This is a genomic window from Paenibacillus residui (assembly GCF_042677205.1).
GTDB lineage: Bacteria > Bacillota > Bacilli > Paenibacillales > NBRC-103111 > Paenibacillus_L > Paenibacillus_L residui.
In genome coordinates this window covers 76,017-191,359 of record NZ_JBHTIU010000039.1, presented here as the reverse complement: position 1 = coordinate 191,359, position 115,343 = coordinate 76,017, and the positions used below count along the sequence as shown (strand labels likewise).

General features: G+C 50.9%; 103 protein-coding genes and 1 other RNA gene. 71 read left to right on the top strand and 33 right to left on the bottom strand.

The window, feature by feature from the left end:
* Positions 1-92: 92 nt before the first annotated feature.
* Positions 93-1,427, bottom strand: a complete 1,335-nt coding sequence (locus ACFQ03_RS12885; RefSeq protein ID WP_379288537.1) for an ABC transporter substrate-binding protein — start codon at positions 1,425-1,427, stop codon at positions 93-95.
* Positions 1,428-1,469: 42 nt separating this feature from the next.
* Positions 1,470-2,369: an efflux RND transporter periplasmic adaptor subunit gene (locus ACFQ03_RS12880; protein WP_449290185.1), complete on the bottom strand. Its 900-nt coding sequence runs from the start codon at positions 2,367-2,369 to the stop codon at positions 1,470-1,472.
* A 147-nt stretch (positions 2,370-2,516) separates the two neighbouring features.
* Here ACFQ03_RS12880 and ACFQ03_RS12875 point away from each other — a divergent pair, with 147 nt between their 5' ends.
* From ACFQ03_RS12875 to ACFQ03_RS12865, 3 genes are all read left to right on the top strand, one after another.
* A complete protein-coding gene (locus ACFQ03_RS12875; RefSeq protein WP_379288533.1) occupies positions 2,517-4,247 on the top strand; it encodes a sensor histidine kinase in 1,731 nt (576 codons plus the stop codon).
* A 99-nt stretch (positions 4,248-4,346) separates the two neighbouring features.
* Positions 4,347-5,081, top strand: a complete 735-nt coding sequence (locus ACFQ03_RS12870; RefSeq protein ID WP_379288531.1) for a class I SAM-dependent methyltransferase — start codon at positions 4,347-4,349, stop codon at positions 5,079-5,081.
* A 102-nt stretch (positions 5,082-5,183) separates the two neighbouring features.
* On the top strand, positions 5,184-5,381 hold the full coding sequence (locus ACFQ03_RS12865; RefSeq protein ID WP_144931937.1) for a cold shock domain-containing protein: 198 nt from the start codon (positions 5,184-5,186) through the stop codon (positions 5,379-5,381).
* Between the two features lie 397 nt (positions 5,382-5,778).
* Here the strand turns inward: ACFQ03_RS12865 and ACFQ03_RS12860 are convergent, their stop codons facing one another.
* From ACFQ03_RS12860 to ACFQ03_RS12850, 3 genes are all read right to left on the bottom strand, one after another.
* Positions 5,779-6,591 (bottom strand): alpha/beta hydrolase, encoded by an 813-nt coding sequence (locus tag ACFQ03_RS12860; RefSeq protein ID WP_144931935.1) that lies wholly within the window; start codon positions 6,589-6,591, stop codon positions 5,779-5,781.
* Positions 6,592-6,618: 27 nt separating this feature from the next.
* Positions 6,619-7,821, bottom strand: coding sequence for an MFS transporter (locus ACFQ03_RS12855; RefSeq protein ID WP_144931933.1), 1,203 nt, complete (start codon positions 7,819-7,821; stop codon positions 6,619-6,621).
* Positions 7,822-7,965: 144 nt separating this feature from the next.
* Positions 7,966-9,315 carry a multi antimicrobial extrusion protein MatE gene (locus tag ACFQ03_RS12850; RefSeq protein ID WP_379288528.1) on the bottom strand — a complete coding sequence of 450 codons (1,350 nt, stop codon included), beginning with the start codon at positions 9,313-9,315 and terminating at the stop codon, positions 7,966-7,968.
* A 222-nt stretch (positions 9,316-9,537) separates the two neighbouring features.
* Between ACFQ03_RS12850 and ACFQ03_RS12845 the strand changes: the two genes are divergently transcribed.
* From ACFQ03_RS12845 to pfkA, 4 genes are all read left to right on the top strand, one after another.
* Positions 9,538-9,855, top strand: a complete 318-nt coding sequence (locus ACFQ03_RS12845; RefSeq protein ID WP_144931929.1) for a hypothetical protein — start codon at positions 9,538-9,540, stop codon at positions 9,853-9,855.
* Positions 9,856-9,929: 74 nt separating this feature from the next.
* Entirely contained in the window at positions 9,930-10,535 is a 606-nt protein-coding gene (locus ACFQ03_RS12840; RefSeq protein ID WP_379288526.1) for a hypothetical protein, read from the top strand.
* Between the two features lie 37 nt (positions 10,536-10,572).
* On the top strand, positions 10,573-11,598 hold the full coding sequence (locus ACFQ03_RS12835; protein WP_144932236.1) for a tetraprenyl-beta-curcumene synthase family protein: 1,026 nt from the start codon (positions 10,573-10,575) through the stop codon (positions 11,596-11,598).
* 184 nt (positions 11,599-11,782) lie between these two features.
* Entirely contained in the window at positions 11,783-12,748 is a 966-nt protein-coding gene (pfkA, locus tag ACFQ03_RS12830) for a 6-phosphofructokinase (protein ID WP_144931925.1), read from the top strand.
* Positions 12,749-12,849: 101 nt separating this feature from the next.
* On the opposite strand, the gene ACFQ03_RS12825 is transcribed toward pfkA, so the two are convergent.
* On the bottom strand, positions 12,850-13,311 hold the full coding sequence (locus tag ACFQ03_RS12825) for a peroxiredoxin (protein ID WP_150959592.1): 462 nt from the start codon (positions 13,309-13,311) through the stop codon (positions 12,850-12,852).
* 172 nt (positions 13,312-13,483) lie between these two features.
* The gene (locus ACFQ03_RS12820; RefSeq protein WP_379288523.1) at positions 13,484-14,680 is read right to left on the bottom strand and encodes an ROK family protein; all 1,197 of its coding nucleotides are present in this window, start codon (positions 14,678-14,680) and stop codon (positions 13,484-13,486) included.
* A 296-nt stretch (positions 14,681-14,976) separates the two neighbouring features.
* On the opposite strand from ACFQ03_RS12820, the gene xylA reads away from it, so the two are divergent.
* The 7 genes from xylA (at position 14,977) to ACFQ03_RS12785 (ending at position 23,447) form a co-directional block, all read left to right on the top strand.
* Complete coding sequence (gene xylA, locus ACFQ03_RS12815; RefSeq protein ID WP_379288521.1) at positions 14,977-16,290, top strand: xylose isomerase; 1,314 nt, start codon at positions 14,977-14,979, stop codon at positions 16,288-16,290.
* Positions 16,291-16,357: 67 nt separating this feature from the next.
* Entirely contained in the window at positions 16,358-17,860 is a 1,503-nt protein-coding gene (gene xylB, locus ACFQ03_RS12810) for a xylulokinase (protein WP_379288519.1), read from the top strand.
* An 82-nt stretch (positions 17,861-17,942) separates the two neighbouring features.
* Positions 17,943-19,136, top strand: a complete 1,194-nt coding sequence (locus tag ACFQ03_RS12805) for a Gfo/Idh/MocA family protein (protein WP_379288517.1) — start codon at positions 17,943-17,945, stop codon at positions 19,134-19,136.
* The gene (locus ACFQ03_RS12800; protein ID WP_379288515.1) at positions 19,133-19,756 is read left to right on the top strand and encodes a ThuA domain-containing protein; all 624 of its coding nucleotides are present in this window, start codon (positions 19,133-19,135) and stop codon (positions 19,754-19,756) included. Before ACFQ03_RS12805 ends, ACFQ03_RS12800 begins: the two co-directional genes overlap by 4 nt.
* A gap of 760 nt (positions 19,757-20,516) precedes the next feature.
* A complete protein-coding gene (locus ACFQ03_RS12795; RefSeq protein ID WP_379288513.1) occupies positions 20,517-21,623 on the top strand; it encodes a Gfo/Idh/MocA family protein in 1,107 nt (368 codons plus the stop codon).
* Between the two features lie 217 nt (positions 21,624-21,840).
* Complete coding sequence (locus tag ACFQ03_RS12790; protein WP_379288511.1) at positions 21,841-22,131, top strand: hypothetical protein; 291 nt, start codon at positions 21,841-21,843, stop codon at positions 22,129-22,131.
* A 260-nt stretch (positions 22,132-22,391) separates the two neighbouring features.
* Positions 22,392-23,447, top strand: coding sequence for a CotH kinase family protein (locus tag ACFQ03_RS12785; protein ID WP_379288509.1), 1,056 nt, complete (start codon positions 22,392-22,394; stop codon positions 23,445-23,447).
* A gap of 60 nt (positions 23,448-23,507) precedes the next feature.
* Here the strand turns inward: ACFQ03_RS12785 and ACFQ03_RS12780 are convergent, their stop codons facing one another.
* Positions 23,508-24,515, bottom strand: coding sequence for a substrate-binding domain-containing protein (locus ACFQ03_RS12780; RefSeq protein ID WP_144931908.1), 1,008 nt, complete (start codon positions 24,513-24,515; stop codon positions 23,508-23,510).
* Between the two features lie 268 nt (positions 24,516-24,783).
* Between ACFQ03_RS12780 and ACFQ03_RS12775 the strand changes: the two genes are divergently transcribed.
* The 7 genes from ACFQ03_RS12775 (at position 24,784) to ACFQ03_RS12745 (ending at position 31,145) form a co-directional block, all read left to right on the top strand.
* Entirely contained in the window at positions 24,784-25,116 is a 333-nt protein-coding gene (locus tag ACFQ03_RS12775) for a UxaA family hydrolase (protein ID WP_379288507.1), read from the top strand.
* On the top strand, positions 25,113-26,273 hold the full coding sequence (locus tag ACFQ03_RS12770; RefSeq protein ID WP_379288506.1) for a UxaA family hydrolase: 1,161 nt from the start codon (positions 25,113-25,115) through the stop codon (positions 26,271-26,273). The genes ACFQ03_RS12775 and ACFQ03_RS12770 overlap by 4 nt, the downstream gene beginning before the upstream one ends.
* Positions 26,274-26,463: 190 nt before the next feature.
* Positions 26,464-27,258 carry an SDR family NAD(P)-dependent oxidoreductase gene (locus tag ACFQ03_RS12765; RefSeq protein WP_150959599.1) on the top strand — a complete coding sequence of 265 codons (795 nt, stop codon included), beginning with the start codon at positions 26,464-26,466 and terminating at the stop codon, positions 27,256-27,258.
* A gap of 94 nt (positions 27,259-27,352) precedes the next feature.
* Positions 27,353-27,562, top strand: coding sequence for a hypothetical protein (locus ACFQ03_RS12760; protein ID WP_144931900.1), 210 nt, complete (start codon positions 27,353-27,355; stop codon positions 27,560-27,562).
* The gene (gene rbsD / locus ACFQ03_RS12755; RefSeq protein ID WP_144931897.1) at positions 27,559-27,945 is read left to right on the top strand and encodes a D-ribose pyranase; all 387 of its coding nucleotides are present in this window, start codon (positions 27,559-27,561) and stop codon (positions 27,943-27,945) included. The genes ACFQ03_RS12760 and rbsD overlap by 4 nt, the downstream gene beginning before the upstream one ends.
* Positions 27,946-28,014: 69 nt before the next feature.
* Positions 28,015-28,788 carry an SDR family NAD(P)-dependent oxidoreductase gene (locus ACFQ03_RS12750; RefSeq protein ID WP_379288503.1) on the top strand — a complete coding sequence of 258 codons (774 nt, stop codon included), beginning with the start codon at positions 28,015-28,017 and terminating at the stop codon, positions 28,786-28,788.
* 35 nt (positions 28,789-28,823) lie between these two features.
* Positions 28,824-31,145 carry a glycoside hydrolase family 95 protein gene (locus ACFQ03_RS12745; protein WP_379288501.1) on the top strand — a complete coding sequence of 774 codons (2,322 nt, stop codon included), beginning with the start codon at positions 28,824-28,826 and terminating at the stop codon, positions 31,143-31,145.
* A gap of 582 nt (positions 31,146-31,727) precedes the next feature.
* Here the strand turns inward: ACFQ03_RS12745 and ACFQ03_RS12740 are convergent.
* Positions 31,728-32,402 (bottom strand): hypothetical protein, encoded by a 675-nt coding sequence (locus ACFQ03_RS12740; protein ID WP_379288499.1) that lies wholly within the window; start codon positions 32,400-32,402, stop codon positions 31,728-31,730.
* 1,588 nt (positions 32,403-33,990) lie between these two features.
* On the opposite strand from ACFQ03_RS12740, the gene ACFQ03_RS12735 reads away from it, so the two are divergent.
* Positions 33,991-34,557, top strand: coding sequence for a nitroreductase family protein (locus ACFQ03_RS12735; RefSeq protein WP_379288497.1), 567 nt, complete (start codon positions 33,991-33,993; stop codon positions 34,555-34,557).
* Positions 34,558-34,768: 211 nt separating this feature from the next.
* Here the strand turns inward: ACFQ03_RS12735 and ACFQ03_RS12730 are convergent, their stop codons facing one another.
* From ACFQ03_RS12730 to ACFQ03_RS12710, 5 genes are all read right to left on the bottom strand, one after another.
* Positions 34,769-35,935, bottom strand: coding sequence for a putative glycoside hydrolase (locus ACFQ03_RS12730; protein ID WP_379288495.1), 1,167 nt, complete (start codon positions 35,933-35,935; stop codon positions 34,769-34,771).
* 331 nt (positions 35,936-36,266) lie between these two features.
* A complete protein-coding gene (locus tag ACFQ03_RS12725; protein ID WP_144941730.1) occupies positions 36,267-36,455 on the bottom strand; it encodes a hypothetical protein in 189 nt (62 codons plus the stop codon).
* Between the two features lie 175 nt (positions 36,456-36,630).
* The gene (locus ACFQ03_RS12720; RefSeq protein WP_144941728.1) at positions 36,631-37,452 is read right to left on the bottom strand and encodes a YitT family protein; all 822 of its coding nucleotides are present in this window, start codon (positions 37,450-37,452) and stop codon (positions 36,631-36,633) included.
* A 310-nt stretch (positions 37,453-37,762) separates the two neighbouring features.
* Positions 37,763-38,506, bottom strand: a complete 744-nt coding sequence (locus ACFQ03_RS12715) for a DUF4247 domain-containing protein (RefSeq protein ID WP_379288493.1) — start codon at positions 38,504-38,506, stop codon at positions 37,763-37,765.
* A 16-nt stretch (positions 38,507-38,522) separates the two neighbouring features.
* A complete protein-coding gene (locus ACFQ03_RS12710; RefSeq protein ID WP_379288491.1) occupies positions 38,523-39,062 on the bottom strand; it encodes a DUF4178 domain-containing protein in 540 nt (179 codons plus the stop codon).
* Between the two features lie 325 nt (positions 39,063-39,387).
* Here ACFQ03_RS12710 and ACFQ03_RS12705 point away from each other — a divergent pair, with 325 nt between their 5' ends.
* From ACFQ03_RS12705 to fsa, 4 genes are all read left to right on the top strand, one after another.
* Positions 39,388-40,923 (top strand): DEAD/DEAH box helicase, encoded by a 1,536-nt coding sequence (locus ACFQ03_RS12705; RefSeq protein ID WP_144941722.1) that lies wholly within the window; start codon positions 39,388-39,390, stop codon positions 40,921-40,923.
* Between the two features lie 403 nt (positions 40,924-41,326).
* The gene (locus tag ACFQ03_RS12700) at positions 41,327-42,238 is read left to right on the top strand and encodes a YesL family protein (protein WP_144941720.1); all 912 of its coding nucleotides are present in this window, start codon (positions 41,327-41,329) and stop codon (positions 42,236-42,238) included.
* Between the two features lie 106 nt (positions 42,239-42,344).
* A non-coding RNA gene (ssrS, locus tag ACFQ03_RS12695) (6S RNA) lies at positions 42,345-42,527 on the top strand.
* Positions 42,528-42,628: 101 nt separating this feature from the next.
* Positions 42,629-43,285, top strand: a complete 657-nt coding sequence (gene fsa, locus ACFQ03_RS12690) for a fructose-6-phosphate aldolase (RefSeq protein ID WP_144941718.1) — start codon at positions 42,629-42,631, stop codon at positions 43,283-43,285.
* 507 nt (positions 43,286-43,792) lie between these two features.
* Here the strand turns inward: fsa and ACFQ03_RS12685 are convergent.
* Positions 43,793-44,638: an AraC family transcriptional regulator gene (locus ACFQ03_RS12685; RefSeq protein ID WP_379288488.1), complete on the bottom strand. Its 846-nt coding sequence runs from the start codon at positions 44,636-44,638 to the stop codon at positions 43,793-43,795.
* 153 nt (positions 44,639-44,791) lie between these two features.
* A complete protein-coding gene (locus ACFQ03_RS12680; RefSeq protein ID WP_379288486.1) occupies positions 44,792-45,820 on the bottom strand; it encodes a Gfo/Idh/MocA family protein in 1,029 nt (342 codons plus the stop codon).
* Between the two features lie 209 nt (positions 45,821-46,029).
* On the opposite strand from ACFQ03_RS12680, the gene ACFQ03_RS12675 reads away from it, so the two are divergent.
* From ACFQ03_RS12675 to ACFQ03_RS12635, 9 genes are all read left to right on the top strand, one after another.
* Positions 46,030-47,394, top strand: coding sequence for an extracellular solute-binding protein (locus ACFQ03_RS12675; protein ID WP_379288484.1), 1,365 nt, complete (start codon positions 46,030-46,032; stop codon positions 47,392-47,394).
* A 174-nt stretch (positions 47,395-47,568) separates the two neighbouring features.
* Positions 47,569-48,561, top strand: a complete 993-nt coding sequence (locus ACFQ03_RS12670) for a hydroxyacid dehydrogenase (RefSeq protein ID WP_379288482.1) — start codon at positions 47,569-47,571, stop codon at positions 48,559-48,561.
* 152 nt (positions 48,562-48,713) lie between these two features.
* The gene (locus ACFQ03_RS12665; protein WP_144937639.1) at positions 48,714-49,487 is read left to right on the top strand and encodes a DeoR/GlpR family DNA-binding transcription regulator; all 774 of its coding nucleotides are present in this window, start codon (positions 48,714-48,716) and stop codon (positions 49,485-49,487) included.
* Positions 49,488-49,751: 264 nt separating this feature from the next.
* Positions 49,752-50,624 (top strand): class II fructose-1,6-bisphosphate aldolase, encoded by an 873-nt coding sequence (fba, locus tag ACFQ03_RS12660; RefSeq protein WP_186328364.1) that lies wholly within the window; start codon positions 49,752-49,754, stop codon positions 50,622-50,624.
* 4 nt (positions 50,625-50,628) lie between these two features.
* Complete coding sequence (locus ACFQ03_RS12655; protein ID WP_379288479.1) at positions 50,629-51,792, top strand: galactokinase; 1,164 nt, start codon at positions 50,629-50,631, stop codon at positions 51,790-51,792.
* A 137-nt stretch (positions 51,793-51,929) separates the two neighbouring features.
* Positions 51,930-52,916, top strand: coding sequence for a UDP-glucose 4-epimerase GalE (gene galE / locus ACFQ03_RS12650; protein WP_379288477.1), 987 nt, complete (start codon positions 51,930-51,932; stop codon positions 52,914-52,916).
* 95 nt (positions 52,917-53,011) lie between these two features.
* Positions 53,012-54,610 carry a UDP-glucose--hexose-1-phosphate uridylyltransferase gene (locus tag ACFQ03_RS12645; protein ID WP_379288475.1) on the top strand — a complete coding sequence of 533 codons (1,599 nt, stop codon included), beginning with the start codon at positions 53,012-53,014 and terminating at the stop codon, positions 54,608-54,610.
* Between the two features lie 150 nt (positions 54,611-54,760).
* Positions 54,761-55,690: a 1-phosphofructokinase gene (gene pfkB / locus ACFQ03_RS12640; protein WP_379288473.1), complete on the top strand. Its 930-nt coding sequence runs from the start codon at positions 54,761-54,763 to the stop codon at positions 55,688-55,690.
* 205 nt (positions 55,691-55,895) lie between these two features.
* Positions 55,896-56,282 carry a DUF1499 domain-containing protein gene (locus tag ACFQ03_RS12635; protein WP_144937657.1) on the top strand — a complete coding sequence of 129 codons (387 nt, stop codon included), beginning with the start codon at positions 55,896-55,898 and terminating at the stop codon, positions 56,280-56,282.
* A gap of 97 nt (positions 56,283-56,379) precedes the next feature.
* Here the strand turns inward: ACFQ03_RS12635 and tpx are convergent, their stop codons facing one another.
* On the bottom strand, positions 56,380-56,898 hold the full coding sequence (tpx, locus tag ACFQ03_RS12630) for a thiol peroxidase (protein ID WP_144937660.1): 519 nt from the start codon (positions 56,896-56,898) through the stop codon (positions 56,380-56,382).
* Between the two features lie 169 nt (positions 56,899-57,067).
* On the opposite strand from tpx, the gene ACFQ03_RS12625 reads away from it, so the two are divergent.
* The gene (locus ACFQ03_RS12625) at positions 57,068-57,967 is read left to right on the top strand and encodes a LysR family transcriptional regulator (RefSeq protein WP_144937772.1); all 900 of its coding nucleotides are present in this window, start codon (positions 57,068-57,070) and stop codon (positions 57,965-57,967) included.
* 292 nt (positions 57,968-58,259) lie between these two features.
* Here ACFQ03_RS12625 and ACFQ03_RS12620 read toward each other — a convergent pair whose 3' ends face one another.
* Positions 58,260-59,294, bottom strand: coding sequence for a LacI family DNA-binding transcriptional regulator (locus ACFQ03_RS12620; protein WP_144937663.1), 1,035 nt, complete (start codon positions 59,292-59,294; stop codon positions 58,260-58,262).
* A 442-nt stretch (positions 59,295-59,736) separates the two neighbouring features.
* On the opposite strand from ACFQ03_RS12620, the gene ACFQ03_RS12615 reads away from it, so the two are divergent.
* The 5 genes from ACFQ03_RS12615 to ACFQ03_RS12595 all read left to right on the top strand — a co-directional run bounded on the left by ACFQ03_RS12615 (position 59,737) and on the right by ACFQ03_RS12595 (position 65,185).
* Positions 59,737-61,065 carry an ABC transporter substrate-binding protein gene (locus tag ACFQ03_RS12615; RefSeq protein WP_379288470.1) on the top strand — a complete coding sequence of 443 codons (1,329 nt, stop codon included), beginning with the start codon at positions 59,737-59,739 and terminating at the stop codon, positions 61,063-61,065.
* Between the two features lie 111 nt (positions 61,066-61,176).
* Positions 61,177-62,166 (top strand): carbohydrate ABC transporter permease, encoded by a 990-nt coding sequence (locus ACFQ03_RS12610; RefSeq protein ID WP_144937669.1) that lies wholly within the window; start codon positions 61,177-61,179, stop codon positions 62,164-62,166.
* An 11-nt stretch (positions 62,167-62,177) separates the two neighbouring features.
* Positions 62,178-63,056 carry a carbohydrate ABC transporter permease gene (locus tag ACFQ03_RS12605; RefSeq protein WP_144937672.1) on the top strand — a complete coding sequence of 293 codons (879 nt, stop codon included), beginning with the start codon at positions 62,178-62,180 and terminating at the stop codon, positions 63,054-63,056.
* A 63-nt stretch (positions 63,057-63,119) separates the two neighbouring features.
* Positions 63,120-64,196, top strand: coding sequence for a glycoside hydrolase family 130 protein (locus tag ACFQ03_RS12600; protein WP_379288706.1), 1,077 nt, complete (start codon positions 63,120-63,122; stop codon positions 64,194-64,196).
* A gap of 26 nt (positions 64,197-64,222) precedes the next feature.
* Entirely contained in the window at positions 64,223-65,185 is a 963-nt protein-coding gene (locus tag ACFQ03_RS12595; protein ID WP_144937675.1) for an MTP-1 family protein, read from the top strand.
* A 102-nt stretch (positions 65,186-65,287) separates the two neighbouring features.
* Here ACFQ03_RS12595 and ACFQ03_RS12590 read toward each other — a convergent pair whose 3' ends face one another.
* The 3 genes from ACFQ03_RS12590 to ACFQ03_RS12580 all read right to left on the bottom strand — a co-directional run bounded on the left by ACFQ03_RS12590 (position 65,288) and on the right by ACFQ03_RS12580 (position 67,978).
* Positions 65,288-65,977 carry a zinc metallopeptidase gene (locus tag ACFQ03_RS12590; RefSeq protein WP_144937678.1) on the bottom strand — a complete coding sequence of 230 codons (690 nt, stop codon included), beginning with the start codon at positions 65,975-65,977 and terminating at the stop codon, positions 65,288-65,290.
* 117 nt (positions 65,978-66,094) lie between these two features.
* The gene (locus ACFQ03_RS12585; RefSeq protein WP_379288704.1) at positions 66,095-66,556 is read right to left on the bottom strand and encodes a MerR family transcriptional regulator; all 462 of its coding nucleotides are present in this window, start codon (positions 66,554-66,556) and stop codon (positions 66,095-66,097) included.
* 129 nt (positions 66,557-66,685) lie between these two features.
* The gene (locus ACFQ03_RS12580) at positions 66,686-67,978 is read right to left on the bottom strand and encodes an MFS transporter (protein ID WP_379288466.1); all 1,293 of its coding nucleotides are present in this window, start codon (positions 67,976-67,978) and stop codon (positions 66,686-66,688) included.
* Positions 67,979-68,150: 172 nt separating this feature from the next.
* On the opposite strand from ACFQ03_RS12580, the gene ACFQ03_RS12575 reads away from it, so the two are divergent.
* Entirely contained in the window at positions 68,151-68,684 is a 534-nt protein-coding gene (locus ACFQ03_RS12575) for a TlpA family protein disulfide reductase (protein WP_144937686.1), read from the top strand.
* Positions 68,685-68,871: 187 nt separating this feature from the next.
* On the opposite strand, the gene cimA is transcribed toward ACFQ03_RS12575, so the two are convergent.
* Positions 68,872-70,488 (bottom strand): citramalate synthase, encoded by a 1,617-nt coding sequence (gene cimA, locus ACFQ03_RS12570; protein ID WP_144937689.1) that lies wholly within the window; start codon positions 70,486-70,488, stop codon positions 68,872-68,874.
* A gap of 331 nt (positions 70,489-70,819) precedes the next feature.
* Here cimA and queF point away from each other — a divergent pair, with 331 nt between their 5' ends.
* From queF to ACFQ03_RS12550, 4 genes are all read left to right on the top strand, one after another.
* Positions 70,820-71,179 carry a preQ(1) synthase gene (queF, locus tag ACFQ03_RS12565; protein WP_144937692.1) on the top strand — a complete coding sequence of 120 codons (360 nt, stop codon included), beginning with the start codon at positions 70,820-70,822 and terminating at the stop codon, positions 71,177-71,179.
* A complete protein-coding gene (locus tag ACFQ03_RS12560) occupies positions 71,163-72,452 on the top strand; it encodes a DNA polymerase IV (RefSeq protein WP_144937695.1) in 1,290 nt (429 codons plus the stop codon). Before queF ends, ACFQ03_RS12560 begins: the two co-directional genes overlap by 17 nt.
* A 227-nt stretch (positions 72,453-72,679) precedes the next feature.
* On the top strand, positions 72,680-72,916 hold the full coding sequence (locus ACFQ03_RS12555; RefSeq protein ID WP_144937698.1) for a ferredoxin: 237 nt from the start codon (positions 72,680-72,682) through the stop codon (positions 72,914-72,916).
* Between the two features lie 236 nt (positions 72,917-73,152).
* Complete coding sequence (locus ACFQ03_RS12550) at positions 73,153-74,643, top strand: L,D-transpeptidase (protein ID WP_379288463.1); 1,491 nt, start codon at positions 73,153-73,155, stop codon at positions 74,641-74,643.
* 48 nt (positions 74,644-74,691) lie between these two features.
* Here the strand turns inward: ACFQ03_RS12550 and ACFQ03_RS12545 are convergent, their stop codons facing one another.
* The gene (locus tag ACFQ03_RS12545; protein WP_260982093.1) at positions 74,692-74,826 is read right to left on the bottom strand and encodes a hypothetical protein; all 135 of its coding nucleotides are present in this window, start codon (positions 74,824-74,826) and stop codon (positions 74,692-74,694) included.
* A 264-nt stretch (positions 74,827-75,090) separates the two neighbouring features.
* Here ACFQ03_RS12545 and ACFQ03_RS12540 point away from each other — a divergent pair, with 264 nt between their 5' ends.
* From ACFQ03_RS12540 to ACFQ03_RS12530, 3 genes are all read left to right on the top strand, one after another.
* Entirely contained in the window at positions 75,091-76,188 is a 1,098-nt protein-coding gene (locus ACFQ03_RS12540) for a quinone-dependent dihydroorotate dehydrogenase (RefSeq protein ID WP_379288702.1), read from the top strand.
* Between the two features lie 21 nt (positions 76,189-76,209).
* The gene (locus ACFQ03_RS12535; protein WP_144937704.1) at positions 76,210-77,016 is read left to right on the top strand and encodes a GTP pyrophosphokinase; all 807 of its coding nucleotides are present in this window, start codon (positions 76,210-76,212) and stop codon (positions 77,014-77,016) included.
* Positions 77,017-77,401: 385 nt separating this feature from the next.
* Positions 77,402-77,821 (top strand): DUF309 domain-containing protein, encoded by a 420-nt coding sequence (locus ACFQ03_RS12530; RefSeq protein ID WP_379288461.1) that lies wholly within the window; start codon positions 77,402-77,404, stop codon positions 77,819-77,821.
* A 137-nt stretch (positions 77,822-77,958) separates the two neighbouring features.
* Here ACFQ03_RS12530 and ACFQ03_RS12525 read toward each other — a convergent pair whose 3' ends face one another.
* Positions 77,959-78,438 (bottom strand): thioredoxin family protein, encoded by a 480-nt coding sequence (locus ACFQ03_RS12525; RefSeq protein ID WP_144937710.1) that lies wholly within the window; start codon positions 78,436-78,438, stop codon positions 77,959-77,961.
* A 109-nt stretch (positions 78,439-78,547) separates the two neighbouring features.
* Here ACFQ03_RS12525 and ACFQ03_RS12520 point away from each other — a divergent pair, with 109 nt between their 5' ends.
* The 4 genes from ACFQ03_RS12520 to ACFQ03_RS12505 all read left to right on the top strand — a co-directional run bounded on the left by ACFQ03_RS12520 (position 78,548) and on the right by ACFQ03_RS12505 (position 82,909).
* Positions 78,548-80,185, top strand: coding sequence for an RsmF rRNA methyltransferase first C-terminal domain-containing protein (locus tag ACFQ03_RS12520; protein WP_379288459.1), 1,638 nt, complete (start codon positions 78,548-78,550; stop codon positions 80,183-80,185).
* Position 80,186: 1 nt separating this feature from the next.
* Complete coding sequence (locus tag ACFQ03_RS12515) at positions 80,187-80,927, top strand: pseudouridine synthase (protein ID WP_379288457.1); 741 nt, start codon at positions 80,187-80,189, stop codon at positions 80,925-80,927.
* A 55-nt stretch (positions 80,928-80,982) separates the two neighbouring features.
* Positions 80,983-81,771 carry a Cof-type HAD-IIB family hydrolase gene (locus ACFQ03_RS12510; protein WP_379288455.1) on the top strand — a complete coding sequence of 263 codons (789 nt, stop codon included), beginning with the start codon at positions 80,983-80,985 and terminating at the stop codon, positions 81,769-81,771.
* 130 nt (positions 81,772-81,901) lie between these two features.
* Positions 81,902-82,909, top strand: a complete 1,008-nt coding sequence (locus ACFQ03_RS12505) for a hypothetical protein (protein WP_379288453.1) — start codon at positions 81,902-81,904, stop codon at positions 82,907-82,909.
* 57 nt (positions 82,910-82,966) lie between these two features.
* On the opposite strand, the gene ACFQ03_RS12500 is transcribed toward ACFQ03_RS12505, so the two are convergent.
* On the bottom strand, positions 82,967-84,289 hold the full coding sequence (locus ACFQ03_RS12500) for a hemolysin family protein (protein WP_379288700.1): 1,323 nt from the start codon (positions 84,287-84,289) through the stop codon (positions 82,967-82,969).
* 355 nt (positions 84,290-84,644) lie between these two features.
* Positions 84,645-85,457, bottom strand: coding sequence for an undecaprenyl-diphosphate phosphatase (locus tag ACFQ03_RS12495; protein WP_379288451.1), 813 nt, complete (start codon positions 85,455-85,457; stop codon positions 84,645-84,647).
* Between the two features lie 574 nt (positions 85,458-86,031).
* Between ACFQ03_RS12495 and ACFQ03_RS12490 the strand changes: the two genes are divergently transcribed.
* Positions 86,032-86,805 carry a DUF6081 family protein gene (locus tag ACFQ03_RS12490; RefSeq protein WP_379288449.1) on the top strand — a complete coding sequence of 258 codons (774 nt, stop codon included), beginning with the start codon at positions 86,032-86,034 and terminating at the stop codon, positions 86,803-86,805.
* 112 nt (positions 86,806-86,917) lie between these two features.
* Here ACFQ03_RS12490 and ACFQ03_RS12485 read toward each other — a convergent pair whose 3' ends face one another.
* Both ACFQ03_RS12485 and ACFQ03_RS12480 read right to left on the bottom strand, forming a co-directional pair.
* Positions 86,918-87,493 carry a DUF4269 domain-containing protein gene (locus tag ACFQ03_RS12485; protein WP_379288447.1) on the bottom strand — a complete coding sequence of 192 codons (576 nt, stop codon included), beginning with the start codon at positions 87,491-87,493 and terminating at the stop codon, positions 86,918-86,920.
* A 135-nt stretch (positions 87,494-87,628) separates the two neighbouring features.
* Positions 87,629-89,020, bottom strand: coding sequence for an RsmB/NOP family class I SAM-dependent RNA methyltransferase (locus ACFQ03_RS12480; protein ID WP_379288445.1), 1,392 nt, complete (start codon positions 89,018-89,020; stop codon positions 87,629-87,631).
* 413 nt (positions 89,021-89,433) lie between these two features.
* Between ACFQ03_RS12480 and queD the strand changes: the two genes are divergently transcribed.
* The 4 genes from queD to ACFQ03_RS12460 all read left to right on the top strand — a co-directional run bounded on the left by queD (position 89,434) and on the right by ACFQ03_RS12460 (position 92,317).
* Positions 89,434-89,907, top strand: a complete 474-nt coding sequence (queD, locus tag ACFQ03_RS12475) for a 6-carboxytetrahydropterin synthase QueD (RefSeq protein WP_144937736.1) — start codon at positions 89,434-89,436, stop codon at positions 89,905-89,907.
* The gene (locus ACFQ03_RS12470; RefSeq protein ID WP_379288442.1) at positions 89,904-90,587 is read left to right on the top strand and encodes a 7-carboxy-7-deazaguanine synthase QueE; all 684 of its coding nucleotides are present in this window, start codon (positions 89,904-89,906) and stop codon (positions 90,585-90,587) included. Before queD ends, ACFQ03_RS12470 begins: the two co-directional genes overlap by 4 nt.
* A gap of 110 nt (positions 90,588-90,697) precedes the next feature.
* Positions 90,698-91,444, top strand: coding sequence for a 7-cyano-7-deazaguanine synthase QueC (gene queC, locus ACFQ03_RS12465; protein WP_379288440.1), 747 nt, complete (start codon positions 90,698-90,700; stop codon positions 91,442-91,444).
* Positions 91,445-91,486: 42 nt separating this feature from the next.
* Positions 91,487-92,317: a metallophosphoesterase gene (locus ACFQ03_RS12460; protein WP_379288698.1), complete on the top strand. Its 831-nt coding sequence runs from the start codon at positions 91,487-91,489 to the stop codon at positions 92,315-92,317.
* 124 nt (positions 92,318-92,441) lie between these two features.
* Here the strand turns inward: ACFQ03_RS12460 and ACFQ03_RS12455 are convergent, their stop codons facing one another.
* Positions 92,442-93,110, bottom strand: a complete 669-nt coding sequence (locus ACFQ03_RS12455) for a GNAT family N-acetyltransferase (RefSeq protein WP_379288438.1) — start codon at positions 93,108-93,110, stop codon at positions 92,442-92,444.
* A 36-nt stretch (positions 93,111-93,146) separates the two neighbouring features.
* Positions 93,147-93,758 carry a 2'-5' RNA ligase family protein gene (locus ACFQ03_RS12450; RefSeq protein WP_186328365.1) on the bottom strand — a complete coding sequence of 204 codons (612 nt, stop codon included), beginning with the start codon at positions 93,756-93,758 and terminating at the stop codon, positions 93,147-93,149.
* Positions 93,759-93,931: 173 nt separating this feature from the next.
* On the opposite strand from ACFQ03_RS12450, the gene ACFQ03_RS12445 reads away from it, so the two are divergent.
* From ACFQ03_RS12445 to ACFQ03_RS12425, 5 genes are all read left to right on the top strand, one after another.
* Entirely contained in the window at positions 93,932-94,378 is a 447-nt protein-coding gene (locus ACFQ03_RS12445; RefSeq protein WP_144937755.1) for a hypothetical protein, read from the top strand.
* Positions 94,379-94,395: 17 nt separating this feature from the next.
* Entirely contained in the window at positions 94,396-95,100 is a 705-nt protein-coding gene (locus ACFQ03_RS12440) for an AIM24 family protein (RefSeq protein WP_379288435.1), read from the top strand.
* Between the two features lie 20 nt (positions 95,101-95,120).
* Positions 95,121-95,678 carry an HAD-IIIA family hydrolase gene (locus tag ACFQ03_RS12435; protein ID WP_379288433.1) on the top strand — a complete coding sequence of 186 codons (558 nt, stop codon included), beginning with the start codon at positions 95,121-95,123 and terminating at the stop codon, positions 95,676-95,678.
* Between the two features lie 739 nt (positions 95,679-96,417).
* Complete coding sequence (locus ACFQ03_RS12430) at positions 96,418-97,053, top strand: DUF4004 family protein (protein ID WP_144937763.1); 636 nt, start codon at positions 96,418-96,420, stop codon at positions 97,051-97,053.
* Positions 97,054-97,058: 5 nt separating this feature from the next.
* Positions 97,059-97,790 carry a hypothetical protein gene (locus ACFQ03_RS12425; RefSeq protein ID WP_379288430.1) on the top strand — a complete coding sequence of 244 codons (732 nt, stop codon included), beginning with the start codon at positions 97,059-97,061 and terminating at the stop codon, positions 97,788-97,790.
* 978 nt (positions 97,791-98,768) lie between these two features.
* Here the strand turns inward: ACFQ03_RS12425 and ACFQ03_RS12420 are convergent.
* On the bottom strand, positions 98,769-99,221 hold the full coding sequence (locus ACFQ03_RS12420; RefSeq protein ID WP_379288428.1) for a helix-turn-helix domain-containing protein: 453 nt from the start codon (positions 99,219-99,221) through the stop codon (positions 98,769-98,771).
* 186 nt (positions 99,222-99,407) lie between these two features.
* Here ACFQ03_RS12420 and ACFQ03_RS12415 point away from each other — a divergent pair, with 186 nt between their 5' ends.
* The 8 genes from ACFQ03_RS12415 to ACFQ03_RS12380 all read left to right on the top strand — a co-directional run bounded on the left by ACFQ03_RS12415 (position 99,408) and on the right by ACFQ03_RS12380 (position 113,683).
* Positions 99,408-99,614, top strand: coding sequence for a helix-turn-helix domain-containing protein (locus ACFQ03_RS12415; RefSeq protein ID WP_144935191.1), 207 nt, complete (start codon positions 99,408-99,410; stop codon positions 99,612-99,614).
* Positions 99,615-100,000: 386 nt separating this feature from the next.
* The gene (locus tag ACFQ03_RS12410; protein ID WP_379288426.1) at positions 100,001-106,897 is read left to right on the top strand and encodes a SpoIID/LytB domain-containing protein; all 6,897 of its coding nucleotides are present in this window, start codon (positions 100,001-100,003) and stop codon (positions 106,895-106,897) included.
* Positions 106,898-107,229: 332 nt separating this feature from the next.
* Entirely contained in the window at positions 107,230-108,912 is a 1,683-nt protein-coding gene (locus ACFQ03_RS12405) for a GMC family oxidoreductase (protein ID WP_379288424.1), read from the top strand.
* An 11-nt stretch (positions 108,913-108,923) separates the two neighbouring features.
* Positions 108,924-109,646, top strand: coding sequence for a YheC/YheD family protein (locus tag ACFQ03_RS12400; RefSeq protein ID WP_150960165.1), 723 nt, complete (start codon positions 108,924-108,926; stop codon positions 109,644-109,646).
* 181 nt (positions 109,647-109,827) lie between these two features.
* Positions 109,828-109,995, top strand: coding sequence for a hypothetical protein (locus ACFQ03_RS12395; RefSeq protein ID WP_379288421.1), 168 nt, complete (start codon positions 109,828-109,830; stop codon positions 109,993-109,995).
* Between the two features lie 538 nt (positions 109,996-110,533).
* Positions 110,534-111,673: a glycosyltransferase family 4 protein gene (locus ACFQ03_RS12390; RefSeq protein ID WP_379288419.1), complete on the top strand. Its 1,140-nt coding sequence runs from the start codon at positions 110,534-110,536 to the stop codon at positions 111,671-111,673.
* 215 nt (positions 111,674-111,888) lie between these two features.
* Positions 111,889-112,584, top strand: coding sequence for a response regulator transcription factor (locus ACFQ03_RS12385; RefSeq protein WP_144935202.1), 696 nt, complete (start codon positions 111,889-111,891; stop codon positions 112,582-112,584).
* Positions 112,574-113,683 carry a sensor histidine kinase gene (locus tag ACFQ03_RS12380; RefSeq protein ID WP_144935204.1) on the top strand — a complete coding sequence of 370 codons (1,110 nt, stop codon included), beginning with the start codon at positions 112,574-112,576 and terminating at the stop codon, positions 113,681-113,683. Before ACFQ03_RS12385 ends, ACFQ03_RS12380 begins: the two co-directional genes overlap by 11 nt.
* A 182-nt stretch (positions 113,684-113,865) precedes the next feature.
* Here ACFQ03_RS12380 and ACFQ03_RS12375 read toward each other — a convergent pair whose 3' ends face one another.
* Positions 113,866-114,465: a hypothetical protein gene (locus tag ACFQ03_RS12375; protein WP_379288416.1), complete on the bottom strand. Its 600-nt coding sequence runs from the start codon at positions 114,463-114,465 to the stop codon at positions 113,866-113,868.
* Complete coding sequence (locus tag ACFQ03_RS12370) at positions 114,462-115,073, bottom strand: TetR/AcrR family transcriptional regulator (protein ID WP_379288414.1); 612 nt, start codon at positions 115,071-115,073, stop codon at positions 114,462-114,464. Before ACFQ03_RS12370 ends, ACFQ03_RS12375 begins: the two co-directional genes overlap by 4 nt.
* Between the last annotated feature and the right edge of the window lie 270 nt (positions 115,074-115,343).

The following is a 115,343-nucleotide window of genomic DNA, read 5'->3' as shown; positions in this document are numbered from 1 at the left end:
TTTTCGCTCTTTATTATTGTAGCTTATTTTGCGACGGATGTCTCACAGGAACGGTCAGAATTGATATTCGAAAGGAAGAGTTTTCTATAGGCCTACTCATTTAAATAAGTCGTCACCCGGTTTTGAATCAGCTTGCTTACTTCCTCCGCTTCAAATTCCTCCATCGCAATGGAGAACACCTTCATGTCGCTGGTTAATTTCTTACTTGCGTTCTCCAACTGCTGTTTCATGGTTGCGATTCGTTCATCCACCATGGACATATCTAGATTGTCAGGGACTTCCACTGGAAATCCGGAAACCTCCAGCGTCCCGCCTTGAAGTAGTTTTTCTTTAGCTTCGTGAAATTTTTTATCCACTATGCCCTTATGAATAGGATATCCCGACGGTAATTCCGGGGAGGACTGCATCTCGTCGGAAAGCAGAAACTTCAGAAATTCCCATGCTTCCTGCTGCACCTGCGATTTGCTGTTCAGCCCCAAAGTGAAGTAAGAGGAATACTCTCCTCCGCCGGACTGGCCGTTGGACGTAGGCCTGTTAAATAATTGAGTGTCTTCTTTCAGCACATTGATTAAATCCATAGCGGGATTGTACAGGCTGGTCATGGAAAACAAAGCTTTATCATAGTCGTAAGAAAACTCGGCTTGAAGAATCCCTTCGTCGTACATCGATTTGATTTCGTTCATCATTCCTCTAAACAGCTCTGAATCGAAATTGGCTTTGCCGTCCTGAACGAGATCGGAGTAGTTCTTTTCAATATAATCGGCGAGCAGTTGATTAGGAAGCAAATTAACAAATGCAACGTAATCCTGTCCGACCTGATCCTGCAGCTTCTTGGCAATGTTCTTGAATTGGCCCCATGTCCAGGTTTTATCGTCTATCGAGATGCCCGCCTTTTCCAAGACTGATTTCTTTCCGGCTACGAACTGCGGCGAGAACGAGAATGGCATGGCATACAGACCGTCCCCGTTTTGCGAAGACTTTAAAATGTTTTCATAGTACCGGCTTTTATCGAAAGTAGAGTCTTGGGCCATCAGATCGTATAAATTGACCAGAACGTTTTTGGAGACGAATTTATCCTGGGGCAAGTTCGTCATATCGATCAAATCCGAGGCTTTTCCGGACAGCGCCTGAGTCGTTACGGTCTGAACATACTTTTCCATATCCGCTTGGGAGATCGCGCTGGTCGTTCCCCCGTCCGTATTCGGCATGGCCAGGTATTCTTTTATCTCGATATGGATATCGGGGTGGAGATCTTCGAATTTTTGCGCCGCCGTTTCCAGGAACCGGTTGCTGCCGGTCACGGCTATGACGACCGTTTTCTGATCTCCCGACGACGAATGTTCCCCTGCAGAGGAGGGACTGTTGCCGGAACAAGCCGTCAATAATACTAAAATTGCCATCATCATCCATGCTAAATGTTTTTTCATGTTTATCGCTCCCTTATAAAATTATTCCGGGTGGATCAACCGCTATTTGATGCGCACCCGATTGCCTTCCTGCAGCGGCTCGCTGGTCTCGGAGATGATTTCGTCCTTCGGCGAGAGACCGGACAGGACGATGATTTCATCGTCGGTGGAACTTCCAATGTTCACATACGCTTTTTGCGCATGGAACGTATTTCCGACCGGACTTTTCTTTTCCCGGATGACAAAGACGTAATTTCCTTTGCTGTCCTTATACACAAGCTTCTTGGGAATGACGAGCCCTTGCCCGTCCATCGGCTTATCGATTCGAACGCTTGCTTTCTCCTCTCCCGTCAAAGTATCGTCTATGACGGATATGACGATCGTCTTCTGCGCATTTGGTCCGCCGCCGCCGCCGTTGTCACCGCCTGAAGACATGCCTCCACCGAAGGAACCCCTATTATCAGGCGGGCCCCCTCCCCCGGAGGCGGTCGCATCTTTAATATCGATGATCGTTCCTTCCAGCGACTTTGCATTCTCTCCGGCAATGCGGACGGACACTTTTTCCTCCAGCTGAAGCGCGTCCGCATCGTCTTCATCGGTCGTAAATGTAAATTCGAAGCCTTCGTTCATTCTTGCAAGCGACAGGGCCGCCTGACCTTGAGAAGCGTTCAGCCCTTCCTCCACATAGATATCCGTCACTTTGCCGTCGAATGGAGCTTTCAGCGTTCCTTTATCGGACCGCTCTTTGCGCAGGCCTTCGATTTTACGCTGCTGCATCTCGATGTCCAGCTGCTGGCTTTCCAGGTCGCGCTTCGCCTTTCGCACAGAATCCTCATCGGTTTCCCGCTGGGCGGCGACAAATTGTTCCTTTAGCGCTTCTCGGTTCAAATTCATTTTTTGCAGCTGAGCCTCTTCATTCAACAGCTGCTCGTCCAGCTGGGAAGTGTCATAGGTGACAAGCACCTGTCCTTTTTGGACGGTATCGTTTTCCCGACATGCACCCGGGTGACTTTCCAGCCGCTCTCGTTTATAAGGTCGGACTTGTGGCGCGGAACCAGCTTGCCGCTGCCTTGAATGGTTCGAGATAATGATTTCTGTACGGGCTGGAGCATGAGCAATAAACGATTGTCCTACAAGGTGTTCTGGGTGACCTTCATCGGATTGATGCTGATCGTGCTGGCATGGATTCAATTACAGAAGTTTCTGTTTGAACCTTACTACATCAGTCAGAAAACGAAGGAACTGAGAAGTCAATTTTCAGAAATCTATAGGGGATATGCCGATGGCCGCTATGACCTGTTTGACAAGCCGGAGGAGGTGGGCCGGTTTGAACAGCAGTTTTACGGTCTGACAACGACTGTGTTCAAGCAAGAGGATAGAGTAGATCTGTATGTCGGGATGACGTCCGTCCCGGCACTGCCTCTTAGAAAACCGAATCCGGCTTATGATATCCGTATCCATACTTCGGCCGAAACCTTAACCCATTCGTATGAGCAGGAAGCCCCTTTAACGAAGTTGGATCACCCGGGAGGGAGGGAGCCAGTTAGCTCCTCATTTTCTATCGCGCAGCCGTCTCAACCGGCGACACCGGCTATTGGTGGAAGCTACGGCAATTTAATTAGTATTTTGAGCTATTGGCTGCAGGAAGAGGACTTTTTTGACGAGCTCGACGATGGAGAAATCTTGATCAGGCAAATGAACAACTCGGGAGTCGGCGGCCAGCGGGAAAATATATTGATAGCTGCGGCCAAGCTTCCGGACACGGTTCATCCCGCAGGCGGGGAGGCATATTTGTTTACGGTGGCGACTCTGCAGCCGGTTGGCGATGCGGTGAAGGTCATGGGAAACTTCAACTCCTATTTTTATTTAATTGCGCTGGTGCTGATTGTTCTGTTCGCCATTTTGTTCTCCCGCACCGTCACCAAACCGCTTGTTCAGTTGAACCGGGTGGCGAAGCGGCTTGCCAAACTGGACTTCACCGCAGCCGTCCAATTCAAACGCGAAGATGAAATAGGGCAGCTGGCGGAAACCATGAACTATCTGTCCTCCAACCTGAAGCGAACGATGGATGAATTGCAGGAGGCGAACGCCAAGCTGTTGGCCGATATTGAGAAGGAAAAGCAGCTCGAGAGGATGCGCAAAAGATTCGTGGCCAGCGTATCTCACGAGCTGAAAACACCGGTCAGTCTCATTCAAGGCTACGCCGAGGCATTGAAGGATAATATAAGACAAGGAACGAAACGGGACAAATATGCGGATATTATTGTGGAAGAGAGCAGCCGGATGGCGGGGCTGGTCAGTGACTTGCTGGATTTGTCACAGCTGGAGAGCGGCCGTTTCCGGCTGAATCCCGCCAAGGTACCGCTGTCCGAAACGATTCGCTCGGTCCTGCATAAAATGTCGCCGCTCCTTAATGATAAGCAAATAAGACTGAAGGTTGCCGGGACGGACGGCGAGGAACGGCAGGTTTTATCCGATCGTTCCCGGCTGGAGCAGGTGCTGATCAATTTATTGAGCAATGCGGTCCGCCATGCGCCGATACAAGGCCGGGTGGAGGTCAAGGTGCTGGAGACGGCAGAGCAAGACAAGGTGACGGTAGAAGTCAGCAACGAAGGAAGCCGCATACCGGAAGAGGATTTGCCTCATATATGGGATGCTTTTTACCGTTCCGACCGGTCCGGAAACCGGGATTTGGGGGGCACAGGAATCGGCTTGTCCATTGTCAAGCATCTGCTTCAGCTTCACGGCAGCGAATTCGGGGCGCGCAACGAGGAAGGCGGGGTGACGTTTTTTTTCACCCTGGTGCTGGATAACGGATTGTCATTGAAGGAAAACGCGTGATACAATCCGTATAACCGCTATGCACCGCCTGCTTAAGCCAGGGAGCGTAACGGGTGAAGCAAGACAATAGTTTGATGAGATGAGGAGAGATGAGCTGAGATGAGTAAGGAAGGAAGAGGGCCTGTACCCAGCCCGAGAGGTTACGAACAGACCGGGTACGCTGTCACCTGCCGGTCTATGGATGAATACCTCCGCATGTTCTCGCTGGAAGAAGAGCGTCTGCACCGGGGGCCGGTATTGGATGTTGCGGCAGGAGCATCATCGTTCACGGCTATGGCCAGAAGGAAAGGAGTCGACGCTTTCGCGGCGGATCCGACTTATGCGATGGATGCTGACGATATGGAGAAAACCGGCTATGAAGAAATAGAGGTTTCAACGGAGAAATTAGACGCATTGCGTGACAGCTTCGACTGGTCCTATTATGGCAGCCCTGAACATCACCGCAAGCTGCGGGAGGCCTCGTTCTCACAATTTATCGAGAGTTACCGGACAGAAGGGAGCCAGGTTTATACCGAGGCATCGCTGCCGAATCTGCCGTTCGCGGAGGAACGGTTCTCGCTTGTTCTGTGCAGTCATTTTCTGTTTCTATACGGGCAGGGATTGGATGAACAATTTCACCTGGAAGCCTGTCGGGAGCTGCTTCGTATTTGCCGGCCGGGAGGGGAGGTTCGCATATATCCGCTCCTGGATCTATCCTTTAAGGAATACCCGGGGCTGGACATTCTGATTCAAGAGCTGGAGGACAGCGGGGCTTCGGTACGGATGATGGAATCCCGTCTTGCCTTTATCCCGGGCTCGAAACATCTCCTGTGCCTGACAAAAAAAGATCGATAAATTATGTGCATATAATTCGTTACATGACTTGAAATTAATTCTTAGCAGTGTTATAATAAGGTACATTCGCCATAAATGGCGACATTTTAGGAGGTTGTTTACTTGAAAGGTACAGTAAAATGGTTTAACGCAGAAAAAGGTTATGGTTTCATTCAAGTAGAGAACGGCGACGACGTTTTCGTTCACTTCTCTGCTATCCAAGGCGAAGGTTTCAAAACTTTGGACGAAGGCCAAGAGGTTGAATTTGATATTACGGAAGGCAACCGTGGTCCTCAAGCAGCTAACGTCATTAAATTATAAGATTAGGGAATACCACTTATAAATAATGTGCTAGCGATTATGAAGCAGCTCTTCTGAACAAGAAGGGCTGCTTTTTCGCGTAAATTTGAAGTTGGTGATTCGGAGAAAACGAAGCTGGGCAGAACAATATTCCAGTCCGGTCAAAGGCGGGGGCGCAGCAGTATTCTCCTTTTACATAAGAACTGCCGATGGGCAGGTGGGGTTCCAAAGACAGGCAAAAGTGCATGTCAGTCAATTTGGGCATGTGCCTGATTTTCGAGGGTTTGCGGCGGAAAGACCTGCAGATTCGTGTGTCTTTGTTAGGATTTACCGGATTTGTCCCCAAAGACATGTACAATTGCATGTCTTTGGGGATGCTCCTCGCGTAGAGGGGCATCCCGCAAATTCCGGGGTTATTTTAACGACTGCGGCTCAGGTAAGCATTCATAAACTTCAACACATCCTCCAGATGCTCGCTCCAATATTCCCAAGTATGGCTGCCGCTAAATTCCTGATATGTAAAAGGATAATTTAAGCGGGTTAACTCATCCTTCAGCCACAGATTGGCTTGATACAGGAAATCTTCCGTGCCGCAGTCGAAATAAATTTCGGGGTACGGTCCCTGCTGAAGCGCCCTGGCGGCAAGGAAGGAGAGATTATGATGTCTGGCATACTCTTCGTCCAACGGCCCGACTATGCGGACGAGCTGATCCGGCTCCCAATCCGGGGCCAAATCCAGCCGGTCGGAGGAAGGAAACATGCCGAGTGCGCCGGACAGGCTGCCGGCCGCGCCGAACTGCCCAGGATTTCGAAGTGCGAGCAGCAAGGATCCGAAGCCCCCCATGGACAAGCCGCATATCACTCTGTTCTCTCTGGACGTAAGGGTCCGATACTGGCTGTCGATGAAGGGGATGAGGTCGTTCATGAAATATTGCTCGAAATTCCCGCTGCCGTCATGCCAATCCAAATAATACGTCCCCGTGGAAAAACCTCCGTCACTGGGCATGATGATGATCGATTCGGTCAATTCCCCGGACGCCATCATCCGCTCGGCCGTTGCATACGCATTCCCCCGGTAGGGCCATGAGATTTCGCTGTCAAATCTGCCATGCAGCAGATAGATGACCGGGTAGCGCTTCTCCGATTGCTCGTAACCCGGCGGAAGGAATACATAAAAGGTCAGTCTCCGATTCAAAGCTTGAGAATGGAAAGTGACAGGTGTCGGTATCAAAGGCTTTCACTCCTTGGATAATTCTCTCTAGACGCTGAATTTTCTGGAAATGTGGGTCAGAAAAAATCCCGCACTGGCAATAAACGCCGTTATGGATGCAAACAGATAGACCGTATCACCTCCCCATAAATCGAATAATTGCCCTCCGATAGCTCCGCCGGCCAATCCGGCCATCCCTCCCCATACGACATTAAACATCGCCTGCCCGCTGGCCCGGAACTCGTCGGGCACCAACTGGGTGATATACCGGATGGCGGTAATGAAGAAGATGCCGAAGGACAGACAATGCATGGCTTGGATGGCAATAATCCAATACGGATTCTGAACGGAGGCCATAAGGAGGAAGCGGATTCCATAGATCAAGCCGGCGAATCCGAGCAGCGGCAGCTCCTTGAAGCGATGGCCGTATTTGCTGAGCAAAAACATCACGGGAATTTCGCTGAGAGCGGAAATCATCCAGGAATACCCGATGATCGTTTCGTTGGCTCCCAGTCCGATCATGTAGAGAGCCAGAAACCCGTCATTCGCTTTCGCCGGGATCGCGAGAAGCAGAATAAGGAGAAAGAACCAGAGCAGCTGCTTCGAGAACAAAATGCTGCGCACTCCGCTAAAATCCGCCTTGCGCGCCCCTGCTCTGCTGTCTTTCAACAGGAAGGCCAGTCCAAAAGAGATGATAACCGTCCCGAGGGTAAGGAAGGTGACGGATTGGATCCCTAACCCGCTCAGAGCCATGCCAAAAAACAAGGAAGCGAAGGAAAAGCCCAACGATCCCCAAATGCGGTAGGAGGCGTAGCTCTTCCCGGTCTTACTCGCGACCAGAAGGGTCTGGCTGTCAATTAACCCGTTCATGGGAGTCTGGAAGAAATAGTAAGCCGTCATGACTATGAACATGACCGTGAAAGTATCGACTTGAAACATGATCAGCAGGGCGATGAGCTGTCCTGCGAGAACAGTGATCATCACCTTCTTGATCGTCTGCAGTCTGTCGCTTAGTACACCCCAGAACAAGTTGGCGGCAATGCCTACGGTCGGGCCGATAGAATACAGCATTCCGATTTGCAGTTTACTGTAACCTTTATAATCGAAGTAGATCGGAAAGACGGAGACGATAATGGACATCGTCATGAAGAACAAAAATGTGAAAGACTTAAGTACAGCATCCGAGCCTGCGGTAGCACCCGTTGGACGATGCTTGGCGGCAGGGGACGGTGTGATGTCGGGTTCAGACATGAGAAGCCTTCTTTCTAATCATTCTTGGTATATCTTGGAGTCACGGGTCTGCGGCTGCCGGTCCGATGCCTGCAGGCTGTCGGCGTTGTTTCTTGTCCGAAACCGTTATGGCGGCGCCTCGGCACATTAGACCGCCGAATGGCGCTAACCCCGGGCAAGCGGGCGTTCCGGTTCTTTGGACACCCTTCTGAGAACAAGCAGGACGACGGCAAGCTCCATCAGGAAGCCGAGGGATTGCGCCAGAGCCCCGATCGTCCCGTTCCAACCAGGTGCAGCAATAATACAGATCAGCAGCACGATAAGGGTAACCCCCACATTGGAGCCTTGAGACCAGACCATAATTTTGGTCTGTCCGCGCAGCATTACGATTCCGTTGAAGAAATCCAGCCAGGGAAAGATCAGGTTCATGATCATGAAGACCCGAAGCGCCTCCAGACTGGCCTGCATAAGCTCCTCGTTAACTCCCATTTGATTCTCCATGAACCAGGGCCCAACAGGAGTATACGCCAGCATCCCCACCAGCAAGGCCGGAATAAAGGACAGCATCAGCGTGAAGCGGATTACCTGCGTCCGGTCTGTCCGGTAGAAATTCAACACGATTTGATGAATGTAGGAAAAGAAGCTTTGCGCCAATTGCGCCAAGCTGAAGGCGATGGCATAGGAAGCGATGGCCAACTCCATATTGGAGGACTTGCCCAGCATGGCGTTAATGGCAGGCCCGACTACTACGGCCAGCAGGGAATAGTAGAGCAGCGGCCGATAGAACTGAAAAATTTGGCGTTTGGTTGAGATTGGGTGCCCCTCCACCTTCTCGGGAATGACTTTCTTCAAGAGCTTGCGTCCTTCCCAGACGCTGACGGCCGCTTCAATGACCATACCGAGCAAAAAAATAACCGCTCCGACGGAGCCGCTGTTCACCTTGCCGGTCATAATGTAATATTGCGCCAAGGCATACATCCCCACAAGCCGGATAATCATACCAATCGTTAGCCAGGTCGTTCTTTTATTAAAAATGATTATCCCGTGGTAGAGACAGCGGATGCCCGAGAAAATACTGACAAACATCAGTATTCTATAGGCATCGATGGTCTCCTGCAGCCCGTTCTCCTGAACGCCAAAAAAATACCGGAAGACCAGACGGCCCAGATCGGTATAAGAAATAATCAGCCCCAATGCAAAGATCGAAGCAAATACATATAGTGCAATGGCGCTCATGGCACGAAATGATACCCGGTCGCGGACCAGTGCCGAGCAGGTCTGACGCAGCAAGGCTGCAGGTTTCTCGGTAATGCCGAGCAGACTGAGGGCAATAGCGTAACTGGCGATCACCGCTTCCGGTTGGGCGGCTCTGGCCAATGTGCTGTTAATGATGACATGAGAGATCGTAACAAGGCTGGCCGAGATCCCGAGCGGAATAAAGAAAGCGAACAGCTTGGAAAACCGGATCTGCCGGGGTGGTCGGGCTTCCGTTCGCATCTCATGGGAGAGGTTCATGCTGGTAGAACTCCTTTGAAGGAATGCATGTAGTCACTTCCGAAACGTTCAAGAAATCGTCAAAATTAATTCTAGTATATCACATCCCAATGAACTAGAAAGAGTAAAAATGGATCCTCTCCCGGAAACACTCTGGTTGCAATGTAGCAAAGACTGGCAGTTACGCGGCAGAAATGATACATTAAAATAATAAGAAGACTGCCAAAAAAGGGGCTGCAAGGTTTGTGGAGACCGGAATTCGTATATGATGGCCGTCTGGGGATTTACGTGCCGGATTTGCCTCGCGAGTGGGAGAGTTACTCCGAGGAGGACCGCGCGGAAATGCTCTATCAATGGGAACAAATCAGGGGAACCATTCCTGATCGGATCAAGCATCTGGAAAGCAGAATAATGGAAAAACAGGAACGGCTGAACCGGGAAGATGATTTCGCCGTTTCCTGCAGCCTCAACTCGGAAATCGCCGAATTGGCCAGCATGATTAACGATCTTCACCTATGGTACCGGGTCGACCAGGAAATGTCCGATAAAATCCACATGTAGGCGACAGCGGCTTTCGGGTAGACGGAGAGCAGATAAATACAGTGGAGCCATATGTGAGTGATAGGAGGTACTCTATGAATGACAGGTTTCTGCCTGATCTTGTTCAGGCACTGTGGAAGCACGAGCCATCCCTGCAGCCGGAGGGCACATGGCAGCAGGATTTGAACCACAGAATTAACAGTGTTAATCCGGAGCTGCTGGGAGGCGGTGATCCGGAGAAGCTTCCCTTTGGTCTTGGCGTGAAATCCGGTCTTTACCTGTGGAATGAGAATTTGCACGATTCCCATGAGCTGTCCCAACGAATCGAGAACGCCACGGGCAGTTACTGGCACGGCATCATGCACCGGATGGAAGGGGATTACAGCAACGCGAAATACTGGTTCCGCCGGGCGGGAACTCATCCGATTCACAGTCAGGTTCAGGATCGCGTCAAGGGCCTTGTTGCCGGCAGGGAGGAGAGCCTCTCCTCGTCTACACACCTGACCGGGTTGTTGGCTTTAAGCGGGCGGGGCGAATGGGATCCTTGCCGGTTCACCGATCTGGTGGAAGCCGTTCAGAGCTCTGCGGATCAGCCGGTCATCCGGCTGCTGCGGGCGATTCAACGGCTCGAAATCGTACTCCTGTTGGAATATAGCTATCAGCAGTGCTGCGGAGGTTCGCTACTTGAGTATACATCATGACGCTGCCAAACTTTTCCCGAGAAATCCCCTGCATCTGATGCATCGGGTTTACCGGTATGTGCTCCCCGGAGTAAAAAACGAATTGAGTCGTTGGAGGGAAGAAGCTGAACAAATACCGGACGAGGAGCTGCGACAGCAGGCAATCGCCAGCATGACAAGCAAGCAATTTCATTGTCAGGGCGGCGCTGTATATGCCGCAGCCAATCTGCCTTCCCGCCATATTCTTATTCCGCTTATCGTTGCTTTCCAGACGATAAGCGACTATCTGGACAATTTATGTGATCGAAGCACCTCGCTGGACCCGCAGGATTTCCGCCGGCTTCACCAGTCGATGCTGGATGCCGTCGATCCGGCAGCACCGACTCACGACTATTACGAATTCCGGCAGGAGAAGGAAGACGAGGGTTACTTGTTGAAGCTGGTACAAACTTGCCAGTCGCATATTCGTGAGCTGCCGTCATACGGACTGGTGGAGAAAGAGATACGGGAGTTAGTCTCCCTTTATTGTGATTTACAGGTGTACAAGCATATTCGCCATGATTTACGGGAGGATGAGCTTCTGCGCTGGTGGAATCAGCATGCGGCCAATTATTCCCAGCTCAAGTGGAACGAGTTTGCCGCGGCGACCGGCTCCACGCTCGGGGTGTTCATGCTGTTTCTGGCCGCCCAGGATCCGGGGCTGACGAAGGAGCGGGTAAGCGGCATCCGGGAGGCGTATTTTCCATACGTATGCGGTCTTCACATTATGCTTGATTATTTGATAGACCAGGAAGAAGATCGGGCAGGCGGGGATCTTAACTTTTGCAGCTATTATGATACAATGGAGCAGTCGGTGGAACGAATTGCCGAAATTGTACAGAACGCCCGCGAACGGGTAGCCGTCCTCGAAGCCCCGTCCTTCCACAGAATGATTATTGAAGGGCTGATCGCCCTGTATCTGTCCGATCCGAAGGTTAGCAAGCAGAAGGAGGTCAGACGGATTTCCCGCCGGTTGATGAAAAAAAGTCCGATGACCCGCATTTTCTTCTGGGCGAACAGTGTCTGGATTCGTATGCGTTCTTAAATATTGGGTCGGCGCGGATGGCCGGTGGCTGCAGTCTTTTGCAGGGAAAAATACGGTTAATGAAACGGCCCCAAGTGATATGGAAAATAGCGGTTAGGCATCTTTTTTCAGAAACTATTTCATTCCGGGGGCATTTTTTTTTATAATGAGTTGTAGGACTTGCACTTAGGGGGAAGAAAACAATATGACTGTTAAATCGATTGCTGTACTGACGAGCGGCGGCGATTCCCAGGGAATGAACGCTGCCGTTCGCTCTGTAGTAAGAAGCGCTCTTTTTCATAATTTGGACGTCTACGCGGTGCAGCGTGGATTCCAGGGGCTGATTACCGATGATATCCGGCAGATGGATCTGCGCAGTGTAGGAGATATTATTCAAAGAGGCGGAACGATTCTGCAGACGGCCCGCTGCAAGGAGTTTCTGACGGAGGAAGGCCAGCGCATCGCTGCCGAGAATCTTCGCAAGAGAGGGGTCGACAGCCTCGTTGTCATAGGCGGGGACGGCTCTTATCAGGGAGCGAACAAGCTGAGCAAATTGGGGATTCGGACAATGGGATTGCCGGGGACGATCGATAACGATATCGCGTTCACCGATTTTACGATCGGCTTCGACACAGCGGTCAGCATTGTTGTAGACGCCATTAATAAGCTGCGGGATACGATGACCTCTCACGAGAGATCCTCCGTAGTCGAAGTTATGGGTCGCCACTGCGGAGATATTGCCTTGTATGCAGGACTGGCCAGCGGTGCCGAGACGATCCTCGTACCCGAGGTTCCGTTCGATCTGAAGGAAGTGGCCGAGCGGATGCGGGAGAACTTCCACAACGGGAAACGGCATAGTATTATCCTTACGGCGGAAGGTGTCGGCAAGGGAGAGGATATCGCCCGGACCATCGGCGAGCTGAACGACATTGAAGTTCGTGTCACTGTGCTCGGCCACATCCAGAGGGGAGGAACTCCGACCCATAACGACCGGATTCTTGCCAGCAAGTTGGGAGACTTCGCCGTACGCCGCCTGCTCGCCGGGGACTCCGGCAAGGCTTGTGGAGTCATTAAGGGAGAATTGGTGGCTACCGACATCGATTTGGTCGTCAATACGAAGAAAGAGTTCAATATGGAGCTGTACAATTTAGCCCTTCGCTTATCCCAATAAGAGAATAATTGAGAAGAGGCGCCAACCGGTTTTGGCGCCTCTTTATCGTGTACGCCCGGCATGGGACATCCAGGTCTTCTCACGTGAACTTGTCCACTACTTCACTCATCGGCTTCTGCGCCAGGGGGGTGGGCAATGGCTTGAAGGATTTCCTCCGTAGAAGGCGAGCCCCGGTGAGCGTAAGCGATTTTGCCATCCAGGCCGATGACATAGACGGTCCGTTTCTGCGGCAGCAGGCCGAACAGCATTTTACCGACTTTATACATTTCGTTGATCTTGCTTCCCATATCATATATTAACGGAAAATCGAATCCGTGATGTTCGGCAAATTTGTTATGTTTGGCAACCGAAGCCGGATTGATGCCGACGACGAGCGCGTTGTAGCGGGCGTATTCTTCCTTGGCATCCCGCACAGCGCACAGCTGAGCAGTGCATCCCGGAGTTTCGTCCAGCGGATAGAAAATAAGGACGATCGGCCTTTTACCTATATATTCATTAAGCGCGATTATTCCTTGTGTGCTTTCAGCGATAAAAATCGGAGCGGGTTGCCCGATGGAAAGCATGAATGGTCCCTCCTTAAAATTATAGTTCCATCTATTTTAAACGATTGCGGGTGCGGAATGAAAGTCGGTGGCGGGAGGTGAGGGCAGAGAGAGGAAAGCAAGCCGGACTCATTTTCCTCTCTGTAACGCGGGTTTGGGACGAACGCAAGGGGAGATGGCAGAGGGGTACAGGTTATCGATCCATATAAACGTTCATCCGGTCGAAGAAATCCGAGACAGCTAAATGGGATGCCCCAAGAACGGCGGAATGGGTGCCCAGGCTCGAAAACTCGATTTTGGTGCGGTGGCGGTGGACCGGCAGTGTTCGGCTGTGAAACGCGTCCAGCATCGGCTCCTTCAGCCATTTCTCGGCAGTAGTCATCCGGTTGCCGATGATGATCTGCTCGGGGTTGAAGGTGTTGACAATATTGGACAATCCGATGCCGATAAATTGTCCCACTGTTCCGAACATCGAAATTACTTCGGGAATTTCCTCATGGGCTGCCCGCAGAAGCACATCCAGATCGAGAGCATTTCCGCCGTCAACTGACTGGGCAGGAAGCGGTAGGGCCTCCGCCGATTCCAGCAGCGCATTCTCGGAAGCATACAGCTCCCAGCAGCCTCTATTCCCGCATTTGCACGGCTTGCCGTTAGCTTCGATAGTCATATGCCCCATCTCTCCGGAGAACCCCGAGGCTCCTCTGTACAGCTCTCCACGGATCACAATTCCGATTCCGATTCCTATCCCAATGCTGACATAAATCAAATCCGAAAATTTGCGGCCGGCGCCGAACTGCTTTTCCCCCATGGCTCCTGCGTTGGCTTCGTTATCCACTCTGACCGGACACCCGAATTCCTTCGTCAATACGCCGGACAGGTCGATTTCATCCCATTGCAGATTGGGCGTCATGCGAACGTGCCCTTTATTATCAACCATTCCGGGTACTCCGATGCCGATCCCGATAACTCCGTAAGGGCTGGGAGGGGAGCGGTCGATGACTTCCCGGATCGATATTTTAAGCTGGGTCAGCACGTTCTCTGTGGAGCGGTCGCTTATCTTGACGTTCCGTTCCAAGACAATATTTCCGTCCAGATCCGTAAGAACGGTCAGTATGTAATTGACACCCAGATCCACACCTACGGCATATCCCGCTGTTTTGTTAAACAAGAGCATGACCGGCTTGCGTCCGCCGCTGGACGGCCCGGTTCCGATCTCCTTAACCAAATCATTCTCCATCAGTTCATTTACGAGACTGGACACCGTCCCTTTATGAAGCCCCGTCAATGAAGATACCTGTGCTCTGGACAGCGGAGACTGACGGCGGATCGTATCGAGTACAATGCTTTTATTAATTTGTTTAACCAGATATTGATCTCCTGTTCGTTTCATAGAGCCTCCCGAATTATTTGCCAAGTCTACTAAAACAAATGTAACAATAGATGTTGAAAAGCACAATTAGAAATATATATTTCAAAAACTTAGTTCAATCGATATACAAACTTTCGAAAACCTGCTATGATGGCTGTAGATATAGGTGTATAACGCTTCAACCAGCCGAGAAATGAACGGCTTGATGAATGAACAGGCGCGGTCAGGCTCAAGCTTTTCCTGCAATGCGGGATGGGTATATCGGCTGGTAAAAACCACTGAAGAATAGGAAAACGCTTACAAGGAGGGAATGCAAAATGGATTGGTTCAAGCAAGTCGGCAGGATTAAGTATGAAGGCCGGGAAACGGGGAACCCGTTAGCTTTCAGGCACTATAACCCGGACGAAGTCGTTGCCGGCCATACGATGGAGGAGCATCTCCGTTTCTCCGTCGCCTATTGGCATACTCTGACGGGTAATGGGAGCGATCCGTTCGGCACCGGGACGATGATAAGGAGCTGGGACCGTTATTCGGCGATGGACTTGGCCAAAGCGAGAGTGGAGGCAATGTTCGAATTCATCGGCAAGCTCGGAGTTCGCTACTTCTGCTTCCATGACCGGGATATCGCACCCGAAGGAGACACCTTGCGGGAGACGAACCGGAATCTGGATACCATCGTGGAGATGATGCGCGGCTATATGAAGAGCAGCGGGGTCAAGCTGCTGTGGAATACCGCGAATATGTTCCATCACCCCCGGTTTGTACACGGGGCAGGGACGTCCTGTAACGCGGACGTCTATGCATATGCGGGGGCCCAGCTTAAGAAAAGCCTGGAAATCGGTAAGGAGCTCGGGGCCGAAAATTATGTGTTCTGGGGCGGCCGGGAAGGTTATGAAACGCTGCTGAACACCGATATGGAGCTGGAGCTCGACAATCTGGCCCGATTGTACCGCATGGCCATTGACTATGCCCGTGAAATCGGTTTTGACGCACAGTTTCTGATTGAGCCGAAGCCCAAGGAGCCGACGAAGCATCAGTATGATTTCGATGCGGCCACGACGATTGCTTTTTTGCAGCGCTACGGTTTGGCTGACCATTTCAAGCTAAATCTGGAGGCCAACCACGCCACGCTGGCGGGCCATACTTTCGAGCATGAAATTCGTGTGGCGCGCATGTACGGGATGCTCGGCTCGCTCGATGCCAATCAGGGGGATTTGCTGTTGGGATGGGATACGGACGAGTTTCCGACAGATCTGTACATGACGACGCTGACCATGGTCGAATTGCTTAAGAATGGCGGATTGGGCCGGGGAGGAATCAATTTCGATGCGAAGGTGAGACGGGGCTCGTTCGAGCCTGAGGATTTGTTCTACGCGCATATCGCCGGCATGGACTCCTTCGCCAAAGGGCTGAAAGCGGCGGCCAGGCTGATCGAGGAGCGCATTCTGGATTCATTCATCGAACGGAGATACCGGAGCTTCCGGGAAGGAATCGGGGAGCAGATCGTCTCCGGGAAAGCGACGCTGCATACCTTGGAGCAGTACGCGATGCAGAACCGCGAGATCCGCAACGAATCCGGGAGGCAGGAATGGCTGAAAGCGGCCATCAACGAGGTCATTTGCTCGGTATAATCGACAGCTTTAGTTATATAGTGGAGAAATAGGACGAAACGAATTTCAAGCCAGGAGAGCGATAATTATGAAATATGTTATCGGCATCGATTTGGGAACAAGCTCCGTGAAGACGGTGCTGGTCAGCCGGGAGGGGGAGGTCTGCCATGAAGCTTCGCGGGAATATCCGCTTATTCAGCTGCAGTCCGGCTACAGCGAGCAGGACCCCGAGGAGTGGGTTCGGCAAACGAAATTATGCTTGAAGGATCTGCTGCTCCGTGCGGCTGTTCCGCCGGAATCTATTGAAGGGATCAGCTTTTCCGGGCAGATGCACGGGCTTGTCTTATTGGACGAGGAGCATAGACCGGTTCGTCATGCCATCCTTTGGAATGATACAAGAACGACGGCCCAATGCCGGGAAATCGAGGCAAAGCTGGGTGACCGGCTGCTGGCGATTGCCAAAAACCCTGCTTTGGAAGGCTTCACGCTGCCCAAGCTGCTGTGGGTGCGTGATCGGGAGCCGGAATGCTTCCGCCGTGCCGTTACATTTGTGCTGCCCAAAGATTATTTGCGCTACCGGCTGACCGGTCAACTACATATGGACTACTCTGATGCGGCAGGAACGCTTCTGCTGGATGTGGGTTCCAAACGCTGGAGCGAAACCATCTGCGACAGTCTCGGTCTGCCGCCAAGCCTGTGCCCTCCGCTGATCGAGTCACATGCCTGCGTCGGGCATCTGCTGCCCGGGATAGCGCAAGAGACGGGACTGCTTACTGATACCCGGGTATTCGCCGGGGGAGCGGATAACGCTTGCGGAGCGGTCGGGGCGGGCATTCTGAGCCCGGGGGAGACGCTGTGCAGCATTGGTACGTCGGGGGTTATTTTGTCCTGCGAGACGAACCGTGATGCGGATTATCAGGGAAGGCTTCATTTCTTCAATCATGCCAAGCCGGATGCTTATTATGCGATGGGAGTCACCCTTGCTGCGGGTTATAGTTTAAGCTGGTTCAAAAACAATTTTGCGGCTAATGAGAGCTTCGGGGCTTTAATGAAGCTGGCGGAATCGGTTCCTCCCGGCGCCAACGGCCTGCTGTTTACCCCTTATGTAGCCGGCGAACGCACCCCGCATGCGGATTCGCTCATTCGCGGAAGCTTCATCGGAATGGACAGCGCCCACACGAAAGCGGATTTCGTCCGGGCCGTAATGGAGGGAATCACTTTTTCCCTTCATGAGTCAGTGAAGCTGATGCGAGCCGGAGGCAAGACCATCGACACAGTCGTGTCCATCGGAGGCGGCGCCAAGAGCGAGGTCTGGCTGCAGATGCAGGCGGACATCTTCGATGCGGCTGTCGTCAAGCTCGGGAGCGAGCAGGGTCCGGCTATGGGAGCGGCCATGCTGGCTGCTTACGGCTGCGGGTGGTTTGCCACGATGGAGGAATGCGCCGCCCGGTTCATAACCCGGTCGAACAGGTATGAGCCGCGTCCGGAGGCGCGGGAGAAGTACGCTCGGCTATTTGATATCTACCAAGAGGTGTATGGAGCTACAAAATCATTGAACGCCAGGCTGCTGCCGTTCCGAAGGGGCCGTTAAATCTCGTTACGCTTGTTTTGCAGGAGTGAAGAGGGAGCGGGATCGTCCGCCCCGCCATATCATTTGGAGGGAGCTGAAAGATATGGAACTTATCCGTATTGGGATGGTGGGCTACAAGTTTATGGGGAAGGCGCACAGCCATGCCTATCGTGATCTGCCGATGTTCTTTCCGCACGCGATTAAGCCGGTCATGAAAGCGATCTGCGGCCGGGACCGGGACGCTGTCGGGCAGGCTGCACAGCAATTCGGTTGGGAAAGCTGCGAAACGGATTGGAGGGCTCTGGTGGCCAGAGGAGACATCGACCTGATCGATATTAATGCGCCGAGCAACGTACATAAGGAGATTGCGGTGGCGGCGGCCAGGGCCGGCAAGCACCTGTTCTGCGAGAAGCCGCTTTCGGTTACGCTGCCGGAGGCGAGGGAGATGCTGAAGGAGGCGGAACGGGCGGGAGTGAAGCATATGATCGGCTTCAATTACCGGTACGCTCCGGCCGTCCAATTGGCGAAGAAGCTCGTCAGCGAGGGACGTCTCGGGCGGATTTATCATTTCCGCGCGTGGTTTCTGCAGGATTGGATTATTGATCCGCAATTTCCGCTCGTCTGGAGGCTGCGGAAGGAGATTGCCGGGTCCGGCTCGCACGGCGATTTGGGGGCGCATCTGATCGATCTGGCGCATTACTTGGTCGGGGAGATTCAGGAGGTGATCGGCATGAGCGAAACCTTCGTCACCGAGCGCCCGCTGCCCGATTCGATGACGGGTCTAAGCGGGAAAGGAAGCCAGGATGCGCCCAAGGGCAAGGTGGATGTAGACGACGCCACCTTATTCCTCGCACGCTTTGCGAACGGTGCTCTGGGAAGCTTCGAGGCCAGCCGCATGGCTCCCGGACACCGCTGCACCAACTCCTTCGAAATTAACGGAAGTCTGGGAAGCGTCAAATTCGATTTCGAGCGGATGAACGAGCTGCAGGTGTATTTGACGGATGACGACGAAGATATTCAAGGCTTCCGCCGGGTGCTGGCAACCGATCCCGCGCACGCTTATATGGATGCCTGGTGGCCGCCCGGCCATACGATCGGCTATGAGCATACTTTCATTCACGAAGTGTTGGAATTAATGAACGCGATTCGTGAAGATCGCCAGCCTCAGCCGAATTTCGCAGACGGCGTCCGCTGCCAGGAGGTGCTGGAAGCGGTGGAGCGTTCGATTGCGGAACGGCGCTGGGTCCGCATGTCGGAGCTCTCGGAAGAGGAGTTGGAGGAGGGGATAGATCGATGAAACGGGCTTTGATTGTTCACGGAGGATGGGAAGGCCATCAGCCTGCAGAGGTGGCCGAATTGCTGGCGCGGGAATTGAGAGAGGAACAATTTCAGGTACATCTCTCCGATACGCTGGACAGCTTTCGGGATAAGGAGAAGCTGGCCGACTATCATTTGATTGTCCCGGTTTGGACGATGGGGAAGATCTCCAAGGAACAGCTAGTTCCGCTGCTTGAAACCGTCGAGAGCGGGACCGGTATTGCCGGCTGCCATGGAGGGATGGGAGATTCCTTCCGCAATGAAACTCAATATCAGTTTATGGTCGGCGGTCAATGGGTAGCTCATCCCGGCGGGGACGGAGTTCATTATGACGTGGTCATCACGGAGCCGGAACACCCGATTATGCAGGGGATAGACGATTTTCACGTCTGCTCCGAACAGTATTATATGCACATAGATCCGGCTATCCGGGTGCTCGCCACGACCCGTTTCGGCGAGGTAGAGATGCCTGTTGCCTGGACGAAGACATACGGGGCGGGCAAAGTTTTTTATTGCTCGCTGGGCCACCAGGCGGATATCGTCGCCATGCCCCCGGTGCTGCGCATGATGCGGCAAGGGATGGTATGGGCGGCGAGATAAATAATTGCTAATCAGAGGAGTGGACCGAACTGCCATGGGGTCTGACCACGTAGCGCCACAGTGAGTGCAAGGACACGCGTACGTTGGGAAGAAAAGTGCTGTTGATGTTCATCGGTATACCGGAGATTGTCTGGCGAAACGGTTGAAGTGAAGATTTATAGGGGCAGTGGTCTGATCAATGGGTGGTGCTCGATGTATCTGGTTAATATCCCCTTCGATCAGGTGGCGGAAAATAAGCGCTGGGAGCATTATGCTTGGTGAAAAGCACACGGGGAAGAAAGTTTGGAATTGGGATGTGGTCGTGCTCGATGTATCTGATTAATATCCCTTTCGATCAGTTGGCGGAAAATAAGCGCTGGGAGCATTATGCTTGGTGAAAAGCACACGGAGAAGAAAGTTTGGAACTGGAAAAGCGGCAGCGGTCGCATCGTTATCTTCGGATTTCAACCTTCAATAATAAATTCCATAGAAATCTGAGGATAACAGCGATTTGGAAGTCCAACTTGCCTCGAAGTGCCGCGCCTCACCACATAATGAGCCCAACAGAGCGATTGGAAGTCCAAACTTCTCTCGAAGTGCCGCGCCTCACCACACAATGAGTCCAACGGAGCGATTGGAAGTCCAAACTTGCCTCGGAGTGCCGACGAATCACCAAATAATAAGTCCCACAGCGATAGCAAGTCCAAACTTTACGGAGTTCCTGAGAATGCCCGTCCATCGGACAGACACATAAGATTCCTTAGAGGAGAGTGGTAAGTTCATGGAAAAAGTCAAAGTCGGAATTATCGGCTGCGGCAAAATAAGCGGAATCTATATGCAAAATTGCCAATCCTACGATTTGTTGGAGGTGAAGGCCTGTGCGGACCTGGATTTGGAGAGGGCTCGTGCCAAGGCTGAAGAGTATCAAATCCCTGTAGCCTGCACGGTGGAGCAGCTTCTCCAGGATCCGGAAATCGAGATCGTCATCAATTTGACAGTCCCCCAGGCTCATGCGGGTGTCTGCCTGGCCGCTCTGGATGCGGGCAAACATGTCTATGTGGAGAAGCCGTTGGCTGTAACCGTAGAGGATGCCCGGCAAATCTTGGACAAAGCGAAGGAATCCAATCGGCTTGTAGGCTGCGCTCCCGATACATTCCTGGGCGGAGGAATCCAGACGTCCCGCAAGCTGATCGATGACGGCTGGATCGGCCGGCCGTTGGCCGCTTCCGCCTTTATGATGAGCGGCGGACATGAATCCTGGCATCCCGACCCGGAATTCTACTATTTAAAGGGCGGTGGCCCCATGTATGACATGGGACCTTACTATTTGACCGCTCTGATCCACCTTCTCGGACCGATCCGCCGGGTGACCGGTTCCGCCCAAATTTCCTTCGCAGAAAGAAGAATAACGAGCCGGCCCAAATCCGGACAAATTATTCAGGTAGAGGTACCAACCCATGTGACGGGGATTCTTGATTTTGCTTCCGGGGCAGCAGCAACGATGATAACGAGCTTCGATATTTTGGGAGGCTCCGCCCTTCCGAATATTGAAATATACGGCAGTGAAGGAACGATTAGCGTACCTAATCCGAATACTTATGACGGTCCTGTACAGATTCGCAGGAGAGGGGCCAAGGAGTGGAGCGAGGTTCCGCTAACCCACGGCTATACAAGCAACAGCAGGGGGTTGGGGGTATTGGATATGGCTTATGCCATCCGCAGCGGAAGAGCGCATAGGGCAAGCGGCGAGCTGGCCTACCATGTACTGGAAGCCATGCACGGGATACACGAGGCGGCGAGAGAAGGCAAGCACTATGCTATGAAAAGCCGCTGCGATCAGCCGGCCCCATTGCCGCTCGGGCTGCCGGAAAACATGCTGGACCGTTAAATGAATATGTGTACGTACAGCCGATTAGGAGAATCAGTCTCTGTAATCGGCTGTTTATTTTCTGATAGGAGCAGTGAAATAATCTCGAAGACTTTTCAGCAAAACTATTATCGCGGACGGATAATCTACTATTTTTTAAGAGTTAATCATTTTCCCCAATCCAAACTATGTCCGGATTCATAGATTATAGCATTAAGAGAAAAGGAGGTTATTCCGTATGGAGAAAATAATCTCGGAAATGGTAGAGCCGGAAGCTGAAATCAGCAGCAAATCCGGCGGCACTCGTGGAACGGGAGGCAAACGCAAATCCGGCGGCACTCGCGGTACTCACGGCAAACACAAAACAGGAGACGAACACAAAAGCAAACACAAAAGTAAACACAAAACAAGCGGCACCCGCGGTACTCACGGCAAACACAAAACAGGAGACGAACACAAAAGTAAACACAAAAAAGGCGGCACCCACGGAACTCGTGGTACCCACGGTACTCACGGTAAGCACTGGTAAACGGCAGCTTGTTGCCCGTCAACGATCAGATCAGATCAATCCGGACTGAGGAACCGCCGGCTAACCTGGCGGTTCTTGGGCATTGGCCGTTTCCCGAGATATAGACTATGCATACAGTGATTAGCAGAAGCCTATCTGACCAAGATAGGCTTTACTTAATTTTCCCCGCATACAGTCTCTAAGACATAAGAGAGCTGCTGCAGCTTTTACGTATGCTTGGTAAAATTCGCTGCGAGTATCCGGAAAAGGGTGAATGACTCATGACTATGCCGGTAAGACAAATTATGATCAGTGACAGTTCGTGGAAATGGCTGCATAAGGATGTATGGAGCGATCAGTTTGCTGAAGCCTTTTACAAAAAGTCGGGGAAATGGGTACCGATTAAAATCCGGGTAAGAGGAGGTCATACGCGGACCTATCCCAAAAAATCTTACGAAATCCGCAGTAAAGGGCGCACCGTTCATTTGAACGCCGAATTCGACGATCCGTCGATGATCCGCAATGCCTTGTCCTTCCGTTTCTTTGAACGGATCGGGGTTCCGAGCCCGAGGACGAGCTTCTCCCTGCTGGAGATTAATCGGAAGAACAGGGGGGTCTATCTGGAAATCGAGGCGGTGGACCGGGCGTTCTTCAGAAGAAGGAAGATTCCGTTCCAATCCCTGTTTTATGCTACGAATGATGACGCCAATTTCGGGTTGATCAGCCCGGAGACGAATCGCAGCAAATCGTCACTTTTTGACGGGTACCATCTAATCATCGGCGGCGAAGAGGATCGAAACCGGCTGAAGTCTTTTATTTCCAATCTCAATTCTCTGGGCAAAAAAGAACTATGGACTTATTTATCTACAAATCTGGATATTGACAATTATTTGCGCTGGTTAGCCGGTGCGGTACTGACGGGAAATTACGACGGGTTTAATCAAAATTACGCTCTTTATTGGCATAAAAAACGCCGCTGCTTCCGAATCATCCCTTGGGATTATGAAGGAACCTGGGGAAGAGACAGCTACGGCAAATATTTCGGCAGCCGTCCGGTGCCGATTACCGGAAGAAATACGTTAACCCACAAGCTGCTGGCTTATCCTTCCGTGCGCAAGCGCTACAAAGCCATCCTCCGTCAAATCCTTAAAAGCTCTTTTACAACCAGGAAGCTGTCCCCTCTCATTAATCAGCTCCATGGAAGCATAAGCAAATATGTGGAAAACGACAAGACCCGCGAACATTCCCCGCAGCAGTTTCGCCGTGAGCGGAATTTTATTAAGCAGTATATTAAGAAAAGGAGAAAAGTCATCCTTGAGGAAATGGCCAAACTGTAATAGCAGTGAACAAAGAGACGGCTCGTAATCTTAATGAAGTGTGAGCGAGTGTCGGCTGCTTCATGACCGCTCTCTGGAGGAAGAGCGGACGATCAGCTCCGGGGGCAGAATGATTTTGCGGTAATCCTCCCCGGATTTGTCCTGAATCCGTTCGATGAGCAGCTGAATGCCCAGCGCCCCAAATTGATAAGCCGGCTGAGCGGCCACGGTTAGAAAAGGATCAATGACCGAGCTTTCGCCCAAATCATCGAAACAGACGACGGAAATTTGTTCGGGAACCGGAATTCCTCTAGCCCGCAGAGCACGAATAACTCCTATCGCCAAAAAATTGTTAGCCGCAAAGATCGCCGTAGGAGGATCGTCCAGTTGGAGCAGTTCATCCAGCGACGAATCGTCCGCGAAAGGCTTGTAGCCGAATTCCGCCACCAGCCGGTCATCGTAAGGAAGATCGTTCAGCTTGAGAGCTTCTTTGTACCCGGCAAGTCGATGGCGTGCGGTTGAGACCTGAAGAGCTCCGTTAATCAGAGCAATTCGCTTATGACCAAGAGAGATGAGATGCTCGACGAGCTTGCGCGCCCCATCCTTGCTGTCCCCGAGCACCATGTCGGTTTCGAAGCCGGGAACCTCCCGATCGAGCAGCACTAGCGGAATATTGTGCTTGCGGAGAGTGTTCAGATGCTCCAGAGAGCCGTCTCCCGCCGGGGCAAACAATACGCCGTCCACCCGGGCCGTCAGCATCATGTCAACATATTCCTTCTCCTTGATCAAGTTTTCATCACTATTGCCGAACAGCAGCTTATACCCGCACCGCTTGGCCGCATCCTCCGCTCCCCGGGCAAGCGTTGTATAGAACGGATTCGTAATATCGGTAATGAGAAGGGACAAAATTTTTGTTTCCTGCAGCACGAGGCTTCTCGCCATCGAATTAGGAACGTAATTCATCTCTTCCATGATTCGTTTGACCTTCATCCGGGTTTTTTCGCTGATGCGCCCGGTGTTATTGATAACTCTGGATACCGTCATGGCGGAGACGTTCGCTTTTTTGGCTATATCGTAGATTGTGACCACTCATTCTCGTCCTTTTACTTTAAGATTAACGATATTTTATCACACTGGGGAACTGAAGTTAATCAATGGCCTGCAATAACCCCTTTGATTATAGGCTTTTTTTCTAAGAGTCGCCAATACGTCCCTCGCCATTGAATCGGTTACGGCTGCAAGTGTCGGCTCCATTCAAGGAATTTTCGTTAACCCGAAAATAAGGATTGACAGCTCGAAGTGGTATTGTTATTTTGGAGTTATCGATAACATTCCAATCGAGAGAGGATTGATGATTATGGCAGGACCCATTCAGGCCGGAGCGGAAGCGCTGGTCATGGATGCCAAGGATCATGTGGCTACGGCTATCAAGGATTTGAAGCCGGGGGATCGGATTACGTACCGTGTGGCTAATGACGTTCATTCGTTAACCATTATGGAAGCGATTCCGTTAGGGCATAAGGTGGCGATTGTTCCTATCCCTGCAGGCACGCACGTCTGCAAATACGGAGAAGTTATCGGGCGGGCGACCGGTGACATCGCCAAGGGATGTCATGTTCATGTCCATAATGTGGAAGGGATACGCGGACGCGGAGATCAAGCACAAGCTGCGGGAGGGACGGGAGTATGAGTACATTTATGGGGTACCGGAGAGCGAACGGAGAGGCAGGGATACGCAACCATCTGCTGATTATTCCGACCGTAATTTGTTCTAACCAGGTGTGCAGCAGAATAGCTCAGCTAGTTCCGGATACGGTAGCGATTCCTCATCAGCATGGATGCAGTCAAATTGGTGCGGACAAGGAACGGACATTTAATGTTTTGGCAGGCACAGGCCGTAACCCTAACGTCGGAGGGGTTATCATTGTAAGTCTCGGCTGCGAAGTGGTGGACCCGATTGCTCTGGCGGAGGCCATTAAGGTTACCGGTAAACCTGTAGAGGTGTTTGATATTCAATCGGTCGGGGGATCGGTGAAGGCTATCCAGCATGGAACCAAGCTGGCGAAGCGGATGCGGCAGGAGCTGGACCGCCAGGAGAAGGTCGAGATTCCGCTCAGCGAGCTGAAGGTAGGGGTAAAATGCGGAGGCTCTGACGCGACCTCCGGACTTGCCTCGAATCCGGCGCTCGGCGTGGCTGCGGACCGTCTGATTCAACAGGGAGGCAGCATTGTCATCGGCGAGACGACGGAAATTATCGGGGCGGAGCATGTGCTTGCCGGCAGGTGCAGGACTCCAGAGATATCGGAGCAGCTATATCATATCGTTAACCGGTTCGAGAAGGAAGTCGAGCGGATGGGAGCTGATATGCGCGGGGGAAATCCGAGCCCCGGCAATATTGCCGGCGGCCTGACGACGATCGAGGAGAAATCGCTTGGCTGCATCAGCAAGTGCGGTACGGCGCCGATCGAGGGAGTCATTGAGTATGCCGAGCAGATTCCCGGCCAGGGTCTTTACTTTATGGATTCGCCCGGCAACGATATCGAGTGTGTCTCCGGAATGGCCGCAGGCGGAGCACATATCGTCTGCTTCACTACCGGGCGGGGCACGCCAACCGGATCCGCTGTCGTGCCGGTGATCAAGATTACGGGTAACAAGCAGATGTATGAGCGGATGACCGACAACATGGACGTTGACGTCAGCGATATGCTGACAGGAACGCTGAGTCTGGAGGAAGCCGGGGAACGCATCTGGGAGGAAATTCAGGAGGTCAGTCGGGGCAAGCTGACGAAGGCAGAAATACTGGGGCACCAGGAATTCAGTATTAACCGGATCGGTCCGAGCCTATAGCCGGACAGAAGCTTTTTGCCCAATGAGGTGTTGAAGCAAAAGGCAGGCGAAGGCGGAAGCATGAAGCCGGGGCTGCTGAAAGCTGCCGGGAAAAGCTTAGTTGATTCACGGAATTATAGATAAAAGCCCGCGACGATTGAGGGCCAGTATTCATGTTTTCATTGCTATACCTGCGGAAGGGGAGAATAAAGTGAAAAGATTGGAAAAGCGAATTGCGCTCGTCACTGGAGGCAGCCGCGGTATCGGAGAGGCTATCGTGCTTAGATTGGCTGAAGAAGGGGCGGACGTGGCCATCAATTATACGTCCGACCGGTCCCGCGAGCTGGCAGAAGCCATCAAGGCCAAGGTGGAAGCTCTAGGCTCAAGAGCAATGGTAGTGCAGGCCGATGTCGGCCGTAAAGATCAGGTTCTGGAGATGTTCGAGCAGGTCGAGCAGGAGCTTGGCGAGGTGGAAATTTTGGTAAACAATGCCGGAATTGCTCCGTTTGAGCCCTTTTTGAAGATAAAGGAAGAAACCTGGGACCGCACTTATAACACTAATGTCAAATCGATTTTCCTCTGCTCGCAGAGGGCGGCGGAGAAAATGGTGAATAAACGGTACGGGAAAATCGTCAATGTCCTGTCGACGGCCAGTCTGATGGTGACGAGCCCGGTCATTCCCCATTATCAATCCTCGAAGGCAGCCGCTCACATGCTGACCAAAGGAATGGCGATCGAGCTCGGCAAATATAACATTAATGTGAATGCGGTAGGCCCAAGCACGGTCGATACCGATATGTGTACCGATTATTTGGCCGATCCTTCTATCCGCCAGAAGGAGATTGAAGCGAATCCGATGAAGAGACTGGGTACGGCTAAGCAGATCGGTGACGCTGTTGTTTTCTTGGCGTCGGAGGAAGCGATGCAGGTGAACGGCCATTTGCTGATGGTGGACGGCGGATTGACTGTCAAAGCCGCGCAGCCGGAAGATCATATGGAAAGATAAGAAAGTCGTGCGGTGGGAGAATTCGCTGCCTATGGAGCGAGGCAGAAGGATATGGATCCGTTGATGGCGGCGTCTTTGAGAGGGAGGATGAAGGATGACGGCAAGATGGCAGTACAGGACGACAACGGAGACCGATGTCCTGGCGGATTGGGGCGAGCAAGGCTGGGAGCTGGTCAGTGTGGTATTGGTAGACGGGCGGGAAAAGCTCTATTTCAAGAAGCCCGCCCCATCCATACGCGAGCAGATTACGCTGGAGCAACGAAACCAGGTCATCGGTGGCGGCAAGGAAGATGAACGGAAATGAAGAAAAGCGGAATTCTCCATCCGGAATTGAGCCGGATTTTGGCGGAAACCGGCCACACCGACCTGATCACAATTAGCGATAAAGGATTCCCGGTGCCTACGTCCGTAGAAAGGCTGGACCTGGCGCTGGTGGATGATCTGCCCACCGTCATGGATGTTCTGCAGGCCGTGAACCGGGAGTTTATTATTGATCGAATCATCGTCACGGAAGAAATGCTTGCGGCCAGCCCTGAGCGCTTCGCGGCTATGCAGCAAATCGTTCCCGGAGTCGGCTGGACCATTGTGCCTCATGTCAGATTCAAGGAGATTTGTCCGGAATCCAGGGCTGTCATTCGTACAGGGGATACGACGCCCTATGCCAATATTATGATCGTATCGGGGTGAAGGGCGGTGAGTAAGCCGGAGCCCATGCATGAGCGGTACATATTATAAACGGAGTCAGGAGGTATAACGATGAGATTGAAGGACAAAGTGTGTCTGATTACCGGATCCGGTTCGGGAATCGGGCAAAGCACCGCCCTGTTATTCGCCAGGGAAGGCGCACTCGTAATCGTTAACGATCTGGATGAGGAGAAGGGCCGGGAGACCGTCAAGCAGATTGCAGAAGACGGCGGGGAAGCTATCTTCCTGAAGGCGGATGTAACGAGCCCCGAGGAAGTTAAGGCTATGGTTGCTCAGGGGATAGCCAAATGGGGAAGGATTGACGTGTTGTTCAACAACGCCGGCATCAGTGGAGTCGGCGCTCTCCATGAGGTGGAGCCGGAGAATTGGGACAAGGTGATGAGCATTAATATCAAGGGAGTATATCTGCCCTCTAAATATGTGCTGTCGCATATGATGGAGCGCAAGGAAGGCTCGATTATTAACATGTCTTCCTGTATTGCCGAAATCGGCTTGGCCCGGCGCGCTTCTTATGCAGCGACCAAAGGTGCGGTTCTGGCTCTGACGAAATCGATGCAGGTCGATTATGCCCCGTATAACATTCGGGTCAACGCTCTCTTGCCCGGTACGATTCTGACACCGTTCGTCGAGAATTATTTGCGGACGTCTTATGACGATCCGGAAGCGGCTATCGCATCGCTTAAGACACGCCAGCTCAGCGGCGAGCTGGGAAGGCCGGAGGATGTGGCCAAGGCCGCCTTGTTCCTGGCATCGGACGAATCGAAGTTTATGATGGGCTCTCCCCTATATATTGACGGTGGAGTCGTGTTTGGCAAAAATGCATAGGGAAGAAGTTACTCTTGTAGCCGGGAGGGATTAGATTGCAAGAGGTTATAGCAGACCCCGCGTTAAACAGGAACAGGCTTTGGTATCGTCAGCCGGCCGCCCAATGGGTCCAGGCGATTCCGATCGGCAACGGCAAGCTCGGCGGGATGATATTCGGCAGAATGGCCGAGGAGAAAATTCAACTGAACGAGGATTCAGTCTGGTACGGGGGACCGATGGAGAGAGACAACCCCGACGCACCGGCGCATCTTGCGGAAATCCGCAGACTGTTGTTCGCGGGACGGCCCGAGGAAGCTGAACGGCTGGCGCGAATGGCGCTAACCTCGTCTCCCAAATATTTCGGTCCCTATCAGCCGCTGGGCGATTTGAATTTATATTTTTCCGGTCAGCAAGGGAAAGTAGAGGATTACCGGAGAGAGCTCGATATGGATGCGGGGGTGGCCCGGGTCGAATATACGATCGGCCAGGTGAACTATACTCGCGAGCTGTTTTGCAGTGCCGTAGACGACGTGATGGTTATCCGGCTGCTCTGTGACAAGCCCGGAGGATTAACGCTCAGCGCGAATCTTAGCCGGCGGCCCTTCGACCGCGGAACGGTCTCGATTGGCGATGATTCGATCGTGATGGCGGGGCAATGCGGCCCGGACGGGATCGAATATTGTGCGGCACTGCAAGCAGTCAGCGATGGCGGAAGAGTGCGGGTTGTCGGGGATTTCCTCGCGGTTGAGGAAGCGGACTCGATTACGCTCTATCTCGCAGCGGCAACGACATACCGCCATGAGCAGCCGCTGGAAGTATGCCGCGGAAGGTTGAAATCCGCCGCGAATACGGCCTATCCAGAGCTGCGCAGCCGGCATGAGCAGGATCACCGTGCTTTATTCCGGAGAGTGGAGCTGCGGCTGGCTGATCCGGAGGATGCCAGCAGGAGGTCTTCCATGCCTACGGATGAACGATTGGAGCGGGTTCAGGCCGGGGAACCGGATCATGGCTTGATCGAGCAGTTTTTTCAATTCGGCCGTTATCTGTTAATGGCCAGCTCCCGCCCCGGCTCGCTTCCGGCCAATCTTCAGGGCATCTGGAACGATAATTTTACCCCGAGCTGGGAATCGAAATATACGATTAATATTAATACGGAGATGAATTATTGGCCCGCCGAGGTTTGCAACTTGGCGGAATGCCACGCGCCGCTTTTTGACTTAATCGACCGCATGAAGGCCAGCGGGCGCCGAACGGCATCCCGAGTGTACGGGGCTAGAGGCTTCGTCGCTCATCACAACACCAATTTGTGGGGAGACACGGCCATGGACGGAGCCATTCTCTCCTCCATTATTTGGCCGATGGGCGCGGCTTGGCTGTCGCTCCATCTATGGGAGCATTACCGCTATGGGCTGGACAAAAATTTCCTTGCGCAGCGGGCCTATCCCACGCTTAAGGAGGCATGCGAGTTTTTCCTCGATTATTTGGTCGAGGATGAGCAGGGCCGTCTGGTGACCGGCCCGTCCCTGTCGCCGGAGAACAAATATTTGGCTGCCGGCGGCAGCCAAGGCGTACTATGCATGGGGCCGTCGATGGATTCGCAAATATTGTACGCCCTCTTTACAGCGTGTATAGAAGCGGCAGAAATTTTGCATGAGGACGAGTCGTTCCGCCAACAGCTTCAAGCAGCGAGAAGCCGTCTCCCGCAGCCGCAAATCGGAAAGCACGGGCAAATTATGGAGTGGCTTCACGATTACGACGAACCGGAGCCCGGGCACCGGCATATTTCACAATTGTTCGCGCTCCATCCCGGGGAGCAAATCAACGCTCGCCAGACGCCGGATTGGTCCGATGCGGCGAGACGGACGTTAGAGCGAAGGCTGGCCCATGGGGGCGGGCATACCGGGTGGAGCCGGGCATGGATCGTCAACTTCTGGGCGCGGCTGGAAGATGCTGAGCAAGCTTATCAGCATCTCTATGCGCTTCTGGCCCAATCGGTGCTGCCGAATCTGTTCGGCAATCATCCGCCGTTCCAGATCGACGCCAACTTCGGCGGAACGGCCGCAGTTGCCGAGATGCTCCTGCAATCGCACGGAGGAGAGCTGCGGCTGCTGCCTGCCTTGCCGGCTGCATGGGCAGACGGCCATATCCGCGGCTTGCGGGCGCGAGGCGGCTTCGAGGTGGATCTGGAATGGGCCGCAGGCCGCTTGACCCGAGCCATCCTCCGCTCCAATGCGGGCAGCCGCTGCACTCTGCGCAGCGATCAACCGTTGGTGGTCCATAGCGCGGGGCAAATCATCAGCACAGTCTCGCCGGAAGCCGCCTTATATGCTTTCGACACGCAGGCCGGGAGTGAATACGAGGTATTGGCTGCCGAATAACGGGTTCGTCTGATGATGAAAAGTTCCTGCGGAATAGGGTGAGTGGCCCTTGGGCGGGAAAATTACTGGCAAAAAAAGGGAAAATAGCTCAAAGACGAGCAAAAGTACATTAAAATCAGGCCCTTTTTCCAAAAAAGGGCGAAAGACGATCAAAAGTGCATTTCTTTTTGATAAAATGGAGCGATTTCGCCAAAATCGCTCCGAAGACCTGCACAATTGCTCTAGAATAAGTCACTTGGCCGCTTTTGCGGGAAAAGACCTGCACAATTGCTCTAGATCAGGGCGAGACGCCGCCTTTTACCGAAAAGACCTGCACACTTGCTCTAGAATAAGTCACTTGGCCGCTTTTGCGGGAAAAGACATGCACAATTGCTCTAGATCAGGGCGAGACGCGCCTTTTCCGAAAAGACGTGCACAATTGCTCTAGATCGGGGCGTGGCGCCGCTTTGTCGAGGGAAGACGTGCACAATTGCTCTAGAATAGGCCACTCGCCGCCTCTTCCCCAAACGGCCTGCAGATTTGCACGTAAACGGTTCTCTCCCATCATAGATTTCTCGCATGTACGAACGTAATAAGTTCCAATTACCATAAGAAATCGTCGGAAAAACTACGAATTAACTCATATCGATAGACTTTGGAACTTACCTTGCCTGGAATAGGACGAAGCTTGTTCTTGGAGCAAAGAGTACGCAAAAGCCGCACAGCAGTCCTTTGATTTACTTGAAACTTTTTCACCACATCGATCGGTCGAATGGGCCGTCGAAGTTGAAAGGCCAGAAGCAACACGTCTCTTTCTATAAAAAGGGAGCGTTCAGCTTCTTTCTCACTTAACATATAGCGATTTAATAGTATTCTTAGCAAGCTTCTCGTTAATTCGGGACGCGATTCCACGTCGTCATAAGGAATGGATACCACACGAAACCCCAGACCTTGTAGAAATGTTTCCCGGTTCAATTCATCGCAGTACCGTTTACGGTCCATGTTTTGGATATGAGGCCCGAATCCTTTTACTTCGAACGCAATTTTGATATGTCCGGGGAGCCAAGCAAAGTCAATGAAAAAGGGTCTGCCCCGCCAATCAGGAACTTCATATTCAGGATGAAGATGGTCAAAATTCCCATGGAGCGGCCACCATACATTTTGCAAAAATTTAATTTCCCCGTGACTATGTCCTCGTTCCAGCCTTCCTCTTCTCTCACCTGATCTTCTTTGCAAATGATCATTCAACCATTCTGCATGCTTCTCTTTAAACTCCAAATAAATCCCTCCTCCAAAAAAATAAAACGCCCCTAATCCATCAAGAGATGAATAGGGACGTTCTTCGTCACTTTATAACTCTATATTATCATGTATACAATGGAATCGGAAGAATAGCTTATTCAGTTTTTTGATTTAGTATTGCGATGGAATTTAATAGTAATTTTTACGGACGATTACCACAGGTTCATTGGCGAGAAAAAGGTAACGTGGAAAAAGTGGCTCACTAGGTGGGAAAAGTAAAAGCGGTGAAAAGGTGCATGGCTCGTAGGCGAGATAAGTAAAAGTAGAAGAGGGAACGGGACTCATGAACGATTAAAGCAGGGAAGGTAGCTCATAGGTGGGAAAAGTTAAAGCAGGAAAAGGGTAGTGTGGCTCATGAGCGAGTAAAAATAAAGTGAAAAGGAAGCATGGATCATGGGCGAGAAAGATTAAAGTGTGAAAAGGTGAATGGCTCGTAGGCGAGATAAGTAAAAGTTGAAATGGAAACGAGACTCATGAACGATTAAAGCAGGGAAGGAAGCTCATAGGTGGAAAAAGTTAAAGCGGGAAAAGGGTAGTGTGGCTCATGAGCGAGTAAAAATAAAGTGGAAAAGGAAACGGGACTCATGAACGTGTAAAATTAAAGTGGAAAAGATGGCCTATGGGCGAGAAAGGTTAAAGTGGTGAAAAGGTGAATGGCTCGTAGGCGAGATAAGTAAAAGTTGAAATGGAAACGAGACTCATGAACGATTAAAGCAGGGAAGGTTGCTCATAGGTTGGGAAAGCTCGAGCGGTAAGGAAGCATAGCTCAAAGACGAGCAAAAGTACATTAAAATCCGGCCCTTTTTCCAAAAAAGAGCGAAAGACGATCAAAAGTGCATTTCTTTTTGATAAAATGGAGCGATTTCGCCGAAATCGCTCCGAAGACCTGCACAATCGCTCTAGAATAAGGCACTCGCCCACTTTTTCAGGAAAAGACGTGCACAATTGCTCTAGATCAGGGCGAGACGCGCCTTTTCCGAAAAGACGTGCACAATTGCTCTAGATCAGGGCGAGACGCGCCTTTTCCGAAAAGACGTGCACAATCGCTCTAGAATAGGGCGTGAAGCCACTTTTACCGAAAAAGACCTGCACAATCGCTCTAGAATAGGGCATGGCGCCGCTTTTACCGAAAAAGACGTGCACAATCGCTCTAGAATAGGGCATCGCACTCCAGATTTCCCCAAAAAGGCCTGCGGATTTCACGTAAAACCGAGCCCCTCCACCAGGTAATATTGAAATCCATGAACCGTGCCCGACTGGGAGGACAAGTTGCAGCACTAAGACAACGAAGCCTTACGCCCAGCATTAACCCCACCTGCGCAGCCGCTCAACATCATCAATGGACTTGGACGACCAGCCTATATAGTGCCGTAACATACCGAGAAAACGATGGGGGAGCAGGATTGATATATCCTCAAAGCTCTCTTATAATGGTAATAATGATAATCATTATCAAAAATGGATCCAAGTTTTACCAATTTACATTAACTAATCCTTCGGTAAGCGATAGTACTGTTGATTATCGAAAGGGCTAATTACATTTTTCTGGAGAGGATGCCATACTATGCGAATAGAGGAAGCGATTAAAGGAAGAAGAAGCATCGGCAGAGTTAAGCCTGATCCGGTGGATAAGTCACTGATCGAAAAGCTGTTGGAGGCGGCGGTATGGGCGCCTAATCATTATAAAACGGAGCCTTGGCGTTTTTTTGTCATGACTGGGGAGGGGCGCAACCGTTTGGCCGACGCCTATAAAGAGATCGCCAGAGAGGAAGCGGCCGGTACTCCGGTAAGCGAGGAGCAGCTGCGCAAGCATTGGGACAAGGCGTTTCGCGCTCCGGTCATCATTGCGGTGGCCGCATCGCCAACTTCCATGCCCAAGGTCCACTGGATTGAGGAAATGGCCGCCGTTCATGCAGCGGTGCAAAATATGCTGTTGACCGCTCATTCGCTGGGGCTTGGAGCTATTTGGCGTTCGGGAGACCCGATGTATCATCCGAGAATGAAGCAGGCGTTTGGCTTGGAGGAGCATGAGGAGGTGGCCGGTTTAATTTATTTGGGATATCCCGAGAACGGTCAGCCCCCGGCGCCTGCGAAAACATCCTTTGCCCAGAAAACGATCTGGTACGAGTAAGGGATCGGGATGGCTAAGAGAAATAATGGTCTGGTACGAATATGAGACCGAGACAGCGAATGAAAATCACCCTGGTTCGAGTAGATGATTATCCACGCAGATCTTATGATCGGCTAAGACAGAACGGATGGGGTGGCCGAAATAAAGAAAAAAGCTGACAGCCAAACGGGCTGGCAGCTTTTTTTATGAAGTTCCCGGACAACACCGACGGTTATGGCGAAGGATTGATGTAATTGACCCCGGGAGTATACTTGTTGCTCGCGTTCCATAAGAGGAACTCTTCAATGCCGTTATCATGCAAGGCGCGGATTTGCTCCTCGATTTCTTTCTTGCCGTATTTAATATGCCCCGGAATCCAAGTGGCTGTGAAATCTTGAATCCATGGCCGGACGATCGGCTTAAGGGGGCCAAGAGGCTCCAGCTTCTTGTGCGTATCGACGCTCGAACCGCTGATCGTTGTATACGGCTCGGCATCCGGAACCTTCGCGCCGAACCAGCCGGTGGTATAGTGGCTCGGGTAAACCATTGCGCTTATGACGTCGACGTTTTGCGATATTTTCTCAAAGTCCTGACCGATTCCTTCAGCGGCGGGAACCGAGGCGGCGTAGCCGAAGATGTCCACCGAGACACGGACCCCGAGCGGATTTAACTGCTCTCTCGCATATTTGACGAATCCGGCAACGGCTTCGACCCGGCTGCGTTCGTCCTGCTCGTATTGGAGGATACTGTCTCTTTTTTCAAAGCCTTCCGGAAACCGGACATAATCGAATTGAATTTCCTTGAATCCGGCTTTGGCCGCTTCTTTGGCAACTTCTATATTATAGTCCCAGACTTCCTTGGAATACGGATTAACGAAGCTTTCCGGAGGTTTTTTGCCGTTAGCCCACAAGCTTCCGTCCGGATTAAGAAAGGAAAGCTCCGGCCGTTTATTGGCTAGAATGGTATCCTTGAATACGACAATCCGGGCGATCGGATAAACCTCATGCTCATTCAAAGTATTCATCAGCTTCTGGATGTCGGGAATGATCTTGTATGTAGTGTCGTAAGCTTCCAGCTTCGAGTTTCCGGTATCGTAAGTAATGTTTCCCCAATCATCCTTGACGTCGATGACCATGGCGTTTAGATCGGTTTGGTCTACCAGTTCAAGCAGCGTATTCAGTCGAGACCCGCCGGCGCTGTGCGCAGTCACATAAATTCCTCTGATCGTAGGGGTATCGGGCTGGGGATCTTTCTTGAAGACCGGCCGGAGTGGATCGAATTCCTCCCCGTGAGCGGGTACCTGCATGGATGCCTGCACCAGCTGATCCAGCGTCACATCGGGATTGGCCGAAGAGACGTTGCCCCACAGCATCAGCATGGCGGCCAAAATCATTTCCATAATAACTCTCTCCCAATTCATCGTTGTTTTTACTCTTGCTGTCCGTAAGACGAATCTTCTTGTTTCTCGAAAAAAACCTTCTTCAACCTTTCGTCACAGAATAGAGCAATAAATCCATTATAAGGGAAGGAGGGACTCCATTAAAGAGCCTAAAGTACTTCGGAGGACAAATTAATGAAGACAGGTTGGAAAAGTGATCAGAATCAATCCCCGCCGCTGTATTGCAGATGGACTTCCGTTAGAAACCGGATAGCTATCATCAACGGGATAGTAAAATAGTCATACCGACCACAGTTTAAATATATGAAATAATTAAAAAGAAAGACGCCCTTCAATGAAGAGGGGCGTCTTTCTGATGTTCGGAGATGCTGTATTGAATGATCTCCAAAGCATCGTTATATTCCAAAGCGTCCATACCGTTCGCCAGAACGATCTGGGAATCAAGTTCCGCTTGCTTTAAGGACGGATATAGCTCCGGCGTCCATTTCATAACAATCCTGGATAGCTTAACTGTTTCCATACATCATCACCCTTCCAATCGTATTAGGTCGATCAGGAAAAGATAGTGGAATGAAGCGGAAAGACGGATAACACCAGAAGGCTATGAAATTACACAGTTATATTATAACATAACGAAACTTCACTTGCATTGCCAAATCACCCCAGGCTATAACGCCCCCATCTATCTGTGAAAATCAAAGCCGGCGAAAATCACCCCAGATGCCTGTCGTTTCCACAATATTCACCCATGCCTTGGGATCGGTCTGGAAGATGATTTTCTTTAACTCGGCGAGCTCGTATCGGGTGGTGACCGTCATCAGCATCGTTTGGGAAGTTTGTGTGAAGGCTCCTTCCGTTCGGATCACGGTGACGCCCCGGGGGAGCTTGACCAGTTCATCGATCAGGCTTTGCTCATTGCGGGTAATGATGAAGACCGTTACCTTGACGTGCCGGATATGGATAGTATCAATCAGCTTGGAGGTCAAATAGATGGATAGCATCGAGTACAGGGCAAGGTCCCAATTGTTTTTGAAATAACCGAGAGCAAGTATAACCAATCCGTTAACGGTAAACAGGAAGGTACCCAGAGGGAAATCCCGCTTGCGGGTAACGATGGAGCCGATAATATCGAAGCCGCCGGTTGATCCTCCCGCTCTAAGAGAAAGTCCGGTCGCAATCCCGAAGAGTACTCCGCCGAATACGGCGCCGAGGATGGGCTCGCTTGTTACCGCCATCACCGGAATGATTTGCATTAGCCAGGTGGTGGCAATGACTGAGATGACGCTTAGCAGAATAAACCGGCGGCCAATCGTAATAAGCCCCCATATAATCAATGGAAGGTTTCCGATAAAATAAATGAGGCCGATATTCCAATCGGTAAAATAGCCGATCAGCATGGCGACTCCCGACAGTCCGCCGCTAAGCAGCTGGTGTGGGATCAGCAGCAGGTTGAAGCTGGCAGCCAGAATACCCGCCCCCAGCAATATGTAGAATATCTCCCCGGCATATCTTCTCAACGGGCTTCCTCCTTACAGAGATTGTTAATTTTTCGGATTACAACAGTAGTGTATCCTTTTTCCTATGGTAAAAAAAGCTGTCAGAAATTTATTCGCGGCAAAAAGCATCCCCTCCTGAGAGAAGATGCTTATAGGATGCCGGCTCTGACGTACATAGACGCACTTGTTACATGGAATATTTTCTGTCACTTGTTTACTGAATACAGTCAACTGAGCACGTTACCGAAGCTCCTTCTAAACCGACCAAGGTCTCTGGTTTGTCCCTGAAAGCCAGACTGTGTCAATTTTTGCAGAACGGGGGAATTTTCCCCTACCTTCGTCTGGAAAAAGAGCCTTTACGTTTACTGGTCTTCGGTTTGCTCGGTTTCTTGTAAGTCGGAGTGGAACCGTCATTCTTCCTGGATGAAGATTTCGACGAGAAGGTTCCGGTGCTTTTTGGCTTGGAAGTTGGAGCAGGTTCTATGGAATTGGCCTTGTTCTTGTCGTCTTTGGCGTTTTTACTGCTGAAGCTTCCCGTGCGGTCGGAAGTCGTCGGGCTATCCTTCGCTTTGGGCGGGCTGGTTCCGGAGGAAGTCGATTTATCCCCTGTTGATTTGGAAGGAACCGTTGTCGAGTCCCCCTGAACCTTCCCGGATCCGCCCCACGAACTATCCCAGCCTCCGAATAAAGAATTCAATATCGCGCCGGTCAGAAAACCTTCCAGGAAGGAAGAATCGTAGTGCTTTTTGACATATTCCGCCGTACTGATCTCGATCAGAGTGTTTTCTTCATTCTCCGGGTCTTGCTGCAGATGAATCAGCTTGTTGCTGTAAACCAGGAACATGTGCTCCGGATTTTCTTCGCTGATTTCCTTAGGCTTCTCCTGTTTGGCCAGCAGGGCCGCAACCGCAGGAACGTCCTGGCCTTCGGCAAAGTAAATTCGGGACGTATCCTTTCCTTTTCCTATAACCTCGGTTAATGGATAGTGTTCCTTGACGTAGCTTCCGGCATTGGAACATCCAACCACAAGAGCAAGCACAAGAAAAGCCGCGACGATGGATACCCAACGCTTCATGCCGAACACCTCCTCATTATTGGGCTGATCTCATAAATTTTACGTCTGCGGAAGGGATTCTCTCACCTTGTAGAGCAACGAATTTCCCATCCTGCCATTGCAGGAAAAAGTAGCGGTCCCGGGTTGAAAAATATCGCCAAATCATCATTTCGTCCCCGTTGCGGAAATCCGTATTTCCCGCTGTGCGCGTAATGTCTTTGCGGTAATGCTCCAACTCGTATTGAATTTCCCCGTCCACATCGAGCAGGGTAGGGACGTCGTTCGGATCATCCAGAGCCCCTTCGAGAAATTGAGTGAGGAAGCATTCGTAAGTCCGGCCTTTTTCGATAAGCAGGCAGCATATTTGGCGTCCGTTCTGTAAATAATAGGCATAGCGGTGGGGAGGATGCCCCGGGTCGTAATATTCGACCTTGCCGCTGATTACGTACTGCTCGAGCTCTACAGTGACAATGTCCCCTACAGAAGCTTCTTCATAGGGATTATGCAGCTCGGTATGGGAAGAAGGTTCTTCTTTGTGACTTTTCAGAATCGAGCCGATCCTTTTGAATATGGACATGAAATTCAACGCTCCTCCGTCTTGATCTACATACAGCTATATACGTGATAGCGGTATTTGTGGTTTCGCACGGAAAAAAAGGGAAATTAAGAACAACGGAACTGGTCAATGATAGACGGGTTATGATATACTTTCTATTATTGTTCTTAAGTACGGCTGTTCGGCGGTGTTTTCCCGGTACCCGTGGAAAATGCTTTTTTGTTTGTCGATAAGTTTTCACCTTTGTAATAAAGGACGATATATAAAATAGAAAATGTCGCACCGTCGCACTTAAGGGAAGAAGACAGGGTGACTTTTGCCCAATAGAAAAAGGAGACTGAAACATTTGAAAAACTTCCAAGAATTTGGCCTGGAGCCAAAAGTTTTAAAAGCAATTACTGAAATGGGATTTGAAGAAGCGACCCCGATTCAGGCAAAAACGATTCCGCTTGCCATGCAAGGATTGGACCTGATCGGACAGGCACAAACCGGAACCGGTAAAACCGCTGCGTTCAGCGTACCGTTAATTCATAAAATTCAGCCGTCGGAAGATAAAATTGTAGCGCTTGTTATGTGTCCTACCCGGGAGCTGGCTATCCAGGTAGCCGAGGAGATCGAGAAGCTCGGACGGTTCAAAGGCATCCGTTCCCTGCCGATCTATGGTGGACAGGATATCGTCAAGCAGATTCGTGCCCTGAAGAAGCGGCCGCAGATCATAATCGGGACTCCCGGACGTCTGCTGGATCATATTAACCGGAAGACGATTAAGCTGGAGGATGTACGCACGGTTGTACTCGACGAAGCGGATGAGATGCTCGATATGGGCTTTATGGATGACATCCAATCCATTCTGAGCCTTGTCCCCGACGAGCGGCATACGATGCTGTTCTCGGCCACCATGCCTCCCAACATTCAGAAGTTGGCCCAGCAGTTCTTGAACAATCCGCAGCATGTTTCCGTCATTCCGAAACAAGTCAGCGCTCCCCTAATTCAGCAGTCCTATATTGAAGTACATGAAAAACAGAAATTCGAGGCTCTATGCCGTCTGATCGATATGGAGGCTCCGGATCTGGCCATTATATTCGGAAGAACGAAGCGGCGTGTCGATGAGCTGTCGGAAGCTCTGCAGAAGCGCGGATATTCGGCGGAAGGGCTGCACGGGGACCTGTCGCAGAATCAGCGGGACACGGTTATGCGCAAGTTCAGAGACGGAAGCATTGACGTGCTGGTGGCTACCGATGTGGCGGCCCGTGGTCTCGATGTGTCAGGGGTATCGCACGTAGTCAACTTCGACCTGCCGCAGGATCCGGAAAGCTACGTCCACAGAATCGGTCGTACCGGCCGCGCAGGCAAGGAAGGAACGGCTTGGACGTTCGTGACCCCTAGGGAGATTGACCATCTGCATTTCATCGAGCGGGTAACCCGCCACCGGATCGCACGGAAGCCGCTGCCGTCGCTGGCGGAGGCTATTGAGGGCAAACAACGGCTGACCGCGGAACGTCTGATCGAGATCATCAATAACGATGGGGCCCAGCAATACAAGGGCGTTGCCATTCAATTGCTCGAGCAGTATGATTCGGTCAACCTGCTGGCTGCCGCAATGAAGCTGATTACAGGAGAAGCTAGAGAGGTTAGCATCGAGTTAACTCCCGAGGAGCCAATCCGCGCGAAGAAGCGCCGGCCGGATGTTCGAAGCTCGGGTAGAAGACCAAGCGGCAACTTCAAATCCAACTTCCGCCGGGGAGACCGTCAGGGCGGTGGTGGAGGATACGGAGGAGGTTCGCGTTATTCCCGCAGGGACGGAGATAATCGGCGGGACGGCGGTTCCCGTTCCGGCAACAGCTACGGACGCGACCGCGACTCCTATACGCGCAACCATTAATCGTCTGGCAGTTACGGCATGAATTAACATCTTAGATAAAAATCTCTTGCGCCGCAGATCTCGTAATCGGTCGGTTGCAAGAGATTTTTTGTTGGGGTGCATAATCTACAAGATTCGTTTATAAAGCCCAGGGCGGACCGTTTAGTCCGTTATCGGCGAATTATCCTTCCAGACTAATTTCAAGGGGATACTCTCATAATTGATCAGCATGATTTTCTTGGAAACGTGCCTGTCCAAAGGACGGCGATAGCCGTTTACCCTTGGGCGATTGATCAGCGGTCCCGTGACGTGAAATTGCAGTGTTTGAACATGCCGGCGAGAGCTTCCCCCTACCGATTTATATGGAAATAGGCTATAATAGACGAATGCGAATAGTCAGACTCAATCGAAGGAGGAAACTGGTTTGGAATTCCGCGGACTAATGGGGGGCTTTTACCGCATCTCCGAATGGATAATGAGGTTATCCGTCACCAATCTTCTATGGGTGCTATGCTCATTGCCTTTCTTCTATCTCATGCTAGTAGTATTTCTCAATCCGGAGAACACAGTCGATTTGTTCAAACAAGGGCTGTTTCTTATCGGAATCGTCTCTCCTTTTACTGTTGTCCCCGCTACGGCCGCCGCATTTACAGTTGCCCGCAAGTGGGTAACCGGTGACGTCGATGTGCCATTATTGAAAACGTTTTTTCGGGGCTACAAGGAAAATTATTTACAGAGCATGCTGGGTGGAATTGCCTATCTGATTCTAACTGGAGTCCTGTATGTTAACTATCAGTTCTATGGGTCCCAGGAAGGAACGCTGAGCCTTTTATCTTATCTGTTTATTACATTATTCTTTATACTTGTTGCTTCCTTCTTTAATTATCTGTCCATCATGGTTCATTTTCATATGAAATTTTGGCAAATTCTTAAGAACAGCTTCCTGATTACGATTGGCCGGCCTATCGCTTCGTTAATCATCATCGTGTCCAACGTGGCTATCGTAATGATCAGCTTCAGATATACGTTTCTGATTCCTTTCTTTATGGGAAGTCTGATTGCCATTGTCACCTTCTGGCATTTTCATCGTGGTTTCCTGAAGCTTCAGGAGCAGCGTGAGAAGCTGGAGCAGCTCCAAGCCGAGCGGGAGCAGGAAGAGCAGGAGGAGAAAGAGCGCGAGAATCAGGACAAGGAACACGAACAGTCTGAGACTGCGAATGCAGATAGAATGGAAGATCACAGTCGTGATCAAGCAGGACAGAGCTCTTCGTCCGACGAGGAGCCGCCGCATAAAGACGATTCTGCGAATGAAATCCGGTCCGATAAGAAAGACTAATGGACAATCCATCCGATAAGCGGGTCCTATATGGGCCCCTGCCCAATCGGAGCTTGCGAGGTTTACTTTTTGCCCTTCAATCTTTATAATGAATAATACAGTTTCAAACCTCCTGCGATGTGCGTTACGATTTACGTTGTTTTGAACCAATGTATGTTTCTAGGGAGTCCAACATTGCCGTACGGCTGTCATGCCCTCTAAAGGGGACTTCAAAAGTACTGCTGCGGACACCCACCTGCTGAGAGCGGGTTTCGAAACAAGAAAATCGGACGGCATTTGCGGGTCTTAATTTAGAATCCGACAGGAATTAAAGATTGCCTGTATGATACATAGTAGTCTGTCTAATAAGCCCCTCGTGGGGTTTATATTCTTATTTAGGAGGTTTTTTGTTTGAAAATTTTTATCGACACAGCCAACGTGGAAGAAGTGAGACAAGCCTATGAGCTGGGTGTTCTTTCCGGAATTACGACGAATCCTTCCCTGATTGCCAAAGAAGGAAGAGATATTTTTGAAACGATTAAAGAAATGGTATCGATAGTCGGCGACCTTCCGATCAGTGCAGAGGTTATCAGCCTGAATGCGGATGAGATGGTGGAGCAGGGCAAGAAGCTCGTTGAGATCGGGCCGGGAATAGTGGTCAAGGTTCCAATGTGTGAGGAAGGCTTGAAGGCTACCCGCCGTTTCAGCGAATTGGGAATCAAGACGAATGTGACGCTGATATTCTCGTCCACCCAAGCGCTTCTGGCTGCTAGAGCAGGTGCTACTTACGTATCCCCGTTCATCGGCCGGCTGGATGACATCAACATGATCGGGATGAATCTGATCGAGGAAGTCAGCAGCATCTTCAAGACACACCAAATCGAAACGGAAATCATTTCTGCGAGCGTCCGCCATTCCGCTCACGTGATCGAAGCGGCCCTGGTTGGTGCTCATATTGCAACTATGCCGTATAAAGTCATCCAATCCATGATCAAGCATCCGTTGACAGATGCGGGGATCGCGAAGTTTTCCGAGGATTGGGAGAAGGCAAACCTCGGTACTTTCTAAAGCGAAAACGGCTAGGGGCTGTGGCCGAAATCGGTTAGCGAATTTCAGCCCGCTCGGCGCCCGGTTTCATCGAGAAAAAAGGACCTCATCATCCACCTTTGCTGTGGAATGTGAGGTCCTTTTTCGTATGTACACTGGGAGGTTCTCGTTTTCATGCGAAAAAGCCGTGCGATGCTTCAAATTGTAAAGCAATTGTGCAGGTTTTTTTGGAAAAAGCATCCCGATGCTTCATTCTAAAGCAAAAATGCAGGTCTTTTCCCGAAAAAACCGCGTCATGCCTGATTCTAGAGCAATTGTGCAGGTCTTTGGAGCGATTTTTGCGAAACGGCTCCTTTTTGGCAAAAAGACCTGCACATTTGAGCGTCTTTCGCTCTCTTGTTGGAAAAAGACGGGATTTTAATGCACTTTTGCTCGTCTTTTGCGACGTCCTTGCTCGTGTTTGAGCCGCTGAAAGGTGTGAAGGTCATGGACGTTCGGTCAAAATCGGATTATAGTTTCAACAACCGGTTATTTAATTTTTTTGCGATATTGATCGGGGGTCATGCCCACCTGCTGTTTGAAGAGACGGCTGAAATGAGCTGGATGCTTGAACCCGACGAGGTATCCGACCTCTGTGACCGATTGGTTGCGATCCAGCATGAACAGCATTTTCGCTTGGTTGATTCTCCTCTGATACAGATAGGTAAAGATCGTCTGTCCGGTCACCTCACGGAACAACTTGGCCAAATAATACTTATTCAGATGCAGTGCATCTTCCAGTTGATCCAGATGAATATTTTCTGTGTAACGGCTTTCAATGAAGGCAAGAATGCTCTGCACGATCTTTTCTTTCTCCTGCGGCGCCTCCATACGCTTGTTCATTTCCTCCTGACACATTTCATAAATGAACAGAAGAAGCTCGATAAAGGTCAGTCTCAGCCGGTGATAGGAGAATAAATCGGTTCGGCCGTAATGGCAGTGAAGGCGCTGCAGAAGCTCTTCCATTGCGGACTTGAGGTGACCGTTCAGACGAAGATGATGGTTTCTCAAAATTTGAAACGGCTTCAGCAGCTCCAGATTACGCGGTTTCTCCTCCAGTATATTTATGAAGAAAGGATCAAAAGATAGATTGCTCCTTACGTATTCTTCACTCGGGTCTATTTTGGGACAATGCGGCGTCATTCCGTTCATCAGTATAAAATCGCCCGGAACCAGGTCGATGACCTGATCTCCCAACATATAGCTGCAGCGGCCGCTGTGAAAATAATAAATTTCATATTGGCTGTGGGAATGGAAAGAAGGCCGAATGATCGGCCTGTTGTTTCGATAGACAAATCCGTTAAGGAGCGGGTATGGATAAGAAGCGCTGGACATATGGATCCTCCCGATGAATGGCAGATTCCTTAAGACGGCAGCGATGAACAAATCTTGCCTGAATTTCCGCCGCGAAATCTATCCCGTTTGGGACTTATTATACTACAAATTCATCGGAAGGGGGCCATCATGGAGCTCCTGCTGCGAGCATAATCAATAATCGAGTTTGATTTCCCGACCTGTGCGGGCTGATTCGTAAATGGCCAGAATGAGCTTGACGGCTTTGCTCGCTTCTTCCCCGGTAATCATCGGGTCGCGGTCCTCCCGGATCGCTTGAATCAGATCATCGACCAGTACGAAATGGCCGTCGTTAGAAATATTCGTGGCACTGCTGCTGGCGGCCAAAGTTCCTTCTACCTGCGGGGCTTCCTCCTGGGAGTCGGCGAAGCTCCATTGCTTGATCCCGCTGTCTCCGAAGATGATCGTTCCGTTCTCTCCATGGATCTCGAAGCGTGTTTCCATTCCGGGATAAACGGAGGTCGTTCCTTGAATAATCCCGAAGGCGCCATTTTTATACTTGATGGCGGCGACAGCGGTATCCTCGACCTCAATCGAGCGAACGAGCGGCGCGGAATAGGCGAAGACCGACTCGACGTCCCCGACCATCCATTGAATCAAATCCACTCCGTGAACTCCCTGATTCATCAAGGCTCCTCCTCCGTCCAGCTCCCAAGTACCCCGCCAGCCGGCGCTCCGGTAATATTCCGGACTGCGGTAATATTTCAGGTAGGCATCGCCCAGCACCAGCTTGCCGAGCTTTCCTTCCTGAATCGCCTTGCGGGTTGCGATGGCAGCGGGAAAGGTGCGCCGCTGATAGACAACCCCGAGCTTGACCTGGCGCTCCCTTGCCGTGCGGATCATCCGATCCATTTTGTCAACGGTAATATCAAGCGGCTTCTCGCAAAATATATGCTTGCCTGCTTCGGCGGCAGCGATGGCAACCTCCGCATGCAGTCCGCTGGGAACGCAGATGGAAACCGCATCGATATCTTCTCTCTGCAGCATGATTTCGTAATCGGTATAAATGTCTTTAACGGAAAATTCCTCAGCGAGCTTCTTTGCTTTGGGCTCCTCTACATCAGCAATGGCTACCAGCTCCGCTTGCGGGTTGGACGTAATCGCCTTGGCGTGGAAGGGAGCGATCACTCCTGCGCCCACGATGGCAAATCTTAGCTTTCTCATGCCCATTCACCTCTCAATAAGTCATTTGGCATCCTGTGAAGGATCTGATTCCTAGGGATAGCCTAGCACATCCGAATGGCCTTTACTTGATTCTCGTTAACCGGAATGACCATTCTTTTGACTATCGTTGGCCTGTTGATGTAATGTTGAAGTCAAGTGAAGGATTCAGTTAATTCCCGGATCTCTGAAGTGGATGGTGAACAGAACTCATGGCAGATAAACCAAGCCGTAAAACCTTTCATCTTCGGCTGGATGAAATGGTAAACCGATTAAAAGAAGATATTCTTACCTCCAAGCTGCAGACCGGAGATTATTTGCCTTCCGAGAAATCGCTCGGTGAGCAGTTCCATCTAAGCAACCGGTCCGTTCGTAAAGGGCTGGAGGTCTTAGTTCGGGAAGGGTTGATCGTAAAGGTGCCCAAAGTGGGCAACCGGGTGACTCGGCCCGACGATGGCGGGACATTAACGGTTAGGTTTGGCTATTATAAATCGATGGCTTATGAAGCTGATCTTCATCACCTCTTAACCTTGTTTCAGGAGCAATATCCGCAAATCCGGGTGCAGGCCGTTCCCATTGCGGGCGATGTCGGAATCAAGGAATACCTGGAGGCAGGCTTGCTGGATGCAGCAACCGTCAATTATCCGACCTATCAATCGATCCTGGATGGGAAGGAAAGGGATTGGCTGGAGGAGCAGCCCCCCGATCCCTCCATGTATCCTTACGTAACCCATGCTTTTACGGCAGACGGTTTACTCATGGCGAAGCCGTTTCTGTTCTCTCCCCTGGTCCTGTGCTATAACCGGGAGCATATCCGGGCGAACGGGCTGCTTGAGCCGGACAGCGGCTGGTCCTGGCAGGATTTGTCGCAGGTCGCTTCCCAATTGACTCGGCCGAACGAAAGGCTGGGGTTTTATTTTCATTTGCAATCCCGCAATCGGTGGCCGGTCTTCTTGCTGCAAAGCGGAGGCTCGCTGCGTAAGGAACCGGACGGTCGGCCGATAATCTGCGGCACCGATTGGATGGAGGGATTTAAGGTTTGCCGCGACCTGATTGTCAATCAGCGGACTATGCCTATGTTCGACCAGGAGTCCGATGCAGAGGAATTGTTCCGGCAGGGCAAAGCTTCGATGATTATGACCAGTTATTTCGCCATGAATAGGCTCAGATCGATGAAGGGAGATTGGGACATTGCCCCTCTCCCTCACCTTCGCAACGGCAAAACCTTGCTGCTTGTCATAGGGTTGATTGTGAATAGGAATTCTTCCCGCAAGGAGGCCGCCCGCAAGCTGATCGATTTCTTGACCTCATACCCTGCGCAATTGGCTGTGCGGAAGAACACATTAAGCATTCCCGCCCTGAAGCCGGCAGCGGAATGGACCGGCCCCGATTCCCATTACCGGCCGCAGAGATTTCATCTGTATCGGGAGGTGGCGCCGACCTTCAGCTTCTATGATGAGCTTGGATTGTCCAACGATGACATTGTGAGGATGACTCAGCAGGCCAAAATGTATTGGTCGGGGTTATGCGACGAACAGCAGCTGTGCGAGAGTCTGGAGCGATGCCTGAGTGGTTAGCGGCTTGAGAGCAGAAAATGCATTACATATACACTAGTGGAGAAAATGAATATTTTGATTTATTTCCATACGGGATTGACATTCGTTTCTAGTCTACATTATGATGAGGTTGTGATAGATATAGGTCAAATATGACCCAGGTGATACATTAAGCCAAAGAAGGAGCTAGAGCAGATGAGCCAAATAGTAATGCTGGCGGGCAGTGAAGTGTTGAGCGGGATTTTTACGCCAAATCATTTGGACCAGCTTCGTCAGCTGGGAACGTTAAGGGAAAGCCAAGCCAAGCACAGTCCGACTCCGGAAGAGGCGAAGGAATGGATTAAAGGGGCGGATATCGTTATTACAACTTGGGGCAGTCCGCGAATAAACGAGGAGATTCTTGCTTATGCGCCCGATTTGAAGCTTGTGATGCACGCAGCGGGAACCGTCAAAGGGATTGTCAGTCCCGAAATGGCGGCCAAGGGCATAAGGGTAAGCAGCGCCAATGGGGCGCTTGGGATCGGTGTAGCGGAGACCGCGTTGGGATTAACGATTACCTCGCTTAAGAACATGTGGCAGCTTGCCAGAAATACCAGGGAAGGCGAATGGAACAAAGATAAGGATAAAATCCGCGAGCTCTACGGGGTAACGATAGGAGTCGTGGGAGCAGGCCGGGCGGGCCGCCATTATATCCAGCTGATGAGAAATTTCCATGTCGACATCCTTCTGTATGATCCATTCGTAAGCCAGGAGGAGGCGGAAGCGATGGGAACGACGAAAGTCAGTCTGGAGGATTTGCTGGTTCGTTCCGATGTCGTTTCGATCCATGCCCCTTCAATTCCCGAGACGGATAAGATGTTTAACCGGGAAACGCTGGCTCTGATGAAAGATGATGCGGTACTGATCAATACTTCCCGCGGCAGTCTGATTGATGAGGATGCTCTTGCGGAGGAGCTGGAGAAGGGCAGGTTTACAGCCTGCATCGACGTGACCGATCCGGAGCCTCCCCGGCAGGACCATCCGTTCCGGCGTCTGCCGAATGTCATTCTGATTCCTCATATTGCCGGAGCGGTCAATAACGGAAAGCAAAGAATGGGACAATATTCCGTTGACGAAATCCGCCGTTTCCTCAACCGGGAGCCGATGGATGGCGAAGTGAATCTGCAGAAACTCCATACGATTGCTTAAAATAAATTGGGGCAGGTATATTAAAAATTTCTTTAATATACCTGTCTTTATTTTTTGAATACGTTATAATGGGAAGTAGAAAAAAGATCACAAACGAATAGTAATAATCACAAACGATCATTTAAGGCTGGAATTGGATCAGGAGGTAACGGATGTTTGCGGAAGAACGGCAAATTAAAATAGTCGAGATGGTCAACCGCCAAGGGAAGGTGACGGTAGCCCAGGTGAGCAAAGCGCTGGGGGTTTCCCCGGTAACGGTCAGAAGAGATTTGGAGAGGCTGGAGGAGAAGGAGCTGCTCGTGCGAACCCATGGAGGAGCCATGGCCTTGAAGTCGGCTTTTCCGGAAACGGCCCGCGAGCTATCCTTCTCCGAGAAGGCGGGGGCTTACGCGGCGGAGAAGGAACGGATTGCCGAAGCGGCAGCGAAGCTCGTCGGGGATGAGGAATCGGTTCTGTTGACACCGGGGACCACGAATATGCTGCTTTCCCGCAAGCTGACGGGGAAGACCGATTTAACGGTCGTGACCAATGCGGTCAACATCGCCCTGCAGCTCGGAAGTCCTCCCGGATGGGACGTAATTCTGACCGGCGGCAAGCTGCGGGCCAAATCGTTTGCGATGGTCGGTCCGATAGCCGAACAGTCGCTGGCCAAGCTGAACGTCGACAAGCTGTTCATGGGGGTGGACGGGTTCGACTTCGCGGAAGGGCTGACGACTCCGAATCTGTTGGAGGCAAGCGTGAACCGGCAGATGATTGCTATTGCTAAGCAAGTCATTGTGGTGGCTGACCGCAGCAAGTTCGGCAAGGTGATGTTCTCCCACATCGCGCCGTTGGATGTTGTGCACACGGTAATTACCGACAAGCAGTTGTCCGATGAGGATGCTCGGCGGATCGAGGACCTCGGCATCGAGCTTATCCTCGTATAGAGAAACAGGCTCCAGACATGGCGCGCGGACAAAAAATCATTGTCACTCCGCCTGAATTGCAGTACAATATAAATGAAAGTAAACGAAAGCAAATTGTCACAAAAGAAAGATCGTTGGTCCGTCAGGCTAATTCCGGAACCTGTCTTTCCTATCCGCGAATAGCTGCCAATAGCATTCCGCTTGCATGATAGCAAAGCTGTAAAACCTTGTAACATTTCATGAGCAAGAGCACTGCATCACTTAATACTATAAGGGGGACTTATCATGCCATTAGTTTCATCCACTCCAATGCTTCAAGAAGCCAGAGCGAACGGCTACTGTATAGGAGCCTTTAACGTCCATACGCTGGAGATGCTTCAAGCGGTGGTAGAGGCCGCGGAGGAGACTCAATCTCCGTTAATTATTCAATCGACGGTAGGCACCGTCAAGCATCTCGGCCCCGAATATATTGCTGCGGCCGCCACGGTCGCCTCGAATCTGTCCAGCGTTCCGATTGCCCTGCATTTGGATCACTGCACCGATTTTGATTTGATCGTCCGCTGTATCCGCGCCGGATATACTTCCGTTATGATTGACGCTTCCAAGTTTCCTTTTGAAGAAAATGTGAGACAAACCTTGAAGGTTGTCGAGGTGGCCAAGGCGGCCGGCGTCAACATTGAAGCCGAGCTTGGCAAGGTCGGAGGCGTGGAAGACGATATCGTCGTGGCCGAACATGAAGCGCTGATGGCCGACCCGGACGAATGCGCCAAGTTTGTGGAACTGACCGGAGTTCCGACGTTAGCCCCGGCTATCGGCACGGCACACGGTATTTATAAAGGGGAGCCCAAGATCGATTTCGACCGGATCAAGCGAATTGCCGATAAAGTGGACGTGCCGCTCGTGCTGCACGGCGGATCGGGCATTCCGGAGGAGCAGGTCAAGCGCTGCGTATCCTTGGGAATGGCCAAGATGAATGTGGCTACCGAGCTTAGAATCGTATTCTCCGATGCAATTAAGGCCGTTTTCGCTGCCAATCCGGAGGAGAATGATCCGAGATCCTATATGGTGCCGGCCAAGAAGGCATTGAAGGAAGCGGCTATTGAAAAGATGCGTCTGTGCGGCTGCATTGGCAAAGCACGAGATTTGACGGGACGGTGAGCTAATGAACCGCCAAGACTTGATTGATCAATTTATCGGATTGTTCGGAGATTCCTCCGAATCAATCCGTTGTTTTTATGCACCCGGGCGGGTGAATTTGATTGGAGAGCATACGGATTATAACGGAGGCTATGTTTTTCCGGCAGCGCTAACCTTCGGTACTACAATGCTGATTCGGCCGAGGCAGGATCGGGAGATCCATCTTGCATCCGCTAACTTCGAGGTGCGCGGGACCATTGATTTGGATCAGGCGAAATATGTGCAGGAGGAGGACTGGATCAATTATCCGAAAGGAATTCTCGTTCATCTGCGGAAGAACGGTTATTCCTTCAGCGGCTATGACGTCTATTATTACGGCGATATTCCGAATGGAGCCGGATTATCCTCTTCTGCTTCGCTTCAATTGGTCACCGCTTTCGGATTCATGAGCATGGAAGGACATCCGATCGACAGGGTGGAGCTGGCGCTCGTCGCCCAGCGATCCGAGAATGAATTTCTCGGAGTGCAGTGCGGGATCATGGATCAATTTACCGTAGCCATGGGGAAAGAGGACCACGCCCTTCTATTGAAATGCAGCACCCTCGAATATGAGCACGTTCCTTTTGACAGTGAAGGCTATAAGCTCGTTATCGGAAATACGAACAAGCGCAGAGGACTGGTCGATTCGGAGTATAATACGAGAAGAGGCCAGTGCGAGCAGGCGGTACAAGAGCTGCGGGCGGAGTATCCCGGGCTCAAGCTGCTGGGAGAGCTGGATCTGGCTCAATTCCGGTCCTCTCAATCGCTGATCCGGGACGAGGCCGTTCGAAGAAGAGCGCAGCATGTCATTGAAGAAAATGACCGTGTGCTGAAATCCGTGAATGCCCTGAAGCGGAACGACCTGCAGCAGTTCGGCCGATTGATGACCGCTTCCCACAATTCCTTGCGTGATCTGTATGAAGTCACTTGCCTTGAGCTGGATGTCATGGTGGAAGAGGCTCTGAGGGTAGAGGGAGTGCTGGGTTCCCGTATGACGGGAGCAGGCTTCGGCGGCTGCACCGTATCGCTGGTCCGGGAGGATGCCGTAGACGGATTCATTGAGCGGGTAGGGGCCGCTTACCGCGAGCGCACCGGATTGGAAGCGTCCTTCTATGTGGGGAACATAGGCAATGGAGTGAGCGAGCTGTAATAAGGAATAACAGTACCAATTTCGTTGCGGCACAAACAGACTGATAGGGTACCTGGAATCTCACTCCCATCGGTATAGGTAAACGGGCTTAAGAGGTTATAGTGCCATGACGTATACAGAACGGAGGGAATACGCAAATGGCGGTATTGGTCACGGGCGGAGCCGGCTACATAGGCTCCCATACGGTTGCAGAACTTATTGATGCCAAGGAAGAAGTAGTCGTCGTCGATAATCTCAGTCAAGGACACCGGCAAGCGCTGCTGGGCGGCAAGCTTTATGTGGGAGATATACGCGATGCGGATTTCATGGAAACGGTGTTCAAGGAAAACGACATCGAATCCGTCATTCATTTCGCCGCATACTCTCTTGTTGGAGAGAGCATGCAGAATCCCGCCAAATATTACGACAATAACGTCTATGGTACGCAGCGCCTGTTGGAAATTATGAAGAAGTACGGAACGAAACGCATCGTCTTCTCCTCAACGGCAGCTACCTACGGCGAGCCGCAGACGGTGCCGATTGAGGAAACCGCACCGACACAGCCGACGAATACTTATGGAGAGACGAAGCTCTCTATGGAGAAAATGATGAAGTGGTTCGATGCGGCTCATGGCATCAAATATGTCGCGCTGCGTTATTTCAATGCGGCAGGAGCTCATCATAGCGGCCGGATCGGGGAAGACCATTCTCCGGAGACTCATCTGGTCCCGCTTATCCTTCAGGTTCCGCTTGGTAAGCGGGAGCATGTATCCATCTTTGGTGATGACTATCCGACTGAGGACGGTACTTGTATCCGGGATTACCTGCATGTATCCGATTTGGCGGATGCTCACCTGCTCGCTTTGGAGAGACTGCGAAGCGGCGGGGAGAGCTCGGTTTATAACTTGGGAAGCGGCAAAGGATTTTCCGTCAAGGAAATGATCGACGTGGCCAGGAAAGTGACCGGGCATCCGATTCCTGCCGTGCTCGAACCGAGGAGAGCCGGAGACCCGGCAGTGCTGATAGCTTCATCGGCGAAGGCCAAGCGCGAATTGAACTGGAGCCCGCGGAGGGACAATCTGGAAGAGATCGTAGAATCCGCCTGGAACTGGCATCGTCAGCACCCGGATGGGTTCACGGAATAGAAGGATCCGTTGTCAAGCTTAAAGCCGGTCTATGACCGGATGCGACCGGCTAAGTTACAATATTTATGATCATGTGAGGAAAGAAGGCAGGATCGATGCATAACAACAACGGCCACATAAGCAAAACGGAGGCAGCCCAATGGTTGGCGCGGCTTGTCCGCTTCGGGGAAGCGAAGGGGCTTATTGAAGAAGAGGATCGGATTCCTGTAACGAATGCTCTTCTCGATCTGCTGCAGATTGAGGAGCCTTGCGATGGTGACCTGGATACTTTATTTCCTCCTGAAGAAGATCTGGCTGGAGACAGCCCGATGCCGCTGCTGAATCCTCTCCTGGATTATGCTGCCGGGCAGGGGCTGCTGTCGGATAACACGGTGACTTATCGGGATTTGTTGGATGCCAGGATGATGGGGCTGCTGATGCCCCGGCAATCCGAGATCACCCGGGAGTTCTCCCGTTTGCTGGAGCAGAAAGGGCCCGAAGCGGCGACACATTGGTTCTACAGCCTTTCCAAGCATTCCAATTATATCCGGATGGATCGGATCCGCCAGAATGAATATTGGCAGGCATCGACAGACTATGGCGATTTGGAAATAACGATCAACCTGTCCAAACCGGAGAAGGACCCCAAGCAAATTGCGCTGGAACGGAGCATGCCGCAGAGCCGGTATCCGAAATGTCTGCTCTGTGCGGAGAATGTCGGCTATGCCGGGAGGGTCAATCATCCGGCCAGACAGAACCACCGGATCATTCCGGTGAAGCTTGCAGGCCAATCCTGGTTTTTTCAATATTCTCCTTATGTCTATTACAATGAACACTGCATTATTTTAAGCGGACAGCATGTTCCCATGAAGCTGACTAAGGATACCTTTATCCGGCTGGCGGAATTTACTGAGCAGTTTCCGCATTATTTCATCGGGTCCAACGCCGACCTGCCGATCGTGGGCGGTTCGATTCTCAGCCACGATCATTTTCAAGGGGGACGTCACCGGTTCGCGATGGAGGTGGCCGCGCGCGAGGAGGAATTCGTACATCCGCGCTATCCGGGCATCCGGGCGGCCATCGTGAAGTGGCCTATGTCGGTGATCCGCATTTCCGGCCCGAATTCCGGAGAGTTGACTGATTTAGCTTATACGCTGCTGGAAGTCTGGCGGGGGTACAGCGATGAATCCGCCGATATCCTTGCGTTCAGCCGGGAGGAAGACGGTACACTTACCCCTCATAACACCATCACACCGATCGCCCGCAGGAATGCCCAGGGGGAATGGGAATTCGATCTGGTGCTCCGCAACAATCGAACGTCTCCGGAGCATCCGCTGGGAATATTCCATCCTCACCGGGAATTGCATCATATTAAGAAGGAGAACATCGGGCTGATCGAGGTTATGGGACTCGCCGTTCTACCCGGACGCTTGCAGCAGGAGCTCCGCATGATCAGCGGCATCCTTAGCGGGCAAGCTCCAGTGGCAGAATGGCCGGAAGGGCATCCCCTGCAGCCGCATCAAGCTTGGATCCGGCAGCTGGCACAAGAGCATGGAACGCGGATGAGCGAGGCGGAAGCGGCTGCCGTCCTTCGGCAGGAGGTTGGCCGAAAGTATATGCAGGTACTCGAGGATGCGGGTGTGTTCAAACGGAATAGCGCAGGCAAGGACGCTTTTCGCAGCTTTATGTTCCATGCCGGGTTTGTGCTCCGATAAAACGACCGATAGCCGCACAGACGGGGCGACGAAGTTCTTTACGGCCCCTTTGTGTGCAGCCAACCAGCAATGCTATAGTTCAAATAAATACGATTACTCAAGGTGCTACGCAACGAAGAAGCTTATGCACTGAACAAAGAAGGGTGGACCATGATAACAACAGTAACGCTCAATGCGGCGATTGACAAAACATATTACGTAGACCGGTTTGAATTGGGGAAAGTGACGAGAGTTCCGAAAATGCATGCTCTTCCGGGAGGCAAAGGCATCAACGTAGCCAGAGTCATCCATCTGCTCGGGGAATCTTCACTTGCAACCGGATTCATTGCCGGCAGCAATGGCCGATTCATCGAGAAGAAACTAACCGAGCAGGGGATCTCCCATGATTTTGTCACGATTGAAGGCGAGTCCCGTATTTGCTTGAATATTATTGATCGTTCTTCAGGGGAATCTACCGAAATTTTGGAGCAGGGACCGACTGCGGCCCAGATGGACCAGACAGCGATGGAAGCGAAGGTGAAGGAACTGGCGGAGCGTTCCGGCATATTATGCTTCTCCGGCAGTCTGCTTGCAGGGGTGCCCACGGACTTCTATGCCCGCTTGATCGCAACGGCGAAATCAGCCGGGGCCAAAGTTTTTCTGGATACGAGCGGGGACGCCCTTCTTGCCGGCATCGAAGCAGTGCCGTATTTCATTAAGCCTAACGAGGACGAAGTGGCCAAGATCATCGGTCATCCGCTGGAGAAGGAAAGTGATTTGTATGACAGTGTTCAAGGGCTGATGGAGCGGGGGATAGCCTGTGTGGTTGTGTCACTTGGCGAGAACGGCTCGTTGGCAGGAGTGGAAGGACAATTATACCGCGTTAAAGCTCCCCGCATTGAAGCGGTTAATACGGTTGGCTGCGGAGATTCCTTCGTTGCCGGCATGGCCGTAGGTGTAGCCCGCGGTCTGCCTGTTGAAGAATGCCTTCGTCTGGCCACCGCCTCGGGTTCGGCTAACGCTTTGACGGAAGAGGCCGGTAACGTGCGGCTGGATGATGTGCAAAGGCTGCTCGCCGAGGTTAGTATCGAGCTTCTGTAATCTCCGGGATTCTGGGGTTGAGATACGTTCTTCGGCCGGATGAACCGGAGGATTGATTATAGAGGAGGGTGAAATTTCATGAAAGCTCTTTATTTTGGGAATATGTTTTCACCTTTCTCTTTTTCTTCAAGCAAAAGAATGGTAATATGGACTAAAGTACTGTCGGATGAAGACCGACATTTGTCATTTTGGGGGGGCAGGACACTTGTTGAAAAGAACATTGGTCGGATTGCTGCGGAGCCACGAGCAAACAGGAGAAAAAGCGAAAGATCCTTTGTTAAAAACAAGGTACTACAAGCTTTCCAAAGACAAGCTTTGGGAAGAGGTCGTAAGTACGCTCAAGAAAATCAACGGGTACAAAATTCTGCATGAAGTCCCTAATGTCGGGGAAATCGTGGTCGAGAAGAAAACGATTACGGGACGTCGGCAGGACATTACCCTGACCCTGTTTGCCATCACTCCGGTTAAAAGCGCCGTCGATATCTATTCCGCTTCCCGCGGGTCGCTCGGGGACCTTGGCTCCAATTACCGGACTATCCTCGATATTTACAATGCGTTGGATCGCAGGCTGTCGGCTTATAAAATTTCTTGAGCCGGCCGCCGGCCGGCTGGACCCCAGCGGCATCTGAGTATACGAAAAGCGGGGGAAAATTCGTTTTCCCCCGCTTTTCGTATGGAATTTATCGCAATCAGACCAGTTTCTTGACGGCTTCGATAGCCGCTTCATAGTTAGGATGCTCGGTCATCTCACTCAGGTATTCAACATATTGGATCTTGTTGTCCGCATCGAGAACGAAGATAGAGCGCATCAATAATTGAAGCTCTTTGATCAGCACGCCGTAGGCTTCGCCAAATGAGCGTGTTTTATAGTCGGATAAGGTGACCACTTTATCCACACCGGCCGCGCCGCACCAACGGGCTTGAGCCATCGGCAGGTCTACGCTGACTGTAAGGATGACGACGTTGTCTCCCAATTTGCCGGCCTCTTCATTGAATCTGCGGGTTTGCGCATCACAGACGCCGGTGTCCAGAGAAGGAACGACACTGATCAGCTTGATTTTGCCCGCATAGTCGGACAAGGAAGCCGTATCAACAAGACTTTGGTTAAGAGTGAAATCAGGAGCCTGATCTCCCACCTTTAATTCGCTGCCGATCAGAGTAATCGGATTGCCTTTCAAAGTTGCGGCATTGGCGCGTTCTTGAGCCATAATGAACAATTCCTCCTTTAGGGAAACCTAAAATTTGGCTTTTGCTTCATCCTATTATAATATGAGTAATTGATACTTGTCCAATAACGAACATGTAAAGACGCTTAATAGCGGGCTTGTGCTGACGGCGGGAACGGCTGGGTCCGGGGAAAGGGTAGGGAATGGAAAAGTGGAGCTTAGACAATTGCATTATTTTGTTAAGGTAGCCAAGAAGCAGCATGTGACGCAGGCATCGGAAGAGCTGCATGTTGCGCAATCGGCAGTAAGCAGACAAATTCGTCAGCTGGAGCAGGAGCTGGGGGTCACTCTCTTTGTGCAAAAAGGGAGGAACCTGCAAATAACTCCGGTCGGCAAGCTGTTTCTGTCCCGGATTGAAGAAATATTAAACGAACTGGACCGGGCAGTGGTGGAGGTCAAGGAATTTCTGGATCCTACACGCGGCGAGATCAGAATCGGCTTCCCGCACAGCTTGGGTATAGCCTTGCTGCCAACCGTCATAGCCAAGTTCCGACAGCACTACCCTGATGTTAAATTCAAGCTGAGACAGGGAACTTTCTTCAGCCTCATTCGTGATGTGATCGAAGGCGAAATCGATCTTTCGTTCATCTCCCCGTTCCCCGAATCTCATAACTATGTATCGGGAGAAATTCTGCTGACGGAAGAATTGTTCGGAATTCTTCCGGATACCCATCCTCTGGCGGGGGAGGCTACGATCCGGCTGGATCAATTGAAGGACGAACCGTTCGTTATGTTCAGCGATGCCTACTCGCTTAGAACGATCGTTCTGCAAGCCTGCAAGAAGGCGGGCTTCGTCCCCCAAATCGGCTTCGAGGGGGAGGAGACGGATACGATTCGCGGGCTGGTCGCTGCCGGCCTGGGGGTCAGCTTGATGCCCGAGATGGCTCTGATGGAAACTTCCAAGCTGCAGCCGGCCAGGGTTCGTGTCATTGAGCCGACGGTTACCCGGACGATCGGCCTGATCCGCCGCAAAAGCGAGAAGCTGTCTCCCGTCGTGCAGGCCTTCCGAGAATTCTTGCTGGACTACTTCGGCCATGATCGGAACCAGTAAAGGACATGAGCACAGCGCTGTCCGTAAGTCATTGAAGATTATGGGACCGCCCTGTTTCGCCAATTGAAAAGCAAAAAAAAGCCGTCTCTTATGTAAATTGGAAGGATCACCAACCATTTACAAAAAAAGGAGACGGTTTCTTTGTATACACCATAATTTTTGCCAAATGATGAGCGTGAAGAGGACATTCCGGAGAATCACCTCATGCATGTGATTGAACGATACTGTAAATCGCTAGGAAGACCGAATAGCTATGTGGCGGCCTGTCCAGGCTCTCAGCAAACATAGAGCATTATTTCTTAAGCTGCATGACGCCGCTGCTGCGCTTCCCGGTAGATTTGCGGGTAATCAGGTGAGTAGGCAGCAATATTTCCACATGAACTTCTTCCGGATGCTGAATGCGCCACATCAACTGGGAGAAGGCTTTATGGGCAAAACGGCTGAGATCGATGTCGATCGTTGTAATCTTAGGAACGGACATTTGGGAGAAATCGCTGTTGTCGAAGCCGCAGACGGAAATGTCTTCGGGGATCCGGAAGCCTGCTTTTCCCAAGGAGGAGCAGACGAAGAAACCGTACCCATCGTTCAGACAAAACCAGGCGTTCGGCTGCCGATCGAGGGAGGTGACCAGTTCGTCAATAAGCTCCCCGTCCTCCTGCACATCGATAAACATGCGCTCCGCTTGGGGCTCGATGCCGTGCTCCCTCAGAGCCAGCATATATCCTTCCCACCGTTCCTGGTAACTGGGCGAAAAATTGACATTCCCGATGATGGCGATATCCTGATGGCCGAGGTCCAGGAGATGCTTGACAGCGGTGTAAGCGCCGAACCGGTTGTTAGTGAGAACCGCATCCGCTTGAATCAGCGGGTGATGATGATCGATGAGCACGGTCGGTATCCCCTGGTCGATCACCTTATTGATATAATCCGTACTAATATGCGACAGAATGAGGATGCCGTCCACATTATAGTTATCGATAAAGGAGGGCAGGACTAAGCTGTCCCTTGCAGCCGGTGTAATCGATTGGATCAACAGATTGATACCGTGTCGTTGTGCTTCGCTTTCGATGGCAAGGTAAATCTGTCCGAAGAAGTTTTGCATCGAAAATGCGAATTCCGAGGCAATAAGCCCGATAGTCTTAACCTGCTGTCGGTCTGACGGCCTCGTTTTTTTCTTATAGCGGTAACCCATTTCCTCGGCGGTTTTAATAATTTTCTGCCGTGTTTCCTCACTTACCCCGTCCTTGCCTGAGAGCGCTTGGGAGACCGAGTTTTTGGATATGTTCATGCGATCTGCAATATCCTGCATAACGACTTTTTTACGCATAATTAAAAACCTCTCTCTGCAACCTAACCCTTCATTTGCTTGTAACGTTACAAAATACACTATACAGGAGAATCGCTGTATTGTAAATCGAAAACGCTTTTTTGCAGAAAAAAGTACGGACAAATTTACAAAATATTAATTGACAGCGTTGCCAGTTAAGGTGATAATGATTTTGTAATGGACAAATCAACATTACAAACTGGATTACTATTTTACGTGTAATGTTGAGTTTCGATTCTTTGCCACTTAGCAGTGGGAAGTCGACTATCTTTAAAGAAGGTGGAGATGGCGGACAGATAACAATAGTCACGTAGAACATTGGAAGGAGCCTTGAATAAGCCGTCGTTGGTCTTATAAGGTTCAACAAGGCAGCCGGGTGGCTGTTTGGGATGATGTTTTTGAATGGCTGTTAGGTAAATTGATTTTACAGGGGGCGAGTCAATTGAAACCATTTTCCTTATTTAAGTCTGTTTGTGCAATTATTCTTACTCTCGCGATAACCGCATGTTCTTCCGGAAGCGGCAGCGGTAATGGAGACAGCGGCGGCGGAGGCCAATCGTCCGGAGAAGGTAGCGGCAAGGTTACAATCCGGCTGGCTACATGGGCGGGGGCGGATGAAGCTAAAGAACTGCAGCAGATACTCGACAAGCTGAACAATCAATCATCTACATATCAAATTATTCAAGATTCCAATCCTGCAGAATATGATACCCGTCTTCTGACCCAGCTTACTGGGCAATCCGGGCCCGATCTGTTCTGGATAAGCGCGCAGCGGGCCGCACAGTTCTCTTCTCAGAATGTGATGCTGGATATAACGGAGCGTCTTAAAGGGTCGGATCATCCCGCGGCCAATACAGAGGATTATTATGAAGCTTCACTGCAGCCTTTCACATATAAGGACAAGATCTACGGGCTTCCTTGGCTGCAGCAGCCTATTATGCTGTATGTGAACAAAGCTCTGTTCGATGAAGCGGGCATCGACTATCCCGACGAGTCTTGGAACTGGGATGACTTTATCCATGCAGCCAAAAAATTGACCAAGGATACAAGCGGAGCAACAGCGGATGATCCTGCGTTCAACGCTAATGCGGTAGCTCAATGGGGATTCACGGTCAATGGCTGGCCGCCGGTCCAAATGTTCATTTGGCAGAATGGCGGGGAGGTAATTACGGAGGATTTCCGGGAATCTCCGATCGATTCTCCCGAGTCGCTGGAAGCTTTCCGATTCTATGCTGATTTGATTAACGGCCCGCTGACTCCTTCCCAGCAGGTTATTCGCGACCGCGGTTTCGATCAGATGTTCAGAAGCGGTCAGGTAGCAATGTTTATGGGAGGTGCAGCCGACGATCTGGATTCAACGATAGATCATGTGCAGGCCTATCGGGTGCCGGCGGGGCCGGGAGGAATTAAAGCGACATTCGGCGATATTCTGGGCATGGGGATCAATGCCAAGACGAAAAATCCGGATGCAGCTTTCGAAGCCTTGGTCGATCTTACCGATGCGATTCATCATTGGAAAATCATGCCGCCGCGAACCTCGCTTGCCGATCTGAAGAAGCTGCAGGAAATGCATCCTAAGAAGTCTCACTCGTTAAAGGCGATAATTGCATCGATGGAGCATGCAAGGCCTTATCGGTACTTTGCGAATTATCCGGATTGGGACAATATATTCTGGAATCAGTTGATGGATCCGATAGTCAATGCGGGCACGGATCCGGAGGAGCTCATTCCGCAGGTGAAGAAGCTGCTGGATGGCGTGTTAAACAAATAGCCGAGGTTCATAAATGGAAAGGGTGGGAGGCAGTTATCGTTTCTGCCTCCTATTCTTGCTAGACAACAAATGGCCAACACATGACTTTGACGATCGAAAGGAGGCGGCGCTATGGAAAACTACACGGCAACGTTGATGCGCTGGCTGCTTGTTCCAGTGTGCTTGTTTGCTATTGCCGGCGCCCTCTATTTTATCTTTCTGAAGCTGGGCTGGAGGAAGCGGCAGGCTATGGGCGTAGCGCTCGTTTCCCCTTGGATGGTCGGATTTCTGATTTTTACCGCCTATCCTTTGCTTAATTCCCTGTATTTAAGCTTTACCGACTCCAGCTTATTTGGGAAGGCCAATTGGGTAGGGCTGGATAATTATATTTACTTGTTCACGAAGGATATCGAGTTCTGGCCTTCGATCCGGATTACTTTGCTGTACGCCGCTTTATCGCTGCCGATCGGGGTAGTCGGTGCGCTGCTGGTAGCGATGCTGTTGAACAACAAGATCAAGGGGATCGGTACGTTCCGAACGATTTATTTCCTGCCGGCCGTCCTGCCCGAAGTGGCTGTCGCGCTGCTCTGGAGATGGATGTTTAACAGTGAATCGGGCATTATCAATTACTCCCTTTCGCCGTTCTTTGCGCTATTCGGGATGGACAAACCCAATTGGTTCGGGGACCCGAATTACGTTCTTGGCGCCTTCATCATTATGAGCGTGTGGGGGATTTTCGGGACGAATACCGTTGTCTTCCTGGCCGGTCTGCAGGGAGTTCCGAGATCCTTGTATGAGGCGGCGGAAATCGATGGAGCGAACGCGTTGGCGAAGTTCCGGCACATTACCGTTCCGCAAATTTCGCCTGTCATTTTGCTTCAGGTGGTTATGGGGATGATTGGCGCGCTGCAGATTTTCACGATTGCGATGTTTGTCCGGCCAACCTCGGCCGCAGGCAAATTCATGAACCAGCTTGTGTATGAGCGGGGCTTCGCTGCTCTGCACATGGGCGAAGCTTCAGCAATCGCCTGGGTGCTGTTCATTATCATCCTCGTGCTTACGCTTCTGGTCTTTCGCTCAACCCCGGCCTGGGTTCACTATGAATCCGATATGCGGAAATAGGAGGTGATGTCGTGTTGAATGGAGCTTATGCCGTAACCGGGTCCTTGTCCAGAAAAAGCCTAAACCGAATAAAACGGACGCTCATTTATGCAGTCGTTACCTTATTGGCAGCGGTCATTCTCGTTCCTTTCTTCTGGATGCTGTCCACCGCGCTGCAGGCAGATGGAGATATTTTCGCTTGGCCGCCGCAGTGGTTTCCCGATCCGCCGCAATGGCACAATTTTATTGATGCGTGGACTGCCATGCCGTTCAACCGTTACTTAGTGAATACGTTGTTTATCGTCACGCTTGGAATCATCGGGGAAATGGCGAGCGCCACTATCGTGGCTTACGGCTTTGCCCGGTTCCGTTTTCCGGGGAGCGACTTCATCTTTCTAGTGCTGCTTGCCACCATGATGCTTCCTTTTCACGTGACGCTCATTCCGACGTTTCTAATTTGGCAGAAGCTAGGGCTAACCGGACAGTTCGATCCTCTCGTACTGCGCTCCTGGACCGCTTGGGGTCCGTTCTATATCTTTCTCTTGCGGCAATTTTTTCTGACGCTGCCGCGCGAGCTTGATGATGCGGCGGAGATAGACGGAGCCAATACGTTCCAAACGTTTTATCACGTCATGCTGCCGCAGATCGTTCCCGCATTACTGGCTGTGGCGATCTTTGCTTTTCGCGGGTATTGGAACGACTTCCTCGGTCCGCTGATCTATTTAACCAATATGGAGCTCTACACTTTAAATGTCGGAATGTATTTCTTTATGGGCGGAGTCAATGAAGCGCCTCAGTGGAATTATTTGATGGCCATGTCGACGCTCGTGGCCCTGCCGGTTATTGTGCTGTTTTTTGCCGCTCAGCGTTATTTCATAGAAGGTATTACTTTTACCGGAATTAAAGATTAACACAATAGATAGAGAAACCCGATGATAAGGAGGATACTTGTGGTAGAACCATGCCAAACAACAATGCAGCGCTGTCGGCTCAATCCTTTGATTACTCCGGGCGATATTGTGCCTTCGTTTCCTGAATGGGAGGTGCTTGGCGCCTTTAATGCAGGAGTTGCGCAGATTAATGATGAAATCATTCTATTGCTGCGTGTAGCGGAATCCCCCCGGCAGATGGATCCGAATCACTTATTGGTTCCCGTGCTGGACACGGATGTCTGCGATGGCGGTAAGGGCACACGAATGAAGACGGTAAAGCTCGACAGAAACGATCCGAATCTCGACTTTAGCGATCCTCGCGTTGTTCGTGACCGGGACGGCCGCACCCTGTATTTGACGTCCATATCGCATCTGCGGGTTGCCCGCAGCCGCGACGGCGAGCGTTTTACGATAGAGGAAAGCCCTAGTATAATGCCGGAAGGCCGGGCAGAGTGCTGGGGTATCGAGGATCCGCGCATTACTTTCCTCGATAACCATTATTACATTACTTACAGCGCGGTATCCGATAAGGGCGTCGGCGTCGGGCTGCTATCCACCCGGGACTTCGTCCGATTCCAACGGGAAGGGCTGATTTTGGCGCCGACTAACAAAGACGCCGTCATCTTTCCCGAGCGGATTGAAGGGCGTTATTACATGCTGCACCGCCCGGTTCCGGAAGGAATCGGGGCGCCTGAAATGTGGCTTGCCGCTTCTTCGGATCTGAAGCATTGGGGGGATCATCAGTTTTTAATGGGATTAAGGGACGGATTGTGGGACGATCAGCGCATCGGGGCAGGCTGTGTTCCTATCAAAACCGATGACGGCTGGCTTGTCCTCTATCACGGGGCCGACCGGGCTAACCGGTATTGCATGGGGGCCGCTCTGTTGGATCTTCGGCAGCCGGGCCGGGTCATCGCCCGTCTGAAAGAACCTGTTTTATTTCCCGAGGCACCATATGAAATCAGTGGTTTCTTTAACCAGGTCGTATTTGCGTGCGGTGCTGTGGTGCGTGATAATCGAGTTACGATGTACTATGGCGTTTGTGACGAATCGATGGCCAGTGTAACTTTTGAACTGCAGCCGTTAATAAACCGATTAAAGGATCAAAGCGATCAATAATAGACTTGAAAGGAAAATCGGAGACAATGGGTGAATTAAAAAACAGCGGATTAAAATCGTGTTCTGTTCTGCTTGAAGCCTTCAGAAAAGGGGAAAGCAAGCCCTATAACGCTGAAAAGCTGCTTTTTGGCGGGGTAGGCGACCGGGACGTCTACAATATATCCGCTCCTTTTGAGGACGATGGAGAAATGGTCATAGCGGGAAGGGTGGAAGAGCGGAATAGCGAGGCTTCCGAAATTTACTTTTTTGTAATGCGCGATGGCCGCTGGGTACCGCGGGAGGGGGCTCCCGGCTTTGAGCTCCAGGACCCGTTCTTCACAAAAATTTCCGGGGAGCTGATTTTCGGCGGTGTAGAGACGTTTCCACATCCGCAGCGTGAAGGGGAGTTAAGCTGGCGGACCGTATTTTACAGAGGGAAGAAAGTGGCCGATTTGAAGCCGTTCTTTAGCGGTCCCGACCAGATGAAAGATTTGCGCTTAGTGCAGCTGCAGGATGGTAAGATCGGTATCTTCACCCGCCCACAGGGAGACAAAGGAGGGAGAGGCAAAATAGGCTTCACGAAGATCAATTCCCTCGATGAGCTGTCTCAAGAAGTGGTTTTGCAGGCTCCTCTTCTGCAAGGGCAATTTTCTGATGAAGAATGGGGGGGAGGCAACGAGGTTCACCTGCTCTCCAACGGTTTATTAGGCATACTGGGCCATATTGCACAGTTTGACGAACGGGGGGACCGTCATTATTATCCGATGATATTCGTGTTTGACCCGCACACCGAAACACATTCCGATATGGAAATTATCGCAGAGCGTGCCAACTTCGTAGAGGGCCCTGCCAAGCGCCCCGACCTGGTCGATGTTGTTTTTAGCGGCGGGCTGATTCGTCATTCGGACGGCACAGCGGATTTATATGCAGGCATCAGTGACGCGGAAGCACAGAAGGTGACGATCAAGGATCCGTTTGCCGGATATGAACGCCAGACAAAGTCTAAATGACCTATGTTCAAATGATAAAAAAGAAAGAGCGAGAGTTAGTGGACAACCACTAGCCTCGCTCTTTATTATAGAATCTTTTAACCGCTATGCCGGTTAAGGCGGTTATTCATTGCGGCTGTTAAAAATGGCGATGTATTTAAGCAGCTCGAGGACGGAGATCAATGCGGCGGCGACGTAGGTCAGCGCAGCGGCATTCAGTACCTTGGCGACTCCCGTTTCTTCCTCGTTCGTGATGAACCCTTCGGCCACCATCAAGCTGCGTGCCCGGCTGCTGGCGTTGAATTCAACCGGCAGAGTAACAAGCTGGAACAGGACAGCTGCCGAGAAGAAAATAATCCCGACAAGCAGCAGGAAATTAAATTGTTGAAAGATTATTCCGGCAATGATCAACAGCGGTGCAATCCCGGAGCTAAAGTTGACGGCCGGGAACATCCGGTGGCGCGCTACCAGCATCGGGTATGCTTCTTTATGCTGGATAGCATGACCAACCTCGTGGCATGCGACCGAAACGGCGGATATGGAATTTTCGTAATAAACCGGTTCGGAAAGGCGAACCACACGATTAATCGGATCGTAATGGTCGGTTAATGCTCCACGAACGGGTTCGATCGGCACATCATGCAGCCCGTTGGCATCCAGCATTCTCCGGGCAGCCTCATAACCGGTCAGGCCATACGTTGTCGGTACTTCGGACCACTTCCTGAAGGTGCCCTTAACCCGGAAGGAAGCCCAGATGGACAGACCGAAGGCAGCCAAAATCAAAAGGTCCCATGGGTAGTAGAAGAAGAACATACACAATCCCCCTGTTTATAGGATATAACGAAAAAAGATGAACCGATAAGTTCATAACGTTCGAAAAAGCTTGGCCTGGCAGCTCATACTAAGGCTTCAGTATGTCTGGAACAGCCGTTATAGAAGAGGGCCTTTGCCGAGTAAGAGCAGGAGAGCTTCGATGACGGCGGCGCTCTGCGGAGTCAGAAGTTTGTACAAATTCTTGGCCTGGTTCGGCTTGAGCTGGTCAATCAGAGGACTGAGCTCCTTGACTTCCTTCTCCAATTGCTGCATCTGCAGCTGCAGAGCGGCCAGCCTGTCATTCACTTGCTCGTCATTGCTGACCTTATTGATCAAATCAAGACTGCTCTTGATCTCTTCCAAGGTGAATTTCTCTCTCTTCATACTTTCAATACGTTTCAAACGGTTTAAGGTTTCATAGCTGTAATAACGATAATTGCTGTTCGACCGCTTCTCCGGAGAGATGAGCCCAAGCTTGGTATAATAATCAATTGTTCTTTGGCTGACATTCGCCATTCTAGCGATTTCTCCTATGCGAAATAGCTTGTTATCCCCATCCGGTTTTCCCCCTTTTCTAATATCTTCTATGCTTCATGATACATGAATATGAACCATACAGTCAAACGTTATGCTTTTGAATAAAGTGTGAATTATTTGGGGGTATACCCGCCGTTTTCCGTATTATTTATCCTGGTGGGACTACGGCGGTTAGCTCACCTTGGCGTCGGGCTTGATCAGGAAGAAAACGAGCCCCAGCGCCACTAATGATAAGGCGGACACCGTAATAAATACAATGGAATGGGATTTCTCCATCATCCATCCAAACAGGGGGGGACCGAAGGCAACGCCTAGAAAGCGCAGGCTATTGTACATGGATGTGATCATTCCGCGTTCCGACTTGGATACGGCGCCAGTTATCATTGTATTCAGACAGGGAAGAAGCAGGCCTGTGCCGATGCTGCTTAATGTAAGCAATCCGATGAAAATGTAGATATTGTTAAACAGAAATATCGTGAGCGCCAATGAAACCGTCATTAAGACGAGTCCGATATTCATCAGCCATCTCATCAATATGCCGTTCTTCTTAATAACACTCCCGGTCGTATACGAGGTAATCACCATGCCTAACAGCGGAATGGCCAGCACGAGACCTTTCACCACCCCGTCGATGGAATAGGGGGGTTCTTCCAGTATGTTAGATAAATAAAACAGAACTCCGAACAGGATAAAAAGCGCCAGGGAGCCCGCGAAGAAGGCGGTGACCAGCCAACTGGCCTTTTCTTTCATAATGCCGCCTATTTTCTGCGCATAGGCTTTGAATTTTAACGGTTCCTTCTCCCTCGCCGGTTCCTTGATCAACCAGATGACCGAAACGAGGGAAATGAAACAGAACACCGGAAAGGCGAAGAAGGCGGCGTACCATATGATTAAGGCCAGAAGAGAACCGATGATTGGACTTACCACTTTGCCTATGCCGTTGGAAGCTTCCGTCAAGCCAAGTACCTTGCTCTCGGTTGCGCCGTCATAGAGGTCGCCGACCAACGCCATTGCAATGGAGGCGGTGCCCGCTGCGCCGATTCCCTGCAGTGCCCGGGAAACGATAATAACCCAATAGGATTCCCAGACTGCTCCGAAGCCTGCGAGAATCCCCGCAGCTCCGTACAAGGTCAAGGAGGGGATAATTACGGCTTTGCGGCTGAAGCGGTCCGATAAATAACCGGAGAAGGGAATGACCAGACCGGCCGAAACGGAGAACAACGTAATGACCAAGCTGCTTTGGAACTGCGATATCCCAAGCTCCCGCTCCATATCGGGCAGGATGGGAACAAGCATGGAATTTCCCAGAACCAAGACAAGGGGGATGGAAGCAATGGCGAAAAATTCCCAAAAGCTCCCTTTGGATTTGCCGCCGTTCTTTTTACGTTTTTTGGGACGGGAAACAGGTTCTTCTATGTCGCTTTCGAAGGTGATATCCAAAGTGTTCGGCTTAGTTTTTTCCATCTTGGGGCTCCTCTACAGTGTTGTAATGATTTTACTTTTCCCGCCATGGACCTGATTCATTCCGGAGGCCGGAAGCCAAAAAGTTCAAACATTTGTACCGCTTTATGAATGGAAAAGAAGGCAATTTGGGATATTATTAGGTATACCCTAGTTTAGAAATGGATTTGAGATAATGAAAAGAAATTGGATTGTGTTGATCGGAATTGTTATCTTATCCGGGTTGGCCATTTATCAGAATCTTGCGGCGAAGGATAAGGAAGTGATTTTGCCGACGGAAACCGCTCCGAAGCCGGAGTTTCTGGCGCCGTCTTTCAGCCTCCAGGGATTGGACGGACAGACATATAATGTGGGCGGGGCGAGGGATAAGCCGTTGTTCCTGAATTTCTGGGCCTCCTGGTGCGGACCCTGCGAGATGGAAGCGCCCGACTTGAAGAGGTTATACGACAAGTATTCAGATCAATTGGATATGTACGCAGTCAACATTACAAGAAACGATAAGCTGGAGAATGCCAAGAAGTTCGTGGAACGGCATGAATTTACTTTTCCGGTTCTGCTGGACGAAGAGGGCAAGGCAAGCGAGCTCTATCAGTTTTATTTCATTCCGACAAGCTTCCTGATCGACCGGAACGGAGTCATCGCTGAGGTGATTAATTTGGTCGAGCCCAAGGAGCTGGAGCGCAAAATTAAAAAGCTGATCGATCGCTGAACAGACTTATGAACACCTATAGCAGCACGAAAAAAGCTGTCTGCCGGGAAGAGGTAATCTTCGCGGCGGACAGCTTTATTTAAATATAAGAAGGTATAAGTTAGTTACACCTTATACCTGTTCTTATGTTTCATCGGTAAACGCGCCTGTCCAAAGGACGACGATAACCGTTTAACCTTGGGGTAGTTTAGTGGTTAACGAGACCGAGCCGTGTCGGCGGTTGGGAATTCGCAGGCTCCAGCGGTTGTTTGCCGATCAGTGCGTAGCGCATACTATCGACAAGAGCATCCCAGCTCGCTTCGATGACGTTCTCGGAGACGCCGATTGTGCTCCACTTGGTGTTGGCGTCGGAAGATTCAATAAGCACCCGGACCTTGCTTGCGGTCGCATCCTTCTCGTTGATGACCCGGACTTTGTAGTCGGACAGGTGCATGTTCCGGATTTCCGGATAGAACTGCTCCAGAGCTTTGCGCAATGCGTTATCCAGTGCGTTCACCGGGCCGTTGCCTTCGGCGGCCATATAGACGGTGTTGCCGTGCATATTCAGCTTGACGATCGCTTCCGATGCCACCTTGTGATTGGCATTCTTCTCGACCAGGATCTTGAAGGAATCCAACGTGAAAATTTCCTCCAATTCACCGAATTCTTGACGGAGCAGCAGCTCCAGAGAAGCATCCGCTCCCTCGAATTGATAGCCTTGGTGCTCCAGCTGTTTAACCCTTTCAATCGCAAGCTTGGTCTTCTCGGGATCTTGGTCGATGTCCAGGTGAAGCTCCTGGGCTTTAAACAGCAAATTGCTCTGACCGGCCAGCTCGGATACGAGCACGCGCTGCTTGTTTCCGACCAGCTCAGGCTCAATATGCTCGTAAGTCTTCGGGTCCTTCAGAATGGCCGAGACGTGAATTCCGCCTTTATGTGCGAAAGCGGCAGTTCCCACATACGGTTGGTTAACGGGCATGTTCACGTTGGCGATTTCGCTCACGTAACGAGCCACACTGGTTAGCTGCTGAAGCTGGTTATCCGAAATACAGCGGTAGTTCAGCTTCAACTGAAGGTTCGGGATGATGGAGCACAGGTTCGCATTGCCGCACCGTTCCCCGTAGCCGTTAATCGTTCCCTGAACCTGAACCGCCCCAGCCTGTACGGCTGCGAGAGTATTGGCTGCAGCCAGCTCACAATCGTTATGGGTATGAATGCCGAGCGGGGTCTTCATCCGGCTCTTCACATTGGATACGATTTCGAAAATTTCCCCGGGCAGTGTACCCCCATTCGTATCACACATGACCAGCCAGTCCGCTCCCGCTTCCTGTGCTTTCTCCAGTACGGCTATGGCGTACTCCGGGTTATGCTTGTAACCGTCGAAGAAATGCTCTGCGTCGAAGGAAACCTCCAGGCCCTTCTGCTTCAGATAGGATATCGAATCGAATACCATCGCCAGATTTTCTTCCAGAGTCGTCTGCAAGGCCGTTGTTACATGAAAATCCCATGCCTTGCCCACAAGAGAAGAGACCCGGACTCCGGAATCGACGATCCGGTTCAGGCTCGCATCATGTTCGGCTACCGAATGCTTCCGGCGGGTGCTGCCGAAGGCTACGATCTTCGCATTGAAGTTATGCTGCTTGACCCTCTGGAAAAACTCGATGTCCTTGCTGTTGCTGCCGGGATTGCCTCCCTCAATATAATGAACGCCCAAAGCGTTAAGACGCAGCGCGATCTTGAATTTATCCTCAGCCGATAGACTGATTCCTTCTCCCTGGGTTCCATCCCGCAATGTTGTATCGAAGACAAAAATTTGATTAGACATGTCCGCCCCCTCAGAATTTCCGATTCCAGTCGAATCTTTTATCACTTAATTATAACATCTAGTCCCGTATGAAAACAGTGGCTTTCTCTTTATAATTCAGAAACAAAGTTTGGGCTCGGCAGAAGCAGTGATGATGTGATGATCGGAAATTCGAACCTCTGCAGACAACCTCCTCTCAGCCGGTCATCCTGTGGAGGTACGCACAGGGATTTTTCTCCTCTTTAAGCAATAACAAGAAGGATTGCAGCGGCATCGGGACCGGAAGCTTGACCGCCGAACCGACTGGTTGTATGCTGATAATGGTTAAAATAAATTAGGGAGGTGCTGCACCATGTCTACAAGACCGACGAGAACTTTAGAACCGGTTCCCAATCCACATCCTGACCGCGAATACGAGGTTGAGATCGAATGCCCGGAATTTACGGCATTATGTCCCGTTACCGGCCAGCCGGATTTTGCGACCATTACTTTTAAATATATTCCCGGTCCTTATATCGTTGAATTGAAGTCATTGAAGCTGTATTTATGGAGCTTCCGTGACGAGGGGCATTTTCATGAGGATGTCACGAATGCAATACTGAAAGACTTCGTGGATTTTATTAAGCCGCGCAAGCTTCAGGTTACCGGCAAATTCAATGTGCGGGGCGGAATATATACCACGGTTCGCGCCGAGTATGAAGAAGGCCAGTGACTATTATCCGCGCAATGGAAGGGTCATTCTGCATATTGATATGAATGCCTTCTATTGCTCCGTTCACGAAGCGTCAGAGCCCGACCTCTATGCCGGCAAGCCGATCGCGGTAGCCGGCAGCGTCGAGCTGCGCAAAGGCATCATCGTCACGTCCTCTTACGCAGCCAGAGCACGAGGAATCCGCACCGGGATGCTGGTTGGCCAGGCTCTCAGGCTGTGCCCGGACCTTCTTCTTATCCGTCCGGACTTCGAGCTGTACAGGGATTTTTCCCGGAAGTTCATCCAGTTGGTGTACCAATATTCTCCGTTAGTCGAAACGATGTCTATTGACGAATGCTTCGTAGATATTACCGGTTCGAGCCAGTTCGGCACGCCGCTGGAAATCGCCCGGGAGATTCAGCAGAGAATCCGTATGGAGCTGTCGCTCCCTTGCTCTATCGGTGTAGCTCCCAATAAGCTGTTGGCCAAGATGGCTTCGGATATGAAGAAGCCTAACGGGATATCGGTGCTCCGCTTGAGAGATGTGCCTAAGCTGCTTTGGAGCAGGCCCTGCAAAGAGCTGTACGGGATCGGCTCCAAAACGGCTTCCAAGCTTCTTAAGCTGAATATCCGCACGATCGGTGAGCTTGCCGCCGCCGACGAACAGATTCTGGTCAGGCAGTTCGGAGTCTACGGCCAATGGCTCAAGCAGTCAGCCAACGGCTTGGATGACTCGCCGGTCAAGGCGGAGAAAGAACCGAACAAATCGATCGGACATACGACCACACTGCCGTATAACTTTACCGATCCGGAGGATATCCGTCGCGTATTCCTCAATCTGGCCGATCAGACCGCCAGAAGAATGCGGAGGCAGAAGCTGGTCTGCACTACCGTCCAGATTACGATTCGCGACCCGGACATGAAGACGATAACGCGATCGACGACCTTAAATCAGCCTACGGAGCATACGGACCTTATTTACAAGGAAGCCTGCCGGTTATTTCAGCTCAATTGGGAAACGGGCAAGCCCGTCCGCTTATTGGGCATTACGCTGCAGAACCTGCAGCCCAAAGCGGAGGCGGCGATCCAGCTTGATCTGTTCGAATTGGAGCAATCGTGTAAGAAGGACAAGCTGAACGAAGCGATGGACCAAATCCGGGATAAATTCGGGGAAAGCTCCCTGCTGACGGCAGGAATGATTGGAGAGGATCCGTCTTCGCTGATACGCAATCATAAAATTCGGGGGACTTCTCTGCAAACCGATTTTTTGCGCAGCGCAGATGACGAAGGATGACACTAATCCGTACTTCAATGAAGATAGCGGAGAACATTCAATCAGTTTAGCTTTAATAGTATAGTGATTTGAGCGGGAAGAAGACCGGGAACCCGACAGCGGCGGGTATTGAGAATAGCGGCCCGGACATTAGTCCGTACCCGGAAAGAAGCGTACAACCATTTCATCGAATAACTAACCAAGATCAAGAAATATTCGGATTGAGTCCTAAGGAGGAATCACTGGCAATGGGTAAGTACAGTTGGGTGGACAAAGAAACATGCATTGCATGCGGTGCATGTGGAGCGACTGCCCCAGACATCTATGATTACGATGACGAGGGACTTGCCGAAGTCATCTATGATGATGATCAGAACAGAGGGATTAAAGAAATCCCCGAGCACCTGTTCGATGATCTTCAGGATGCTCAGGACGGCTGTCCGACCGATTCGATTAAAGTTGCGGATGAGCCCTTTGATATGTAATTTGCCTCTTGGCTTTCTTGGCCGCCTCTAAAATGGGGCGGCTTTTTATTTCTATAATGCTTCAAGAGTATCAATTATCGGTTTATTGTAATTTACATTGCGGCACAGATTTGCCGATATAACGGGTAGAGGATTTTGCGACAGTCCGCTCGCTGGCCATCATTTATAACATGACGGCTGGGAAGGCCTTGCAACCGGATTGTTGAGAAACACATTGGCAAAGGAGGCTTAATGTTATGAAGAACGGTGCCGATGGATACAAGCCCGGCCGGCCCCATCGACCAGCACAACCTGCGGAGAAGGCGTCCGGGCAGCCCCCGGAAGGCGAGGATGGCAAGGGTCCTTCGGATTATGTGGATGAGGACACTCCCCAATATCTTAAACAATACATAACGCAGCATCCATCGAGCAAAATGGCATGGTATTTGCTCGGCAAAGAATACGAGAGTCAAGGCAAGGCGGCCAAAGCCCGCTATTGCTATTTCAGAGCGGAGGAAATCTACGAGGCCTTCGAAAAGAAAGCCATCCAATCCCATGCCACGGATGAGGTGCAGAATGAAGGAGATCAAGCCAACAGGAAGCTTAAGCGCATTACGGCAGGGCTTCTGCTGTTGCTGCTGCTTCTTCTGCTGCCCTCTTCTCTGGATGGGGATTTGTTCGTCCAGGAGAAGCAGGGGGAGACGGAAGGTGCTGAGGCGAAAGCCGCAGATTTGAATTCGGAAGGAGATAAGCCGGAAGAGGAGGATGAAGCGGACCGGCTTCCACGGGTAATTCTGCAGGCGGATGAAGAGCTTGGGAAGTCTGAATCCGGTCGGGAGAACGGCCGGCTTCCTATCCGGATTTATAATCAAGAAACCGTATGGGGGGAGCTGGGCAGGGCAGGCCCGTGGACATTGTGGGGAGAGGAAGCCAGAGTGATTGCGGGGGTGCGTCCGTCCGGAACCGCCGGCAAATACGAGCTGGAAGTGTATGATCCAGAGCTATGTCAATGCGAGCCGGTCGAATCCGCAGCCGCGCATAGCCAATTGCTGCGTTGGATGAAAGAGAGAGAGGAAATGCTGGTGCTGCAATCTGCAATCGTCGCTTATCAGTCTCTTTATGGCAAGCCGCCGGAAGAAGCGGCCGATCTGACCGGGGATTATCCCGCCAATTTATTATCCAATATGAGTAAGAGAATGGAGGCGGCTTTTGCAGAATACAGGGACAAGCTGTTTCCGTCCGGAAATGCCCCCCTTACTTCCGGTGAATCCGGTGAAAATGACGTAGAAGAGGGAGTATCGCCGCAGGCTCCTTTGGAAATTATTGTAGATAAGAGCAATCATCGTTTGGCTCTCGTGAGTGGAAACACTATCATTCGCAATTATCCGGTAGGTCTTGGCGGTGACCGCACTCCGGAAGGTGAATTTTATATCAGTGAGAAAGTGGTGGACCCCAAGGGTAAGAAGAACGGTGAATTCGGGAGCAGGGGAATGACCTTGTCCGATACGCTATATGCAATCCACGGCACTAATCAGCCGTCCAGTATTGGTGAAGACCGCTCGCTCGGCTGTGTGCGGATGCTGGATGAGGATGTGAAGGAATTGTACGGGATGGTGCCGATGGGAACGAAGGTATCCATCGTGTCGGAAGGGCTTCCTGAGCAAGTTGTCAGAGGGGCTGTCAAGATGGAACTGCCGGTAGGGGACAATGAAACCAATCCCGGCAAAGTCTACGAATGGTTGAACTAGCCGTTGGTCTGTCCCCTCTACAATGAAATAGAAAAATACCGGGCTTCTCTAGCTGTTTACGATCAGCAGCACAGCCATCAAAATAACGATCGCGGCAAAAATACCGCCTGCCCAAATAATCGCCTTTTTGTTAACTTCTTCTTTCGTTTTGCGCTGCGAGTAAGGCATTGGCTTTCTTTTCATCGCTTCCCAGCAACCTTTCTTTCTATACTGCCTATATTCTATCACAATCTTTCCGGTTTGACAGCGTCCTCATATGCATTTGAGAGAGAAGAGAATTCCCCCGGCCCGCGAATGCCGCATGTATTGGCTATTTCGCGGCATCTTGCGGCGCCGGATGGGGATGGTCCGCTTCCTTGCGGAGGATCGGGTCAAGTTGCATCTTTCTTTTTTTTTCGCAAGGAGGTAAACTGTTCGTTGGGACTATTAGCGAACGGAGTTGTTGATATGCTGTACCGATCTATAGGCAAACCGATCTTTTTCCGGATGGATGCGGAGAAGGCTCACCATCTTGTTGTTAACGGACTGGACAAGGTTTCGCGTATCCCGGGAATGACTTCCTGGATGAAGACGATATATGGAACCCCTCCCTCACCTAAGCTGAATGTCAAGCTATGGGATCTGGAGTTCCCTAATCCGGTCGGACTGGCCGCCGGATTGGATAAGAACGGGCAGGCCGTTCCCGGTTTCTCATCGATCGGCTTCGGATTTATGGAGGTCGGTACGGTAACTCCGAAGCCTCAGCCGGGGAATGACCGTCCGCGGTTGTTCCGGCTTCCGGAGGACCTTGCATTGATTAATCGAATGGGGTTTAATAATGTTGGAGCCGATCAGATGGCGGAGAATTTGCGCCGAACCGGCCAACGAACCATTCCGGTGGCGGTGAATATCGGCAAGAACAAAATAACCCCCAATGAAGAGGCGGAACGGGACTATCGCGAATGTTTGCGCAAGCTCTACCCCTACGGGGATTTTTTTGTGGTTAATATCAGTTCGCCTAACACGCCCGATCTGCGAAAGCTGCAGCATGGCGACGATTTACGAAAGCTTTTGGAAGCGGTAATGGAAGAACGGGATCAGCAAACTCAATCCGGTGCTCAGAAGAAGCCGGTGCTTGTAAAAATCGCTCCGGACATTTCCGGGGAAGATTTGGAGTATATTATGGATACGATCCTGGCCAGCCCGGTATCCGGAATTATTGCCACGAACACGACGATTCGCAGGGATGGTCTGGTTCATCGGAATGCTTCCGAAACCGGAGGATTAAGCGGCAAGCCGCTGACGGATCGTTCCACCGAGGTCATTCGCGGCATTTACCGCCTGACCCGCGGCCGCATCCCGATTATCGGATGCGGAGGTATTTTCACAGCGCAGGACGCTTATGACAAAATCCGCGCAGGGGCTAATCTGGTCGAAGTGTATACCGCCTTAATCTACGAAGGCCCCGCACTGATCAAACGATTAAATGCCGGTTTGTTGGAGCTGCTGGAAAGAGACGGATGGTCCCATATATCCGAAGCTGTCGGTGCGGACGTACCGGAATAGACGGCGAGAGGAGGGAATGCAATGGATGGAAGAGATTGGAGTAAGTTTCTTCTTCCTTACGAACAAGCCGTTGAAGAGCTGAAAGTGAAATTTAAGACGCTTCGTTCGGAATTGAAAAGTCGCGAAGAATATTCCCCCATTGAATTTGTTACTGGAAGGGTTAAACGAATCTCCAGTATATTGGAGAAAGCGAAAAAGCTGAATGTCTCCATGGACGATATCGAAACAGGGATCGAAGACATAGCAGGCATTCGAATAATGTGCCAGTTTGTGGAAGACATTCAGAGACTGACGGAATTGATCCGTCAGCGTCAGGATATGAAGGTTGTCTACTGCAAGGATTATATCACCTACAAAAAAGCCAGCGGCTACCGGAGCTATCATATTATCGTGGAATATCCTGTACAGTCCGCACTGGGGATGAAAATCGTTCTGGCAGAAATTCAGATTCGAACCCTAGCCATGAATTTCTGGGCCACAATAGAACATTCATTGAATTATAAATATAAAGGGGCGCTGCCGGAGGATGTGACCCGCCGTTTGAGCAAGGCGGCGGAGGCGGCCTACCTGTTGGATCAGGAAATGTCCAGCATTCGCGACGAAATTATGGAATCGCAGATGCTGTTCGAAGATAAGTCGGTACTGGTTTCCAAGGTGTTGAACGATATTCAGCAGCTGTATTTTTACCGGAGGGTCCGCGAAGCGGTCCAATTCCAGCTCAAGTTCAACGAACTATGGGAAGCGGAAGATATATGGAGCTTGAAAAAGCTATCCTTATCCATAGAGGAAGCGATTGCAAGGGCTAAAAAAGAGCTTGATCGCAAATAAGTCATTTACCCCCTGTTATCTGTCTGTTGGCGCCGGATTACAGGGGGTTCTTTTTCCAGTAAGTTTGGTTGGTTTTTGCAAATCGATTGAATTTGCCTGTACAAAATCCATTTAGACGCGCCATTCCGTTTGCACAGCTCCAGCAGAAAATGGGAAACAGACGGATTTTCAAGGTAGATCGTCGGCAATAGAAGAGGCAAGCGGTCATTAGTCAAACGTCTGCAGGATAAGGCAATATAAATTCTTTGGGCTCGAAGGGTTATAGTGTACCGGATAGAATTGTATAAGTTCCGGGGCTCCCCGCAAAATATCTACGAAGGTTATGTTTCACTTTGTGGAGATTTTAGCAGGGCTCCCCGCAAAATACTCGAAAAAAGGAGGGGAAATGATGGAGTACAGTCCGCTATATTTGGCCTACCTGCACTATTTCAATACGGAAAGAGATTATTTCGAATGCCACGAAGTGCTTGAGGAGCTCTGGCTGGAAGAAGGCAGAAACCTTTTGTACCAAGGTCTGCTTCAGGTGGCCGTTGCCTTGTATCATTTTCGCAACGGCAATAAGAACGGAGCCCGCAAAATGTTTGCGCAGGCCATCGATAAGCTGCGCAAGTATCCGCCGGATTCGTTGGGAATTGATTTGGGACAGCTGTTGAGCGAGAGTGAAAAGTATCGGGAGAAGCTGGAGAATATAGATCGGGAGCCATTCGAATTCTACGATCTGACGATTCGTATCGTGGATCCTGCGCTCAAGGAGAAGGTCGCGGAATGGGCGGTCAATCCCCAACCTCTGCACGAGGAAGATTAACCGACGGACCAATAGACGGGCAAATAAAAAAAGCAGCCCAAGGCTGCCAAATTTATTAATATATAAGTTCCAAAGTACCCGGAATACATTCCGAAGGTTATGCGCCACTTTGCAATGTTGTTTTACTGGTCCAAAATTTACTGTTTATATTTTTCAAAAAATTGCTTATATTCATTTTGGGGTACTTCACCTACGATGCGATCTACCTCAACGCCCTCTTTAAAGTAGGCAAGCACTGGCCAGGACTGGATATTATAAGTGCTTAAGTAATTTCTGAACTCCAGGATGTTGAACTGCTTTAATTCGATTCCCATATCCTGAGACATTGGATAAACGATCGGCGTTACCCGCTGGCAAAAATGGCAGTCCGGGGAGAAGAAATAGACGAACATCGATTCCTTGTTGTTTACGCTTTTCGCCAGATCTTCAGGCAGAACGATGCTCTGATAATTGGGATCCTCCAGCTGTTTAACCGTATCGGGATGCAGCTTGCTGGCCGAAACTCCATACAGTTCCTTGGCTTTGCTGTCCTTGGAGCTAACGGTGGCCTTGTTAATCACAAATAGAAGAACGAACACCGCAACAATGATCGAAAGATAAATCGCTAATTTTTTCATAGTTCCCACCTTTCCGTAACCATTATAGCATGATTGATTTCTGTTTTTCACGATTTATTGTTATATTTTTCTCTGAAACTAGCAAATTGTTGACGAAAGAGTGAACACCATGACGATAGAGCTTCCAGAAGCTTTTATAAGAAAAATGAAGAGCCTGCTCAAGGACGAATTCCAGGATTTCTACAGCTCCTACAATGACCCGCGCCATTATGGGGTGCGGATCAATACGTTGAAAGTGGCGGCACAACAGTTCGCCACAATATCTCCCTTCGCCCTGGAGAGAGTGCCGTGGTGTCCGACGGGCTTCTATTATCCGGAAGGAGAGCGGCCGGGGAAGCATCCCTATTATCATGCCGGCCTGTACTATATTCAGGAGCCGAGCGCGATGCTTCCCGTAGAGCTGCTAGAGATTCGTCCCGGCGACCGCGTGCTCGATCTGTGCGCGGCTCCCGGAGGGAAAACGACCCAAATCGCCGCCAAGCTGCAGGGAACAGGGCTTGTCGTGGCTAACGATAATCAGGCCGAACGAGTCAAAGCGCTGGTGAAAAATGTGGAAATGGCCGGTATCCGCAACGCCATTGTACTTAATGAGCTTCCGGAAAAAATGATTACCCACTTTGCCGATTATTTCGATAAGATTTTAATCGATGCACCCTGCTCGGGAGAAGGAATGTTCCGGAAGGAGCCGGAAATGGCCGCTCAATGGGAGAAGCATTCTGTGGAGCGCTGCTCGGCGTTGCAGAAGGACATACTGGAGAGTGCGGCCATGATGCTGACTGAGGGAGGCAGAATCGTCTACTCCACCTGCACCTTCTCCCCGGAGGAGAACGAAGCCATGATCGTCTCCTTCCTGAAGAGACATCCGGAATTTCGGCTTGTTCCCGTGCAGGCGGAAGGATGCTCGGCCGGCAGAGCGGACTGGAGCGGGCCGACCTCATGGAAGAATGATGACGGAAGGGAAGGAAGCGGCATTCCCGGTCCGGCGCCACTGCCTGGAACCGTCCGGCTGTGGCCGCATCTGGTGCGGGGGGAGGGGCATTTTGCAGCGGTGCTTGAGAAGGCCCATGCGGCTCATGCAGCTTCGGCGGATGAAGCGGAGGAACGTGACGTTCAAGCATCAGTCTACATCCGTTCGGCCGATGAGCACACCCTGTCGGTCAGTCACGCAGGCCAAATTAAGGTGAATGCCGCCGCAGGCAGGCTGGCAAGGAAGGCCGCAGGGCCCGGCAAGAGGGGGCATAAGGAGGCCGAGGCAGGACGCAGTAGACGGGACAAGAACGGCAAGGGTAAACCGAAAGAGACTTTCATGGCGGCGACAGCGGCATGGGAAGCCTTCATTAAGGAACATCTGACCGTTCATCCGCCCGGCGAGCTCGTAGTGTACGGGGACCGTCTGTATCTGACACCGGCTTACCCACCGGCTCTCGATGGACTTAAAGTGTCGAGACCCGGTTGGTACGTCGGTACGATCCGCCACAACCGGTTCATACCATCACACGCCCTGGCCATGGGATTGAAAGCGGAGGAAGCGGTCCGCCGGGTGAATTTATCCTCGCAATCCATGGAGGCGGTCAATTATTTAAGAGGCGATACACTTCCGGTTGCGGAGGTTGATATACTTAGAGCGGGCCAATGTCCTGCCAAAGGCTGGTGTCTGGTATGTATAGACGGCTATGCTGCCGGCTGGGGAAAATGGCAGGACGGAATACTGAAGAACGAATACCCGCCGGGATGGAGGATGACTTGATATGAAAGCGACCCAGCGTCTGGATAAGCTGCTGGCACATACGGGCTGGGGTACACGCAGCGAAATCAAAAAGCTGGTCAAACGGGGAGCCGTTCTCGTTAACGGAACCGTAGTGAAAGACAGCGGTTTGCAAATCGATCCGCAAAAGGATAAGATTCGGGTAGATGGAGAACCCGTTGAGTATAAGGAATTCATTTATATTATGATGAACAAGCCGCAGGGGGTTATTTCGGCCACCGAAGACGTCAGGGAACGGACGGTGCTCGATTTGCTCGGTCCGGAGGTCGGTCATTTCCGCGTGTTTCCTGCCGGTCGGCTGGATAAGGATACGGAGGGTCTGCTTCTGTTGACCAATGACGGCAAGCTGGCCCACAATTTGCTCTCCCCCAGAAAGCATGTCCCCAAAACCTATTACGCGGAAGTGGAGGGGAAAGTCACGGAGGAGGACGTTGAAGCATTCAAGCGGGGAGTCCGGCTGGATGACGGCTATGTGACTCTTCCCGGCGAGCTCGTTATATTGGATGTCAAGGATGGAGAGCGTCCGCTTTCCAAAATTGAGCTTACGATCCGAGAAGGCAAGTTTCATCAGGTCAAAAGAATGTTTCAAGCAGTAGACAAGCTGGTAGTCTATTTGCAGCGAATTTCAATGGGAACCCTTCGCCTCGATCATCATCTGCCGCTCGGTGGCTATAGGGAATTGACAGAGGACGAGCTGAAGGGATTGAAAGACGGAACGCTATAGAAGAAAGAGAATCAGACCAGAGATTGACAAGACGCTAAGGGAGGGGCACGAAACCATGAACTATAAGCTTATTGCACTGGATGTAGATGGAACCCTGCTGAATGACCGCCATGAACTGACGCCGCGGACAGCCGATTTATTAAGGGAAATTCATCACGCGGGCGCGGAGATCGTGCTCTGTACGGGAAGAAGTCCGACTAACGCGGTTCCTTATCTTAGGGAAATGGGCCTGGAAGGCATTATGATTACCCATAACGGTGCCGCAACCGTGGCTTCCAAGGAAATGGCCGTTCTTCATCAGCATTCCTTTACTATAGAAGAGGTAGTGCCTTTTATTCATTTTTGCCGGGAAAATAACCTTCATTTCGATCTTTGCACGCCGTTCGAATTGTACTTGGAGCATGTGACCGAATGGGAACAGAAGATGTATGAAAGCTTCAAAATGACCCCGATCGTCTATAAAGATCTGCTGCAATTCAAGGAGCCGATCGTCAAGTTCACAATTTACAGTGAGAAAGAGAAGGTGGATCAGGCGGAACAAGAATGGGGAGTATGGAAAACCCCGCTGCGCATGATCCGCAGTCACTTGAATTTTATCGACTGGATGCATCCGGAGGCCAGCAAAGGGAATGCATTGCAGCAGTTGGCCCGAATCCGCGGGATTTCCCGGGAAGAAATAATCGCTATCGGTAATTATTACAATGATATGGATATGATCGAATACGCCGGCCTGGGAATTGCCATGGATAATTCGCCCCAGGAGGTTAAGCAAGCAGCCGACGAAGTTACTGCGTCCAACAATGAGGATGGAGTCTACCTTGCGCTTCGCAAATATTTTGAATAAATACTTTACTCATCCTTCGCAATAAGGACAAATTTCTAATCCGTTTTCTGCCGCCGGTCATGGTTATCCTTGCCTTAATTCGGACAAGCTATCAAGGAAACCGATTCAATGATTAGAGGAGGGTAACCCGATGGCAAAGCTGATCATCAGGCCTGATCTTAAGACCGCCGGCGGAGAAACCGGGGATATTTTGTTGAATGGACGTTTTATAGGCAGTTTCACTTTAGTGTACCGGGAAAATGACAGGGTGTCCGGTGCGGTCCAACTGGAGAAGAAATCATTGCCCGCTTCGGTTAAAGAGGAAGTGGAGCCATTTCTCATCAATTATATTCAATCGTTCACCGATGCCGTCAATGCTGCCGAATGCAGCGTAATAGTGACTTATAGCCCATATGAGCACATAGTGAATGCCGAAGAGGTGGAGATGGCTGACGAAACGGATGAGGCGGAGGAATGGGATGCGCCGGATTCGGATCATACGGCGGAAGCGGAGCTCGAAGCGGAAGACAGGGCTGCTGAGGGCTACTATGAGCTGGTCGCGGTGAAGGAATCGGAAGAATTCGTCCATTATCACGTTTATAATGAAGAGGAAGAATGGCTGGTTGAGGCGTTCCTGGATGTAGGCCAGAACATTGTTGATGGAGAAATTCATTGGGTCGCCCCTCCATCGGAGGACGAGATCGATGATATTACGGAATTGATTGTGTCCGACTTCGATGAAAATTTAATCGATCATTTCTCTCTGAGGCATTATTATGATAAGGGGCTTCTGACGACGATGGAATTGGATCACGAGTCGCTTCTCCCGGACGATGAACAAGAGATGGAAAATAGCCTGAATGATGATTATTCCGTCTTTCTCGTCAGGGATGACGGGGATACGCTCACTTATGAAATTTACCAGAAGTCCCACGGGGGACTGCCCATCGGAACCGCGACAGTCGACTTGGGCAGCCGGCAATTAACCGGGTTTATCGATTTTCGGGAACCGGATCTTGCCAAAGATTCCGAGGAAATCGCCGCTCTTCTTCTAAATGAATTGGATAAGGAGCAGGATTATGATTCCTTGAGCCTGACGATGCTGTCCAAGAACAAGACAATCGAAGAAATGTTCATTGAATCCACACCCGTTCACTAATTGCTGGCTAGAGATAAAATGGGTGAGCCCGGCTGGTTATCAGCCGGGCTCCTTTGGTTAAGCTATGCTTTCTTGACTGTCTTCCATTCGTTCGGACAAGGGAAGAGCAAAGATATCGACGCGATGAATTCGAAAATGCTCCACGTCTGTAATTTGAAACTGTACATCTTCATAGAAAACCGTCTGTCCGATTTGGGGCTGGCCGTTGATTTGGCTGTAAATCCAACCGCCGATCGTATCGACTTCCTCATCGGAGATATCCAGTCCGAACATTTCGTTAACCTTCTCGATCAGCAGCCTTCCATCCACAGAAGTACGGTCATTCAGAATCTCCACCTGGGCTCTTTCGATTTTGAGCTCGTCTTGAATGTCTCCGACGATCTCTTCAATAATATCTTCCATGGTGATGATCCCCGCCGTGCCGCCGTATTCATCCACGACAACGACGATTTGCACCTTCTCCTTCTGCATAACACGAAGCACCTGACTGATTTCCATCGCTTCAGGAATATGAATGACCGGGCGAATCATGGACTCAAGCTGCAAGTTCTCCTTGCCTTTCTTAAGAACCGCATTATAAATATCTATAGAATGAACAATACCCACTATTCGGTCTTTATCCTCTTGAGCTATCGGATATCTGGAATGTTTGCTTTGGATAACGGTTTCCAAATTCTCTTCGAATGAAGCATTTGTATATAAGCATTCCATCATGGTTCGCGGGATCATAACCTCCCGGGCTACACGCTCCGAGAAGTTGAAGATGTTCTCGACCAGAGTAAGCTCTTCCTGATCGATATGTCCGCTTTTTTGGCTTTCTTTCATGAGAATGCGGATTTCTTCTTCTGTATGACCGGCATCATGCTCGGAGGCCGGATGAATTCCAATGCAGCGAAGCAGCAGAATGGAGGTTCCATTCAGCAGCCAGATGGCCGGATACGCAATCCGGTAGAACAGCATTAAAGGGCCGCTCAGCCATAGAGCTGTCTGTTCCGCTTTGACAATGGCTATAGTTTTGGGAGCAAGCTCTCCCAAGACAATATGGAGTATGGTTATAGTACCGAAGGCAACTCCGAAGGAAACCGGTGTGATTAAATATTCGGGTGCATTCAGGTATGCTAAAATCGGCTGAACGATCAAATGAGAAATAGCGGGTTCACCGACCCATCCCAAACCTAGCGATGCCAGTGTAATACCAAGCTGACAAGCTGATAAGTAAGCGTCCAACCGTGAGGTTACGTGCTGTGCAATTTTGGCTCTGGCGTTGCCTTCATTCACCAACTGTGCGATCCGGCTGCCCCGGACCTTAACCAGCGCAAATTCCGATGCGACAAAAAAACCGTTTAACAATACTAAAAACATTACCAATAATAAATTCATTAATATCGGTATGCCATCTTCCAACAAGGATCCTCCCCCAGCCGGGTTTGGATATTCACCTCCGCATAATTAAGAATAGAAACTACGGTACGGAAAAAACTGTGAAATTAAGCGTCAACTTTCCATCCGATCACCCCATTTAGCATTATTATAATCGAAATGAGAAAAATATGTAAGCTAACTTTCTTTCTTGATAAAGGAATAAGCAGTTCTATGAAATCAAAGAAAACCGTCCGGCTTGGGGGCCAACGGTTTTCATGAGGATGATAGTTTATTAGAGCGACCGGAAAGAGGGTCACTGAAGCGCTAAAAGTGTTTGAGTTCCTGGTTTGCATGAAACTTTTAAGCAGCCGGATTACAGAAATAGAAGGACGGCCAGACCGGCTATGACACAATAAATGGAGAAGTACAACAGATTGCCCTTCTTCATGATGTTCATAAACCATTTAAGGGAGAAATAGGACGCCACAAGGGCGACCAGGAACGCCGCTCCGTAGGGCAGCAGCAGCCGATCCAAATCAGGGTCGCTGGCGATATGCTTGGCTTCCAGAACCATCCCCCCGAGACTGACGGGAATGTACAGGAAGAAAGAGAAGCGAAGAGCCGTCTCTTGTTTCATTCCAAGAGCCATGGCAGCGACGATCGTGGCTCCGGAGCGGCTGATTCCCGGAATTAACGCAACGGATTGCGCTAATCCGATAATAATGGAATCCTTTAACGTTAGCTGCTGATCCCCCTTGCGTCCGCGAAGATTCCGGATAAGAAACAGCGCAACCGCTGTAACGAGCAGGGTGATTCCGATAACGTTGAGGCCCTTGAGCCGATCGGAGATGAAGTCGTTGAACAGGACTCCAATGACACCGGCAGGAATCGTCGCAATGATTAAATAAATAATGAACATAAAATCACCGCGGCAGTTCTCGTCCCGTTTGGTCAAATATTTGAATCCATTGACCGTGAGCCGAATGAGATCTTGCCGGTAAATAAGCAATACCGCGAGCAGCGAAGCGAAATTGACCAGCACCTCAAAGCTCAGCCCTTCGATTTCCAATCCGAACAGCCGCTGCGCGATGACCAGATGCCCGCTGGACGAAATCGGAATAGGTTCAGTGAAGCCCTGGATCAGTCCTAGAATGGCGTATTTTAGTGTTTCCCATAAGCTTTCCAATGTTAGTTCCTCCAAATAAAGTAGATTAATAGAGTGTTGAGAACCTCTAGAGAAGAATTCGACAACCTCTCCGATAAACCTTCATATTAGCTTTTTATACGATGCAGGCATTTGAGAAAGACATCGAAGGACAAGCAGCGCCGCATCGCATAAAAAGCTTCCGCCAAACTTCCATATTAGCTTTTTATACGATGCAGGCATTTGAGATAGACATCAAAGGACAAGCAGCGCCGAATCGCATAAAAAGCTTCCGCTAAAGAAGAATTCGACAACCTCTCCGATAAACTTCCATATTAGCTTTTTATATAATAATAGAATTAAGTGCATTTTCAAAGCCAAGCTGATAAAGTAAACGAAAATTTAAGAATCTTTGTCGAAAAAAGTAGAGGGTGTATGAAATCAGTCCTATGGAGAATATTACCTGGGAAGCAGCTGCAGTCCGGGTTTAGAGGTGCGGCACCCCATATGTTACAATGGGAGCAGAAGCATTTAAACCGTCTCATGAGATAAAAGCGGCCGGACACCGATCATAATGGGTGGCCCGGATTCCAGCATACAGATAGGAGAATGACCGATGAGGAAAGAGATACAGTTAGGAGATTTCCATACGATTCTTTCGGAAGGGGAGGTTTGGACGATTGGCGGGTTCCGGCTGCCGGACGGCTCGTTCTGGAGTTACCGTGAGCCTGAAGCGGTCGTTATTGTTCGCAACGGAATTCTTTACGTACGGGCGCCCCTTAGCAGAAGTCATGATAAAATCCAAATTTTGGATAATGCGAAGCATATGTATTATTCCGCCAAACCGGTGGAAGTGCCGGAGAACGGAAAAATCAGCTTCGAGCTGCAGATCCGCGCACGGACACAGAATACGGTCCCCGATGATTTATATGACGGGTACGTTTCCCTCAACCTGCTGGACTTTACGACCGGCGGCGCCCTTGATTTCTTCGTGAGCAACGATCAGTATGCCAGTGTTTACGCGGTTCTGCCATTTCCGGGCGTGCAGGTTCCGGAATCGGACAAGACGAAATATTTCTGTATTTTTAAAGAGGAGAAGGATCATTTCAAGCCTCGCGAATTCAACACCTACAAAATCATCTATGATCGTTCCGTCAATGAAGCAGTATTCTATATTAACGGACATGAAGTCCGCCGCGAGAGGAACATTCCGCTCAAGCTCAATCAATTTACCGTTGCGCTCGGCATCATGACCGAGAAGGACCTGACTCCGGAAGGCAGCGTATCGGTGCATGGACAGACCGTGATCGGGGAATGGTCGCCGGTTAACATTACGATAGAAGAGAGCGGGGAGAAGCAAGAGAACGGGAATCCAGTGGAACAGGATTGAAGATCCGCCCTCGTTTGGTGATGATTGACATGAATGATTCTGGCTGTTGAGTAAGCATCTACGTTGTCTTTACAGGTGTCTGCATTAATGCGCATAGGGTGCAATTTGCCGTTCACAGCTCGAATATAACACGGAGCTCCTCGTCGGAGCAGCGGGCCAGGACGAGCAGAGCCTCATAAGGATCGCCTTTGATGCGAAAGAAGCGGGCAAAAGCAGGCTCGGTCTTGCAGCCTTCTCTTTTGATTTGCATGATGGCCTGTTTGGCCGCCGGCCCGGCGAGGCACAGCAGGCGATGCTCGATATCCATATGAATTAACGCGTTCTGCTCGGCGACCGGGATCGGCTGACCGAATATTTCAATCGGCCATCCCTCGAATTGGAAGCGGCAGACGAGAGCGGGAATGCCCTGCTTGATTGTTTCGTGCAGTGTAAAGCCGGGAAGTGAGGAATAGTGGGAGCTTAGGGCGCCGGCCAGAAGCGACGGTACTGCATTGCAGATGATATCCAGATCGCTGACCTCGGTATCGATCCCCAGAGGAATGGTCCCGGCCAATACCGGATCGAACGGCTGCAGCCGTTCATTGATTTGCAGACCGGCAAGCGCTTCATAAGCCCGCTGCTGCCTCGGGGTACCCCGGCGTAAATATTCCGTGCTTTTCCACCGGTTATATGGCTGGGTGCTGTCCATGGTCAACAATCCTCCTGATTACATATCCGCCTTATTTGCGTTGCGCTTAAAATCATTCGGCCTAGAGTGTGCTTGCTTGCCCGGCGGGAGACAAGCCGTTGAACTAAGCCAGGCCAAGCTCGGGCTTTGCAATGCTTAACGGGGCAAGCGCAGGCCTTTCGGATAATGGTTCTTCAACTGTTCCCCGCTTACCTTGCCCCAGCCTAACGGCTGGCCGTCAATGGTTACGAGAGCCCATCCTTCCCGGCCGCTTTTTACCGTCAAGGTTTCTCCACGGAGATAAGCAGCGGCTTCCTGAGAATCTGCGGCTAACGTTAGAGGGTGGCGGGACATGTCCTCCCGCAAAGTGAGAGCCAAAGCGTGAGCCGGCTCCAGGCGGTTCTTCTTGACGGTGCCGAGATGCAGTCCGGGCCGGACCGTCTTCAATCCGTCCAGCGAGGACGCCGACCACAGGCCCTCGGTGTCATGGGGCAGCCAGTAAAGCTGCTCCCCGAACAGGATGGCCTCTCCCGGAGGAAGCTCCGGCTGCCTGGACAAATAGGCTTCTGCAAAGCCGGAGAACAGCTTCCAGGCGTCCGCAATAGCCTTAGTCTGCATCCGATGCTTGGCGGAGCCTTTCACGCGCGTGGAAGGCGGCTTCATTGAACGGCCGGACGCAAGCTGCTCCTCCCCCTCCTCCCTCTTCTCCAGCAAAGCGACGAAATGGCCCTCCCCCTTATGCAGGTGAGGCCAAATCCGCTCGGTTCGCAGCACCTCCATGTAGGGGAACTGCTCCGTAATCCGGGCGATCACCTCTTCGTTCTCTTCTATGGAAAAGGTACATGTAGAGTAGGCCAGCTTTCCGCCCGGCTTCAGCATCGGAATGGCGTGCCGGAGGATGTCCATCTGCCTGGCGGCGCACATGGCGACATGCTCGGGCGACCATTCGCCGACGGCATCCGGGTCCTTGCGGAACATTCCTTCGCCGGAGCAAGGCGCGTCCAGCATGATCCGGTCGAAGCCGGATGCGAACCGGCCAGCCAGCACGTCCGGCGCCGCATTCGTCACTACCGCATTGCGGATTCCCATCCGCTCGATATTTTCGGCCAATATTTTAGCCCGGGCAGGGTGGATCTCATTGGCCACCAGTAATCCTTTGCCTTTCATTTTGCCGGCGATTTGCGTTGATTTCCCCCCGGGTGCGGCGGCCAAATCAAGAATCGTTTCTCCCGGCTGCGGGTCGAGAATTTCCACTGCGGACATGGCGGAAGGCTCCTGGATGTAATACAGGCCAACGGCATGATACGGATGCTTGCCGGGCCGGTGCGGCTCCTCGTAGTAATAGCCGGTCGGGCACCATGGAACAGGGACAAGCTTGAACAGCTCCTGCAGCCGTTTCGCCCATGGACTGTCCGGCTCCACTTTGAGAGGATTCAGGCGCAGACCGTGTGTCCGGGCTTCGCTGTAGCTCAGGAAGAAAGCTTCGGCATCTTCTTTCAATTGACGTTGTATTTTATCTATATATGCTTGGGGTAATGTTGTACTCAAAGCGAGGAACTCCTTTTAGCGGGATAGATGATGCATTTATTTTTTTCATGATAACGATTTTTCGGCTTAAATTCCAGCAGGGAAAATGATAAAAAAGCTGCTGTTTTTTTGCTTCGCAAGGAAGGATGCATTAGGAAGCCGGGCCGTTACTTTACAGCCTCCTGCTCTGTTTCCTCTTCTTTTCTAAGCAAGGCCCGCATGGTATAATAATATAATGTTTATTTGAAGACTGATGAGTTAAGGGGCGATCGTCTCTTGCGTTTGTCATGACTCCTCTTGTTTGTTTCATAGAGAAGGTAATGAAAGATTGGAGCGGCCGCCGGCTCTGTTATAGATATGCGCGGCTATTCGATTGCCTTAATTTGGCGTAGCATTTAATTCAACAGTCTTTTAGTTATGTGAAGGTGGTGGCCATGAGTTATAACGTTCCGACCAAGGTTCAAATTCTGGGGAAGGATATCCAGCCCGACCAGTTGAAATACCATCATAAAGAGGTGCTTGTCTCTAAGGAATTCACATTTGACAGCGCCCATCATTTGCATTGCTATGAAGGCAAATGCAAAAATTTGCACGGCCATACGTATAAACTGCAGGTTGTCATGAGAGGCCGGGTAGATGAACGGGGAATCGTGATTGACTTCGGCGATATCAAAAGGATTGCCAAAGAAAGAGTTATTGACCGCCTGGACCATCAGTATTTGAACGAAGTGCTCCCTCCGATGAATACGACCGCGGAGAATATGATCGTCTGGATGTACGAGCAGATTAACGAGGGTCTCGTCCAGGAAGGGCTCTACCCCGCCGTCAAGCTGGAGGAGCTGCGGTTATGGGAAACCCCGACAAGCTACGCGGCCGTAACCCGGTCCATGATGGAGGAAGCTGAATGATGAAAGACGTCAAGCTGCCTATGGTAGAAATATTTGAGACGGTTGAGGGGGAAGGCACGCGGGCAGGATTCCCCACCGTCTTCGTCCGCTTGTTCGGCTGCAATCTCCGCTGCGTCTGGTGCGATACGACATACAGTTACCCCCCGGATAAAGCGGATAAAGTGATGACGATCGAAGAAATCGTCCGGGAGGTGGGCCGGTACTCTTCCCGGCATCTGTGTCTGACGGGCGGGGAGCCCCTCTTGTACGGCGAACATTCCCTTGCATTAATCGAAGCCTTATCCTCGTTGGAGCAAATTGTCGATGTGCATATCGAGACGAACGGAGCGATAGATCTTGCCCCGTTCCTAAGCAAGGTCACTTCCTCCAAGGTCAGATATATTATGGATTACAAGCTTCCCGGGTCCGGCGAGACGGAGCAGATGATTCACGGCAATTTTGCCCTGCTCAGGAAGCAGGACGAAGTCAAGTTCGTTATTGCGGACGAGGCCGATTTTCATTTCGCCCGCGAAGTGCTGGCCCAATATCCGACCGAAGCTCTGGCGCTCTTCAGTCCGGTATGGGAAACGATGCCTCCGGCCAGGCTCGTTGAATTGATGCTTAAGCATGCACTTGTTAACGTCAAGCTGAATATGCAGCTCCATAAAGTCATTTGGGACCCGGCCGCCAGAGGGGTCTAGTGGGGACTAATCGAATGGATCGGCTCGCTGTGTCGGGCCGATTCCCATGTGATGCCAACAGAAATCAGCGCGTATGCACAAAGAAAACGGTTAAGTAAGGATGGTTGATAATGGCTAGCAACAAAGCGGTGAAAAAAGCGGTTGTCATTCTGAGCGGAGGTCTGGACAGCACGACCTGTATGGGGATAGCCCAAGAAGAAGGCTATGAAATCTATCCGATCACTTTCGATTATGGACAAAGGCACAGCATGGAAATAGAAAATGCCAAACGGGTGGCCGAATTTTACGGTGCCGCTTCGCGCCATAAAATCATTTCACTCGGCTTCCTCAAGGAGTTCGGCGGCAGCGCTCTGACCGACGAAACGATTGATGTTCCGGATGTAAGCCAACCAGCCGACGATTCGAATGCATCGGACGGGACACCCGGCAACGGTGAGGAGGACATTCCAGTGACGTATGTTCCCGGCAGAAACCTGCTGTTCCTCTCTATCGCCACCTCGTTCGCAGAGGTTTCCGGCGCGGAAGCGATCTATATCGGGGTCAATGCTCTCGATTATAGCGGCTATCCGGATTGCCGCCCCGAGTTTATCCGCAAGGTCGAGGAAGTGATCGAGCTTGCTACCAAGGCCGGTGCCGAGGGTCAAGCCATTCGTATCGCGACTCCGCTCCTTCATTGGAGCAAGGCGGAAATCATCCGGCAAGGGACGCGTCTCGGTGTCCCCTATCATTTGACAACCTCGTGCTATAACGGCAGTGAAGAAGCTTGCGGAACCTGTGATAGCTGCCGTCTGCGGTTAAAAGGGTTCGCGGAGGCCGGTCTAGAGGACCCGATTCCTTACAAGGCTGCAAGGTCATAAGCCCGAACAACGAAAATTCCGGAAGACGGTGATCCATTGGCTATGGCGATTGGAATGGCGGCGGTATTGCTCCTTCTTCTCTTGCTTTATGTTTATCATACTTGGTGGATAGATATCTCCGAGTATCGAATACAAAGCGATGTGGTGAAAGCTCCTTTTACCTTCGTTCATCTGTCGGATATTCACGGTTTGACCGCAGGGGTCAACGGACGGCTAAGCCGTCTGGTGTCCGAGTCCGTCCCGGATTTCATCCTGATCACCGGTGATTTGGCGACGAACAGGAGGCAGCTTCCCCGGGTGCTCCGGGAGATCGGGCACTTTCCGCGCGAGACGGCCGTTTATTTTGTACCGGGCAATTACGAACGGGAAGAGTCTATTCTGTTCCGCAAAAGACCGATTGACGACCCCGGATACTTGTCCCGCTTACAATCCTGCATGAACGTGCTGGAAAATGACTCCGTATCGTTCCGCTGCAAGGGAAGCCTTGTCCACCTCTATGGGTTGGATAATTCGGTATACGGGAACGAACGGATCCCTTCCGCCCCGAACGCAGGTGCTCCGGATCCTGCGACTGCTCCCTTCTCCATAGTCATGGCTCACTGCCCCAGTATAGTCCGGTACCTGCAGGAGCAATTTTTCGGTTTCCACCTGCTGTTAGCGGGGCATACCCACGGCGGACAAATCCGGTGCTTCGGCCGGACCTGGGGAGCTTATCGCGATTATCCCATCGGGCTGAGCCGTCTGGGACATGGCCGTTATTTCGGAATCAGCCGCGGTCTCGGGACCGTTAAGCTGCCAGTCCGCTTGAACTGCCGGCCGGAAATTGCGGTGTACCGGATCGAGCCGGCCGAAACTTCCGGGTCCAGTCTATGAAATGACCCGGACCGGAGCTTGGCCTGCCGTGCTATGTTATGGACCGCAAACTTACTTATACAAGCTATTGATAGAATCATATTCAAGCCTGCAGGAAAATATGATGGTTGTTTTCTACTTTTTCTTACGAGAATTCTATGCCCCGTATCTTGGAGAAGACCATCGTATCCCGCAGCTGCGGACAGGCGGCCTGTGCTTGATGCGGCACGCTGTCAGACACCCCGGAAGTCTGGCGGTCGGAAGGAACCTCTTCCGCCGGGGAATGTACGGCGGCATCTTCTCTTCTAAGAATGCCCTCCAGAGTAAATCCGCAGCGTTCCGCGACCCGGCGGCTCCGTTCATTGCGGGAGTCGCAGCGGATCTCGATCCGGTTAGCCTGCAATTGCCGGGCGGCAAAACGGGTGATGCCGTGTACCGCCTCGGTCATCCAGCCGCGGCCCGTCTGCGAGGTGCGCAGCCAGTAACCGATTTCGAAGCTGCGAATCTTCCAGTTTATTCGATGTAGGCCGCTGCATCCTATCAATTCTCCACTGTCCTTGTCATAGAGATGAAGACGCATATCCGTCCGTTCCAGAAACTGCAGCCTGGCCCTGCGAATGTTGGCTTCGGTCTCCTCTACCGTAGGCGTTGTCAAGGCCCAGGGCATCCACTGACGAAGCTCGTTTATACTTTCCCTTATCGCTTCATTGACGGCGGCGCCGTCTCCCCATTGCGGGGCACGGATAATAAGCCGTTCGGTTTCGAATTGTTCCGGAAATTCCAGCAGCAGAAGCTCGTTGGTTGATTCACACATCTCTTGGACTTCCTCCTTATCCATCGATTGATTACTTCATGCATCGGTCAGAGGCAGGGTGAAGATGGTCCGGCTGCGGATGCATAATTGTTCCTCGTTGAAGGTTAGCTGAACCAACCCGATTTGCTGCAGGCCGGCTTGGAAAGGGCTGAACCGGTCGAGGATGTAATGGAAGGCTTCCTTAAGTTGTACGGAGGATAAATTGACGGCCAATGTGCAGTGCGGATTCCAGCTCCCGGGCAAATAATATGGAGCCGCCTTCGGGCGAAGCTTATGGAAGCGGCTGTGAAACCGTTGATGCAGCTGCATCAGACCCGCCGTGACAGCGGGAGAGAGGAACAGCGTTCCCGAGGCCGGAAAGCAGGCAAGGCTGTCGAAGCGTACCGGCAGCGAAGGAGCCCCCTGCATAAAAAAGGCTATCTCCTCCTCGAACTCCCCGGCTTCCAAATCATCATAAACGGCCACGGTGAGATGAGGCTGGATTTCGGCAATCGACATCATACTGTCTGTTATCCCGTTCTGTTCCAACTCCCGCCAGAGCCCGCGAATATATTGCTCCGTACGCTCGTCAAAAAAAAGCTCAACCGCATACTTGGTCATGCATTCCCCGCCTTCCTCATTTTTCTTACTCTGTCTACCTGTCGTCATTTCTCGAAAGACATCCATGAAGGTTATTCTGTATTATAACGGTCGAAGGTGATTCGTAGTATAGCAACTGAGAAATATTTTATCTTATTTCGGGATACCCCTTTTATTTTGGAAACGATTGGGTTTATGATTACGTATAAGAGATAGATAAGAGAATAGAAAGGGGTGGGGCGGTGAACAGGCTAGAATGGAGTAGGTTCCGGCTCCCGATTCTCGCATTATGGGGAGCTCTGCTTTGGTTGTCCGCTCATCCTCCGGCTTATGCAGGTTTTCTGGGGACGATGAAAGGCATTATGGAGCTGCCGGAAGAAGTCGACCGGCTTAAGGAAGATTATGAGCAGGTACGCCAAAATTATGACACCGCTCTAAACCGTCTGCAGAATGCGGAAGAGGCTGTCCAGAGCTACGAGAAGAGGCAGCAGGCGCTTCTGGAGGATAATAAGAAGCTTCAGGAGCAGAACAGGGAGTTATTGCAAATGGTCCTCGAGCTGCAGCAATCCGAGCAGGAGAGACGGCAGCATTCAGCGCGGATTCGCACGCTGGTTCTGACGGCCGCCGGACTCGTCATCGGCTATTTTGTCCTGACGCGGGGAATGCGGGTGCTCTTGAGAAGCAAGTAGAAGGCAAGGGGAACGCTATGGACATTATATATAATATTCATCCCGGCAACGGACAAAGCTTGGGCATGGAAGTACGGCTTGAGGATCACGAGAAGCTGTATATGCTTCATTCGGAAATGATCATCGCTTTCCAGGGGGCGTCCCATCAGCGGGAAGACCGGATTATGGACTTGAAAGGAATGGTTCGCAAGAAGAAGTGGCTCCGGTCGGATCTGTCCGGACCCTGCCGGTTCGTTCTGTCGCTTCCCGCCGGGTATAGCGTAAGAAGTATTCCGGTCAAGGACCAGGAGGATTTTCTGTTCGATGTGCGCCATGTCCTGTTCTACACATCCGGTGTCCAAATGAAAAGCGTCATACAGCGAATGAAAAATGTGGTTGTCACCCGGGATTGGGTGAGGATGAAGTTTTTCGGGGAAGGCGAGATCGGGATTTTATCCCAAGGGCCGCTGGTCGAGATGAAGCTGTCCGAAGATGAGCCGATTTATATCGATGCGGGTTGTTTGGTCGCTTATCCGCAGAATGCCAAGCTGGATCTATGCGTATACGGAAATCAACTGGCCGGGCAGCACATGAATTACCATTGGAAAATTACCGGGCAAGGATACGTGCTGATGCAGACGGGTAAACCGGGACTGCGGCTTGAGGAGCATTTGCAGGACGATGGCCTGATCAAACGGCTGCTGCGGGAAATCATTCCTTTCGGCGGAGTATTCATAAAGTAAATCAACAAGGGGGCTTTACAATGAGTAACGGGGCTCTTCAAGCGGTGTTTATCGATCGCGACGGTACGCTAGGCGGAACCGGGCATTTTATTCATCCCCGGGATTTCGAGCTGTATCCGGGGGTGGAGCAGGCTCTGGCGCAACTTAAAGAAGCCGGCTTGAAGCTCTTTGCCTTTACGAATCAGCACCGCATCTCCCGCGGCCAAGCGACAGAGGGGGAGTTCAGCAGACAGTTCGCCGGGTACGGCTTCGATCAGGCTTACATTTGTCCGCATTCTTCGGAGGAGCCCTGTCTTTGCCGCAAGCCGGGAACCGCCATGCTGGAGCAGGCGGCCGACGAACACGGGTTGGACCTCAGGCGCTGCGCCGTGATCGGCGATGTCGGTTCCACAGATATGCTGGCTGCCGCCAAGGTGGGAGCAGTTAAGGTGTTGGTGCGTACAGGCTGGGGGGAGCAGTCTCTAGGAGAGTATCGGCATACTTGGGCGGAGACGGAGCCGGATTATGTGGCGCAGGATTTGCCCAAGGCGGCAAGCTGGCTTCTTCGGCATTATCAAACGGGGCGTGGATTGGAATAAAGCGGGGCTGTCCCTGGGAAGAGGACCGCTCACGAATGTTATAGCGGTTGGCCTAATTGTTTTGTGGGCCGACCGTTTTTTTGTAGAATTTACAACGGACTTTCCCAGCTTGAAATTGCTCAATAACCCTTGACGTTATTAGGAAATTTGTCTGTTTAATTCCGGCCCTTATGCTGACTCTTTTCCGACTAGGGCGTCTACCTTGATAATCCGTCTATTTTCATTTTCTGCCGGTGCTGTGCAAACGGAATGGTGCGTCTAACTGGAACTCATCTATTTCCACTTTCTGCCGGTCCATGCAATCAGTCTACTTACAGAATGGTGCATCTAACTTGATAATCCGTCTATTTTCATTTTCTGCCGGTGCCTTCTCAAGCGACATGGCATATCTAACTGGATTTTATACAGCTAGTTTGCTCCTCTGGAGCAAAAGACGGAAACTAAGTGGAAAAACTACAGCTAGTTTGTGCAAAAAAGTGATTTTAGCAAAAAGTCTTGATTCTAAATGTAGTTTTTCCATTTACTCAATCACTTTTTACCATTAGTTGGGAATCTACCTACATAAAATACAGTTAATCGCTACCGCCGAACGAGCGATGGTTTGATATTTATGCATTATTCTAGCTGCAATCTATGTCCAACCTTATATGAGTTTGAAAAAAAAGGCTTGTTAATGTAACAATGTTTTGTTACAATGCGAATATAACAATGTTACACAAAGGGATTGAAGGGATGGCCGATGGATACTTTGGGATATATTTCTAAGAAAGAGCTGCTGAAGACGACCGGTATCTCTTATGGTCAGCTTTATCGCTGGAAGAGGCAGAATTTGATTCCGGAAGCCTGGTTTATCAAACAATCTTCTTTCACCGGTCAGGAGACGTTCTTTCCCAGGGAGCAAATTCTTAAACGGATTGATGAGATACAGCGACTTAAGGATCGGTACACCCTGGATGAGCTGAGCGAATTGTTCTCGCCGGAGACGGGAAGCCGGACCTACGAAGCTTCCGAGGTTCGCCGTCTGCCCGGAATTCACCAGGAGGCGGTACGGTGGTTTGAGCATTATCTGCTGAAGGACCGGTTTAGCTTCATGGAGGTACTGTTTATCCACTTGACCGGGTCCCTGATCAAGAAATGCCCCTTAAGCGACAAGGAAGCCGAGAGGTTCGTTATGTGCGCCAAGGAATGGCTTCCTCGGATCAAGGGAACGAATGTCTCGGTCTATGTGGTCAGCAAGGACGGGACGCTGCTGTTTCTGCTTGCCGAGCAGGAAGGAAGGCTGCTGATCGATCCGGCTGCGGTGCTGGTCGATAAGGTGGATTTGGAAGACCTGTCGAAAGATTTAAATTTGATGCTAAATCAACCTGTGAGGTGAGCGTTTTGACAGCAACGACGGATTTACAAGATATTAAGATTTCGGGAAGCGGCAAGCTATTGGGCGGCCGGTACAATCAAGTTAAAATTTCGGGCTCCGGCAAGATCGGCGGAGAAATAGAGGCGAACCGGGTCAAAATTTCCGGTTCCGGCAGTGTAGAGGGCAAGGCGGTCATCAAGGAGCTTAATGTTAGCGGAAGCTGCAGCTTCCATGACCATCTGGGTGGAGAATCCTGTGAGGTAAGCGGGTCTATCCGCGCGAAGGGCAATGTTCATATGGAGAGGCTTAAAGTAAGCGGCGCCTTTACCTGTTCCCAATCGGTGAGAAGCGAAGATATTCACATACGTGGAAGCATCAAAGCCGACAAAATCGAGACCGAGGAGTTCCGGCTGGAGGGCAGCATGAACATTCGCAAGGAGCTGAACGCGAATGTCGCGGACATTATCCTGTACGGGCCTTGCAGGGCCAATGAGATAGGCGGAGAGACGATATCCGTTTATTCGCACCATTCCCAGCCCGGCTTGATCCGGGCCCTGCTGTCCTTGTTCCAAGGGCAGCATATGCTGACCTCCGATTTAATAGAAGGAACGAATGTTTATCTGGAGAACACCAGAGCGAAAATCGTTCGTGGAGGGCAGGTCAAAATTGGCCCCGGCTGTCAAATTGAACGGGTGGAATATATGGACTCGCTGGACGTTTCCCCGGAAGCCCGGGTTGGCGATGCTGTTCAAATCTAAATAGGTCATTAATGGCGAGAACCCATAGATTCCGCCGTTGCAACCCCTTCTCCTCCGGGAGAGGGGGTTTTTCTTATCAATTCTTTTAGCGATAAAAAATGGAACAACTTTCGGATTCGCAAAAAAGCTTCCGATGAAACCCGATTTTCACCTGTACTCACAGGGCTGGCCCTATATCCAGTTTGCGATTTTTCAGCACCGGGGACTTACGTTTTATGTGAACTCTTTTCGGGACAGCCTCGGTCGTCTGCCGGAGTGAGTTAAAGACGATCAAAACTGCAGGTCTTTTTCGGAAAAAGCTTCGCGGCGGGCTCATTCAAAAGCAATTGCGCAGGTTTTTTTCGGAAAAAATGCCTCGCGGTGGCTCATTCGAAAGCAATTGCGCAGGTCTTTTTCCGAAAAAACGGCGTCATGCCTAATTCTAGAGCAATAATACAGGTCTTTGGGGCGATTTTTGCGAAATGGCTCCATTTTGGCAAAAAGACGCGCACATTTGAGCGTCTTTCGCCTTCTTTTTGGAAAAAGGCTGGATTTTAATGCACTTTTGCTCGTCTTTGCGACGTCTTTACCGACCCGGATGCAGCGCGCCACCCCTTCTCTTGCTCAACATTTGCTCCAATGGGCAGCGATGAAAGAGAAGAGCGAATGTGACTGAAAAATTGAACACTAGACTCGCTTTTTTTCGAAGCTTTCACGGTTCTGTCGGTTCAGGCCGGTTCTCACATATAGTTCTTTACTACGGCATTCCCCACAACATGAAGAGCGACCGCTTTTAGAGGGAGGGTTAGACGTCGACTCCATTGGAGTGCGGACGGAATACGCCTCGAAGGCATTCGTCCCTTTGTGGGGGATTACAGGGCTCCCCGCAAAGTACCCGGAATAAGCTTCAAAGGCTGCTCGTCAGTTTGCGGGATATAATTTTGAGGGGAGCCTCCACCCTCTGTTGCCTGAGCGGGGAATTACCTGTCGATGGGGGAATCATTCGGACGTTCCGTCAGGGACCCCGTCTCGGTCCTGTACATGCTTCCCGGCGTCCGCGGAGGCTGCTTGCTCCTGCTCCGCCCGTGCTCTCTTTTCCTTCCAGAACAGGGCGCTTAGTATTCGTTCGATCCATTCTTTATCCTCCGGGGAAAGCAGTATTCCGTCGAATTCGAGCTCGTTCTCCCGTATAAAGCGGCGTAAATTAACCGGTGCCTGGGGTGGCGGGACGAGCTCGGTTTCGGGCTGCAGGTAGCCCGCTTCTTGCATGAGAACGGCATAGGAGGTATTGAGTCCGGCGGACAATTTCAGCAATATTTCCGGAGAAGGAATTCCCCGCTGTCCATTCTCGATTTGGGATATATAGGAAGGGGATACCCCTGAACGGTCAGCGACTTCACGAATAGTAAAACCTTTCCTTTTACGCATTTGGCGAAGTTTATCATAGAACATGCTCTTCCATTTCTCCTTGATAGAAATAGGTTCCGTTAGTTAACAATAATAACATAAAAGTTTACAATTGTGTAATCAATCTGACAAATTGCGAAAATTTATTACACTAGTAAACTAAAATGATTGCAAAAGTAAATATAATCCAGTATAATAGGAACAAAAATGGGAACAGTTGGAGGAGATTGCTTGAAAATCATTGCCAGACCTAATCTGTTTGCCAGAACCCGAATCATGAAGGGAATGTCTCAGCGTGAATTGGCCAGGCGCTCCGGCCTGAGTCACACCTATATCAGTATGCTGGAGCGATCGAAGAAGTCGGTCGGACCAGCCGCCGCCAAGAAGCTGAGCGATGTACTGGAAATACCGATGGATGAGTTGTTTATTATTAAGTAATTCATTGCCGCCATGAATTTCTTCCCCTCTATCTTTCCTCGCTAGTAACATGGGATCCTTTGTTGCTTTCTACCGGCTTTCCGCGTGGGATAACGAGCTCTTAGCAATCATGCAATCGGTGGTCCGACATCTGAGCTCATCTCTCCATTATCTAATTTTATTTCAAATTGTAAAATTATTGTTGAAATATAGTTTCTTTAGAAATACAATAGTATTGGGACATATTGTAAGCGGTATCAAGGATTTGCAGTTCATCATTAAAACATTTTCGTGAAGCGGGAGGTGAAATTGGAGCCGTTTCGAGTTTCGCCGTCTTTTATTGTGACTGATATGCTGATCATCATGTGAGGAGATTGAAGCAGAACAAAATATGGAGGAGTGAGATCATGTATGATCGTCAATCCAGGTTCGCAAAACAATCTTTGATGGTCTTATTATCGTTGGTACTTGCTGTAGGAGGCCTGCTGGCCGGTTTTCCTCAAGGTCGATCTTATGCGCAAACGCCTGATTTTCATCCGGTCCGTCAGGATGAATTTCCGGTAGCTCCGGGTGCTTATCATAAGGAAATGACATTGGAGGGGGGAATTTATGTCGAGGAGGTTAAGGTGATGGAGATTGATCCGTCCCAACCCTTCCTTGAATTGGCGGTGACTTCTCCCAAAGGGAAGGTAGTCTCCCTGGATACGGTGCGCAATCAGGCGAAGCTGGCGGAAAGCGAGGGCCGCAGGGCGGTTGCGGCTTTCAACATGGATTTCTACAATACGGATCCGAATTTCGCCGGTATACCGACGGGTCACCAGATCAGCGCGGGAGAAGTTATTACGGCCCCTTCCACTCGGCGCAACGTGCTGGCTCAGATGAAGGACGGCACAGTGCGGATCGAGACCGAGGTCGAGCTTGCCGCTTCTGTCAAGGCGGAGGACGGGGAGACGGCGGTCATCTCCGGAGTGAACCGTGCGGTGACGGCAGCCTTGTCTAATCATCTCTTCGTATTCACGGACCGGTTCAGTTCCACGACCAAATCGGTTGGCGAACAGATCGTGGAGGTGATTATCGCTCCCGATCCGGCCGGGTCCGTGCTGCAGCCCGGCATTCCACTCTCGGGAACGGTTGAAGCTGTTGTAGAGGGGGGGAATCAGCCGATTCCGGGCGGCAAGCTGGTCGTCACCGCAACCGGCAGCAAGGCGGAGTGGGCCCGCCGCAAGCTGACACCCGGCAGCCGGGTAGAGCTGGATGTTCAATTTACCAAAGGAATGAACGAAGCCCTGCAACTGGTTTCCGGCAGTGTATTATTGGTCAGGAACGGACAAGCCACCCCCGAGGCGCTTGCGGATAAAGACCGCCACCCGCGCACTTTCGTCGCGGTCAAGCAGGGGAAGCTGTACGTGTACACGTTCGATGGCCGCCAGCCCGGGTATTCAGACGGGGTTACGCTTGCGGAAGGAGCGCTGTTTCTGCAGGAGGAAGGGATGGAATTCGCTCTGAATGTGGACGGCGGAGGCTCGACCACCTATGCGGCCCGTCTGCCGGGGGATCAGAGCTTGTCTGTTCTGAATCGCCCGTCCGACGGCTACGAGCGTTCCAATTCCAATTCCCTGGTTGTTTTGTCCACGGCCCCCGTTAAGGAACTGTCCACTTTGCTTCCTGCCCCCAAAGGGCCGGTCAAGGTGATCGCGGGAGGCAGCATTTCATTTACTTCCAAGGGACAGGATGAGTTTTACAACGGCATACCCGTCGATTCTTCGCAGCTGACATGGGAAGCGGATGCCGCCATTGGGACGATAGATTCGCTGGGAAGATTTACTGCGGCGGCAACGCCCGCGGAAGGACAGGTAACTGTCCGCTTAGGAGAAATATCAGCACAAGTAAATATACAGGTGGTTACGCAAGTGGAACGAATAGAGCTTATACCATCCATCGCGGTGATCAATCCTGGGGATAAGCAATCGTTCCGCGTGCGCGGTTACGATGCGAATGGCCAGGAAGTGATTTTATCGCCGGATCGGTTGAATTGGAGCATGGAAGGCAATCTTGGCACATTATCTCCGTCGGGAGAATTGACGGCCGGTAACGAATCTGCTTCCGGCAAAGTAATAGTATCCATTGGCCAGGCTTCGGCCGAGGCGGTGGTTCATATTGGCAAGCCCCCCGTCTTGGTGGAGGATTTCGAAGCGTTGGACGATTTAGTCCCGTCGCTTGTTAACGCGGTTCCGGGATCGGTGAAGCTGGAGCTGTCCAGCCGCCCCAATCCGGTACGGGTAGGCGCTCATGCGGTCAAGCTGACCTATGATTTTACAGGGACGAGCGGGACCTCCGCCGCGTACATCAATTTCCGGGAGAACGGAGCGGCAGGAAGGACGCTGGAGGATTATCCGATCAAGCTGGGGTTGTGGGTATATGGAGACGGCAACAAGCATTGGCTGAGAGGCCAAATTCAGGATGGCAACGGAACGAAGAAGCCGATAGATTTTACAGGCTCGGGTCAGTTGAATTGGGTCGGCTGGAAATATGTGACTGCGGACATCCCCGCGGGAATGCCGCTGCCCCTCAAGCTTACCCAGATTTATGTCGTGGAAACAAGCAATGCCAATAAAAACGCGGGCGCCATTTATTTCGATCATTTGCGCTCCATCTACAGCGAGACCGGAGAAGACCTGGAAGGTCCCGTGTTCAGTGACCGGACTCCGGAGCCCGGCAGTCAGATCTCCACGGGAACGCCGATCATTGCGGCTACGGTCAAGGACGCTGGAACGGGAGTCGATCGCGGCTCGATCGTCATGCGGCTCGATGGGACGGTCGTCGCCCATGAGTTCGATGAAGCCGGCGGACGGGTAAGCTATACCCCCGTAGAGGCGTTGAAGGACGGCGAGCATCGCGTAGTCATCGAAGCGGCGGATCTGGCCGGAAATCCGGCGGTGCCGAATGCGGATTGGACCTTCAGCATCGACACGGCCCCCGACAGGGAAGCACCGACCGTCAGCGTCATCAGTCCGATGGACGGCATCCGTACCCGCACCGATCAGCCGAGAATCGCCGTCAAGCTGACGGATGACAAGTCGGGGATCGATTCCGGCAGCATCACGCTGGAGCTGGACGGAACGGCCGTCCCCCATCGATATGATGAAGCGAGCAGCACGGTATATTATACGGTTCCGGACAAGCTGCAGCAGGGAACGACGCACAGGGTCAGGCTGTCGGCCGCGGATATGAGCGGCAATCGGGCGGAACAGGAGTGGTCGTTCACCATCGGCCGGCTTCCCGGACAACCGAATGATCCGAACCGGTTCCAGATTAGCGTCATCGGAGATGGAGGGTATTATACGGCCGGGCAAGGGGAGACCGCTGCGGATATTCTTCTGCGGGAGCAAATTGCCCGGATTAACCGGGAGGATTCCGAGCTGGTTGGCTACACAGGAGATATTGTGGAGAACGACACCCCGGAGAATTACGCTATCGCAATCGAAAATATGAATCTGTTCCGGATGCCTTATCTGGTCAGCATCGGCAATCATGAAATATCCGGAACCGGGTCCAGAGTGAATTATCAGAGTACATTCGGCGATACGACCTACCTGTATGATTTCGGCAATACGAGAATCATCGGACTGGATACGGCCTCCGGCATGATTTCCAATTCGGACGCTTCTCAGTGGCCGTGGCTGGAGGAAACGCTGGCGGACACGGAGCAGAACAACATCATAATTATCATGCATGTCCCGCCCGATGAAATTACCGCGGACGGTGAAAACCTCAACACAGGGCACGGTTTTCAAAACAGTGAGGAAGCCGGCCGATTGTATGATCTGCTGGGAACGTATAAGGCCGCGCACCCGAGCAAGAACCTAATTGTGTTCAGCGGAGATTTGCATGCATACCTCCACAAGCAGGTTCAGGGAGTGCACTATATCGTCTCGGGAGGGGGCGGCAAGTATACCCATATCTCCCCCGACAAGGGCGGGTTCTATCATTACTTGAATGTTCACGTCGAAGACGATTCGCTGAGCTGGGATGTCATCCCGCTTCTCGAACGCATCGATTTCGTTCAGGCGCCGGATACGATCCAGCGAGGCGAGACGGTAACCCTGCGGGCGGACGGACATTTCATGACCAGCACCAATCAGCCGATCACGATGCCGGTTCAATCTCCTTTTAAAGTTGAATGGGAGACTAGCGATCCGCAGGTAGCTTCGGTAGATTCGGAAGGCAGAGTCACCGGCCATTCAACCGGCGAGGCGGTCATCACCGTTAAATCCGGGTGGGCGAAAGCGGAGAAGACCCTGCGTGTCAGCGGAGGAGAGCCGATAGGCCTCGAGCTGACGGGTCTCGAGCCTCTCGAGGCGGGAGATACGGCGCAGGCAGAGGTCTGGCAGTTATTGAGCGACGGCAGCCGGGTGAAGCTGTCCGGGGATGTCCGCTTCCACAGCAGCAACGACCTGGTGGCCGAAGTGTCCGATGACGGACTGGTCAGCGCCTGGCAGGCGGGGGAAGCCGTTATTACGGCGGAATACGGGACATGGAGCGCGACTTATACGCTCATCGTCTCCCCTTATACCGGCGTTCCTCTGCAGGAGAAGGTGATGGCTGTAGATGCTGCCGCCGGAGCGATAGAATTAGAGTTTGCGGGGGCAATGCCTCTTACCGAAACTTTCAAAGTATTCCAAACCGGGCAAGGACAGCCGGCGGAGAGGACGTTAAACGATGTAAGAGTCGGAGCGGAGAATGTTACTGCGTTCATTAACCGCTCGGGGGCGGTTTACAAGCTCCTGATCGAAGGGGAGACCCCGCCGGGCCGCATGCGGGTAGGCATCCGCACCGATATCGGTAATATTGCCGACCTGACGACCCTTAACCACAGCCGCATTGAGCTTGTGGCCAAGGAAGGCTTCCGGCTGGAGGACAAAATAGCGGGCGTAACGTTCGATATTGCCGCGAACAGCCCGGCCGCACTCACGGTAAGCGGCGGTCAGACCGTTGTTCACTATGGAGGAGCGGAGCTCTACCGAACGGCGAACCGGCTGTATGCCCATCCGGCCGGGGAGGATTCGCGGATTCAGGTAAGCAGCATCCGCCGCTCGCAGGGGCAGCCGCAGTACCGGGGAACCCTGGAAATGACATTGACCCCTGCCAAAGATGCTTTAAGATTAATTAACGATATCGACTTGGAGCGGTATTTGTATCAGGTCGTTCCGAGCGAGATGCCGGCTTCCTTCGGGCTCGAAGCGCTGAAGGCCCAGGCCGTAGCGGCCCGGACCTATGCGCTGACCGATTATTACAACAGCCGGTTTGCCGATCGCGGCTTCCATATCGACGACAGCACGCTAAGCCAGGTGTATAACAACAGTGCGGAGAATGGTTTGACGACCCAGGCGGTTAACGAAACCGCCGGGATAGTGATGAAGAGCGGCAACGAGCTTGTGGATGCCCGGTTCTACTCCACATCGGGAGGATACGGGGCCTCCAGGCATGAGGTGTGGGCGGATGCGCCTCCCTCCAATGCATTCCCGGGCACGCCGGCCCCTTATTTGACCGCTCAGAGCTATACGTATGATCCGTCCGACCCCGGGGAAATGCTGAGGATCGATACGGCCAACGAGCGGCAAATCAACGAGTTTTATAAAACGTTGTCGCATACCGGATACGATTCGGATTCCCTCTATTTCCGCTGGAAGGTCGGCTTGACCAGGCAGGAGCTGGAGAATACGATCAACCGGAATTTGCCCGACCGGTACGCGGCGGACCCGCTGTTTATCTTAACCATGCAGCCGGACGGAAGCTTCGCCAGCCAGCCGATTCCGCCAGGAGGCATCGGAAGCCTCCGCAATATGTACGTGGCCAAGCGGGGGGCGGGCGGTAATATTATGGAGCTTGTCGTGGAAGGCAGCAGCGGAACCTATAAAATTGTCAAGGAATTTAACATCCGCTTTACCATTCGCCCAAGTCAAGCGTACACGGGCGGCGGCGATATTTTCGCTTACCGGGCCAAGGGAGGATCAGCCGACTACGATCCGGCGGCAACGTTACGAAATCCGAGCATCCTGTATTCCGCCTTCTTCACTTTCGATCTGGAGAGGGACGGGCAGGGAGACATCGTGCGCATTACATTCTACGGGGGAGGCAACGGTCACGGTGTGGGCATGAGCCAGTACGGCGCCTCGTTATTAGGCGGCAGAGGCTGGAGCTATGACCGGATTCTGACCACGTATTATCCGAATATGAATCTGGTCCCCATTTACGGTCCCTCCAGGCAGCTGGAATCGATTGAACTGTCCGGTCCCGATTCGCTGGTTGCGGGAGAGACAGGCCAGACCGAGGTGACAGCCTACTATTCGGACGGCACGATGGAAGTAATAACGGAAGGCGTTAACTACGCCAGCAGCCATCCGGAGGTGGCTGCCGTCGACGAGTCGGGTCTGGTGACGGCTCTCCGTCCGGGACAGACGGTGATAGCTGCCGAATATGAGGGGCAGACGGTCAGCTACCGCTTGACGGTTACATTATCCCTGAACAAGCTGGAGATAAGCGGACTCGGTTCGATGCGGCCGGGAGAGCAGAGCCAGACCGTCGTCATGGCCGTCTATGGAGATGGGTCGAGACATCCCGTTATGACGGGAGTCACCTTCTCCAGCAGCCGTCCGGAGGTGGCCTCCATCAACGAGACGGGTCTGGTGACGGCTCTCCGTCCGGGACAGACGGTCATATCCGCCGTATATGCCGGGCAGACAGCAGGCTACAACCTGACGGTGATCTCCCCGGAGCCGGAGACCCGCCTCGAAATTATAGGTCTGTCGGCGATGAATGCGGGCGAGAAGCGCCAGATTGAAGCGAAATTGATTCATGCTGACGGTTCCTCGGAGACGGTATCGAAGGGTGTGCAATGGACAAGCAGCGATCCTCAAATAGCCAAGATCGATTCCAAAGGCAGGATCACTGCACTTAAACCGGGAGTTGCTACGATCCGAGCGCAATATCGGGAGTGGGTTGCGGAAGCAGAGCTTGTAGTGCGGGTTCAATTGCAGAAGCTGGATATAGGCAAGCTGAAGCCGATGAAGGAAGGTGAGACATTCCAGATCGTGGTTACGGCTATCTACAGCGACGGGACCCGGGAGACGGTTACTGCCGATTCGGCTTTCACGAGCAGCGACCCAGATACAGCCACGGTGGATAACGGAGGTTTAATCCGCGCCCTGCACAAAGGAAATACGACCATTACGGTCGAATATGGCGGCCTGCAGGTCACAGAGAAGCTTAATGTCACCAAGGCGCCCCCTGGCCGCAACAAATAATCCTCTCTGCCGCTGAAGTTGCGGAGAGGACCTGTTTCGCCGATAGCAATCTCGTTATAGCGGTCTTGGAAGAGGACTTCGATGGAAGTCCTCTTCTTTATGGAGATTTTTTAGTCGCGATCAATCGGGCCAAACATCATCCGGCATGGCGATCAAAGCAATGTTCTTGCTTGAGCTGTCCATCGTGTTAATAGCCGCTTAATCAAGCTCCTCGTTAACGGCCAAACAAGCTTTTATCAATTCTTTTCCTTCCATCCCTAGGACTGGGCAACATTCACTCCGATGATGAATAATGTGAATCATTGAAAATGAAAAAACGGGGTGTATAACCTATGGGAATTCGACCGCCTTCTGACAATACTTTCGATTATATTGTGATTGGAGCGGGGACGGCCGGAGGGGTAATCGCTAAAAAGTTAACGGACGATAAGAAGACCTCCGTGCTCGTTCTGGAAGCGGGAACTAATATGCCGAACAAAAGCCCTTCTCTTGAAACAGCAAGTATTGTGGCAAACGACAACATTCTTTCTTTTAACGCTTTCTCGGCCATCGAAGAAAATATCGGCCGCCAGCTTAAATTGGCGAGCGGAAGAGTCATTGGAGGAAGCTCCCAACATAATTTTATGTATGCGGTACGCGGGAGCCGCAACCTCTACGATGAGTGGGCGAATCTTTTCGGAAACCAATGGAGTTACGAGAAAGTGCGCACTTTATTTAAACAAAACGAAACTTATACGGGAGAAACCCAAAATCCGAGCGAACGGGGGACGGATGGTCCGATTTTCATCAGGCAGCAGAGGATTCCTAATCGGGGGATCGTCTATTCATTGGCCCAGGCCGCTTCAGACGTATTGAATATCCCGATTGTTGAGGATTATAATACGGGCATCAGAGATTGTACTTTTTTCAAATCACAATTTATCCAACGGGAAGTTAACGGCAGGTTTGCCCGTTCATCAACGACAACCGGATATTTAAATCGTAAAATTGTCACGCAAGGAAATGAATTCGAATCGGATGAGGTTGGTGTTGGACAGAGGAAACTGCTCATTTTTGCAAAAACAACCGTAAATAAAATCTTGTTTAGGCGTAAGAAGAGGACCAATATTGCGGTTGGAGTTGAATTTGTCAGGGACGGATCATCACAAAGAGCCTTTGCCAGAAAAGGAATTATCGTATCGGCGGGGATATTTTCATCCACCATTTTGCAGCGTTCGGGCATTGGCAGAACGGAGGAACTAAGCAAGGCGGGTATATCAACCTTGGTAGAGAGCCCGTATGTCGGTCACAATCTTAGAACCCACTATGCTATCGCAATGGGGGTTGAAGTTGAAACAAGCCGGCTAACGCAAGTATTGTCCGCCGACCCTGATCAGCCGGTAGCGCTTGGCGCTTTCAAAAAGGATAGAGGACCTGGGCGACGTCTTCAAATTATTGGCCTTCCACTGCCGATTTTTATCCCGGCTCAAGATATATTCGTGAATCAATGGCAATTTAACCCCGCAAAACGGAGCAATATCATGAGTCTTGCGATCTTGGATGTTAATCCTCAGAGCACAGGCTCGATTACCATTGCACACAGTGATCCGGAGGCTTATCCGTTGATTCGCTTTAATCCGTTAGAAGATCCTGACGATTTAGATTTTGCAGTGGATCAATTGATAGAAACGTTCGAAATTATGCGAAGAGCTCGGGAAATTGATCCGGGCGGCATTTATAAGGTCGTATACCCTCCCGAAAATATATTCCATTTAGCAAATGAAAATGAAAAACGCAACCTTCTCGCGAACTATGTGAAGGCTTCTTATGTCAATTTCACTCATTTTGGGGGCACATGCCGGATGGGCAGAAATATTCGAGAAGGAGTTGTCGATGGGTTTCTAAATGTATTCGGTACGAAAAATCTTAAGGTTGCCGACCTATCAATCACGCCTTTTCTACCGGACGGCAATCCATCCGCTGCTGCCCAAATGATCGGGTTGAATGCGGTACGCTTTATTCGCGCCAATAAGTGAAAGCGCAGCAGGTGGTAGCCATTCGAAAGAGAAAGACTAAGACAAAAATGGTTGCTCAACACAAATGGGCTAAATTCCGAGTTTTAAAAGAAATGAATGAACTCGAGCCTTTTTTACCGGCAACGCAAAAATTTAGAAAACGAGTTTTATGGGACTTTATCGACAAATACGGAAAAGTTATGCTTAAGCCTTACCTCGGACATTCCGGCCGCGGCGTAATTCAAGTATCGCGGTTGGAAGAAAATCGGTTTGCAATTCATATTGAAAACAAGAAAATAATTGTGGACGGAAAGCGATCTGTTTCCGATCAGCTTGAGAAATTGACGAATGCCCGGAGATATATTGTACAGCGCCGAATATCATTAGCAGAAATTAACAAAAGGCCGTTCGATATAAGAGTTATGGTAAAAAGGAAGAAACAATCTCCCTGGAAAGTAACGGGGATGTTCGCCAAGGTAGCCGAGAGAGATTATGTCGTTTCCAACGTGTCCGGAACCCTGCTTCCGGTTGAAGCCGCGATTGAACAATCGCTTATGAAACCCGTTCCAACTCAAAAATTATTAAAGCGAATCAAGAAAGTCTGTTTGACCGCGTCAAAGCAACTGGGCAATGTTTATGCTGCGCAGAATATTATAGGCTTCGATATCGGCTTGGATCATGATGCTAACGTCTGGATTATAGAAGCCAATTTTAAGCCGAGCCTGCGGCCGCTTATATTATTGAAGGGTACCTGAAAAGGTGCCCTTCTGGCCTTGTAACGGCCCTCCGCCGTTTCATTATTCTGGTCGGATTAAACGCCCTGTGCTTATAATTTCCACCGGAAAAACCGCCCAAAGACTTTCAGTCTATTCGATTTTTTATCCTGGGTATCTCCTTATGTCAGACTGTAAACGGTCCATACGAACGGGAGAGCGTTTGGAAAGAGGGCAAACGGCCAAGGAGCAAACGCATACACTAATATTTGAAGAATATTTTTTGAACGAGGGCTTGGCTTACCAAATCGGACTGACGCCGGATGGGGTTCCGGGCAGTCATTTGGCTGGAGAGCCGACTTTCCAATCCTGTCCCGGAAGAGTACAATAGATATGATAAGAAGCGAACGTTTGTTTTTTGCCTTTAAGCGAAGTTATCGGGCGAAGTCTTTCCAGTGTGGCGCTCGAAGGTCAGACATAGGATCGAAGTACAGTCATATCACCAAACCTTATTGAAGCATCGTTAAGAACCGGCAAAAATGCAGGTCTTTGGAAGAAATTCGGTTGAAATCGGCCAAAGACATGCGAAAGTGCAGTTGAATTCGGCATTTAACTGATTTTGGTCTTTTCCGGGGATTTACCTGCAGGTTTGCTCGTCTTCGGCAATGTTTGGCGATATCACGCTGATTGACATGCATTTTTGCTTGTCATTTGAAGCCATCCTTCGGCTGTTCAGTTGATAGGAAGGAAGCCCAAACATGCCTTGATGTGCTGAACATCACCATACATCACGCAGATAAAAGAGACAGGAAGCCAAACTTGTCTCTAAGGGCCGAGCATCGCCTTACATTGTGCAGACAAGTTAGCTTCGCGGTCCGAACTTGGCGTAAAGTGTTCTAATCATTCACCAGACTTTTAGGAGGATTCTCATGAACGTACTGCAAGCATTATTTTTCCCGCCGGAGCAGCCCGGGGGAGTATCTTCGATGATTCCGTTTATGAAGGAGCGTTTTGTCAGAAACAGCTGGGGAATGGAACTGTTCTACCTGCCGAGGAGACTTAGGGGGAAAGGTAACGAGCCGGTGGAGTTCGCCACCTTCGATTGGAAGGCTTACCGGGGCCATCCCGTTGTTGATAAATATATTCAAACCTATAAAGATTACGTTTGGTGGACAATGCTGCGCATCCGTCAGCGCTATGACCTCATCCACGCCCATCATCCGATTGCCGCGTTGGCTATGCGCCAGCTTTTTCCGGAGACCCCGGTTCTGTTGACCATCCATTCCAGCTACGAGAGAGAGCTGGTGCTGAACGGGCATATCGAGGCGGACGGGCCGGAGCATCGTTTCCTGACTTCGCTGTATCATGAGCTGGAAGTGAAGCTGGAGCAAATATTAACGGTATCGGAATCGTTTAAAAGCTACCTGTCCCATTATGTGCAGGAGCCGGACAAAATCAGAGTCGTTCCGAACGGGTTCGATGAAAGAAGATTTCGTCCCATGCCGCATGAGAATGAAGTTCCTCAATTGATTACGGTCTGCCGTCTGGTTCCGGCCAAAGGATTGGACATATTGCTGGCAGCCTGTTCGGAATTGAAGAAGCGCGGTCATTCCTTCGTGCTGCATATTATTGGAGACGGACCATACCGGCCGGAGCTGGAGCGGATGGCTGTTGATCTTGATGTGTATGAGGAAACTATATTCTACGGCTATATGCTTCATCCGGAACAGTTTATGCCGTTCTTTGATATTTTCGTGCTGCCTTCCCGTGCCGAGGCCTTCGGCTCCGTCTTCGCGGAAGCGGCTCTCTGCCGGCTTGCGCTGGTCGGAACGAATGTCGGGGGAATCGCCGAGCAGATCGAGCATGGACGGAACGGGTTTCTAGTCCCGCCCGAGGATGCCGAAGCTCTGGCGGAGGCGCTCGCCAAGCTGATGGAGGAGCCCGATCTGCGCTCCCGGATGGCGGGCCTGGCGGAGAAGAAGGCCAAGTCAAATTACTCACTGCAGCGGGTGATTCGCCAATTGGCCAAGGTATACGAAGAATACCGGCGTCCCGAGGCCCGGGGGTAATAGTTGTCTACGCCGTGCCGAAGCGGCGGAAGCGGCTAGACAGCAGGTTCTTGCCGCCTTTAGGCTGGCAGAGCGACCGGTAGTCACGCATAGTTTTCCTTTTTTTTCATTGCAAGAACTTGGACCGTACGATGTGTTAAAATAGGACAATGATGGAAAAAACAAACCGATGATGAGGCTACGAACATAGGGATTGGAAAGGGTAGAAGGTACAGATGAACAAACAAGTTCTTATCGTGGATGACGATAAAGAAATTGCCAAGCTTATAGAAATCTATTTGGTGAATGAAGGGTATAAAGTCATCAAGGCGCATAACGGTCGGGAGGCGCTGAAAGTCATTTCTACGGAAAGTATTCAACTGGTCATTCTCGATGTTATGATGCCGGGGCTCGACGGATTGGAGGTTTGCCGGCAAATTCGGGAGAAGGATAATATTCCGATTCTGATGCTGAGCGCCAAGGGAGAGGATATAGACAAAATACTCGGGCTCACGACCGGAGCCGACGATTATATGGTCAAACCGTTCAACCCTCTGGAATTGCTTGCGCGGGTCAAGTCGCTCTTCCGCAGAACTTTTGACCTCAATCCGCAGCTTCAGGCTTCAGGCGACGGGACAATTACGATTCATTCTCTGCAAATTAACAAATCGACTCACACCGTTACGGTAGAGGGACATAGGGTCAATTTAACCTCGTTGGAGTTTGATATTCTTTATTTGCTGGCCAGCCATCCGGGGAGGGTGTTCAGCGCCGAGGAAATTTTCGAAAGAGTGTGGAAAGAGAAGTATTACCAATCCCATAACACGGTTATGGTTCATATCAGCAAGCTGCGGGATAAATTGGAAAGCGAGCCGGGAGGAACGAAGCTGATCCAAACGGTATGGGGAGTCGGGTATAAAATTGATCACTAATTTATTTTACAGACTTCGTTGGAAGCTGCTTCTGCTTTTTGTCATTTCGCTTGTATTTTCTTTGCTGGGGGTGCTGTTTCTGTTCGTTACCGCCCAACTGCTGGTGGCGGCTGGGCCCAATATTATCAGCCAATTCTTTAGAAGCTTGTACTACACGGTCGGGCCTGTGTCGGTATCGCTTGTAACGGGGGTGGTTTTGTTCATTGGCTTTGTTGTCCTGCTCAGCCATCGAAGTATCCGATATCTTGGTCAAATCACGAAAGCGGTACAGCAAATCTCCTCCGGCGATTTCGATGTGCGTATCCCCGTCCGTTCCCGGGACGAGCTGGGGGAACTCGGAGAGAACATCAACCGGATGGCGGAACAGCTCAAGGTGTCTATTGAAGAAGAGAGGAGAGCGGAGCGGACGAAGAACGAGCTGATTACCAGCGTTTCGCATGATTTGCGGACGCCGCTGACATCGATTAACGGCTATCTGGGGCTGATCGAGCAGGACCGTTACCGGGACGAGGTAGAACTCCGTTATTATGTCAACATTGCCTACGACAAAGCCCAGCGGCTGACGGGGCTGATCAACGATTTGTTCGAATATGCAAGAGCAAGCGGAGGAGGCATGAAATTGAAGCCCTCCCCCATTAATCTCGTCGAGATGCTCGGGCAGCTTGCGGCCCAATTTCGTTTGCAGCTGGAACGGACGGGCATGGAGTGCCGGTTGTTTTTTCCGGAAGAAAAAATTATCATTACGGCCGATGGAGACAAGCTGGTCCGTGTGTTTGAAAATTTGCTGATCAACGCCATGAATTACGGCAAGGACGGAAAATATATCGATTTAAGAGTGACACGGGAAAACGGCGATGCGGTTGTGCATGTGGTCAACTACGGGGAGCCTATTCCGAACACGGATCTTCCTCATATTTTTGACCGGTTCTATCGTGTGGAGAAATCGAGGGCCGAGGAAACGGGTGGCTCGGGTCTCGGGCTGGCGATTGCCAAGACGATTGTCGATCTCCATGGCGGTACGATCTCGGCCGATAGCGATCAATTAAGAACGCTGTTTGAAATCAGACTCCCGATAACAAATCCCGCGGCTCAGGCATAGTTCCTTTCGCATGGCGAGCCGTCTGCCGATACAAGGCTTCTTTGCAAGGTCTTTTCGAAAAGGCTTCGCATAGAAGCTTTTTTTATTTTCGGGTAATCGGAAAATTGTGTGGTTCTTCAGCAACACTTCAACTTTCATCCATATCCGGCAATTTCTCAAAGAAGGTTTCATAGGTTGTTTTGTTAATTAATTATATTTTCTTCGTTTAATCCACTAACATGAAAGGCTTCCATTTTGTTATCATAACGTGCTATAAAAGCAACTTTCCCCTCCGTTATTCTCATATAAGTAAAGACGGTGGCTTGGCCTCTTATTTCACCATTGTCTTCATACCATGTACCTTGTTGTTCGAGAACAATATCATGCCATTTAGCGAAGCGATTTACCGTGACTAATTTAAGGTTTGCTCGATCTAACCAGTCCGCTAAATGATGACTTCCACTAACCGACCCTTTAGGTCCGATAATTTCAACGTCTGTACGAGTCAATCCAAGTAGTGAGGGAATATCTTTTTCATTCGACTTTTCAATCCATTGTTCAGCCGTTTCAATTGTTGATGTTAGTGTTGCTCTTTCAGATTTATGTTTGAGGAACGAGGAAGAACGTTCAATAAGCTGCTGTTCATTGATGTTAAAAACGTTTAGCAAAAGCTCCCTGACCTCTTGTTTGTTAGATTCATCCATAAATAGATATGACTGAATTAAAGATTCTTTTAGAGTATAAAACTGTTCTTCAGAAATAACTTCTTCAACGGTCTTTGTTTTAATGGCTGCGTAGCTCATAATTTATTATCTCCTTCACAGGTAATTGCCTTTAAAAAATAGACTGTGGAAAATTGAACAAAATCCTCATGACTCATATCCCCTTTATAAACTAGGGAGTCGTACACCAATGGATCGAATAATTGCATAAGTTGAAGTGCTAAGAAATCGGAAGGAGCTTTATTATCAAAGTATTTGCTGTCCATTCCCTCTTCTATTACGTATTTGAAACATTCAATAATCTTTTGTTGAATAGAAGATAACTCCTTATTTTGATCTTCACTAAATACAGCCCCCATATCAGGAAAACTTGCTAATACAAATTCAAAAAAATCACTTTTATACCCTTCTCGGATAATATTTATTACTTTATATTTCGCTGTTTTGTCAGAACGAGATATAGTCTCTACGGATTTAAAAAATTGTACTATTTTGGACTTTACTATCGAGAATACTAAACTTTCTTTTGATTTAAAGTGCAGATAAAGAGTGCCTTTTGCAATATCCAAGGCCTCAGCAATATCAATCATCTTTGTATTATGGTAGCCTTTTTCTTTTATTAATTTTTCTGCTTTTTGTAAGATTAATTCGTTCCTTTGGTTGAATTTTTCTTTCATTCTGCTAGACATTTTACCCTCCGCAAAATAAATTGACCTATAGGTCATAATTGACCACAGGGTCATTTTATATTCAAATTTCTCCAATGTCAAGTTTTTGGTTAATAGCTTAAAGCTCAAAAAGAACACGTAGTTAAGAACGTAAGAATACTTTTTTCCACACAATTATCCGAATTGTGGCCTTGAGAAAAATTATTTATTCAATGTGCTTTATACACAATAATCCGATTACGTTATTTTTCTAAATAGAAATTTAAGAAATTCTTTAGCTATTGTTATCTA

Coding starts and splice junctions, on each gene's coding strand:
- ACFQ03_RS12885 (WP_379288537.1), bottom strand. CDS start 1,427: ATGAAAAAACATTTAGCATGGATGATGATGGCAATTTTAGTATTATTG.
- ACFQ03_RS12875 (WP_379288533.1), top strand. CDS start 2,517: ATGAGCAATAAACGATTGTCCTACAAGGTGTTCTGGGTGACCTTCATC.
- ACFQ03_RS12870 (WP_379288531.1), top strand. CDS start 4,347: ATGAGTAAGGAAGGAAGAGGGCCTGTACCCAGCCCGAGAGGTTACGAA.
- ACFQ03_RS12855 (WP_144931933.1), bottom strand. CDS start 7,821: ATGTCTGAACCCGACATCACACCGTCCCCTGCCGCCAAGCATCGTCCA.
- ACFQ03_RS12850 (WP_379288528.1), bottom strand. CDS start 9,315: ATGAACCTCTCCCATGAGATGCGAACGGAAGCCCGACCACCCCGGCAG.
- ACFQ03_RS12840 (WP_379288526.1), top strand. CDS start 9,930: ATGAATGACAGGTTTCTGCCTGATCTTGTTCAGGCACTGTGGAAGCAC.
- ACFQ03_RS12835 (WP_144932236.1), top strand. CDS start 10,573: ATGCATCGGGTTTACCGGTATGTGCTCCCCGGAGTAAAAAACGAATTG.
- pfkA (WP_144931925.1), top strand. CDS start 11,783: ATGACTGTTAAATCGATTGCTGTACTGACGAGCGGCGGCGATTCCCAG.
- ACFQ03_RS12825 (WP_150959592.1), bottom strand. CDS start 13,311: ATGCTTTCCATCGGGCAACCCGCTCCGATTTTTATCGCTGAAAGCACA.
- ACFQ03_RS12820 (WP_379288523.1), bottom strand. CDS start 14,680: ATGAAACGAACAGGAGATCAATATCTGGTTAAACAAATTAATAAAAGC.
- xylA (WP_379288521.1), top strand. CDS start 14,977: ATGGATTGGTTCAAGCAAGTCGGCAGGATTAAGTATGAAGGCCGGGAA.
- xylB (WP_379288519.1), top strand. CDS start 16,358: ATGAAATATGTTATCGGCATCGATTTGGGAACAAGCTCCGTGAAGACG.
- ACFQ03_RS12805 (WP_379288517.1), top strand. CDS start 17,943: ATGGAACTTATCCGTATTGGGATGGTGGGCTACAAGTTTATGGGGAAG.
- ACFQ03_RS12800 (WP_379288515.1), top strand. CDS start 19,133: ATGAAACGGGCTTTGATTGTTCACGGAGGATGGGAAGGCCATCAGCCT.
- ACFQ03_RS12795 (WP_379288513.1), top strand. CDS start 20,517: ATGGAAAAAGTCAAAGTCGGAATTATCGGCTGCGGCAAAATAAGCGGA.
- ACFQ03_RS12790 (WP_379288511.1), top strand. CDS start 21,841: ATGGAGAAAATAATCTCGGAAATGGTAGAGCCGGAAGCTGAAATCAGC.
- ACFQ03_RS12785 (WP_379288509.1), top strand. CDS start 22,392: ATGACTATGCCGGTAAGACAAATTATGATCAGTGACAGTTCGTGGAAA.
- ACFQ03_RS12775 (WP_379288507.1), top strand. CDS start 24,784: ATGGCAGGACCCATTCAGGCCGGAGCGGAAGCGCTGGTCATGGATGCC.
- ACFQ03_RS12770 (WP_379288506.1), top strand. CDS start 25,113: ATGAGTACATTTATGGGGTACCGGAGAGCGAACGGAGAGGCAGGGATA.
- ACFQ03_RS12760 (WP_144931900.1), top strand. CDS start 27,353: ATGACGGCAAGATGGCAGTACAGGACGACAACGGAGACCGATGTCCTG.
- rbsD (WP_144931897.1), top strand. CDS start 27,559: ATGAAGAAAAGCGGAATTCTCCATCCGGAATTGAGCCGGATTTTGGCG.
- ACFQ03_RS12750 (WP_379288503.1), top strand. CDS start 28,015: ATGAGATTGAAGGACAAAGTGTGTCTGATTACCGGATCCGGTTCGGGA.
- ACFQ03_RS12735 (WP_379288497.1), top strand. CDS start 33,991: ATGCGAATAGAGGAAGCGATTAAAGGAAGAAGAAGCATCGGCAGAGTT.
- ACFQ03_RS12730 (WP_379288495.1), bottom strand. CDS start 35,935: ATGGAAATGATTTTGGCCGCCATGCTGATGCTGTGGGGCAACGTCTCT.
- ACFQ03_RS12725 (WP_144941730.1), bottom strand. CDS start 36,455: ATGGAAACAGTTAAGCTATCCAGGATTGTTATGAAATGGACGCCGGAG.
- ACFQ03_RS12715 (WP_379288493.1), bottom strand. CDS start 38,506: ATGAAGCGTTGGGTATCCATCGTCGCGGCTTTTCTTGTGCTTGCTCTT.
- ACFQ03_RS12710 (WP_379288491.1), bottom strand. CDS start 39,062: ATGTCCATATTCAAAAGGATCGGCTCGATTCTGAAAAGTCACAAAGAA.
- ACFQ03_RS12685 (WP_379288488.1), bottom strand. CDS start 44,638: ATGTCCAGCGCTTCTTATCCATACCCGCTCCTTAACGGATTTGTCTAT.
- ACFQ03_RS12680 (WP_379288486.1), bottom strand. CDS start 45,820: ATGAGAAAGCTAAGATTTGCCATCGTGGGCGCAGGAGTGATCGCTCCC.
- ACFQ03_RS12675 (WP_379288484.1), top strand. CDS start 46,030: ATGGCAGATAAACCAAGCCGTAAAACCTTTCATCTTCGGCTGGATGAA.
- ACFQ03_RS12670 (WP_379288482.1), top strand. CDS start 47,569: ATGAGCCAAATAGTAATGCTGGCGGGCAGTGAAGTGTTGAGCGGGATT.
- ACFQ03_RS12665 (WP_144937639.1), top strand. CDS start 48,714: ATGTTTGCGGAAGAACGGCAAATTAAAATAGTCGAGATGGTCAACCGC.
- fba (WP_186328364.1), top strand. CDS start 49,752: ATGCCATTAGTTTCATCCACTCCAATGCTTCAAGAAGCCAGAGCGAAC.
- ACFQ03_RS12655 (WP_379288479.1), top strand. CDS start 50,629: ATGAACCGCCAAGACTTGATTGATCAATTTATCGGATTGTTCGGAGAT.
- galE (WP_379288477.1), top strand. CDS start 51,930: ATGGCGGTATTGGTCACGGGCGGAGCCGGCTACATAGGCTCCCATACG.
- ACFQ03_RS12645 (WP_379288475.1), top strand. CDS start 53,012: ATGCATAACAACAACGGCCACATAAGCAAAACGGAGGCAGCCCAATGG.
- pfkB (WP_379288473.1), top strand. CDS start 54,761: ATGATAACAACAGTAACGCTCAATGCGGCGATTGACAAAACATATTAC.
- tpx (WP_144937660.1), bottom strand. CDS start 56,898: ATGGCTCAAGAACGCGCCAATGCCGCAACTTTGAAAGGCAATCCGATT.
- ACFQ03_RS12620 (WP_144937663.1), bottom strand. CDS start 59,294: ATGCGTAAAAAAGTCGTTATGCAGGATATTGCAGATCGCATGAACATA.
- ACFQ03_RS12610 (WP_144937669.1), top strand. CDS start 61,177: ATGGAAAACTACACGGCAACGTTGATGCGCTGGCTGCTTGTTCCAGTG.
- ACFQ03_RS12600 (WP_379288706.1), top strand. CDS start 63,120: ATGCAGCGCTGTCGGCTCAATCCTTTGATTACTCCGGGCGATATTGTG.
- ACFQ03_RS12595 (WP_144937675.1), top strand. CDS start 64,223: ATGGGTGAATTAAAAAACAGCGGATTAAAATCGTGTTCTGTTCTGCTT.
- ACFQ03_RS12590 (WP_144937678.1), bottom strand. CDS start 65,977: ATGTTCTTCTTCTACTACCCATGGGACCTTTTGATTTTGGCTGCCTTC.
- ACFQ03_RS12580 (WP_379288466.1), bottom strand. CDS start 67,978: ATGGAAAAAACTAAGCCGAACACTTTGGATATCACCTTCGAAAGCGAC.
- ACFQ03_RS12575 (WP_144937686.1), top strand. CDS start 68,151: ATGAAAAGAAATTGGATTGTGTTGATCGGAATTGTTATCTTATCCGGG.
- cimA (WP_144937689.1), bottom strand. CDS start 70,488: ATGTCTAATCAAATTTTTGTCTTCGATACAACATTGCGGGATGGAACC.
- queF (WP_144937692.1), top strand. CDS start 70,820: ATGTCTACAAGACCGACGAGAACTTTAGAACCGGTTCCCAATCCACAT.
- ACFQ03_RS12560 (WP_144937695.1), top strand. CDS start 71,163: ATGAAGAAGGCCAGTGACTATTATCCGCGCAATGGAAGGGTCATTCTG.
- ACFQ03_RS12555 (WP_144937698.1), top strand. CDS start 72,680: ATGGGTAAGTACAGTTGGGTGGACAAAGAAACATGCATTGCATGCGGT.
- ACFQ03_RS12550 (WP_379288463.1), top strand. CDS start 73,153: ATGAAGAACGGTGCCGATGGATACAAGCCCGGCCGGCCCCATCGACCA.
- ACFQ03_RS12545 (WP_260982093.1), bottom strand. CDS start 74,826: ATGAAAAGAAAGCCAATGCCTTACTCGCAGCGCAAAACGAAAGAAGAA.
- ACFQ03_RS12540 (WP_379288702.1), top strand. CDS start 75,091: ATGCTGTACCGATCTATAGGCAAACCGATCTTTTTCCGGATGGATGCG.
- ACFQ03_RS12535 (WP_144937704.1), top strand. CDS start 76,210: ATGGATGGAAGAGATTGGAGTAAGTTTCTTCTTCCTTACGAACAAGCC.
- ACFQ03_RS12530 (WP_379288461.1), top strand. CDS start 77,402: ATGATGGAGTACAGTCCGCTATATTTGGCCTACCTGCACTATTTCAAT.
- ACFQ03_RS12525 (WP_144937710.1), bottom strand. CDS start 78,438: ATGAAAAAATTAGCGATTTATCTTTCGATCATTGTTGCGGTGTTCGTT.
- ACFQ03_RS12520 (WP_379288459.1), top strand. CDS start 78,548: ATGACGATAGAGCTTCCAGAAGCTTTTATAAGAAAAATGAAGAGCCTG.
- ACFQ03_RS12515 (WP_379288457.1), top strand. CDS start 80,187: ATGAAAGCGACCCAGCGTCTGGATAAGCTGCTGGCACATACGGGCTGG.
- ACFQ03_RS12510 (WP_379288455.1), top strand. CDS start 80,983: ATGAACTATAAGCTTATTGCACTGGATGTAGATGGAACCCTGCTGAAT.
- ACFQ03_RS12505 (WP_379288453.1), top strand. CDS start 81,902: ATGGCAAAGCTGATCATCAGGCCTGATCTTAAGACCGCCGGCGGAGAA.
- ACFQ03_RS12500 (WP_379288700.1), bottom strand. CDS start 84,289: ATGAATTTATTATTGGTAATGTTTTTAGTATTGTTAAACGGTTTTTTT.
- ACFQ03_RS12490 (WP_379288449.1), top strand. CDS start 86,032: ATGAGGAAAGAGATACAGTTAGGAGATTTCCATACGATTCTTTCGGAA.
- ACFQ03_RS12485 (WP_379288447.1), bottom strand. CDS start 87,493: ATGGACAGCACCCAGCCATATAACCGGTGGAAAAGCACGGAATATTTA.
- queD (WP_144937736.1), top strand. CDS start 89,434: ATGAGTTATAACGTTCCGACCAAGGTTCAAATTCTGGGGAAGGATATC.
- ACFQ03_RS12470 (WP_379288442.1), top strand. CDS start 89,904: ATGATGAAAGACGTCAAGCTGCCTATGGTAGAAATATTTGAGACGGTT.
- queC (WP_379288440.1), top strand. CDS start 90,698: ATGGCTAGCAACAAAGCGGTGAAAAAAGCGGTTGTCATTCTGAGCGGA.
- ACFQ03_RS12460 (WP_379288698.1), top strand. CDS start 91,487: ATGGCGATTGGAATGGCGGCGGTATTGCTCCTTCTTCTCTTGCTTTAT.
- ACFQ03_RS12455 (WP_379288438.1), bottom strand. CDS start 93,110: ATGTGTGAATCAACCAACGAGCTTCTGCTGCTGGAATTTCCGGAACAA.
- ACFQ03_RS12450 (WP_186328365.1), bottom strand. CDS start 93,758: ATGACGACAGGTAGACAGAGTAAGAAAAATGAGGAAGGCGGGGAATGC.
- ACFQ03_RS12440 (WP_379288435.1), top strand. CDS start 94,396: ATGGACATTATATATAATATTCATCCCGGCAACGGACAAAGCTTGGGC.
- ACFQ03_RS12435 (WP_379288433.1), top strand. CDS start 95,121: ATGAGTAACGGGGCTCTTCAAGCGGTGTTTATCGATCGCGACGGTACG.
- ACFQ03_RS12430 (WP_144937763.1), top strand. CDS start 96,418: ATGGATACTTTGGGATATATTTCTAAGAAAGAGCTGCTGAAGACGACC.
- ACFQ03_RS12420 (WP_379288428.1), bottom strand. CDS start 99,221: ATGTTCTATGATAAACTTCGCCAAATGCGTAAAAGGAAAGGTTTTACT.
- ACFQ03_RS12410 (WP_379288426.1), top strand. CDS start 100,001: ATGTATGATCGTCAATCCAGGTTCGCAAAACAATCTTTGATGGTCTTA.
- ACFQ03_RS12405 (WP_379288424.1), top strand. CDS start 107,230: ATGGGAATTCGACCGCCTTCTGACAATACTTTCGATTATATTGTGATT.
- ACFQ03_RS12390 (WP_379288419.1), top strand. CDS start 110,534: ATGAACGTACTGCAAGCATTATTTTTCCCGCCGGAGCAGCCCGGGGGA.
- ACFQ03_RS12385 (WP_144935202.1), top strand. CDS start 111,889: ATGAACAAACAAGTTCTTATCGTGGATGACGATAAAGAAATTGCCAAG.
- ACFQ03_RS12375 (WP_379288416.1), bottom strand. CDS start 114,465: ATGAGCTACGCAGCCATTAAAACAAAGACCGTTGAAGAAGTTATTTCT.
- ACFQ03_RS12370 (WP_379288414.1), bottom strand. CDS start 115,073: ATGTCTAGCAGAATGAAAGAAAAATTCAACCAAAGGAACGAATTAATC.